The organism is Algoriphagus aurantiacus (assembly GCF_035156405.1).
Classification (GTDB): Bacteria; Bacteroidota; Bacteroidia; order Cytophagales; family Cyclobacteriaceae; genus Algoriphagus; species Algoriphagus aurantiacus.
Genome location: NZ_JAXRUT010000010.1, coordinates 1 through 115,343 on the forward strand (window position 1 = coordinate 1; position 115,343 = coordinate 115,343).

Annotated in this window: 91 protein-coding genes (1 of these 91 running past the window's edge); 48 read left to right on the forward strand and 43 right to left on the reverse strand. The window is 40.6% G+C overall.

The genetic code is table 11. From position 1 onward, the window contains the following. Positions 1 to 740 precede the first annotated feature (740 nt). The 7 genes from SYJ56_RS11515 to SYJ56_RS11545 form a co-directional block, all read right to left on the reverse strand. On the reverse strand, positions 741 to 2,723 hold the full coding sequence (locus SYJ56_RS11515; RefSeq protein WP_323834246.1) for a monovalent cation:proton antiporter family protein: 1,983 nt from the start codon (positions 2,721 to 2,723) through the stop codon (positions 741 to 743). A gap of 424 nt (positions 2,724 to 3,147) precedes the next feature. After that, positions 3,148 to 4,680: a SulP family inorganic anion transporter gene (locus tag SYJ56_RS11520; protein WP_323834247.1), complete on the reverse strand. Its 1,533-nt coding sequence runs from the start codon at positions 4,678 to 4,680 to the stop codon at positions 3,148 to 3,150. A gap of 344 nt (positions 4,681 to 5,024) precedes the next feature. After that, positions 5,025 to 5,975 (reverse strand): NAD(P)-dependent alcohol dehydrogenase, encoded by a 951-nt coding sequence (locus SYJ56_RS11525; RefSeq protein WP_323834248.1) that lies wholly within the window; start codon positions 5,973 to 5,975, stop codon positions 5,025 to 5,027. Positions 5,976 to 6,051: 76 nt separating this feature from the next. Beyond that, positions 6,052 to 6,351: a Dabb family protein gene (locus SYJ56_RS11530; RefSeq protein ID WP_323834249.1), complete on the reverse strand. Its 300-nt coding sequence runs from the start codon at positions 6,349 to 6,351 to the stop codon at positions 6,052 to 6,054. Positions 6,352 to 6,367: 16 nt separating this feature from the next. Continuing rightward, on the reverse strand, positions 6,368 to 7,231 hold the full coding sequence (locus SYJ56_RS11535) for a sugar phosphate isomerase/epimerase family protein (protein WP_323834250.1): 864 nt from the start codon (positions 7,229 to 7,231) through the stop codon (positions 6,368 to 6,370). Between the two features lie 911 nt (positions 7,232 to 8,142). Beyond that, complete coding sequence (locus SYJ56_RS11540; protein WP_323834251.1) at positions 8,143 to 9,837, reverse strand: GMC family oxidoreductase; 1,695 nt, start codon at positions 9,835 to 9,837, stop codon at positions 8,143 to 8,145. Positions 9,838 to 9,843: 6 nt separating this feature from the next. After that, positions 9,844 to 10,380, reverse strand: coding sequence for a gluconate 2-dehydrogenase subunit 3 family protein (locus SYJ56_RS11545; protein WP_323834252.1), 537 nt, complete (start codon positions 10,378 to 10,380; stop codon positions 9,844 to 9,846). Between the two features lie 202 nt (positions 10,381 to 10,582). Between SYJ56_RS11545 and SYJ56_RS11550 the strand changes: the two genes are divergently transcribed. The 6 genes from SYJ56_RS11550 to SYJ56_RS11575 all read left to right on the forward strand — a co-directional run bounded on the left by SYJ56_RS11550 (position 10,583) and on the right by SYJ56_RS11575 (position 19,242). After that, entirely contained in the window at positions 10,583 to 11,680 is a 1,098-nt protein-coding gene (locus SYJ56_RS11550) for a glycoside hydrolase family 43 protein (protein WP_323834253.1), read from the forward strand. A 112-nt stretch (positions 11,681 to 11,792) separates the two neighbouring features. After that, on the forward strand, positions 11,793 to 14,237 hold the full coding sequence (locus tag SYJ56_RS11555; protein ID WP_323834254.1) for a zinc-dependent metalloprotease: 2,445 nt from the start codon (positions 11,793 to 11,795) through the stop codon (positions 14,235 to 14,237). A gap of 550 nt (positions 14,238 to 14,787) precedes the next feature. Beyond that, on the forward strand, positions 14,788 to 15,705 hold the full coding sequence (locus SYJ56_RS11560) for a c-type cytochrome (protein ID WP_323834255.1): 918 nt from the start codon (positions 14,788 to 14,790) through the stop codon (positions 15,703 to 15,705). Positions 15,706 to 15,934: 229 nt separating this feature from the next. Beyond that, entirely contained in the window at positions 15,935 to 16,318 is a 384-nt protein-coding gene (locus tag SYJ56_RS11565) for an HYC_CC_PP family protein (protein ID WP_323834256.1), read from the forward strand. A gap of 63 nt (positions 16,319 to 16,381) precedes the next feature. Next, on the forward strand, positions 16,382 to 18,595 hold the full coding sequence (locus SYJ56_RS11570; RefSeq protein ID WP_323834257.1) for a TonB-dependent receptor plug domain-containing protein: 2,214 nt from the start codon (positions 16,382 to 16,384) through the stop codon (positions 18,593 to 18,595). A gap of 290 nt (positions 18,596 to 18,885) precedes the next feature. Then, positions 18,886 to 19,242 carry a heavy-metal-associated domain-containing protein gene (locus SYJ56_RS11575; RefSeq protein ID WP_323834258.1) on the forward strand — a complete coding sequence of 119 codons (357 nt, stop codon included), beginning with the start codon at positions 18,886 to 18,888 and terminating at the stop codon, positions 19,240 to 19,242. A gap of 173 nt (positions 19,243 to 19,415) precedes the next feature. Here SYJ56_RS11575 and SYJ56_RS11580 read toward each other — a convergent pair whose 3' ends face one another. Beyond that, positions 19,416 to 20,165, reverse strand: a complete 750-nt coding sequence (locus SYJ56_RS11580; protein WP_323834259.1) for a DeoR/GlpR family DNA-binding transcription regulator — start codon at positions 20,163 to 20,165, stop codon at positions 19,416 to 19,418. 187 nt (positions 20,166 to 20,352) lie between these two features. Here SYJ56_RS11580 and SYJ56_RS11585 point away from each other — a divergent pair, with 187 nt between their 5' ends. The 5 genes from SYJ56_RS11585 to SYJ56_RS11605 all read left to right on the forward strand — a co-directional run bounded on the left by SYJ56_RS11585 (position 20,353) and on the right by SYJ56_RS11605 (position 26,073). Continuing rightward, the gene (locus SYJ56_RS11585) at positions 20,353 to 21,036 is read left to right on the forward strand and encodes a peptidoglycan recognition protein family protein (RefSeq protein WP_323834260.1); all 684 of its coding nucleotides are present in this window, start codon (positions 20,353 to 20,355) and stop codon (positions 21,034 to 21,036) included. A gap of 10 nt (positions 21,037 to 21,046) precedes the next feature. Then, on the forward strand, positions 21,047 to 22,678 hold the full coding sequence (locus SYJ56_RS11590; protein ID WP_323834261.1) for a glycoside hydrolase family 10-like protein: 1,632 nt from the start codon (positions 21,047 to 21,049) through the stop codon (positions 22,676 to 22,678). Positions 22,679 to 22,688: 10 nt separating this feature from the next. Then, complete coding sequence (locus SYJ56_RS11595; protein ID WP_323834262.1) at positions 22,689 to 23,168, forward strand: GNAT family N-acetyltransferase; 480 nt, start codon at positions 22,689 to 22,691, stop codon at positions 23,166 to 23,168. After that, positions 23,165 to 24,430, forward strand: coding sequence for an MFS transporter (locus tag SYJ56_RS11600; RefSeq protein WP_323834263.1), 1,266 nt, complete (start codon positions 23,165 to 23,167; stop codon positions 24,428 to 24,430). The genes SYJ56_RS11595 and SYJ56_RS11600 overlap by 4 nt, the downstream gene beginning before the upstream one ends. A 131-nt stretch (positions 24,431 to 24,561) precedes the next feature. Next, entirely contained in the window at positions 24,562 to 26,073 is a 1,512-nt protein-coding gene (locus SYJ56_RS11605) for a glycoside hydrolase family 3 protein (protein ID WP_323834264.1), read from the forward strand. A 143-nt stretch (positions 26,074 to 26,216) separates the two neighbouring features. On the opposite strand, the gene SYJ56_RS11610 is transcribed toward SYJ56_RS11605, so the two are convergent. The 6 genes from SYJ56_RS11610 to SYJ56_RS11635 all read right to left on the reverse strand — a co-directional run bounded on the left by SYJ56_RS11610 (position 26,217) and on the right by SYJ56_RS11635 (position 32,596). After that, on the reverse strand, positions 26,217 to 26,807 hold the full coding sequence (locus SYJ56_RS11610) for a DUF4142 domain-containing protein (RefSeq protein WP_323834265.1): 591 nt from the start codon (positions 26,805 to 26,807) through the stop codon (positions 26,217 to 26,219). Between the two features lie 150 nt (positions 26,808 to 26,957). Next, positions 26,958 to 28,088 (reverse strand): hypothetical protein, encoded by a 1,131-nt coding sequence (locus SYJ56_RS11615; protein WP_323834266.1) that lies wholly within the window; start codon positions 28,086 to 28,088, stop codon positions 26,958 to 26,960. 41 nt (positions 28,089 to 28,129) lie between these two features. Then, positions 28,130 to 29,269 carry a hypothetical protein gene (locus tag SYJ56_RS11620; RefSeq protein ID WP_323834267.1) on the reverse strand — a complete coding sequence of 380 codons (1,140 nt, stop codon included), beginning with the start codon at positions 29,267 to 29,269 and terminating at the stop codon, positions 28,130 to 28,132. A gap of 62 nt (positions 29,270 to 29,331) precedes the next feature. Beyond that, positions 29,332 to 30,465, reverse strand: coding sequence for an aldose epimerase family protein (locus SYJ56_RS11625; protein ID WP_323834268.1), 1,134 nt, complete (start codon positions 30,463 to 30,465; stop codon positions 29,332 to 29,334). Positions 30,466 to 30,600: 135 nt separating this feature from the next. Beyond that, the gene (locus SYJ56_RS11630) at positions 30,601 to 31,971 is read right to left on the reverse strand and encodes an amidohydrolase family protein (protein WP_323834269.1); all 1,371 of its coding nucleotides are present in this window, start codon (positions 31,969 to 31,971) and stop codon (positions 30,601 to 30,603) included. Positions 31,972 to 32,098: 127 nt separating this feature from the next. Next, positions 32,099 to 32,596 (reverse strand): gluconokinase, encoded by a 498-nt coding sequence (locus SYJ56_RS11635; protein ID WP_323834270.1) that lies wholly within the window; start codon positions 32,594 to 32,596, stop codon positions 32,099 to 32,101. 408 nt (positions 32,597 to 33,004) lie between these two features. On the opposite strand from SYJ56_RS11635, the gene SYJ56_RS11640 reads away from it, so the two are divergent. Then, complete coding sequence (locus SYJ56_RS11640; RefSeq protein WP_323834271.1) at positions 33,005 to 35,332, forward strand: glucosamine-6-phosphate isomerase; 2,328 nt, start codon at positions 33,005 to 33,007, stop codon at positions 35,330 to 35,332. Positions 35,333 to 35,415: 83 nt separating this feature from the next. Continuing rightward, on the forward strand, positions 35,416 to 36,276 hold the full coding sequence (locus tag SYJ56_RS11645; RefSeq protein WP_323834272.1) for an ROK family protein: 861 nt from the start codon (positions 35,416 to 35,418) through the stop codon (positions 36,274 to 36,276). Positions 36,277 to 36,417: 141 nt separating this feature from the next. Here the strand turns inward: SYJ56_RS11645 and SYJ56_RS11650 are convergent, their stop codons facing one another. Next, on the reverse strand, positions 36,418 to 37,062 hold the full coding sequence (locus SYJ56_RS11650; protein WP_323834273.1) for a bifunctional 4-hydroxy-2-oxoglutarate aldolase/2-dehydro-3-deoxy-phosphogluconate aldolase: 645 nt from the start codon (positions 37,060 to 37,062) through the stop codon (positions 36,418 to 36,420). A 295-nt stretch (positions 37,063 to 37,357) separates the two neighbouring features. Here SYJ56_RS11650 and SYJ56_RS11655 point away from each other — a divergent pair, with 295 nt between their 5' ends. Both SYJ56_RS11655 and SYJ56_RS11660 read left to right on the forward strand, forming a co-directional pair. Beyond that, entirely contained in the window at positions 37,358 to 38,233 is an 876-nt protein-coding gene (locus tag SYJ56_RS11655; RefSeq protein WP_323834274.1) for a UDP-2,3-diacylglucosamine diphosphatase, read from the forward strand. Then, entirely contained in the window at positions 38,230 to 39,345 is a 1,116-nt protein-coding gene (locus SYJ56_RS11660) for a glycosyltransferase family protein (protein WP_323834275.1), read from the forward strand. The genes SYJ56_RS11655 and SYJ56_RS11660 overlap by 4 nt, the downstream gene beginning before the upstream one ends. A 14-nt stretch (positions 39,346 to 39,359) precedes the next feature. On the opposite strand, the gene SYJ56_RS11665 is transcribed toward SYJ56_RS11660, so the two are convergent. Together SYJ56_RS11665 and SYJ56_RS11670 are read right to left on the reverse strand one after the other, a co-directional pair. Then, positions 39,360 to 41,945 carry a M56 family metallopeptidase gene (locus tag SYJ56_RS11665; protein WP_323834276.1) on the reverse strand — a complete coding sequence of 862 codons (2,586 nt, stop codon included), beginning with the start codon at positions 41,943 to 41,945 and terminating at the stop codon, positions 39,360 to 39,362. Further along, positions 41,942 to 42,310: a BlaI/MecI/CopY family transcriptional regulator gene (locus SYJ56_RS11670; RefSeq protein WP_323834277.1), complete on the reverse strand. Its 369-nt coding sequence runs from the start codon at positions 42,308 to 42,310 to the stop codon at positions 41,942 to 41,944. Before SYJ56_RS11670 ends, SYJ56_RS11665 begins: the two co-directional genes overlap by 4 nt. Positions 42,311 to 42,621: 311 nt before the next feature. Here SYJ56_RS11670 and SYJ56_RS11675 point away from each other — a divergent pair, with 311 nt between their 5' ends. The 3 genes from SYJ56_RS11675 (at position 42,622) to SYJ56_RS11685 (ending at position 46,373) form a co-directional block, all read left to right on the forward strand. Beyond that, on the forward strand, positions 42,622 to 45,297 hold the full coding sequence (locus tag SYJ56_RS11675; protein ID WP_323834278.1) for an MGH1-like glycoside hydrolase domain-containing protein: 2,676 nt from the start codon (positions 42,622 to 42,624) through the stop codon (positions 45,295 to 45,297). Continuing rightward, positions 45,269 to 45,871, forward strand: a complete 603-nt coding sequence (locus SYJ56_RS11680) for a ribonuclease HII (protein WP_323834279.1) — start codon at positions 45,269 to 45,271, stop codon at positions 45,869 to 45,871. The genes SYJ56_RS11675 and SYJ56_RS11680 overlap by 29 nt, the downstream gene beginning before the upstream one ends. 172 nt (positions 45,872 to 46,043) lie before the next feature. Then, positions 46,044 to 46,373: a DMT family transporter gene (locus tag SYJ56_RS11685; RefSeq protein ID WP_323834280.1), complete on the forward strand. Its 330-nt coding sequence runs from the start codon at positions 46,044 to 46,046 to the stop codon at positions 46,371 to 46,373. Here the strand turns inward: SYJ56_RS11685 and SYJ56_RS11690 are convergent, their stop codons facing one another. The 7 genes from SYJ56_RS11690 to tsaD all read right to left on the reverse strand — a co-directional run bounded on the left by SYJ56_RS11690 (position 46,374) and on the right by tsaD (position 50,896). After that, positions 46,374 to 47,090 carry a DUF502 domain-containing protein gene (locus SYJ56_RS11690; protein ID WP_323834281.1) on the reverse strand — a complete coding sequence of 239 codons (717 nt, stop codon included), beginning with the start codon at positions 47,088 to 47,090 and terminating at the stop codon, positions 46,374 to 46,376. 92 nt (positions 47,091 to 47,182) lie between these two features. Beyond that, positions 47,183 to 47,347, reverse strand: coding sequence for a DUF1328 domain-containing protein (locus SYJ56_RS11695; RefSeq protein ID WP_323834282.1), 165 nt, complete (start codon positions 47,345 to 47,347; stop codon positions 47,183 to 47,185). Between the two features lie 281 nt (positions 47,348 to 47,628). Continuing rightward, positions 47,629 to 48,063 carry a hypothetical protein gene (locus tag SYJ56_RS11700; RefSeq protein WP_323834283.1) on the reverse strand — a complete coding sequence of 145 codons (435 nt, stop codon included), beginning with the start codon at positions 48,061 to 48,063 and terminating at the stop codon, positions 47,629 to 47,631. 76 nt (positions 48,064 to 48,139) lie between these two features. Beyond that, positions 48,140 to 48,649: an HNH endonuclease gene (locus SYJ56_RS11705; RefSeq protein WP_323834284.1), complete on the reverse strand. Its 510-nt coding sequence runs from the start codon at positions 48,647 to 48,649 to the stop codon at positions 48,140 to 48,142. A gap of 3 nt (positions 48,650 to 48,652) precedes the next feature. Then, complete coding sequence (locus SYJ56_RS11710) at positions 48,653 to 49,450, reverse strand: hypothetical protein (protein ID WP_323834285.1); 798 nt, start codon at positions 49,448 to 49,450, stop codon at positions 48,653 to 48,655. Beyond that, the gene (smpB, locus tag SYJ56_RS11715; RefSeq protein ID WP_323834286.1) at positions 49,413 to 49,880 is read right to left on the reverse strand and encodes an SsrA-binding protein SmpB; all 468 of its coding nucleotides are present in this window, start codon (positions 49,878 to 49,880) and stop codon (positions 49,413 to 49,415) included. The genes SYJ56_RS11710 and smpB overlap by 38 nt, the downstream gene beginning before the upstream one ends. A gap of 2 nt (positions 49,881 to 49,882) precedes the next feature. Continuing rightward, positions 49,883 to 50,896 (reverse strand): tRNA (adenosine(37)-N6)-threonylcarbamoyltransferase complex transferase subunit TsaD, encoded by a 1,014-nt coding sequence (gene tsaD, locus SYJ56_RS11720; protein WP_323834287.1) that lies wholly within the window; start codon positions 50,894 to 50,896, stop codon positions 49,883 to 49,885. A gap of 29 nt (positions 50,897 to 50,925) precedes the next feature. Here tsaD and SYJ56_RS11725 point away from each other — a divergent pair, with 29 nt between their 5' ends. The 7 genes from SYJ56_RS11725 (at position 50,926) to SYJ56_RS11755 (ending at position 60,810) form a co-directional block, all read left to right on the forward strand. Then, positions 50,926 to 55,503 carry a translocation/assembly module TamB domain-containing protein gene (locus SYJ56_RS11725; RefSeq protein ID WP_323834288.1) on the forward strand — a complete coding sequence of 1,526 codons (4,578 nt, stop codon included), beginning with the start codon at positions 50,926 to 50,928 and terminating at the stop codon, positions 55,501 to 55,503. A gap of 40 nt (positions 55,504 to 55,543) precedes the next feature. Continuing rightward, positions 55,544 to 56,842 carry a cryptochrome/photolyase family protein gene (locus SYJ56_RS11730; RefSeq protein WP_323834289.1) on the forward strand — a complete coding sequence of 433 codons (1,299 nt, stop codon included), beginning with the start codon at positions 55,544 to 55,546 and terminating at the stop codon, positions 56,840 to 56,842. Beyond that, complete coding sequence (locus SYJ56_RS11735; RefSeq protein WP_323834290.1) at positions 56,839 to 57,789, forward strand: Smr/MutS family protein; 951 nt, start codon at positions 56,839 to 56,841, stop codon at positions 57,787 to 57,789. Before SYJ56_RS11730 ends, SYJ56_RS11735 begins: the two co-directional genes overlap by 4 nt. Before the next feature lie 3 nt (positions 57,790 to 57,792). Beyond that, on the forward strand, positions 57,793 to 58,626 hold the full coding sequence (locus SYJ56_RS11740) for a hypothetical protein (RefSeq protein ID WP_323834291.1): 834 nt from the start codon (positions 57,793 to 57,795) through the stop codon (positions 58,624 to 58,626). Between the two features lie 173 nt (positions 58,627 to 58,799). Then, positions 58,800 to 59,666: an SDR family NAD(P)-dependent oxidoreductase gene (locus tag SYJ56_RS11745; protein WP_323834292.1), complete on the forward strand. Its 867-nt coding sequence runs from the start codon at positions 58,800 to 58,802 to the stop codon at positions 59,664 to 59,666. A gap of 159 nt (positions 59,667 to 59,825) precedes the next feature. Beyond that, a complete protein-coding gene (locus SYJ56_RS11750) occupies positions 59,826 to 60,077 on the forward strand; it encodes a DUF6364 family protein (protein ID WP_323834293.1) in 252 nt (83 codons plus the stop codon). A 256-nt stretch (positions 60,078 to 60,333) separates the two neighbouring features. Further along, the gene (locus SYJ56_RS11755) at positions 60,334 to 60,810 is read left to right on the forward strand and encodes an acyl-CoA thioesterase (protein WP_323834294.1); all 477 of its coding nucleotides are present in this window, start codon (positions 60,334 to 60,336) and stop codon (positions 60,808 to 60,810) included. A 244-nt stretch (positions 60,811 to 61,054) separates the two neighbouring features. Here SYJ56_RS11755 and SYJ56_RS11760 read toward each other — a convergent pair whose 3' ends face one another. Continuing rightward, positions 61,055 to 63,133 carry a family 20 glycosylhydrolase gene (locus SYJ56_RS11760; protein WP_323834295.1) on the reverse strand — a complete coding sequence of 693 codons (2,079 nt, stop codon included), beginning with the start codon at positions 63,131 to 63,133 and terminating at the stop codon, positions 61,055 to 61,057. Positions 63,134 to 63,329: 196 nt separating this feature from the next. Here SYJ56_RS11760 and SYJ56_RS11765 point away from each other — a divergent pair, with 196 nt between their 5' ends. Together SYJ56_RS11765 and SYJ56_RS11770 are read left to right on the forward strand one after the other, a co-directional pair. Continuing rightward, positions 63,330 to 64,661 (forward strand): GntP family permease, encoded by a 1,332-nt coding sequence (locus SYJ56_RS11765; protein WP_323834296.1) that lies wholly within the window; start codon positions 63,330 to 63,332, stop codon positions 64,659 to 64,661. Between the two features lie 45 nt (positions 64,662 to 64,706). Next, positions 64,707 to 65,495 carry a polysaccharide deacetylase family protein gene (locus SYJ56_RS11770; protein WP_323834297.1) on the forward strand — a complete coding sequence of 263 codons (789 nt, stop codon included), beginning with the start codon at positions 64,707 to 64,709 and terminating at the stop codon, positions 65,493 to 65,495. A 53-nt stretch (positions 65,496 to 65,548) separates the two neighbouring features. On the opposite strand, the gene katG is transcribed toward SYJ56_RS11770, so the two are convergent. Then, complete coding sequence (gene katG / locus SYJ56_RS11775; protein ID WP_323834298.1) at positions 65,549 to 67,807, reverse strand: catalase/peroxidase HPI; 2,259 nt, start codon at positions 67,805 to 67,807, stop codon at positions 65,549 to 65,551. A 337-nt stretch (positions 67,808 to 68,144) separates the two neighbouring features. On the opposite strand from katG, the gene SYJ56_RS11780 reads away from it, so the two are divergent. The 4 genes from SYJ56_RS11780 to SYJ56_RS11795 all read left to right on the forward strand — a co-directional run bounded on the left by SYJ56_RS11780 (position 68,145) and on the right by SYJ56_RS11795 (position 71,867). Continuing rightward, positions 68,145 to 68,705, forward strand: a complete 561-nt coding sequence (locus tag SYJ56_RS11780; protein WP_323834299.1) for a LemA family protein — start codon at positions 68,145 to 68,147, stop codon at positions 68,703 to 68,705. Positions 68,706 to 68,760: 55 nt separating this feature from the next. Further along, positions 68,761 to 70,443 carry a DUF2207 domain-containing protein gene (locus SYJ56_RS11785; RefSeq protein ID WP_323834300.1) on the forward strand — a complete coding sequence of 561 codons (1,683 nt, stop codon included), beginning with the start codon at positions 68,761 to 68,763 and terminating at the stop codon, positions 70,441 to 70,443. A gap of 120 nt (positions 70,444 to 70,563) precedes the next feature. Further along, the gene (locus tag SYJ56_RS11790) at positions 70,564 to 71,298 is read left to right on the forward strand and encodes a tetratricopeptide repeat protein (RefSeq protein WP_323834301.1); all 735 of its coding nucleotides are present in this window, start codon (positions 70,564 to 70,566) and stop codon (positions 71,296 to 71,298) included. Positions 71,299 to 71,333: 35 nt separating this feature from the next. Next, positions 71,334 to 71,867 (forward strand): dihydrofolate reductase family protein, encoded by a 534-nt coding sequence (locus SYJ56_RS11795; protein WP_323834302.1) that lies wholly within the window; start codon positions 71,334 to 71,336, stop codon positions 71,865 to 71,867. A gap of 3 nt (positions 71,868 to 71,870) precedes the next feature. Here SYJ56_RS11795 and SYJ56_RS11800 read toward each other — a convergent pair whose 3' ends face one another. From SYJ56_RS11800 to SYJ56_RS11810, 3 genes are read right to left on the reverse strand one after another with little or no spacing between them, the layout of a single operon-like run. Next, positions 71,871 to 72,653: an SDR family NAD(P)-dependent oxidoreductase gene (locus SYJ56_RS11800; RefSeq protein ID WP_323834303.1), complete on the reverse strand. Its 783-nt coding sequence runs from the start codon at positions 72,651 to 72,653 to the stop codon at positions 71,871 to 71,873. Between the two features lie 42 nt (positions 72,654 to 72,695). After that, positions 72,696 to 73,793, reverse strand: a complete 1,098-nt coding sequence (locus tag SYJ56_RS11805) for a sugar phosphate isomerase/epimerase family protein (RefSeq protein WP_323834304.1) — start codon at positions 73,791 to 73,793, stop codon at positions 72,696 to 72,698. Positions 73,794 to 73,796: 3 nt separating this feature from the next. Beyond that, complete coding sequence (locus SYJ56_RS11810; protein ID WP_323834305.1) at positions 73,797 to 76,241, reverse strand: DUF7133 domain-containing protein; 2,445 nt, start codon at positions 76,239 to 76,241, stop codon at positions 73,797 to 73,799. Between the two features lie 321 nt (positions 76,242 to 76,562). On the opposite strand from SYJ56_RS11810, the gene SYJ56_RS11815 reads away from it, so the two are divergent. The 3 genes from SYJ56_RS11815 to SYJ56_RS11825 all read left to right on the forward strand — a co-directional run bounded on the left by SYJ56_RS11815 (position 76,563) and on the right by SYJ56_RS11825 (position 79,649). Then, positions 76,563 to 76,991, forward strand: coding sequence for a cupin domain-containing protein (locus SYJ56_RS11815; protein WP_323834306.1), 429 nt, complete (start codon positions 76,563 to 76,565; stop codon positions 76,989 to 76,991). Positions 76,992 to 77,029: 38 nt separating this feature from the next. After that, complete coding sequence (locus SYJ56_RS11820) at positions 77,030 to 78,163, forward strand: DEAD/DEAH box helicase (RefSeq protein WP_323834307.1); 1,134 nt, start codon at positions 77,030 to 77,032, stop codon at positions 78,161 to 78,163. 250 nt (positions 78,164 to 78,413) lie between these two features. Continuing rightward, positions 78,414 to 79,649: a multidrug effflux MFS transporter gene (locus tag SYJ56_RS11825; RefSeq protein ID WP_323834308.1), complete on the forward strand. Its 1,236-nt coding sequence runs from the start codon at positions 78,414 to 78,416 to the stop codon at positions 79,647 to 79,649. Positions 79,650 to 79,703: 54 nt separating this feature from the next. Here the strand turns inward: SYJ56_RS11825 and SYJ56_RS11830 are convergent, their stop codons facing one another. Next, positions 79,704 to 81,113 carry a cellulase family glycosylhydrolase gene (locus SYJ56_RS11830; protein WP_323834309.1) on the reverse strand — a complete coding sequence of 470 codons (1,410 nt, stop codon included), beginning with the start codon at positions 81,111 to 81,113 and terminating at the stop codon, positions 79,704 to 79,706. Between the two features lie 181 nt (positions 81,114 to 81,294). On the opposite strand from SYJ56_RS11830, the gene SYJ56_RS11835 reads away from it, so the two are divergent. The 3 genes from SYJ56_RS11835 (at position 81,295) to SYJ56_RS11845 (ending at position 83,453) form a co-directional block, all read left to right on the forward strand. Continuing rightward, a complete protein-coding gene (locus tag SYJ56_RS11835) occupies positions 81,295 to 82,161 on the forward strand; it encodes a cation diffusion facilitator family transporter (protein WP_323834310.1) in 867 nt (288 codons plus the stop codon). Between the two features lie 201 nt (positions 82,162 to 82,362). Then, on the forward strand, positions 82,363 to 82,659 hold the full coding sequence (locus SYJ56_RS11840) for a cupin domain-containing protein (RefSeq protein ID WP_323834311.1): 297 nt from the start codon (positions 82,363 to 82,365) through the stop codon (positions 82,657 to 82,659). Positions 82,660 to 83,033: 374 nt separating this feature from the next. After that, positions 83,034 to 83,453: a nuclear transport factor 2 family protein gene (locus SYJ56_RS11845; protein ID WP_323834312.1), complete on the forward strand. Its 420-nt coding sequence runs from the start codon at positions 83,034 to 83,036 to the stop codon at positions 83,451 to 83,453. A 1-nt stretch (position 83,454) separates the two neighbouring features. On the opposite strand, the gene SYJ56_RS11850 is transcribed toward SYJ56_RS11845, so the two are convergent. From SYJ56_RS11850 to SYJ56_RS11910, 13 genes are all read right to left on the reverse strand, one after another. Then, positions 83,455 to 84,549, reverse strand: coding sequence for a bile acid:sodium symporter family protein (locus SYJ56_RS11850; protein ID WP_416377798.1), 1,095 nt, complete (start codon positions 84,547 to 84,549; stop codon positions 83,455 to 83,457). A 94-nt stretch (positions 84,550 to 84,643) separates the two neighbouring features. After that, positions 84,644 to 86,128 (reverse strand): mandelate racemase/muconate lactonizing enzyme family protein, encoded by a 1,485-nt coding sequence (locus SYJ56_RS11855; protein ID WP_323834313.1) that lies wholly within the window; start codon positions 86,126 to 86,128, stop codon positions 84,644 to 84,646. 95 nt (positions 86,129 to 86,223) lie between these two features. Beyond that, positions 86,224 to 87,132, reverse strand: coding sequence for an RraA family protein (locus SYJ56_RS11860; protein WP_323834427.1), 909 nt, complete (start codon positions 87,130 to 87,132; stop codon positions 86,224 to 86,226). A gap of 217 nt (positions 87,133 to 87,349) precedes the next feature. Next, the gene (locus tag SYJ56_RS11865; protein ID WP_323834314.1) at positions 87,350 to 88,624 is read right to left on the reverse strand and encodes a mandelate racemase/muconate lactonizing enzyme family protein; all 1,275 of its coding nucleotides are present in this window, start codon (positions 88,622 to 88,624) and stop codon (positions 87,350 to 87,352) included. A 23-nt stretch (positions 88,625 to 88,647) separates the two neighbouring features. Further along, positions 88,648 to 89,586, reverse strand: coding sequence for an RraA family protein (locus SYJ56_RS11870; protein WP_323834315.1), 939 nt, complete (start codon positions 89,584 to 89,586; stop codon positions 88,648 to 88,650). A gap of 56 nt (positions 89,587 to 89,642) precedes the next feature. Continuing rightward, a complete protein-coding gene (locus SYJ56_RS11875) occupies positions 89,643 to 91,160 on the reverse strand; it encodes a SusD/RagB family nutrient-binding outer membrane lipoprotein (protein ID WP_323834317.1) in 1,518 nt (505 codons plus the stop codon). An 11-nt stretch (positions 91,161 to 91,171) separates the two neighbouring features. Further along, a complete protein-coding gene (locus tag SYJ56_RS11880; protein WP_323834319.1) occupies positions 91,172 to 94,714 on the reverse strand; it encodes a SusC/RagA family TonB-linked outer membrane protein in 3,543 nt (1,180 codons plus the stop codon). 33 nt (positions 94,715 to 94,747) lie between these two features. Continuing rightward, the gene (locus SYJ56_RS11885) at positions 94,748 to 95,767 is read right to left on the reverse strand and encodes a FecR family protein (RefSeq protein ID WP_323834321.1); all 1,020 of its coding nucleotides are present in this window, start codon (positions 95,765 to 95,767) and stop codon (positions 94,748 to 94,750) included. 135 nt (positions 95,768 to 95,902) lie between these two features. After that, a complete protein-coding gene (locus tag SYJ56_RS11890; RefSeq protein ID WP_323834323.1) occupies positions 95,903 to 96,535 on the reverse strand; it encodes an RNA polymerase sigma factor in 633 nt (210 codons plus the stop codon). A gap of 117 nt (positions 96,536 to 96,652) precedes the next feature. Then, complete coding sequence (locus SYJ56_RS11895; protein ID WP_323834325.1) at positions 96,653 to 97,792, reverse strand: DUF819 family protein; 1,140 nt, start codon at positions 97,790 to 97,792, stop codon at positions 96,653 to 96,655. A gap of 8 nt (positions 97,793 to 97,800) precedes the next feature. After that, positions 97,801 to 98,886, reverse strand: a complete 1,086-nt coding sequence (locus SYJ56_RS11900; protein ID WP_323834326.1) for a DegT/DnrJ/EryC1/StrS family aminotransferase — start codon at positions 98,884 to 98,886, stop codon at positions 97,801 to 97,803. Then, positions 98,867 to 100,156, reverse strand: a complete 1,290-nt coding sequence (locus tag SYJ56_RS11905; protein ID WP_323834327.1) for a glycosyltransferase family 4 protein — start codon at positions 100,154 to 100,156, stop codon at positions 98,867 to 98,869. Before SYJ56_RS11905 ends, SYJ56_RS11900 begins: the two co-directional genes overlap by 20 nt. A 135-nt stretch (positions 100,157 to 100,291) precedes the next feature. After that, the gene (locus tag SYJ56_RS11910) at positions 100,292 to 101,743 is read right to left on the reverse strand and encodes an NADP-dependent isocitrate dehydrogenase (RefSeq protein ID WP_323834328.1); all 1,452 of its coding nucleotides are present in this window, start codon (positions 101,741 to 101,743) and stop codon (positions 100,292 to 100,294) included. A 212-nt stretch (positions 101,744 to 101,955) separates the two neighbouring features. Here SYJ56_RS11910 and SYJ56_RS11915 point away from each other — a divergent pair, with 212 nt between their 5' ends. The 11 genes from SYJ56_RS11915 to ruvA form a co-directional block, all read left to right on the forward strand. Then, a complete protein-coding gene (locus SYJ56_RS11915) occupies positions 101,956 to 102,741 on the forward strand; it encodes an enoyl-CoA hydratase/isomerase family protein (protein ID WP_323834329.1) in 786 nt (261 codons plus the stop codon). A gap of 15 nt (positions 102,742 to 102,756) precedes the next feature. Further along, the gene (locus SYJ56_RS11920; RefSeq protein ID WP_323834330.1) at positions 102,757 to 104,262 is read left to right on the forward strand and encodes a lipopolysaccharide biosynthesis protein; all 1,506 of its coding nucleotides are present in this window, start codon (positions 102,757 to 102,759) and stop codon (positions 104,260 to 104,262) included. 159 nt (positions 104,263 to 104,421) lie between these two features. Then, the gene (locus SYJ56_RS11925; RefSeq protein WP_323834332.1) at positions 104,422 to 106,149 is read left to right on the forward strand and encodes a tetratricopeptide repeat protein; all 1,728 of its coding nucleotides are present in this window, start codon (positions 104,422 to 104,424) and stop codon (positions 106,147 to 106,149) included. After that, the gene (gene lolB1 / locus SYJ56_RS11930; RefSeq protein WP_323834334.1) at positions 106,142 to 106,882 is read left to right on the forward strand and encodes a lipoprotein insertase outer membrane protein LolB1; all 741 of its coding nucleotides are present in this window, start codon (positions 106,142 to 106,144) and stop codon (positions 106,880 to 106,882) included. Before SYJ56_RS11925 ends, lolB1 begins: the two co-directional genes overlap by 8 nt. 5 nt (positions 106,883 to 106,887) lie before the next feature. Further along, on the forward strand, positions 106,888 to 108,135 hold the full coding sequence (locus SYJ56_RS11935) for a murein hydrolase activator EnvC family protein (protein WP_323834336.1): 1,248 nt from the start codon (positions 106,888 to 106,890) through the stop codon (positions 108,133 to 108,135). Between the two features lie 113 nt (positions 108,136 to 108,248). Beyond that, positions 108,249 to 108,449: a twin-arginine translocase TatA/TatE family subunit gene (gene tatA / locus SYJ56_RS11940; RefSeq protein ID WP_323834338.1), complete on the forward strand. Its 201-nt coding sequence runs from the start codon at positions 108,249 to 108,251 to the stop codon at positions 108,447 to 108,449. An 18-nt stretch (positions 108,450 to 108,467) separates the two neighbouring features. Beyond that, positions 108,468 to 109,895 (forward strand): Asp-tRNA(Asn)/Glu-tRNA(Gln) amidotransferase subunit GatA, encoded by a 1,428-nt coding sequence (gatA, locus tag SYJ56_RS11945; RefSeq protein WP_323834340.1) that lies wholly within the window; start codon positions 108,468 to 108,470, stop codon positions 109,893 to 109,895. Positions 109,896 to 109,909: 14 nt separating this feature from the next. Next, complete coding sequence (locus tag SYJ56_RS11950) at positions 109,910 to 111,298, forward strand: LysM peptidoglycan-binding domain-containing protein (protein ID WP_323834342.1); 1,389 nt, start codon at positions 109,910 to 109,912, stop codon at positions 111,296 to 111,298. Positions 111,299 to 111,421: 123 nt separating this feature from the next. Further along, complete coding sequence (locus SYJ56_RS11955; RefSeq protein ID WP_323834344.1) at positions 111,422 to 112,519, forward strand: DUF4837 family protein; 1,098 nt, start codon at positions 111,422 to 111,424, stop codon at positions 112,517 to 112,519. A 22-nt stretch (positions 112,520 to 112,541) separates the two neighbouring features. After that, positions 112,542 to 114,812, forward strand: coding sequence for an NADP-dependent malic enzyme (locus SYJ56_RS11960; RefSeq protein ID WP_323834345.1), 2,271 nt, complete (start codon positions 112,542 to 112,544; stop codon positions 114,810 to 114,812). After that, positions 114,809 to 115,343 carry the 5' portion of a Holliday junction branch migration protein RuvA gene (ruvA, locus tag SYJ56_RS11965; protein ID WP_323834346.1) on the forward strand. Its footprint extends 62 nt past the window's final position, so only the first 535 of its 597 coding nucleotides appear in the window; the start codon lies at positions 114,809 to 114,811; the stop codon falls past the right edge of the window. Before SYJ56_RS11960 ends, ruvA begins: the two co-directional genes overlap by 4 nt.

Here is a 115,343-nt window from a genome sequence, read left to right on the forward strand (position 1 = left end):
CTTCTGTTGACTTGGATTCCTTCAGCACTCGCACGTACCACCGGCAATTGCCCCAGCCACAGACCTCCCGGGGTAAGACACTCTACTTTCATCCGATGCGGCTGAATTTACCCATAGATCCTCTGTCTGACTATTGGGATTAGACGCTTCCAAGTGCGCTTCCCCGAATCTATAAGCCTACTATTCAGTTTCTGTTCGTCCACATCTGGACTTTGCCACTGCCTTCCTTCAGATTTCCGGTCGCCCGGAACACCCTTGGCTTTGGCTATGGGGTTCCCGTCAGCGGGCCCCCTCGGGACTTGCTCTCTCCGTTGAGATCGCTCACCCTATAGTACAGTGCCATGCCCGGCACACTTGAGAGGTTTGACCACTTCGTGGTCATTTGTATTATTACATTCTCTTGGCAATTGATCCTAAAAGGATCGAACCTTTCAATAACCCTAGTTGAAACCTAGGGAAAAATGTAAACGAGAAAGGGACGACAACCCCGAATGGGGTTGAACTTTTTGGAAATGAAATTACAAATTCCAAAAAATAGAAAAGCGTAGATGCAATCCACGCTTAGGCCAACATTCAATTCCTAGTGAGGGTCAATAAAACCATCATGATTGGCTCTTTCGTTATTCAATGGTACTAAATGGATGTTTTTCTGAAGGAGAAGGGATTAGTCGACATTCCCTTGTGGTCTTTCTGTTCATGATTCACATGCAACGGAAACTTAGATATTAGCCTTTAGTGCTTTATTTTATCAGTTTATGGAACTGCTCTATTTTACTTTGATTTCCTTGTATGTAAATAATGTCTCCTTGTTTTAATTTATCATCTGGATGTATGCTTTCCATCATTTCATTTTTCCTCTTGATGCCCAGAATATTTATTCCATAGTCGGCCCTTAGGTTCAATTCTCTTAATGGTTTTCCTAAAAATGTATTGCTATCTGCGTTCATTCGCAGGCAAGTAATGTTGAAGTCTGCCAATTCATTTGGCCGATAGGTTTTCGGGCGTTTCAATTCGCCTTTAAATAATTGGTAATTGTCGGCTCTGACTTTCTCGATAAACTGATCAATATCGTCTTCGGGAACAAGAAAATTCTGAAGTACATAAGTGAATATTTGCACCGAAGTTTCAAACTCTTCAGGGATCACTTCATCAGCACCTAAAGCAAGTAATTCAGAGGTTTCCTTAATATATCTTGTTCGCACTACCAAATAGATCGAATCAGAGTGAGAACGAATATTCTTTATGACACTCCGGGTGGCAAAGTTGTCTGAAATAGCTATTACAGCCGCCCTGGCTTTTGAAAGATGTACCGTTTCGAGCATATGGTCTTGAGTAGCATCACCAAAAACAATGGGAACACCCTTTGCTTTTTCGCGTTTGACCGTTTCAGCATTCATTTCGATAACGGCATACTGAATGTTACTTGCCGCCGCTGCCTTAGCCAAATTACTTCCATTTACACCATATCCTATAATGACTAAATGATTGTCCAAGTCGTGATTGACAATTTCTGCTTTATCTTTTGCTGAAACTAATGTACTATCAAGTCCCAACTTTTTTGAAACACCAATAAATCTGTCAACAATATTCTCTGAAAAAATGATTACAAACGGAGTCAATATCATTGACACGATAGAAACAGATAAAAAATATTGGTTGGTTTCGGCAGTTAATAGATTGTATTCTATGCCCACTTTTGAGAGAATAAAGGCAAATTCCCCGACTTGAAAAAGCGCCAATCCTGTTAATAGTACAGTCCGAGGGGGGTATTTGAGTACTGCTACTGCTACTGATGCCACTGCTGATTTGACTATGAATACGACAAATACCAAAAGCAAGATGACTGGAATGTTGTTTAGAAAGAAATTCAAATCAAGCAACATGCCTACAGATACGAAAAAGAAGCTTGTAAAAAGCTCTCGGAAAGGCAGAATGATACTTGTTGCCTGATAGCTGTATTCCGATTCAGAAACAATTAAACCTGCAATAAAAGCTCCCAATGCTAAAGAAAGTCCTGCTTCTGATGTAAAAAACGCTACAGCAAAACAAAGGGTGATAGTAACCAACAAGAATAGCTCTTTGCTATTGGTTTTCGCAACTGCATGCATCAATCGTGGCACAACATACCGTGCACTGACAAAAGTGATTACAATAAGAATTACAGACTTTACAACCAGTGTCAGAATGCTTAAGCCCAGATTTGTTGATTCTCCGGCTATCATAGGGGTAACAAGCATCATTGGCACCACAATAATATCCTGAAAGATCAAGATTGCCAGTGCATTCCTTGCATGCGGAGCACTGATCTGCTGTCTATCCTGTAGCGTTTTTAAGACTATTGCTGTACTTGAAAGAGAAAAAAGAAAACCCACAAACACCGATTCATTCCAAGAATTACCTAAAAAGTAATAAACAAGTCCAGCTATTAGTACCGTGACGCCCACCTGTAAAAACCCACCAATAAAAACGGTCTTTTTGATAGAGATTAATTGCTTTATCGACAATTCCATACCAATCACGAAGAGCAAGAGAATTACTCCAATTTCAGACAGAATTTCAACTTGCTCTACTTCATGGATAAGGCTAAAACCATAAGGCCCGATTATTACCCCTGTTAGCAAAAAGCCGATTATAGAAGGCAGTTTGAGCTTTTGCAGCGCAAAAACAATAACGATTGAAAAACCTAAAAGGATAAGTATATCTTGTAATAAAGGTAGATGCATTCGTTTTCTTGTCTATTAGATTTTTTATTCTTTTGTCATTATAGTCACTTTTGCCCACAAATTGAAACTACTATGGTCTAGCCTATGACAATTAAGTAGTGAATCAAGATAATTCGCTTAATAACACTTTCCACTAAGAACTTTTTTTAAAACTCAAAGAAGGTATAAATAGCACTGAAGATTTTGACAACATGAGCCATGAAATCTTAATTCTAATAAAAAATTTCTTAGACTCGATGACTAAGTGTCCAATCAAGTATTCCGGGCTTTGGAAGTAAAAACTTGGGTTGACAAACTCTCTTACTCCAACCGAAACATATAAAGGTCAGGTTCCACTCCCCTTCCCTGATAAAAAAAATGCGTCCGGTCTGTTAGGATAATCAGAGTCGGACGCATACAACGGATATAAGTTATATTTTTAATATTAGGTCACTTTATCAGTCATCACTTTGTAAGTGGGATCTTCTAAGATGTTGATTTCAAGGATTTCATCTGCCTTTTCGAGCAATCTCCTGCAATCAGGACTTAGATGCCTTAGGTGGACTTTTTTACCCACCTTATGATAGCGTTCGGTGATTTTGTTGAGCGCCTCGATTGCTGACATATCTACTACCCTGCTTTCCTCAAAATCAATTATTACTTCATCTGGATCATTTAATACATCAAACTTTTCATTAAACGCTGATATAGATCCAAAAAACAGAGGACCAAAAATCTCATAATGCTTGACTCCATTTTCATCTATTCGTTTGCGGGCACGGATGCGTTTTGCATTGTCCCAGGCAAAGAAGAGTGCAGCCAGAATAACTCCTATTAATACTGCAAGTGCAAGATTGTGGAGAATAGCCGTTATCAGTGTAACTAAGAACATCAGAAAAACATCCTTCTTGGGCATTTTGGTAATAGTCTTGATACTTGCCCATTCGAACGTCCCAATAGCAACCATGATCATCAATCCGGTCAAGGCAGCCATAGGAACCTGCTCTATTAGCCCAGAACCAAAAACAATAAATATCAGAAGCATCACTGCAGCCACTATCCCTGAAAGTCTGGCACGCGCTCCATTCGATATATTGATCAAACTCTGGCCTATCATCGCACAACCACCCATTCCCGAAAAGAAGCCTGAAGTAACATTTGCAATTCCCTGTGCTACTGCTTCCTTATTACTTCTTCCCCGTGTTTCGGTGATTTCATCGACAATATTCAGTGTAAGTAAACTTTCAATTAACCCGACTCCAGCCATGATGACTGCATAAGGTAGGATAAGCTGTAGTGTTTCAAAATTCAATGGAACACTTGGAATATGAAAGGGAGGAAAGCCTCCTTTGATACTTGCAATATCACCAACGGTCTTGGTATCAATGTTTAGAATGGATACTAATCCGAACACCACTAAGATCGCAACAAGGGATGAAGGTACTGCTTTGGTAAGCTTTGGAAGCCCCCAGATAATAAGCATTGTGAGTAGCACTAGTCCTAAAAGAATATATAGTGGTGTGCCGTCAAGCCAGTTTCCATCAGCTCCTTTAAATTGATTCAACTGTGACATAAAAATGATAATGGCCAGTCCATTGACAAATCCAAATATCACGGGATGGGGGACCAAACGCATGAGTTTGCCCAATCTCAAGGAGCCAGCCAGAATCTGAATCAAACCAGACAGAATCACTGCAGCAAACACATATTCTACTCCGTGTGAGACAGCCAAGGCTACAATAACTACAGCAATAGCTCCAGTAGCTCCCGATATCATTCCCGGTCTGCCTCCTAAAATGGAGGTAACTAATCCCATAACAAAGGCAGCATAAAGTCCTGTCAATGGAGAAAGTCCTGCAATCATAGCAAATGCTACCGCTTCAGGAATCAAAGCCATTGCTACAGTAAGTCCCGAAAGGACCTCAGTTTTATAGTCAACACGTTGACTGAAATCAAATAAGTTGAAGTATTTCTTCATACAAAGAATATTGATTGATGATAAATTAGAATAGGACTGGGAGGAAATAGAAACGATAGCTAGGCCTGATGCCAAAAGCTCAGGGATTCCGGAAGACCGGGAAAAAATTTTAATCTGGAGTAACTGCTGTTGTTCCTATATTCATTGCGTTGCAAAGATAGCTAAAAAAGAATAACCAAATTAAATTCTGAAAAAAGGCTACTTAAGAAATATGCTCCTATAAGGACAAAACCGATGAAATAATGAAATTCAATCGATAACGTAGAGATAAAATAAATACAAAAAACTTCAAATAGGCTTAAACGAAACATAAAAAACTCTAAGATAAAGTTCGAATTGTACTTTTAACTTTCCCAAGACATTGCAACTTTTCCTTTAGTATGCATGGCTTCGATGTATCTTATGGCTTCCGGTATTTCATTATAAGAATAGATATTTTCAATGTGAACTTTAATTTTCCTGTCATGAATTAAAGTTGCTAGAGTATCCAAATCTTTTGTGTTGGCTTCTGCTGTAAATATGACCAAAGGAAATTTGCTTAAAGTTTTCTTCATAAGTACTGAAATCATAAGTCCCATTGATGTGAAGCCCACCATCACACCTCGCTCTCCCATACGCTTATAGTCTTTATGAGTAAGATTGCCGTGCGTATCAACAATTAGGTTGTAATTCCCATCATGTAGATGAATGCTTTCTTTGTCATAGGCTATAACCCGATCCGCACCTAACGTCTTAACGAAATCAACATTTTTACTTGAACAGACAGCGGTAACTTTAGCACCATAGGCCTTTGCAATTTGCACTGTAAAATGACCTACTCCTCCAGAAGAACCATTGATCAAAACCGATTCTCCTTTTTTGAGTTTTCCATGAGTGCTAAGTGCTTGTAAGGCCGTCAGTCCGGCTATGGGTACACTAGCCATTTCTGGAAAACCACTTCCTCCCGGCATGATGGCACAAACATTTGCCGGTGCACAAGTGTATTCAGCAAATGCACCTCCATTAAGATTCTCCCCAAACACCCTGTCTCCAACCTTAAATTCTTTTACAGTATTTCCTACTGCTTCTACAATGCCTGCAAAATCAGCTCCCAGGATTTTGTCTTTGGGTTTGAACAATCCAAAAGAGAATCGTGCAAAAAAAGGTTTTCCCCGAAGAATATGCCAGTCAGCGGGATTGGCCGAATTTGCCATAACTTTAATTAAAATGTGATTCTCTTTCAAAACAGGCATATCTACCTCTTCCAATTGAAGCACCTCTGGTCCCCCATATTCTGATTTCGTAAATGCTTTCATTTTAATTTATTTCGTTTTTTATTAAAAAGGTTTGCATAATCGCTAAGCGGAGAGACAGTCCAACAAAGAAAACAAACTATCCCTCCATAAACTCTTCAAAATCAATCTCCATAAAATCGTCTACATTTTGCGCCCAGTAGGTTTCGACAAAAATGACATGCTCTGGATGCTGATTGTAGTTATTGTACTGATCTTGATTTTCAAACTCCATAGACAAGCCATAATCAAACTTATTTTTAGCACTTAGCTGACGCAAGACACGAAAATTCTTGACATCAGGAATGGATGCCAATTTCGCTGCACCTTGTAGGAATTCACCTTCCTCAGCCGACCCTTTTGGGAATTTCAATTTGAAGAACACAGAATGAGTAAGCATAGGCAAGTTCTAATTCTTAATAAGTTAAGCTTTTCAGGTAAGCAATACTTTTGGGCAAATTCTCCAGCTCTTCATCGCTTTCATCTTCTATAAACATATGTTTGATTCCAAGCTTGTTAGATTCGCGAAGAATACCTGGAATATCCAATTCACCTGTTCCCAGTACCACATCATTTTCAGGTCCCGTCAAACCAGTCATGTCTTTTGGAGCTCCCTTTCGGAAATCTTTCAGGTGTAGTGAAACCCATCTTTTACCGTATTTTTTGAGCAAAGCTACTGGATCTCCTCCTCCAAAGTGTGTCCACATGACATCCATTTGAAAGGATACATATTTTGGATCAGTATTCTTGACGATATAGTCGAACAATGTGCCTTTGCCGTACGGCTGGAATTCATAGCCATGGACATGGTACATAAATGTGATCCCATTTTCCGCAAGTACTTTCCCTCCCTTATTAAAGGCCTTGATGGCGCGATCTGCATTCTCCTTGGTGAAGTCACCATCATGAGGCAGCCAAGCCACCATCACATAGTTAGCACCCAACTCTTTTACCCGATCAGCGACCGCCTGAGGATCGGATTCTAATTGTTCAAAACCTGTACCCGTTGACGGGATACTTATTCCTCTGGCTTCGCAAAGCTTAAGAAACTCCTCTGTGGTTGTTCCTTTTGGTGCACCACCTTCCAACTCGGTAAAACCCATTTCCTGAATAATATCCAGAGTAGATTCTACGCCATTAGCCCAGTGATTCCGGAAAGAATAGGCTTGTACTCCTAGTGGAGCCTGCATTAGTGGATCCCCTTTTTTCTGGGCAAAAGTTGAAGATGGAAACAAGCCGATCATTAAGATGGCAAGGATTAGTATGTTTATTTTTTTCATGTGTTTATAATTGTTTTTCAATGGTCATTACCTGTCCCGAAAATCGGGATGGAATCTAGCCTAGGAAATAATCATCCCTCTGTGTGTCGCCTTCGACATGCTCGATTTCATCTGTTTAAAAGTTAAATTTTTTAGTTCTTTTAGAGAAATAGTCGATTGACTTACAGGGGTTATTAAATATCCTCCTGTGTGACACTTGAGTCAAGCTCGATTCTTTGTTCTTTTGGCTTGGCCCAAAAGAACCAAAAGGCCAAGACGCCAGCAATCTTCCGCCCTCAGACCAGCCGCACCCTCGTGCTGCGTCACCCCTGCGCGCCCTAGCAACAAGCAAATCTGCTGATGCGGTGTATGCCTGTATATAATCATCCCCCTGTGTGTCGTCCGCCCCTCATGGGTATTTCATCTGTTTATAAGTTAAATTTTTTAGTTCTTTTAGAGAAATAGTCAGATAAGTTTACTGGGGCTATTAAGTATCCTCTTTTGTAACACTTAAGTCATTCTAAATTCTTTGTTCTTTTGCCTTGACGCAAAAGAACCAAAACGTCAAGACGCCAGCAAAGCTTCACCCCGCATGCCAGCCGTCTGGCTCGCTTCCTCCTAAGGCGGACGGGTCTGCATCACCCTAGCGCGCCTTACCACAAACAAATCTGCTGATACGGTGTTTGCTGTGATATAATCATACCCCTGTGTGTTCCCGTAGGTACGGGATCATGGGTATTTCATCTGGTTATAATTGTTTTTCAATGGTCATTACCTGTCCCGAAAATCGGGATGGAATCTCGCCTAGGAAATAATCATCCCTCTGTGTGTCGTTATTCATTATGCTTGATTTCATTTCGAAAGGATAAGAAATTTTAAGATTGGAAAATCACTACTTCACTATGGACTGTCAACTGTCGAAAGTGGACTACTTACAGGTTCTGCCGGTTCAATTCCTCCACCGCATAATTTGCTGCCCGTGCTGTCAAAGCCATAAAGGTAAGGGTTGGGTTTTGAGTACTTGTACTGGTCATGCATGCGCCATCTGTGACGAATACATTCTTACAGTGATGAAGTTGGTTCCATTCATTTAGAAGCGAAGTCTTTGGGTCTCGTCCCATTCGCACCCCTCCCATTTCGTGTATGTCCGAACCTGGATCAGAATGAGAATCCTCTACTTTGATGTTGGTAAATCCGGCTTTCTCGTACATCAGCGTCTGTTGCTCTACGAAATCAGCCACCATCTTATCATCATTTTCTTTCCACTCCACAGAAAGAATGATTTGCGGAATACCGTATTTATCCACTTGGTCGGTGCTTAGTCGAATATGATTATCTTCAACAGGAATAGTTTCTCCTTGCATCCAGGCAGCCATATGCCAAATTCCATACTTTTGATTGAGTAGATTATCACGAAGCTGATCACCAATCATGCTCGTATCAGAACCCAACCCTCTTCCACCGGACATTCCAATGGAATATCCCCTGAGAAAATCTGTGTCTTGCTTAAATACATTTCTGAATCGCGGTACATAGGCATGGCCGGGATTTCTACCATCATTGAATTTGTCCACAAAGCCTTCGAAACTTGCATTTCCTTTTCCCCTGTAATTATGGCAAGCCAGAAATTTCCCCATCAATCCATTTTCATTTCCAATTCCTCCGGAAAAAGTAGAAGATTTTGAATTAAGCAAAATGGCATTTGAGGCAATGGTAGACGCATTGACAAAGATTATTTTTGCATAAAACTCTATTGCTTCTTTTGTATTTCTATCGATGATTCTAACCCCAGTAGCTTTGCCTTTCGCATCATCATAAATAATCGACTCCACCACGGCATCTGGTCGGACGGTCAGATTTCCTGTCTTCTCTGCCCATGGCAAAGTGGAAGCATTTGCAGAGAAATAACCTCCATACATGCAGCCACGATTACACATCCCTTGATGCTGACATTTATTTCTTCCTTGTTGTTTATGGATTTCCTGTGGATCAGTCAAATGTGCACAGCGCCCCTGGATCAAGTAGCGATTTTCAAAATTCGAAGCCAGCTGATCTTTGTAATAGTTCTCAATGCAACTCAATTCGAATCCCGGCATCACATCCGAGTCAGGTAACTCGGCGAGTCCATCCTTATTCCCTGCAATCCCGGCAAATTTTTCCACATGCGCATACCAAGGCTCTATGTCCTTGTAGCGAATCGGCCAATCCACCGCAAATCCATCACGCTCCGGCCCCTCGTAATCGAAATCACTCCAACGTTGTGTAGCTCTTGCCCACAGCAGCGACTTCCCTCCAACATGATATCCGCGAAACCAGCGAAATGGCTTCTCCTGAATAATAGGTTGCTCATCATCAGCCAAAGCCCAGTGCGCAGTCTCCTCTCTAAGCCAACGTCCTCCACCCACTCCTGATCGTTTATCCAAAGGCACTGCTCCCCGAAACTCAAATTCCCAAGGGGCTTTCGATGCGGTGGGGTAATCGTCAATATGTTTAACCATTCTACCCCGCTCAAGCACGAGAGTTTTTAGGCCTTTTTCTGTTAGTTCTTTGGCAGCCCAGCCTCCACTAGCTCCTGAGCCTATCACGATTGCGTCGTAGGTCCTTTTCTCTTTTGAATCTTGTAACATAGTAGATTAGGTTTGGGCAGGTAAATCGGCACATCCGTGGTAATAGCCAGGTGCTACTTTATAATTTCTATAGTCTACCATGACTTCTTTGACAGTAGTAAATCCAGTGATAGTTTGCGATTTCATAAGGTCAAAGAACTCACGCTCATCTTCTTTTTCTGAAGAATTCAGCGCTAAGAGCATAGCTTCACGCTCTTCCTTGGAAGCTTTTACAAAACCTCTATCATTCAAGGCAGCGAGTTGCAGTTTGATTTTCTCCTGATCTTCCTTTTCATAACAATGTTCAAAAAGCTTCATTAAGTAAACATCCGTCCCTGTACTAAGTGCACCAATAGGCTTGGAATCAGGAGTTCGGGTTTTGGCTGGAATACCTGCTGGGATGATTATATCTGCAATGCTGGAGATGAGCTTTTCTTCTTTTACCGTGAAAAAGCCTTCGTGGTTAAAACCATCGAGTAGCTGCCACTTCCAGTCTGCCAGCGCGAGTCCGGCAATCCCCACGGCAGTACCGCCAAGGATTTTTATGGAATTTCTTCGATTCATAGGTTTGATTGGGTTATTATTATAGTGCTAAATATAAGGTTTTACATTACATCCAATCAGGTAAATCCACCAAAGGTAAATCACTAGCACTAATGGAGTTCTTCCAATTAATTCATAGTAATTCCCAATTCATAAGTACATTATTACTAAAAATCACTTTTTAAAATTATATTCAGAAACAGTTAACTAATCAAACCTATTTATGAAAAACCTAAAGTATTTTCCGGCGTATTGCGCCATTTTTGCATTGGCATCGTGCAGCAAACCTAGTCAAACCGAAGAGACCAGTACCGAAGTCGAAATAACCGACACTACCTCAGCCTATCTTTCTCAACCTCTTATCACAGATCATTACACAGCTGATCCATCTGCCCATGTTTTTGATGGCAAAATCTACATCTACCCATCCCATGATGTGGAATCTGACGTTGCTGAAGATGATTTAGGAGCTCATTTTAATATGATGGATTACCATGTTTATTCTATGGATACCCCTAGTGGTGCAATAACAGATCATGGAAAAGTACTGGGTGCGGAAGATATTCCTTGGGCAAAAAGACAGCTGTGGGCGCCAGATGCGGCAGAGAAAGACGGTAAATACTACCTCTATTTTCCCGCAAAGGATGAAAATGACATCTTCAAAATTGGTGTGGCAATGGGCGATTCACCTATCGGCCCCTTCACTGCTCAGCCTGAACCTATCAAAGGAAGCTACAGCATAGACCCTGCAGTTTTCGAAGATTCAGACGGATCTTACTACATGTATTTTGGTGGCATTTGGGGTGGACAATTACAGAAGTATAGAAACAATCAATTTGATGATAAAGGAAGTGCACCCACGGATGGTCTTCCAACGGATGATGAACCAGCTTTAGGACCTATCATTGCCAAAATGAGTGATGATATGCTACAGTTCGCTGAGATTCCTCAAGAAATTAAGATTTTGGACGAAAACGGCGATGGGATTCTAAACGGGGAAAATGATAGAAGATTCTTTGAAGCTGCATGGATTCACAAGTACATGGACACTTACTACCTATCATATTCCACAGGTGACACGCACTTCATCGCGTATGCCACAGCTGACAATCCCTATGGACCATTTACTTACCAAGGCGTCGTTCTCAATCCTGTAGAAGGATGGACCAATCATCATTCAATCGTAGAAGTGGGAGGAAACTGGTTTATCTATTATCATGACACACAACTTTCTGGGAAAACACATTTGAGAAATATCAAAGTAGCCCCATTGAGACATTTGGAAGATGGCAGTATCCAGACTATAGAGCCTATCAGGTAAGGAAGGTAAAACTAAGAACAAACCCTTTATCTATAAAAAAGGAGTCACCAAAAATGACTCCTTTTTTATTATTGCCTCTACAGCTATTTTGTAATCATAAACCAATGAATGAATGAAAAAAACCACTACACTCTTAACTGCCTTTCTATTGTCGCTTAGTGTGGCAAGCTTTGCGCAGAAAAAGAACAAGAAAAATGCGCAAGCAGAACCTGCTCCGCAAAGCCAGACAGTAAAACCTGGCATTAAGAGTCCTTTTAAAAAGTACAGTGAAATTGTCACAGATGAAGCAGTTTCAGACGAAGGATTATTTACAATTCATAAAGTAGATGACAAAAGCTACTACGAGGTTCCCTTCGACCTATTGGGCATTGATATGCTTTTGGTAAGTCGTATTTCTAAAATAGGTGATGGTCTAGGCGGTGGCTACACCACTGCTGGTTCTAAGTCGAATGAACAAGTGATTCATTGGTCTAGAATGCAGAACAGCATCATCCTTCGCTCTATTTCATTTGATAATGTAGCTGCAGATTCTCTTCCTATCTTTTTGTCTGTTGAAGCCAATAACTACAATCCTATCTTGGCTACTTTCAAAATTGAAGCCTTCAATTCTGACTCTACAGCAGCATTGATCGAAGTGAATGATTTATTTCTTTCGGATATACCGGCACTTAGTGGTCTGTCTTCATCTATGAGAAAACAGTATCAGGTGAGAAATCTGGATAGAGAAAGAAGTTTTATTACTCGAATGGCCAGTTATCCAGAAAATATCGAGGTGAGACATGACATGACCTACAATGCTTCTGAACCTCCTTCTAATTCACGAACAGGCACAATTTCCATGGAAATGAGTCAGTCCATGTATCTGCTTCCCAAGCAGCCTATGCAGCCAAGATTGCATGATCAACGGGTGGGATGGTTTACTGTAAGACAAATTGATTATGGATCCGAAGCGCTGAAATCTGACGAAAAGACCTACATCAGAAGATGGAGATTAGAACCTAAAGACAAAGAAGCCTACGCCAGAGGTGAGTTGGTAGAGCCAGTGAAACCTATTGTGTATTACCTTGATCCGGCGACTCCGCAAAAATGGAGAAAGTATTTCCGTGAAGGAATTGAAGATTGGCAAGTTGCTTTTGAAGCTGCAGGTTACAAAAATGCGATCATTGCCAAGGATGCTCCCACCAAGGAAGAAGATCCCGATTGGAGTGCAGAAGATGCTCGATATTCCACCGTCCGCTACGTTGCTACTACTACCCGAAATGCGATGGGTCCAAGTGTATCCGATCCCCGATCAGGTGAAATAATAGAAAGTGATATCGTATGGTTCCATAATCATTTACGGTCCTATAGAAACCGCTACATGCTAGAAACGGGGGCGGCAAATCCTTCAGCTAGAACTTTAAATACGCCAGACGAAGAAATCGGTGAGATGATGAGAAGAGTAATCTCCCATGAGATCGGTCATGCACTGGGTTTGCCTCATAATATGAAAGCGAGCTATGCCTACCCTACTGATTCTTTGCGTTCGGCTACCTTCACCCAAAAATGGGGACTTGCAGCGACTATTATGGATTATACGCGGTATAACTATGTAGCACAACCAGGCGATGAAGGTGTGCGCTGGGTGAGAATGCTGGGCCCATACGATAACTATGCGATCAACTGGGGATATCGCTATATCCCAAATGCTAATTCTCCAGAAGCTGAAAAACCTACATTGAATAGCTGGATCAGAGAAAAGGCTGGTGATCCAATGTACCTATTCGGAGGTGGCAATTCTTTTGACCCAAGCTCTCAAACAGAATCAGTGGGAGATGATGCTGTGAAAGCAAGTACGTATGGCCTTGCAAATCTAAAAATCGTAGCTCCTAATCTTGCTGAATGGACTGCCACAGCTGGTGAAGGCTATGGTGATCTGGAGGAATTATATGGAGAACTGATAGGAGTTTGGAGTCGCTTTGCAAATCATGTGGTCACCAATATCGGTGGTGTTTACGAGGAGTACAAAACAACAGACCAAGAAGGCGTCACTTATACTCCCACCTCCAAAGCAGAGCAGGTAAATTCTATGAAGTTTTTGAATGAAAACGTGTTTACCACACCTGAATGGTTATTACAAAAAGAAATACTTAATAACATTCAGCAAAGCGGTGCAATATCTTCTATTGGAAACCTTCAATCAAGATTGCTGAGCAGTGTACTTAGAATGGACAGATTAGAGCGCATGATTGAAAATCAAGCACTGAATGGTTCAGAAGCCTACTCTATGACTCAGATGTTGTCTGACTTGAGAAAAGGGATTTGGTCTGAGCTCTCGGGCTCAAAAGAAATTGACGCATTCCGCAGAAATCTTCAGCGTGCACATGTGGAGCGTCTTGCTTCTCTAATGACCCAAGATGAAAAAAGCAGATCTGACGTGAGTGCTGCTGTTCGTGCTGAATTGAAAGCTATTCAAAGTTCTGCGCGCAGTGCAAGTTCTAGGTACAGTGCTGGAATTGTCCAAAATCACCTTCGTGATATAGATGCCCTTGTAGACACTTTGCTTGACTCAGAATAGATTTAATTGTCATTGCCTTTCTCAGGAGGGGCAATGACTTTTTTTCAACTTCTTGAAATCAGCATCTCCAATTTTATTCAGAAAAATCCCTTAGGACAGTTCTTGATAGAGAAAGACTGAAATGAAGAAAATTAGAAAGCTAAAGTTTGAATTCCTATGCCTTACGATGAAAAAATAGATGCTTCAATCTTGTCCAATTTTCTTCAAATGAACCCCCTTATTTCATAAATAGAATTATCCTATTCCTAAATTACCTTATTATTTTAATAGTGTACCTATTAGGTTAAGATCAGAATTACATATATAACAATCAGTGCATTATAAACATGAATTAATTCTACTCTTAAGGAATAATTTTAAAAGAATCTCAAGATTTTATTGAATGTTTCCTTTGTTAGGAAAATATTTTTAACTCCTTTATAATCAAGTCATTGGTATAATATGTAAATTTTCATATACCAAATACATTTTTAAATGAAAAAGATCTTTAAAATCGTAGCATACGCGATTGGAATTTTCGTTGTGCTTAATTATTAGTGGGATTGCATTTGTGAATTTTACTTTTCCAAAAGTCAGCCCAGCGCCAACCCTAACAATCGATCCGAGTCCTGATCGTGTAGCCAGAGGTGCATACCTTGCGAATCATGTCACGGTATGCGTGGACTGTCATTCTGAACGTGATTTCTCCGTGTTTTCTGGACCTATTAAGTCAGGAACAATCGGATCAGGTGGAGACAGATTTGATCAAAGCATGGGATTCCCGGGCGTGTTTTTCGCCAGAAACATCACTCCTACCGGTATTTCTGATTACACAGATGGAGAATTGTATCGTCTAATTACAACTGGGGTAACCAATGATGGTAGAGCGATGTTTCCCTTGATGCCATATCCATATTATGGCAAAATGGATCCTCAAGACATTTATGACATCATTGCTTATGTCAGAACTTTAGACCCTATCGAAAAAGAAATCCCAGATTCAAAAGCTGATTTCCCTGTAAGTCTAATTTTAAAAACAATCCCAAAAGATGCTACCCCTCAACCAAAGCCTGCGAAAACTGACCAAGTTGCATATGGAGGATATCTAATAAACGCTGCTGCCTGCATGGAATGTCACAGTCCTGTGGATGCTCAAGGCACAATTTTGGCTGGAAAAGAGTACTCAGGAGGTAGAGAGTTTGCATTTCCAGACGGTTCGGTTGTCAGGTCTGCCAATCTTACTCAGGATGAGAAAACTGGTATAGGAAGCTGGTCAGAGGATATGTTTCTTGGCAGATTTAAGCAGTATCTTGATTCGGGATATCATTTACCTAAAGTCCAAAGTGGAGAATTCAATACCATAATGCCTTGGGTGATGTATGCGGGAATGGAGGAAGGAGACCTTAAGGCTATCTACGCTTATCTCAAAACTGTTAAACCTATTCCTAACCAAGTAGAGAAGTTTTCGGGACCCAGCGCCTCTGAATAGTTTCAGATTAAAAAAAATTCTAAACCTACCTTCTCACTTACCGTTCAGAAGGTAGGTTTTTCTTATTCAAAAGGATTCCCGACCTTTGTTCACAGTATGAAATCGAGCCTGCCTACCGGACAGGCAGGCATGATGAAAGCGTCACACAGAGGGATGATTATAAAATCCTGCGAGATTCCATCCCGATTTTCGGGACAGGTAATGACCATTAAAAAACAATCATAAACAGATGAAATCAATCATCTCATCTTTAATGCTCTTATTTTTCCTGACAGGTCAGGTGAACTTGACCTTGGCGGCGCATTATTGTGGGGATGAATTAAAAAGCACCGAAGTCACTGTAGCTCCCGAGAAAACCGATTGTTGTGGAGTGGATTTAGAGAAAAATCCTGATTCGGATTGCTGTTCTGACGAATACACTTCATCTGATTCAGATGATTACTTTGGAAAAGCGAACTTCCAAGTTCAGCTTTCTCCAGAATTTATTTTGGCTTACGTACTGACAATTCCTGATATTTTACTCGAAGATATTGAAATTTCTAATCCAAAATACCTATTCCCAGATCGGCCAATACCTGATCTTAATGTACTTTATCAATCCTTCCTGATCTAATAACTGCTTGATTTTTATCCGCCTTAGGCGGGCTGTAATCTAGTTACATACAAGCAATTATTTATGAAATCAACAATTCTATTCATTGGATGCTTAGTTGCGCCAGTCCTGCTATTTGCTCAAAACAGTATAATGGGAAAGGTGCAATCTAGATCAAAAGAGCCCTTAATCGGGGCAAGTATCCAACTTCTTGGCAAAGATCAAGGTGCAATCACCAACCTAGATGGTCACTTCGAGCTAGAAAACATATTGGAATCGGACCGGTTACTCGTGTCCTATCTAGGTTATGAACCAGACACCTTAGCTCCGATTTTTGACCAACACATGCTTATCACGCTGCAAGAAAGCGGTGAGGACCTTGAAGAAGTTACAATTCAAGGAAGATCCGAATCAGTGGTGGATGAGGCACCTTTTCTCAATATTCTTATTACTGAAACCGAACTTCAAAAAGCCGCTTGCTGCAATCTTTCTGAGAGTTTTGAGACAAATGCCTCCGTGGATGTCTCCTATGCAGATGCGGTCACCGGCACCAAAATGATCCAAATGATGGGGTTGGACGGTCGATATTTATTGATCAGTAGAGAAGGAATTCCGAATATCCGTGGACTGAATTCCAGACTTGGTTTGACCTATGTACCCGGTACGTGGATCCAATCCATCGATGTGGGAAAAGGCGCCGGAACAGTAATCAATGGCTATGAGTCCATGACAGGACAGATCAATGTGGAGCTATTCAAGCCGGAAAGCATGGATATCTGGTACCTGAATGGCTACCTCAATTCCTTTGGAAGGATGGAATTAAATGCAAATCACCAGGTTCCAATTAGTGAAAAATGGAGCTCTGGTGTGCTGTTTCATGCCAGTCAATTGAACACAGAAATCGACGGAAATGAGGATGGCTTTATGGATTTGCCAAAAACAAGACAGCTGAATTTCCTAAATCGGTACAAGTATGAAGGAGATCAGCTGATGGCCCAGATAGGTATGAACCTATTTATATCTGACAATGCTGGCGGACAAAAGGGCTTTGGCTTCAATAGCGATCTATCCAGCAGTAATATGTATGGGTATGAAATGGACACCCGGAAAGCAGAAATATTTGGTAAACTTGGTATGATCTATCCTAATAAGCCAACTCAAAGCTGGGGATTTCAGTATTCACTGTCCTATCAGGACTTCAATGGAGGAGCTGGAAGAAGACTATATCAGGGAATAGAGAAGACTGCTTACGGAAATTTTATTTATCAGAATATCTTGGGCTCAAGCTTTCATCAGTATAAAACAGGTGCCAGTTTTCTCTATGATGATTTTGAAGAAATGTTTGATTCCAAAACCCTATCTGGGCTGGATACAGCAATGAATAGGACAGAAAAAGTGCCTGGACTTTTCTTCGAATACAACTTTATTCCAAATGAACGGATCACTGTAGTAGCCGGAGCCAGAACGGATTTCCACAATTTATTTGGTACTTATTTTACTCCTAGAGTCCATGCCAGATGGGAATTTATCCCTAACTGGACTCTGAGAGGATCTGTGGGAAGAGGGTATCGAACTCCCAATGCGTTGATGGAAAACAGCATGATCTGGGTTTCTTCTAGGGATATTGTTTTCAATGCTGTACTTCAACCGGAGGTGAGTTGGAACACGGGAATCAGTCTCGCTGCAAACCTGACGATTAAGGATAAGCCACTAAGCCTGGTCACAGATTATTTCTATACCACTTTCGAAAACCAGCTTGTTTACGATCAAGACGTGAGTTCTAGTTTACTTGTGATTAATAGCCTCCAAAATGGCTCATTTGCTCGCAGCTTTCAGGTAGAAGCCAGCTATCCACTCACTGAAAAACTGGACATCAAAGCTGCCTACAAGCATTATGAAAATCTCATGACCACCAATGGCATCCAACAGCAGGTTCCCTATCAAAGTCAAGATCGCTTCTTCATGAACTTGGCTTATGCGACTAATTACGACAAGTGGAAGGCAGACATGACTGTAAACTGGAATGGCGCTATGCGTCTACCGGACACCAGCGATAAGCCCATGGAATATCAAATGGCAGAAAAGTCTCCGGATTTCTACATGGTAAACGCCCAGGTGAGCCGTGGATTTCGCTGGGGAAGCATTTATGTGGGTGGAGAAAACATTTTGAATTTCAAACAATCAAACCCTATCGTAGATCCAGAGAATCCTTTCGGGCAAAATTTCGATGCTTCCATGACTTGGGGACCAATAGCAGGAAGGGTAATCTATACAGGAATCAGATATAAAATAAACTAATATGATTATCCGCAATGATGCCAGTAGCCATGTCTACTTTGTTTTACTGGCTAGGAGACCGATGACGGATGACCGAAGTGGCCTCTACGCTAGTGTTTTCCGAATCCTATGAGGCTTTTATTGCTTTAATCGCAGAAAAACAGATATATATAAAATTAACTAACAAACAGATGAAATCGAGCATGACTCTGGTGTCATATAGTGACATGATTATTTACAATGCGAGATTCCATCCCGTTTCCCTTCGTCACGGGAAAGATTATGACCTATAAAAAACAAACTATTAACACATGAAAAAGCTAATCTTAACCCTATTTATTGCGGCTTCTGCATTTGCAGCACAAGCCCAGATTAAAACAATTGGTATCAAAACATCTGCAATCTGCGAGATGTGTAAAGCTACTTTGGAAAAGGATCTCACCTTCGAAAAAGGGGTAAAATCAGTCAATTTAGATTTGGAAACCAAGGTATTGAATATCGCTTATTTGGATTCTAAAACCGACCCGGACAAACTCAGAAAACGAATAACGATGGTTGGCTACCATGCAGATTCACTGAAGCGTGACCCTGAAGCCTATGCAAAACTAGATGAATGCTGTAAAGACGGTGCGCACGATGATGACACGCATAAGAAAAAGGATAATTAACTATTCAAAGCTTCTCAGAAATGGGAAGCTTTTTTTTGCAATTTATTTAACCGTTGGGGACACGGAGGTTTTCGCAGAGGTAACAATTCAAAGTTGAGAAGACCGATCTATTCCCTTAGTAAGACAGCAATCCCATTAGTCTCAATGGGACGAACTATGGGTAAAAAAATCCTCTAGACCAGCACCAATTCAAACGGACGAAAAGAATCCAACAGCGGATCGGAAGGGTCCAGCTCTGTGACTAGCGTATGAACAGCTGTCATATCACAGGTCTTGTATTTTTGGACTGAATGAAGTTTATCCGAAACTGTCAAAATTATCGTCTTTTTAGCAGCTCTGATCATCGCCTGCTTTACCTGAATTACTTCCCAATCAAACTCTGTCAACCCAAATTGCGCGTCCAAATAACCTGTTCCCAGTATGCACAAATCCACCCGAAGTTGTGAAAGTGCATTGACCACTGTCCCACCCACTGCGAACTTAGCGTCATGCAAAAGTTTTCCTCCAAGAAAAATAACCTCCACATTCTCATGATCAAGCAAGGCCATCGCCACATGAAGACTAGGTGTAAACACCGTCAGCACCAATTTTTTCGGAATAAGCTTAGCCACTTCCATATTGGTTGTACCACCACTCATTAAGATCACCTGACCATCAGAAAGTAGCGAAATGGTCTTCTCAGCAATGGATATTTTCTTTGACTTCAGGTAGATATTCCCATCATCCTTGGTGAAAGTCATAAAGCCAAAAGAAGTAGCGCCACCATGGACTTTCTTGAGCTTTTTTTCCTTATCCAATTCCTTCACATCCCGTCTGACAGTATCTATGGATACATTCAAAGAATCGGATAAATCATTGAGCAAAACCCGATGATGTAAGTGTACCTGATCTAAAATATACTTATGTCTTTCTTCTTTCAGCATGGAATAAAAATCTTTGAGTTTGGGAAACTAACAAAAACAGCAAAAACTTGCAAAAATTTTACGAATTTGAAATTGCTGGCAAAAAATAGCGAGAAAGCCTTCCTTATCCTGAGATATTCTGGGTAGTTTAGCTGTGAAAAGCAATTTTCCTCTTGTTGAATTTGAAGTTATAATTCGCCCTAAAGCCATGGAATTCAAATCCTTAAATACTATTCTCCTGCTAACAGGAATTGCAATTGTTTCAGTTTTTCAAATCTCCTGCAGCCCTAAATCTACTTTTAGAATAATCGATAAACCGATTACCTGGAACCAAGAGCGTGAAGAACTTTCCTTGAGATACTTAAAAGACCGTCATGGTTTGGAGCAGTCCACTGCATCTATTGACCCCAAAATGGTGGTCGTTCACTGGACTGCAATCGACAACATAGAAGTGACTTTCGATGTTTTTGACCCTGCTACTTTGGCAGGAAGAGCTGATTTGACGGGAGCAAGTAATTTAAATGTTTCCAGCCAATTTTTGATCGACAGGGACGGCACGATTTTTAGACTATTGCCGGACACTACGTTTGCCAGGCACACGATTGGATTAAATTATCTTGCCATTGGTATAGAAAATATCGGCGGTGATGACATGCCTTTGACTAAAGAACAATTGAAAGCAAACGAGGAATTGATCAGATATCTGGAAATAAAATATGCAATTGACTATGTAATCGGTCATCATGAATATCAAAACTTCCAAACAACTGACCTTTGGAAAGAAGCTGATCCAGACTATCGCACCGTAAAAACCGACCCAGGAGATGACTTTATGAAAAAACTTCGAAAAAATCTGGAAGACTTAAATTTGAAACCTGTACCAACGCTCTGATTACCCATTTATGAAATTCCTTTCAAGGTATCTATTTTTAGCACTGGCCGTTGGCCTGCTTCTCTCTGCCTGTAAATCTCAAAAAAACACTTCACCAGGAAGCAGACCTTCTGGTACGATTACCACTCCTTCGACCCAAAATCCAGGTGCCAATCTACCTGTGAAAAAGCTACCAATGACTCCAGTTGCCTTGCAGCCACTATCCTTCCAAATGCCAGAAATGCCAAGAGAATTCCGTGGGGTCTGGATAGCTACAGTGGCTAATATCGATTGGCCTATTTCTCCGGATGATACCTACGAAAAGCAAAAGCGTGACTTTCTTAATCTTTTGGATTACTACAAGAACCTGAATTTCAATGCGGTAATTGTTCAGGTTAGAACTGCTGGAGATGCATTTTATCCAAGCAACCTCGCTCCATGGTCTAAGTATCTGACTGGTAAACAAGGAAAAGCTCCAAATACAATGGAGAACCCCCTCACCTGGATGATCAATGAATCCCATGCCCGCGGACTGGAGTTTCATGCTTGGCTAAATCCGTATCGGGCTACCATGAATCTAAACACTTCCGATCTCAGCCCAGATCACGATTATAATCTGCATCGAGACTGGATGTTGAAATACGACACCAAGTATTATTACAACCCAGGTTTGCCGGAAGTAAAGGCTCATTTGCTGGCGGTGATCAAAGAGATCGTTGAAAACTACGACATTGATGCTATTCACTTTGATGATTACTTCTATCCTTATAAAGTCGCGAAATTAGCTTTCCCTGATAAATCTACTTACGACAAGTATAAGAAACCAGGGCAGTCTCAGGATGATTGGAGGAGAGAAAATGTGAATCAATTAATCCTTGCACTCAATCAGACAATCAAACAAAGTAAGCCTTGGGTACAGTTTGGGATTTCCCCATTTGGTGTCTGGAGAAATCAGGACAAAGATCCCAGAGGATCTCCTACCCGGGCAGGACAGACGAATTACGACGACCTATATGCCGATGTGTTGCTTTGGATGAAAAATGGCTGGGTGGACTATATGATCCCGCAACTCTATTGGAGCATGGATCATAAGTTGGCTTCACATAGAACACTCAATGACTGGTGGGCAAAAAATCACTATAATACGAACATTTACATTGGAAATGGTCCGTATAAAATCCGTGATGATTCGGACGCTGCATGGGAAAATCCCCGCGAAATAAACACGCAGATTTCTTACACGCGGACGCTGCCTACAATTCAGGGAAATGCTTTTTTCTCAGCAAAATCCATGAAAATCAAAAATCAGGATGTTGCTCAGTTGCTCAAAAGTGAATTGTATAATGAGCCCACATTACCACCGTCATTTCAGCCCAAAAGCGCATCGATTATTGATACACCAGTAGTTTTCAGTGTGGAAGCCAACTCTGAACTGACTTCAATCCGAATGGCAAACCCGCTTGATCCAGCTATTCGCTATGCTTTGATCCAAGGAGCAAATGAGCTAAACGAACTGGCTGATTCAGAAATTCATCCCGTATGGGTTGGCGGCTTACGAGCCAGAACTTTAGAAGTAAAAAGCCTGAATACTGCATATCTTGCCATACGCTGGATAGATCATTACGGAAGAATCGTGCAAACCCAAGTTTACCAAATCCCTTAAATCTCTTTTTATGAAAGACATGCTTGTCCGACTGATCGGTTTGCCGGATGTTTCTCTCGATGAAGCACGACTATTTAAAAAGGAGAAAATTGTCTTTCGAAGAGCTATTGCACCTGAAAAGCACTTGATAAGTACTTGGGTTTTGGAAAATTTTGGGGAGTATTGGCAATCAGAAGTGGAAGTAGCTTTCAACAGACAACCTGTAGCTTGCTGGCTAGCACAAAGAGGTAACGAAATTCTTGGCTTTGCATGCTACGAGAGTACCGCTCGAAATTTCTTTGGCCCGACAGGCACAAAAGAATCTGAAAGGGGAAAAGGAATCGGTAAAATACTTCTAATCAAATCTCTGGAATCCATGCGGGAAATGGGCTATGTCTACGCCATTATCGGCGGAGTTGGCCCAGCTGAATTCTACGAAAAAGCGGTAAACGCAAAAACCATTGATGGGTCAGAGAGGAGTATCTACGAAAACCTGATCCGAAAGTCATGAGCAAATCAACCCAAAAAAATCCCTGGATTTGGATTCCTTCGCTATATATGACTGAAGGAATTCCTTACATCGTCATCATAGTCGTATCGGTGATCATGTACAAAAAGCTCGGTATATCTAATTCTGACATAGGATTATACACGAGCTTACTATACCTGCCTTGGGTGATCAAACCTATATGGAGCCCAATTGTAGACCTATTCGGTACCAAGAGAAAATGGTTTTTAAGTATGCAGTTGCTTCTATCTCTTGTCTTTCTGGGAGTTGGATTGACTACTTCTGGCAACAGCTTTTTCTTTATGACTCTTGCCTTTTTCTGGATGGGCGCATTTGCCTCTGCTACCAATGATATCGCTTCGGATGGTATGTATCTGATCGCTTTGAAGCCCGAGCAACAATCTTTTTTTGTGGGATTGCGGGGAACCTTCTATCGGATCGGAATGATCACAGGACAAGGCTTAATCGTTATGGTGGCGGGTTATTTGGAAACGAGTCTGGGTGATAATAACAAAGCTTGGTCATGGACTATGATTATTGTAGGAGCGCTGATGCTTTTACTCACTGCTATTAATTATTTGGCGACACCAAAAGTAGAGGAAGAATCAACCGAAAATATTACTCGCCAAGCTAGTTTTGGGAAAGTCTTCAGCACCTTCTTCACCAAGAAAAATATTGGGATATCACTTGCTTTTGTATTGCTCTACCGATTAGGAGAATCTCAGTTGGTAAAGATGGCCTCCCCTTTTTTACTGGAAGAAAGACAAACTGGGGGACTAGGATTAAGTACTTCTGAAGTTGGTTTTATGTACGGGACCATCGGAGTTATTGCGTTGCTATTGGGTGGGATTTTAGGAGGAATCGCCATCTCCCGTCATGGACTTGGCAAATGGATGATACCAATGGCACTTTCCCTTAACCTTCCGAATTTGCTTTACATAGGTCTGGCGCACTTCCAGCCAGAGAATATCTTTTTCGCCGGTTCGGTCGTAATCATCGAGCAATTCGGGTATGGGTTCGGTTTCGCCGCGTACATGATCTTTCTTATTTATTTGGCAGAAGGTCTTTTCAAAACCTCACATTACGCCTTGGCAACTGGCTTTATGGCAATGGGCATGATGCTTCCAGGAATGCTTTCTGGCTATATCCAAGAATGGCTTGGCTATACCGGATTTTTTATCTGGGTAGGATTAGCGATGATTCCTGCACTGGCAATTGCGGCAAGTGTAAAGTATCCTAGGGAATTTGGTAAGAAAATGGATTGAATTATAGACCTCACACTGACTAAAGTTCACTATTCGAAATTCATCATTCGTTATTCGAGATTTAATTATGAATGATGAACATCGAATGTTGAATAATGAAGTTTAATCAACACTAAACTAATTGAAAGCGCATGAACTCCATCCAGAAAATAGCCCAATGCTTCTCACCCGCAGCATTTATACATGATTCAGAGGAAAATTACCAATCTATTGAAAAACTGATTTGTGAGCAGGAAATCGGTGGATTGACATTTTTTCATAGCCGACATTCTGCTGCTGCCAATTTCGAAAAGCGGGCTGAAGTCTTGGATGTAAGTGGGACATTGGAGAAAATGATTACACTGATCAATCGCTATCAGGCTATTTCAAAAATCCCTTTATTGATCAGCATAGATGGAGAATATGGCTTGGCAATGCGGATCGAAAAAACTCCTCAATATCCTTTTGCCATAACACTTGGAGCGATCAAGAAAAACGCAGCAGAATTGATCGAAGAGGTAGGTTACAGCATGGGGTTGGATATGAAACAGGCAGGAATTCACCTGAACCTTGCCCCATGCTCAGATGTGAATACTAATCCAAACAATCCAGTGATTGGCTACAGATCTTTTGGAACAGACCCACAAAAAATAGCCGAGCTTTCACTAGCTATGTATCGAGGGATGAAAAAAGCAGGAATCGGAGCATGTTTTAAGCATTTTCCTGGTCATGGTGACACGCAAACTGATTCGCATTTGGGACTCCCAGTCATTCAAAAAACTAAGGAAGAACTAAAAAAAGAAGAGCTTTTACCATTTCAGTATGGAATAGCTAATGGAGTAGAAATGATTATGGTAGGCCACTTAGCGGCGCCGGCATTGTCTAGAGGAAAGGAAATCGCTGCCAGTATCTCTCGGGAGATTATTACGGATTTGCTGAAAACTGAAATGGGATTTAAAGGTCTGGTCATTTCTGATGCGTTAAATATGAAAGCTGTTGCAGACTTATTTTCTGAACCCGGCGAGCTAGAGTGGGAAGCTTTTCATGCCGGGAATGATATTCTTTGCTTTTCGGATCATGTCAAAGAAGGAATTGAAGCTATCAATGAGCATGCATCTGAAGAAGAAATTGAAGCAGTTTTCGAAAAAGTTTGGGCATTGAAAGAAAAGCTGGGTGTATTTGATTTTAAGCAATTGGTTGTTCCTGAATTCAATTGGGAAAGTCATGCTAAATTTCAATCTCAACTTGCGAAGGAATATGTCTCCATTGTTTCCGGTAAGATAAATTCTGCTGAATTACAGAAGTTGGCAGGTGAAGGAAAGCTGGCTTATCGAACTTTTTTCCACAGTGAGACAAAGACATTTACTCATAAATTGGAAGCAATTTTCTCCCAAAACCTGGAAGAGGTAGAAATCAATCAGGCCGAAAAAGTAATTATTTCAGTTTTTGTACCATCTCATAAACCGCTGAATCAGTTTGGAATGGATGAGACAACATTGGCTGAAATCAAAAAATTAAAACTAGCTAAATCTTGTATTCTATTCCATTTCGGAAATCCCCTAGCGATAAAATATCTGGGAAATTTGGATGAATTTGAAGCAGTGATTTGTGAGTATCAAGGGTTTGAAGAAAGTCAAGAAGCTGCTGTAAAGTTCTTTAAATAAAAAAATGCTGCTTCTGAAGAAGTAGCATAACAAATAGCAGGGAAAAACGAAAAAACCGGCCTCCTCGAAAGGAAAACCGGTCCTAAAAGAAATCATCACATATTTGCTACTGGGTTAATCAGCTACAATTACATTCTGACTTCTTATATGTTTTCAAGTTCTAGTTCAGCTTTCACAAGTCTAGCATCTTCTCTGTGATCTTTTACTTTACCTAGCGTCTTGTCAGAAAAAGCTTTCATGGTATTATTCTCTCCATTGTCAATCTGGTTTTCATAGACTGGCATCGAATTATCCAGCGATTCTAGTTGAAAATCGATAAAAGCCATATCGAATTCCTCTCCGCTCAAAGCTGCCAATTCATCATACTTGGTTTGCATCGCATCTGATATTTCGCCAGATATCTCCACGTCTGTTCCATTTACAATTCCCTCTAGTTCCGTCTTACTTTCTGTATTTTCAGATAGGAGCATAGTGCCATATTCTAAAACAGAATCATCTTCACCGTTGTCTAGTGCCAGTTGCCCAAAATTAATTTGTGCATTCAAATTTTCAGAGGAAGAAATTGCAAAATTTCTGTCTTGCTGATTATAAGTAGTCAGAATCGGATCATCATCATCATCTTCGCAGGAAGTCATTCCTACTAGGAGAAATGATGAAAGCAAAATAGCTCCAGTATTTCTTGCTCTTCTACTGAAGGTTTTTGCCGTTGTTTGGTTTACATTACTTGTTCTCATAATAATTAGTTGGTTTAGTGTCCTTCTCTATTCTTACAAGTACCATTCCCATGGCGTTTCCAGCCATTCAAGACCATTTCCGGGATTTCCCCATGAGTAATGCCTACTCAGTCTGTTGAAAATTTTGCTCTTATAGCAAATAAAAAGTTCTCACTTTTCTACGATCTCCCAGATCTCAAAGGGATAATAGTCCAGTTCTTCTTCTTGATTCACCACTTTCACAAGCACCCTATTGTTTGGAAGAGACATTTGAATCAAACCTGAAGGAATCGTCAACTCTCCCGGTATCTGAACTCCATTCTTAAAAAGTATTATTCTATGAAAATCAGGATCTATAAATCTGTATGGTTTTTCCTCACTTTTCTTTAACTCATTCGCAGCCTCTGAAATCTCCTTGACATAAATAAGTGCCCCCAGATCCGAGTTAAATTTTAAGATCATATAGTTCATCGAATAAAGAGGGGTTCTATTTGAAAAAGCCAAATTTGACTCCCTAAGAGGAATATCATCCAAGGCTCTAAAAAATTCATGTTTGACCGGGATTCTTTGAATTACATTCCAGTTGATAGGATTGTAAACAGTGATTTCATTATCAATAGAGGTAGTAAAATAAAAATCTCCATTCCTATCATCAAGAGTAAAAATAGGAATAGCAACTGCTGGAAACTCTTCATTTTCAATTCCTTGATAAACTTTTCTACTAGACAACAATACTTCCGACTGGATAGATTTACTAGCAGCATCATAATATTCCACCAAATTGATTTTTGAGGGAACCCAGTGACGCCCCGTATTAATACCCATATTGGAAGCAGTCGTAATAAATGATACTTGCGAACCCTTAGTTAACGGAACAAACTTGGACCATGGCCCAGTATACACGACAGTAGTATTCTTCGGCTCAAACTTAACTCTATTAATCAAATTGAAATCTAAGTCATATTTCAAAAGCTCTATTGAAGTTTGTACCCAAATATTCCCATCAGGAGAAAAACCCATAGTCAATGCCGATGACCTGTAATCTTTAGGCCCCTCTCCCTCACGTTTTTGACTGGCTAGTATCTTCCCATTTGCATCAAAAATAGCCAGCTCGATGCCCTCGGATCTTTTGTCAATAAAACCGACAAAAATATCTCTCTTGGGATCATAATCCCGAATGCCAACAGGTGCTAGACTCTCTACACGGATTTCTTTTACTTTTTTGAACGTATAATGCTGGGCTACTAACGGACTGCCTATCAAAATAAGTATTGCTACTAAAAATGGATTTCTGATTTTCATTATTGTGTTATTGTGGTAAGTATTCACCCTAGGTTATCGTATTAATTTTCAACCAGTTCCCAAATCTCAAATGCATAATAATCCAATTCCTCTTCCTCATTAACCACTTTCACAAGAACTCTATTATTTGGCAAAGTCATTTGAATCGGCCCAGAAGGTATAGTCAACTCACCTGGTAACTGAACTCCGTTCTTAAAAAGTATAATTCGTTGAAATTCGGGATTATTCATGCGGTAGGGCATAACCTGACTTTTCATCAGTTCCAATGTGGCCTCCGAAATCTCTTTTAAATAAACAAGCCCTAATAAATCCAAGTCAAATTTTAAGATCTTTTCATTCGTTGAATAACGGGGCATTCCACCAGAAAAAGCCAGATTCGACTCTCTCAGTGGTATATCATTCAAAGCTTTAAAAAATTCATGTTTTACTGGTATTCTTTGAATCACGTTCCAATTAATGGGATTGTACACTGTAATTTCATTATCAACAGAAGTAGTGAAATACAAATTACTATTCTGAGAATCAATGGTAAATATTGGATTAATTCTCACAGGAAATACCTTATCTTCTATTCCTTCAAAAACTTTTCTGCTAGATAATGCGATCTCTGATTTAATTGTTCTACTAGCTGCATCATAGTAATCAATCATTTCTATTTTGCGTGGAGGAACATCATTAAACACAATATTATTAATGTTGGATCCGTTTACTATAAATGAAACTTCCGTCCCCCTATTTAATGGAACAAACTTAGATCGTGGTCCAGAATTTAAAACAAACGTGGTTACCTTCGGTTCATATTTCACCTTACTAATCCGATTGAATTCAAGGTCGTATTTCACAAGCTCTAGTGAAGTCTGAACAAACACTTCACCCTCTGGAGAAAATCCCATGGACAATGCGGGTGACTGGTAATCTTCCGGTTCTTCACCCTGTCTTTTTTGACTAGTAACTATTTTGCCATTTGCATCGAACACTGCTAGCTCTATGCCCTCAGATCGTTTATCGATAAAGCCCACAAAAACATTTCTCTTTGGGTCATAATCCCTAATCCCTACTTCTGCAAGGCTCTCAACTCGGAATTCTCTCACTTTTTTAAAAGTATATTCCTGAGCAGAGAGAGTGAGAGATAAAAAAGTGGTGCTTAACGCTAGTACAGTTTTGGCTAGTTTGTTTCTCATGGGTTTAGTCGATTGACAATCAATCTAACTAAAAAGACTCTAAATGAAAACTTAAACCTACGTTAATCTACACCAAACACATATACAATCTCATGCACGTACGTTTCTCCTGGAGCAAGACTTGACGAGGGAAAATCAGGCTTGTTTGGGCTGTCTGGCCAAGCCTCTGGCTCCAAGCAAAGTGCCCAATGCGGCTGGTAAGTCTTGCCATCAGCTCCGGCAAAATCACTTATATGGTTGGCTGTATAAAGCTGCACACCAGGTGCAGTAGAAAAGACCTCCATAGTACGTCCACTGGCTGGATGCTTGACGATTGCGATTTTCTTGAGCTCTGAGGAATTTGTTCTCTTGGTGACATAATTATGGTCAAAGCCTTCTCCCAATGCTTCCAATTGTGCTCCTAGGTTTTTTGGTGTTTGAAAATCAAAAGCTGTCCCATCTACACTCTTCACTTCTCCGGTAGGAATCTGGCCAGGACCCGTTGGTGTAATCGCGTCTGCAAAAATCTGTAACTCGTGATCCCGCACATCTCCTGAGATTCCACTCAGGTTGAAATAGGAATGATTCGTCAGATTGATGACAGTTTTCTTGTCGGTGGTAGATTCAAAACGAAGCTTAAGTTCATTAGCGCTGGTCAACTCCATCCAAAGTGTAGTCATTAGATTACCAGGAAAACCTTCTTCCCCATCCACGCTTAAGTAAGTCATTTTCACGCCTACGGCACTTTCATTCTTATAGACTTCAGGCGTCCAAACTTTCACGCCGAAACCCTTCGCTCCGCCATGCAAGGTATTCTCTCCATTGTTTTTTGTCACGAGAAAAGTCTTCTCATCCAAAGTAAACGAAGCCTGCCCTATTCTATTAGCATATCGACCCACTGCAGCTCCTAGATAAGGACCATTCTTAGTAAAGTAATCCTCTACATTTTCTAGAGCCAACACGATATTCTCAAGCTTCCCATCTTTGTCAGGAGTTATTATTCTAGAAACTATACCTCCAAAATTGGTCAACTCAACCTGCATCTTCCCATTCTCAAGGGTATATTTAAAAACATCTTTGCCATCCCAAGTGGCAACTTTTTCCTCTTTGATTGATAGGCTAAGTTCTTCTTGAATCACTGTCGATTTGGATTGAGCTATACAGGCAGAGCCTGAAATAAGTATAGCTAATATTACGATTTTCGTTTTTAGGTTCATTATTGGGTAGTTGATAATTATAAAATTTTAAGATTTGGAAATTACGCGGGGAGTTAAACTTAGCTTAAATGTCTGAATCTCTTGAATATCGGTCCCTCTGTATTCCAAATCTCCAACACTTTAATCGTCTGAAAACTACTCCCTTTTATAATTTACAGCAATCTTTTCCAGTTGTTTTTTAAGCTCATTTCTATCATATATCTTTCCTTTCATTACCACCATAAATGGCTCTTTCAAAGTGGCTAAATCTTCCAAAGGATTATTTCTCACCAATACGAAATCTGCAGAAGCTCCCTTTTTGATCACTCCCCATTCTCCCTCCTGATCAAAATATCTCGCCGGGTTGACAGATCCAGATTTTAAAATCTCATAGTTTGACATTCCAGCCTTAGACATCAACTCTATCTCATGATGGATGGAAAATCCAGGAACATTAAAAACCTGAGGTGAATCAGAAGACATCAGCATGGGAACTCCGGCTTCATGGAGTGTCATAAATAGCTTGTTCCTAAATTCGAGATAAGGTTGCACATGCTCCTTTGTCAAAACTCCTGATTGCTCATAAGGAGTCTTTGCATTGATCCAACGCTGAACTTGCTCAGCGGACATATACTTCATTTCGGGAATGTTACGATATTCCTCAGCGGGCTTTGACCCAAAATACCGATCAAAAAGTGTCAAAGTAGGAGCCATCCAAGCGCCCGTCTCAAGCGTCAAATCCACTAATTCCGGCAACTTACTTAGATCAACTTCATCGACCAAAAGCATAGTGAACGGTCCGGCTATCTTTGAATCCAAAACACGTGAATAATCAGGAATCATCGCTTCTATGTAACCATCCATGTGCTCGATTGATTTGTAGCCACCTTTTAGACTGGCTTCCAATCCCACATTTAGGGAAACGTGTCCTCCGAATGGAATCTTCAACTCTTTGGCAGTTTTGGAAATCGCCATAAACTCATCCATCTCCAATCCCGGATGCAACTTAAGATGTTCATAACCGGCGGCTTTTTCGTCTCTTACCATTTGCTCAGCCTGCTCAGGAGAAGAAACGGAAGATCCACTAAAAGACGGTCCAGAAAGATACAATCTCGGCCCATCCAATTCACCGGCATCTATCCTAGCTTTCAATGGTAAATGCGATGCATGTCCAATCATTCCCCTCACCCGCAAAACACCATTTGCCAGATAAAGCCACATGGCTTCTTCCTGAAGTCCTGTATTCCCATTTTGAGCTACTGGAATATGGGAATGAAACTCCGCTAAACCTGGATAGACGTAATATCCATTTCCATCAATAACCTGATCACCATTGAAATCAAATGGCTCTGACATAGGTGCTATTTTGATGATTTTACCATCGCCCACCAGAATAGACTGGTCATTTAGCACCATGTCATTTTCCATGGCTACAATATTCACATTTGAAATAAGATAAGTCTGCGAAAATCCAGTTAAAACTGATATATGAATCAGCAGAATCAAGGGGAAAAGTATCTTTTTCATAACATAGCGAATGAGATGGAAGCTTTAATTTCGTCTATAAAGCGACCTAAAACAATCCTTTACGGAAAAAAGTACCCTCTGAGACGATGTAATCTCTCAGTTATCCCTCCTAATGACTTCTTGTTTTTTAGTTGCCGCTGTTGACAGGAACACCCAAATATCTCATTGCTTCTGCATGCATTTCCTCTGGAGTTTGCAAAATATTCAGCTTCAACCCATATCGAGGTTCCTCCCATGTCGCAAATTGCGAATCCAACATAGTCGCTTTCATGTAGTGGTTTTTGCGTGCAAGCATGCGTCTCCAAATTAAATCACGATCTCCTTTGAGATGAATCCAATGCACATTTTCCTTCCCCTTTAGAATTTCGCGATAGCTTTCTTTTAGGGCTGAACAAGCCAACACAGCTCCTCCAGTTTTCTCATGTTTGACCAATAGATCTGCTAAGGATTGAAGCCAAGGCATCCTATCCTCATCATTCAGCGGAAACCCTTGGCTCATTTTTTCAATATTCTTTATAGGATGAAAATTATCTGCATCAAAAAAAGGTAAGTCCAAGGCATCGGCCAAACCCAATCCAATAGTTGTTTTTCCGGTTCCTGAGACTCCTGTGACGATAATTAGCATGTGTGAAAGTTAAGAAAAATATTTTCCAGACCTCAAGAATCTCTAAAAGTTGAATTTTGGTAAACAAATTCAGTTGCCCTCTCCTAAACTAGGAGTTAATATAAATGAAGCCAAAGAAACTTCCCTATCCATCATCTCATGACACTTTTTGTAAAAACTAATAAAACTCAATGCTTAGGTGCTAAAAAATAAAACTTTTATAAAATTTTTGTAAAAGATCGATTTATTAAAAAACATTTTTTAGATTTGTTTAAGTAAGTTACCAGAGGAAAAAATATTCAGACTGTAAGTATTATCCAGAGATTCCTTTATAATTTACTTTCTATCGAAATAGTAACGCATTGATTACACAGCATTTAAAAAAAGCTTATCTAAAATAGTCCTAATAATCAAACCTGTCCAAACAGTATGCTAAGTAAGTATCCACTTTCAGAAGTTGAAAAAAGTTTTCTTCAGGAATCTGGTGTAGAGAAAATCACCACCCTCATTCCTTACCTTCAAGTTGACAATTTTCCTAAACTTGGCTTGTTGACCGCGTGCCGGTTTTTGGAATGGGCTGCAGCAAACCCAGAGGGTGTCATTAGTTTGCCAACAGGCAAAACACCTGAATTTTTCATCAAATGGACTCAGTTCCTACTTGAAAACTGGGATAATAAAAAAGGCAAAGATGTAAGAGAAAAATACGGGTTAGGCAATACTAAAAAGCCGATTTTGAAAGATCTGACATTTGTGCAGATTGATGAATTCTACCCGATTTCTTCCAAGCAGAATAATAGCTTTTACGACTACGTTAATAAATTCTATATCCAGGGATTTGGCCTTTCGAAAGAAAAAGCCATTCTGATTAATTCAGATGAGATCCCTTTGGCAGGTGGACTACATTTCAAAGAAGTTTTTCCTGACCTGAAAGTTGATCTTTCATTAAGATTTCGTGACCCTAAAAATGATCATGAAAAACTACAGCAGCAATCCATCTACATGATCGATCAATGGTGTGGTGAATACGAGCAAAAAATCAGAGATGCTGGCGGAATTGGTTTCTTCTTAGGTGGAATAGGCCCAGATGGACATATCGCATTTAATACCAGAGGCTCGCATTTATTCTCTGTGACTCGATTGACAGAAACTAATTTTGAAACGCAAGCGGTAGCTGCAGGAGATCTAGGAGGTATTGAAGTTTCATCAAATCGACTAGTAATTACTATTGGATTAGATACAATTGTATACAATCCAGAAGCTGTTGCAATTATCATTGCGGCAGGTGAAGCAAAAGCTGGGATCGTAAAAGATTCTCTTGAAACTCCGCTGAATAACGTCTTCCCGGGTACAGTTCTTCAGAAGCTTAAAAACGGCAGATTCTATGTCACAAAAGGCGCTGGTGTGAAGCTCACAGATTCTGTGGATGCCTATTATGAAAAAGGAGAATGGACTTGGGAAAAAACTGAGCGATCTGTAATCGATCTTTGTAAAAAACTAGGCAAATACGGACACAGAATCAAACTTTCTGATTTAAAGGCAGATAAATATACTAGGCTAATCCCTGATTTGTCTGAGGAGACTGTAAATCAAGTAATGGCAAGTATTGAGAAGAAGCTATCTAAAGGGTTAGAACAAGAAAGAAATGAGGTGCTTCTTCATACTGGTCCGCACCACGATGATATCTCACTAGGCATTTTACCACATATCACCAATCAGCTTCATGAGCCCAGTAACGAGGCTCACTTCTCTGTCCTGACTTCTGGCTTTACGGCTGTGACGAATACTTTTGTAATCGACACGCTCCAGCATACCAAGAAGCTTCTGGATAACGGCCAGATCCAAATGGTTCATTTTGAAGATTTCTTTGAGGTAGGCTATAGTCTTAAAACCGACAAAGACGTCTATCACTACCTCACCAATGTAGCTTCTGAGGATGCTGATCAGCGATTGAGAGGACTTTGCCATCGAGTAGTGAGAGCTTTGGTAATCGTCTATGATATCAAGAATAAAACGCAACTTAGAGAAACAATTAATGATGTAATTAGTATTCTTAAGAATAGCTATGATGGCGAGAAGAATTCTTCGAAAGTCCAGAAACTAAAAGGGATGATTCGTGAGTTTGAAGAAGAACTAGTTTGGGCACATTTTGGAGTACAGGTAAAAAATGTCCATCATCTAAGACTTGGCTTCTATACTGGAGATATTTTCACTGAGCAACCAGACAAAGATCGCGATGTAGAACCGATCGTGGAAATGTTTAGAAAAGTAAACCCTACAAAGATTAGTTTAACGCTTGATCCAGAAGGATCTGGTCCAGATACTCACTACAAAGTGCTTCAAGCTACTGCGGCCGCTGTGAAAAAGTGGGGAGAAGAGAAAGACATCAGCAAATTGAGAATCATTGGTTACAGAAATGTATGGTTCAAATTCGAACCACATGAGGCTAACGTGATAGTCCCAGTTTCTCTAGGTGATATGTCAGTAATGGAAGATTCCTTTGCCAATTGCTACATGAGTCAGGTGAATGCATCCTTCCCGAGCTATTCGCACAATGGTAAATTCAGTACTGTCGCAAAAAGAATCTGGGTGGATCAGCTAGATGCAATTCAGCTTTTGCTGGGTAAGAATTACTTCTACCAGCATGATCGTGCTAAAGTAAGATCTAGTCATGGACTGATTTTCTTCCGGGATATGAATGTGGAAGAATTCCTAGCCACCGCAAGAGAGCTGGAGAAGTCAATAGAAGGAATGCTATAAGAGAAAGATTAACCTAAGCTGTGACTAAATCCTGTCAGTCGCAGCTTTTGTAATAAACCTATCAACCATATTATTTGTAGCGAATGGAAAAAGCCATTTTGGGATTAGACATCGGAGGCACCGGAATCAAAGGTGGCGTGCTAATTAATGGACATTTGGAAGATATCCGATCCATTGTTACGCCCGCTAAAGAAAGTAAAGAGTTTATTCTAGAGACCATTGCGGAATTTATTGAAACCTATCTCTCATACGACTTAGTTGGAATTGGTGTCGGCATACCTGGTCTGGTAGATGTACGTGAAGGCATAGTTTTGGGTCTTTCGAACATCCCCGCATTTCAGCACGTGGAGTTGAAGAAATTTTTAACCGAACGGTTTTTAAAGCCGGTTTTCATTAATAATGATGCAAACTGCTTTGCATCCGGTGTACATAAATTCGGTGTAGGCAAGAAATTTAATCATCTGGTAGGACTTACGTTGGGCACTGGTATTGGTGGGGGAATTGTAATCAATGGACACCTTTACAGCGGCGTAAATTCCGCTGCTGGAGAATGGTGCAGTGCCGCCTATTTGGATCATGATTTTGAGCATTATTGCAGTGGTAAGTTTTTTGAAAGATACTATCACAGTAAACCAAAGGCTCTAGCCAAGCAGGCACTCGCTGGAGATCCCACAGCCATAAAAGCATTTGATGAATATGGTCATCATTTAGGAGAACTCATTAAACATATACTGTACGCTCTGGCTCCTGAGGCAGTCATATTAGGTGGATCTATCAGAAAAACATACCCTCTTTTCAAAAAGTCACTTTTCAATTCAATTTCTTCATTCAATTACCCAACTGTCATTGAGCGATTTGAGATTTTACTTTCAGAAATGGATGAAACCGCTATTCACGGGGCTGTAGCTTTAGTAGAATTGGAAAATGAGGTAGTAAATAATTAGGTATAAATTGGTTTGTAGTTTAATTAAGGTGGCTTTTTTAAAAGGCCACTTTTTTTGATCAAAACCAACTATAACATACTATTAAGTCCTCGCAGATATCCCGCTTTCTCTTTAAACGAATTTTGATCTACACATGACTTACTATATAAAATCTGAAACCTCAGCTTTGATACTGGCGAAGTGCTTTTTCAAGCCATCAAAATCTCCTTCATTCACCAATTTTTTATCAATCAGAGAACTTCCCATTCCTACACCGCAGGCTCCCGCTTCAAAAAACGATTTGATATTTGTCTTAGAAACTCCCCCGGTGGGAAGTAGTTTAATTTTATCCAGCGGCCCCAGTACGTCTTTGATAAATTGAACACCTAATTGAGTTGCTGGAAATAGCTTGACCGCTGAAGCCCCCAAAGACCAAGCTTTATATATCTCAGTTGGTGAAAAGGCTCCGGGGAAAATCGGGATATGCTCATTCACAGCATGCTCAATGACTGTCTCATCTATAATGGGCGTCACAATAAACTGCGCTCCAGCATCAAGTGCTTCCCGAAGTTCAGTCAAATTACACACCGTTCCTGCACCTACATTTAGTGATGGAAATTTACTGCGCAAAGTAGAAATTGTCTTGGCTGCACCTAAGGTGTTCATCGTGATTTCAAGCGTAGTAAGTCCTGCATCTTCATAGGCTTGCGCTATTTTCAAAACTGTTTCAAGCGATTGTCCTCGAATTATTCCGACAATTGGTGCTTTTTGATAACGCTCCCAAAAAAGTGAATTTGAAATTTTCATGTGATTTTGATTTCCTTTTTCAAACAGATACGTGCTTGATTCTACAAGATAAAAACTGCGGGCTGAACTTCAAGAAATATATTCAGAGCTGCTACTTGATCTAAATCTTTCTGCTCTCAGCTATTCCAAATTCAAAGATACATTATGGTTTTGCAGCTTAGAACGGTCTTTTTCACATCTTTTTAACACTAAGATTACATTAGAACCCCAAACCTAAGTAATCTTACTATTTTTTTAATAATGCCCTGACACTGAGTTCAATTGGAGGTTATACCTTTCAACCAAAACCAGAATAGTGAAGACCCAATTCAAAACGATAGTAGTATCCGATGTACATTTGGGTACAAAAGGCTCAAAAGCCAAAGAGATCGCACGGTTTCTCAAGCAGTACAACTGTGAGAATCTCATTCTGAACGGCGACATCATCGACGGATGGCAACTGAAGAAATCGGGATCCTGGAAAAGGAAACACACCCGTTTTTTCAACCGAATCCTGAAAATGATTGAGAATCATAGTACCAAGGTGTACTATCTGCGCGGAAATCATGATGACTTTCTGGATCAGATCCTTCCATTTCAGATGGGAAATCTATCCATCCAAAAAGACATGATCTACGAAAGTCATGGCAAAAAGTACTTCATCACGCATGGTGACGTATTTGACAGTATCACCACCAATCTTCGCTGGATCGCCTATTTGGGGGATATTGGCTATACTTTTTTGCTTTGGCTGAATAGCGTAGTCAATCATTACCGGATAAAGCGAGGCCTCCCCTATTTTTCTCTCTCTCAGTATGTAAAAGGTAAGGTGAAATCAGCTGTTTCCTACATTGATCAATACGAGGAAGAACTTGCGAAAATGGCTAAGGCAAAAGGATGTGATGGTATCATTTGTGGCCATATCCACAAACCTGAAAACAGAATTATCGACGGAATAGAATACATGAATTCTGGTGACTGGGTAGAGACGATGAGCGCTTTGGCAGAAGATCATGATGGAAATTGGCAGTTGATCTATTACAATGAAATCAACTTCAAAGAAGCTCATGATGACAGCCTGCAGCAATTCTTCATCGGCAAGCCAGAAACTACTATAATCCCAATGAGAGAGGTTTCCTTTGAAGCACCAAAGGATGATTTGGAACCACCAGCATTTACTTCCATCCAATGACGTTTCTATTTATTGTCCAAGCTGAAGGTCGTGGACATATGACTCAAGCCATTGCTTTTTCCAACATGCTCAGAAAGCAAGGCCATGAATTAGCAGGAGTTATTTTAGGTAAAAGTAAGCGCAGGACAATTCCTGAGTTTTTCTCCAGAGAAATATCAGCTCCCATCCATCTGGTAGATAGTCCGAATTTTGCTTGTGACAAAGAGGAAAAGAAGATTTTAATAGGGAAAACGATCCGTCAAAATCTCGCTAAAGCATCTATTTTTTGGCAAAGTCTGAGAGAGATTCATGAGGTAGTTAAAGCTGAACAGCCTGACATTATCCTGAATTTTTACGATTTACTGGGTGGCATTTACAATGGGATTTTCAAACCAAAAGCTCAGTATTGGGTGATTGGACATCAGTATTTGATTTATCATCCCAACTTCAAATTTGCTCCTGCGAAAGGATTTAACAAGTTTTTTTTCAAGTTCAACACCCGACTGACAGCCTTAGGAGCCTCGGAAAAGCTCGCGCTTTCATTTTACCAATTAGAATCCACGGATAAAATCACTGTAGTACCTCCATTGCTCAGAGAGGATGTGAAAAAACTCACCCCGACTTCAGGAGACTTTTTCCTTACCTACATAGTCAATAGCGGCTATAGTGCGGAAGTTCTTTCTTTTGCGAAAGCAAATCCTCACCTGCACATGCGGGTCTACTGGGATAAAAAAGATGCTGCCGAGAATGAGTATCCATTGCCAAACTTGAGTTTTCATAGAGTTCATGACAAGAACTTCCTTCGAGACATGGCAGCTTGTAAAGGATTAGTCAGCACAGCAGGATTTGAATCAATTTGTGAAGCAATGTATCTAGGCAAGCCCGTGATGGTGATTCCAGTAGCTGGTCAATATGAACAAGCTTGTAATGCCTTGGACACTGCATATTCTGGAGCTGGTATTGCCTCGGAAAACTTTGACTTCGCAAAGCTAGATAAGGTAATACAGGCAAATTTTATAACAGATAATTCTTTCCAGGATTGGGTAAGCACCTGGCCCCAGACATTCGAGCTAATCCTGCCCGAAACAAAAATGACTGAACCAGACTTTATTCTGACTCAGTCATTTTCATGATCTAATTAGTATCACTAGCAGTTGTTCAATGCTCTTTGCTCTGGAGTGAGCTCAGATATAGCTTTGAAAACCACCTTACCATTTTCTTCTACTCGATAATAAGGAAAATTGACCATTTTGACTTGTCTCCGCGCAGGAGCACCCAATCTCAGGAATTTAAGTTGAAGCTCATTGTACATTAGAAACAAATTATTTCGCTCCTCCATGGATAAGGAAGCATCATTTCGCCCTTTGTTGCGCATCAACTCATACTGGTAAAAGACTTTTTTGTAATCCTCTACTTGTTCTTCATGAGTAGCTGGCGGAGGAGGAAGAGGAGGATATTTTTTATGCTCTTCAGCAGTTAGATCCCTTCCAAATTTGTAATAAACTTCACCATCCGATTCCAATTTCATGTATGGTGCAAAAGGACGAACAGGATACTTTACTTTCGGTTTATCATGAAATGGGACATGTAGATAGATAGTCCATAACTCTGAAAACATTTCTGTTAACTTGTCCTGTTCTGCTTTACTTCTCTTGACGAAATGTGGGGATTGGTTTCGAAGCTTTTCGTAAGCTGAATTAGCATCTTTGTATGATTGAAGATCATTTTTTATCTGAGCTGCTTTTACTCCCGGAGGCCATTTGTCTTGAGTTTCTACTTTCTGTTCGGCGACAGGATCCTTACTTTGTTGGTCAGGAGCAGAATTTTTAGGTGGATATTTAGTTTTCCAATCTAGTGGTGGTGGTGGTAGTAGAGGTGGTATTAACTCTGGGTCAACGTCCTTCAGTTCACTTCTATCTATATAATAATGTATTTCTCCATCCTTAACTAGCTTTGTATAAGGATAAATGGGTATATACAGAGGATTAGCTCGATAACTCAGAAGTGATTGTACTTGTGACCTCATTTTATCGCTAAACTGATAATACATCGCATCTAATTCAAAATACAACGCTTCCAATATTGCCTGATCTTTTCGGGATCTGTTGAGGTAATGAGGTTCGCCGCTTCTCAGACTTTCATATTCCGCAAACTTTTGAGAAAAGTACTCCACTGGATTAGCATAATTAGAAATATCCACTAAATAAATTGCGGTAGGAGTAATAGTAATAAATCCTTTTCCATTTTTCAGTCTTGTCACTTCTTCTACATATGACTCAGTGAATGAATTGTAGGATAAAGAAGGATCGCCATCAGGAGTAAAAAAGATGTGCGGAATTTTAGAAGCTTTATTTCCCCTATCATCCTCACTAGAAGGTGATAATAACATAGACCGCTCTTTATCTGTGAGCTCCGAGTAATTTTTAGATATATAATACATTTGAACTTTTTCTACTCGAAATCTAACATCGCTGTAAAATTTAGCTTTCTCCTCTTCCTGAGCCTCATTTGTTTTCCTCCCAGAATCAACATAATAAATCCTTCTAATATCCAGCTCTCTAAGCATCCCCTGGAAATCGCTCAATTCTCCCATTGAAACTTCAGGCTGGGTAATTAAATTAATGGTAAGGTGCTTTTCTACTGGTTCAGTTTTTCCTATTAGGACTTTTATCTCCTCAATACTATATTCTTTATCATTTGACCTATAAACACCATTGGGTTTCAGTTCAAGTGTAAGGTCAAAATCAACTTCACCTGCATCTGAAGCATTTACATATACCTCACCTATCCTATCACTATCATCCACTTTTGCAGCAACTTTATCACTGAAAAAATAGACTAATAGGCCTAGCACGGGTACCAAGACCAAAATCTTGATCCAGCTTTTTCCGCTTACTGTTTTTCTCTTCATCATTTCAAATCGTTTTTTGGTTAATGAAAAATTTAGACTGCTTGCCAAGCCATATTTCTGCTCCGCTAGCATCATAGCTATTAGTTGACTTTCGTATTTCTCTAAGGGAGTGCTTTGCAAAGCTATTTGGTCCGCGATAAATTCATGATTCAGCTTGATGCTAGCTTTAGCCCAGTGCAAGCCGGGATGAAACCAAAGCGGTATGAGCAAAGCTTCAATAAAAAGGTTATCCCAACTGTGTTTTTCCTGAATATGCGTACACTCATGGGCGAAAACGGCATCAGTGAATTTCCCACTGTCCAGATCAGATTCTGCTACAAAAATGTATTCAAGAAAAGAGAAAGGAAGGGTGTCTTCCTTAAGCAAAACAAGCGTCTGTCCACGGTAATTAATTTTAATGTTTCGCTGGATCTTATTGACTAGAACCTTAATGTTTCGCCCAAATCTGTATAAGAAAACAAGGGAAATCAGCCCATAAAACCCAAATAAAAGGTATTCCCAATTAAATTGAGATTCTGGAACTGCAGCAAACACCTGCTCCCGATTAAGATCCTGACTTGTTGCTTCAAAGTTAGTAGGCTCAGTAATCATGTCAGATGGATCAGCTTCAAAGGCACCTAGCTCAGAAATCACTTCGGTTGGATCAGTAACTATTTCCTGAGGAACTTCAATCGTATAAAGTGGAATAAGAAAAGATGCAACTACCGAGAACAGCAGAAAGAATCGGTTGAATCTATGTAATACTTCACGCTGCAAAAGCACCCTGTGAACCAGAAGCAACAAAAGTAGGCAGGCTATGGATTTGATTAGGTAAAGGGTCATTTTTTCTGATTTAGCTGGTCTTCGATTATACTTTTGAGTGCTATCAACTCCTCTTCGGAGAGCTCGGTCTTTTTAGTAAAAAAAGACGCAAACTGTGCTGGCGAATCGTTAAAAAAGTTCTTGATCAAACCTTTTAGGTGCTTTGAAAAATAATTTTCTTTTGTAACCATTGGATAGTATTCGCGCAACTTCCCATTGGCTTCATATCCCACAAATTCCTTGTCCTGCATACGCTTCAATAGTGTAGAGATGGTGGTAGAGGCAGGTTTTGGATTAGGATAAGCATCCATTAGATCTTTCATAAAAGCTCGCTTAAGCCTCCACAAATGGTTCATCAATTCTTCTTCAGCTCTTGATAGTTTCATTACCTTTGGATTAAATTACATCTACAAATGTAGATTAATATTTCATATCTACAAGTGTAGACGTGAAATCATGAGTTAATTTCTGTGAAAGAATCTTTTCCATAAATATTACTTAAGAAATAATAACTCCTGAAAAAATGATGAAATATAGCAAATCATCTGACTTTCAGAATATCCAACAATTGAACGGGATGTATTTTTAATTACCAATTCAAAAAAAAATCCGCAGTATTTCTAAATGGAACTCGGTTTTTCAAGCAATAATTAATAGAAATTAATAATTTCGAAGATTGCCCTAGAGAGAGAATTACATGTCAGCTGAAAATATAAGATTACAAGAAGATAGGAACCACACTAAACATTGGAAAAAATGGGGGCCTTACCTCACAGAAAGGCAATGGGGAACAGTTCGGGAGGATTATAGTCCCGACGGTTCAGCATGGGAAAATGTCACTCATGATGATGCCAGAAGTAAAGCATATCGTTGGGGAGAGGAAGGTATTGGTGGTATTTCTGATAACAAGCAGAAGTTTTGCCTAGCTTGGGCATTTTGGAATGGTAAAGATCCTTACCTGAAGGAACGTCTGTTTGGGTTGACCGGAAATCAAGGTAACCACGGAGAGGATGTAAAGGAGATTTATTACTACTTGGACTCAACTCCTACACACAGCTATATGAAGATGCTATATAAGTATCCTCAAGCCGAATATCCTTATCAACACCTCTTAGAAGAAAATATCAAGCGAAGTAAATTAGATCCTGAATATGAGCTGATAGATACAGGGATTTTTGACGAGGACAAATACTTTGACATCTTTATTGAGTATGCAAAGCAAGATATAGAAGACATCGTTGCGGTAGCTACTATTCATAATCGAGGTCCAGAAGAAGCCAAAATATGGGTGATGCCTACTTTTTGGTTTCGTAAGACTTGGTTTACCGGGCACGAACCATTTATGCCTAAGCTTACCAAAACTGGAGACACTACCATCAAAGCATACAATCCCAAATCAGGCAATTATTCTATCACATTTGATGGAGAGCCTGACTTGAAATTTTGTGATAACGAAACCAATCGTGAACGGATTTATAACATCGGAAATGAGAAAAAATTTCTCAAAGATGCGATTAACGACTTTGTTGTTCAAGGTGATGCCAGCCACATCAATCCCGAAAATAAAGGAACAAAGGCGGCGGCAATCTATGAAATCACTATTCCCGCCGGTGAAAGCAGGCAGGTAAAACTTAGGCTTCAACATCAAATAGAAGATAACCCTCTTGAAATCTGTGACAAATGCCTAGAGAAGCGTAAAAAAGAAGCAGACGAATTCTATGCACCACTCCAAAAACGTGTTACTGACGATGATTTAGTAAATATCCAACGTCAGGCTTATGCAGGGATGATGTGGTCAAAACAATTCTATTATTATGATGTAGAGCGATGGCTGGAAGGAGATCCTGGTAGATATGTGCCACCTTTAGTGCGCAAGAAAGGCAGAAATAGCGACTGGAGACACTTGCAAAACTATGATATCATATCCATGCCAGATAAGTGGGAATACCCGTGGTATGCTGCTTGGGATCTGGCATTTCACTGCATCCCTCTGGCGAGGATAGATCCAGAATTTGCGAAGGGTCAGCTTCTGCTCCTTCTAAATGAATGGTATATGCACCCTAATGGGCAAATACCGGCCTATGAGTGGAATTTCTCAGATGTGAATCCACCTGTGCATGCTTATGCCGTCCAGCGGGTTTATCAGATTGATAAAAAAGCAAATAATGGTGTTGGCGATCATGAGTTCCTAGAAAGAGCACTGCACAAATTGATGCTCAATTTCACCTGGTGGGTCAATCAGAAAGATAGTGATGGCAAAAACATCTTTGAAGGTGGATTTCTTGGTTTGGATAATATTTCTGTATTCGATAGAAGCCACGCACAGAAATATCATGGCAAACTAGAACAAGCGGATGCTACCTCTTGGATGGCTATGTTCTCTTTGAATTTACTACGTATTTCACTTGATCTGTGTGAGTTCAATACAGTCTATCAGTTCACGGCAACCAAGTTTCTTGAGCACTTTCTTTACATCGCGGGAGCCATGAGCAATATCTCTGAAGAGCATATTTCTCTTTGGGATGATGAGGACAATTTCTTCTACGACGTATTTCACATTCCTGGAAAAGATCCCCGTAAAATGAAGGTGCGCTCTATTGTAGGTTTAATTCCGCTATTCGCAGTGGAACCGATACGTGAAGATCTTTTCGCCAAACTTCCTGAGTTTAAAAAACGATTGGATTTTTTCCTTCGGGAAAAGCCAAAATTGGCAGCCCTTGTATCTAGCTGGATACAGCCAGGCTATGACAAGCGTAGGTTATTTTCTCTTTTGAGAGGGCATAGAATGAAAAGTGTTTTGCAAAAAATGTTGGATTCCAACGAATTTCTAAGTGATTACGGCATAAGATCACTCTCCAAATACCATGAGAAAAATCCATACTCTATGAAAATAGGAGGAGAAACGCTATCTGTTAAATATACTCCTGGAGAATCTGACACCGTGATGTTTGGTGGTAATTCCAACTGGCGAGGACCTATTTGGTTTCCTATCAACTTCCTTCTCATCGAATCCCTAAAGAAGTTTGACTTCTACTATGGAGGAGATTTCTCTATAGAATACCCTACCGGTTCAGGCAAATATATGACTATGGACATTGTTGCGAAGGAGCTTTCATTCCGCTGCATGAAGATCTTCATGAAAGACGAAAATGGAAATAGGCCAGTATATGGAGCCACCCACAAAAAATATCAGGAAGACCCACATTTCAAGGATTATATCCTCTTCTATGAGTATTTCCATGGAGACAGTGGTGCAGGCTTAGGTGCATCTCATCAGACAGGTTGGACAGGTTTGGTAGCAGAGATGATTCATAAATACTACAAAATCAGAGAAGATCAGCACCATGATTCTAAAACCCTTTTTAGGAGCTAATAGAATAGAGGCAGGATGTGATGAAGTCGGGCGGGGATGTCTAGCAGGACCAGTGGTAGCTGCAGCGGTGATACTGCCGGCAGACTATTCCAATCCATGGATCAATGACTCCAAGAAGCTCGGTAAAAAGCAGCGGGAAGATTTGATTGAGGAGATCAAAGACAAGGCATTGGCTTGGCAGATAGCTGAGGCCAGTGTGGCTGAAATCGACAAAATAAATATTCTGAATGCTTCCTTTCTTGCAATGACCCGCGCAGTGCAAGGCTTGAAAGTCCTTCCAGAGCATCTACTGATCGATGGTAACCGATGGAAATCCCAATTAAGCATCCCGTATACCTGCGTGATCAAAGGCGACGGTAAATATGCCAGCATAGCAGCTGCTTCCATACTAGCCAAAGTACATCGAGATCAGTTTATGGAAAGACTGGCAAAAGAGTTTCCACATTACGCTTGGGAGCGAAATGTCGGCTACCCCACCAAAGCACATAGGACAGGGATCGAAGATCATGGAGACTGCATCTGGCATAGAAAGAGTTTTCGATTGTTGAAGGAGCAAATATTGTTAGACTTCTAATTCAGTATCTTCACCCTAATCCATCTCAGTTTTCAATTACCAAGAACATGTGGTATGGGGACTGTGAGAGAATCAATAACGAAACTGGGCTGTAGGCGGGTGGAAGTTTCATCTTGCGCTTTTGTCTTTCCGGTAGGCATAATTTGTAATCTTTGCAGCTAAAAAATACCCTATGAATTGGATATTATTGATCATCGGCGGATTATTTGAAGTGGGTTTTGCCTCCTGTCTCGGCAAAGCAAAGTACGCTACTGGAATAGCTGTTTATGGTTGGTATGCAGGCTTTATAGCCTGCCTAACTATCAGCATGCTTCTTTTGATTAAAGCAACCCAAACCCTTCCTATAGGAACTGCTTATGCTGTATGGACAGGGATTGGTGCAGCAGGAACTGTGCTGGTGGGAATTTTTGTATTCAAGGAATCAGCTGAATTTTGGAGAATTTTTTTCCTAGTTACGCTAATTGGCTCTATTATAGGATTGAAATTCGTGTCTTCAAACTGATTAAACAGGCTTATTCATAGTATCCAAGGCGTCGTCTAGCTCACTCTTTTTGATTTCCTGCTCGCTACCCTTCGTTAGTATATCAGTTAGCTCCATTCCTGCCAGCATGCTGGCAGTACCGGTCCCCATTCCCATGACCGTCCGCATGGCATCTTGGGTACTAACACTCAAAAAGGTAATAAGCTCTTTTGGCACATGATAAATATTACCATTAGTGGGGTTTGGCGCGGTAGGAACAAATACCGTATAAAGCGTATCGTTAATTTGATCCGTGATAAAACCAGTCATCATGGTACCTGATCTAAAAGGATCTAAAAGCACTACCTCCGAGAAAGGAAGCTTTTTCAAACCTATAAATTGATAAACAGTCTGATGAATTAAATTATAAAGTGGAAGTTTGGTGAGGTATTTCTTTTCAAAGCTTTTAAAATAAACCTTACCAATTTTATTACGGACAAGGAGCCCTATTAAAAATACAAATAAACAAAATATGGCCAGTGAAAGCACATTAATCAGCCAATGTGGATCTTCGGAACTTGGTTCCAAAGCGGAACTAAGTGGAGCTACAATCCCAAAAATAAAATTGAATACAATCGAAATAAGTATTAAAATAATGGTGAGCGGAAGTAGGATCAAAAAACCCTGAATCAAGCTATCAAGAATTATCCCTCTTTCAGTTTTCTCTTCTACTACCGGGGATTTGGGTTCAGTTTTCATTGGGAAAAGGGGAGTCTAAAGTAGCACGAAACCTATTAGCTAGGAATCGTGCAACTGTTATTTGATTGTTGTTTTTTTCTATCCTGAACTAATCAGGTTTTTCTTACTAAATGCATGATCAACGAAATGACAAGCAAAACTAAGAAGATGTAGAAAATGATTTTAGCGATAGAAGCTGCACCAGCTGCTATTCCTCCAAATCCTAAAACGGCTGCAATCAAAGCGATTACTAAGAAAATTAAAATCCAGCGTAACATAGTTTTTATTGGTTGATGGTTCAACCAACTTAAATTCAAAACCATACCAACAGCCTGAACTGGCTTTAAATCCCATTTCAGGCCTATTTTTCACACTATCTAAGACTTATATTGGGGAATACAAACCCCAAAATCAGCAACTTATTTAAGAGTAATATCTTCAGAGAAAACAGAGGATAGTAAGCTTGTCGAACCACGGTTGTGTTAATTGATTTTCAAAAAAAATAAGCTATCAGAATATCTGACAGCCTATCTCATCGTGGTGATTGATTACTACTTTTCTATTTTATTTTTTCAAAAACCAGTTTGCCAGATCCGGGGTTGTTACTGATAGGTTCCAGCACCATCCTTTCGCTGTTAAACTCCACAATTTTGGCTTGTCTGGTCTCTGCACCTGTATGAATAGTCAATACATTGTCACTATTGATTTCTATTTTAGCCTGCTTCTGTACTACTTCCTGCCGTACATAATCAGTGTATTTCAACGTATCGCCGGGCACGAATTTATAAACAGTATTTTCAAGTCGATTTTGGATTTTGTACTCTAACCCCTCACGCATAGTTACATCAGCGTTCTGATACTGAGGAGACTTTCTCAATTCATCCATGGCATCAAAATGTACCAATTGCCAAGTACCGATAAGTTGCTGAAAACTGATTTGGCTGGTTTGGAGAAAAAAAGCCAACAAAAGTGTAGGTATAATTGATAAGTGCATACCTGGTTTCTGGCAATTATGTTGCCAGAAATCAGGAGCAATTGGAAATTCCAAATCTCAAACTTACTATCCTTTACTACTGTACTAGTCTACTATTCAAAAAAGGAAGCCATTCTTCAGCTTGCCTTTCGGCATACTCTGACAAGAAATAGGCTAAAGAAGGTTTAAATGGCATCTTTTGCATCCTAAGACCAGCTTCTTCAGGACTTTTATTTCCTTTCAAGACATTGCATCTATGACAGGCTGTGGTCAAATTGGTCCAGTTGGTTTTCCCTCCTTTGGATCGAGGCACTACGTGATCAATAGTCAGTTGCCTCTTACTTCCGCAATACTGACACTCTCCTCGATCTCTTCTAAAAAGATTTACACGATTGAGCAACACGCCACGATAAGGGATGCTCTTGTAGTGATTCAAGCAAATCACAGCGGGATATTCAAAACTGCGGCTGACAGTACGGATGTGAAGTAAATCATATACAGAAAGGCAATTTGCTTTCTCAAGTAGAAGCAGGACTATGGCTTTTTGTGGCGAAACTACCGCCACGGGAGAATGATCTAAATTCAATACCAATACCCGCTTTTCCATAATTTAACCTAAAATTGAGCGAGTTTCTAACTCCACCTGTTTATCCTTACTGCTCCGTAAGAACGCTTCCCATTCACTCAAGTCAGAAACTTTTATTCTATTGTCCATCCAAAATACTTCTTCAGCTCCAAGATACAAGGCATATTTGACTTGCTTCTTTTCTAATTCGTTGAAAATAAATAAATCACCTGGCAATATGAGCTCGGGGTCAATTTTTCTACCTGGAATTTTTCCGGACTTCCAAGCATAACCGGCAATACTAAAAATCAATTCAAATCCCTGACGCTCGTCCAATCCGAAAATGCTCCTCCCTCCTGCCTGATACGGAGCATTCACATATTTGATCGCAATATCAATCAATTGGGACCTGTCGGCTTTTATCGCATGACTTCGCACCGATCCAGTAAATCCTATGTGATCTTGCCAATTAAAAAGCTCCAAGTCTGAGAAGTGGAGCCTGCTGCCTGGGAGCAAATAAAGATTGGTGCCAAGATATTCTATAGCTGCGATAGGACTGGTGACTACCTGAAAGTCTGTATTGAGGAACTTATAATAATCCGCTCCTGGAATTTCTTTGAGTGCCTGAGTGGTAATCCAACCTTGCAACCCAGTGTCTTCGTGCAATATTTTGAACCATTGCTGATCCGGGGTCATGGCTATTGTCTGATAACATTCCCCAAAAAGTAACTGTGTGACCAGTGCGGAATCGAAAGTGGGTCTGCGGTAAAGAGGAAGGATAGTTTGCCTACAGATTCCAAAAGCATCAATCAAAGGCCATTCGCTGGATTTCTCTTTTTGCATCTTTTTCTTTCAGATCCTGTCGTTTGTCGTGTGTTTTCTTACCTCGGCCAAGCGCTATTTCCATTTTTGCCATCCCTCGGTCGTTGATAAATATACGAACAGGAATGATAGTCAGCCCTTTTTCCTGTGACTTAGTTTCCAATTTTTCGAGTTCTTTTTTACTCATCAACAACTTTCTATCTCGAATCGCCACATGATTATAACTTGCTGCCATCGAATAAGGCGCGATGTGCATCTGTCTTACATATAGCTCCCCATCCAGAAAAATACAAAACGCTTCAGTCAGTGATACTTTTGCTTCACGTATAGACTTAATCTCAGTGCCTTTTAGCACCATTCCAGCCACATAGGTATCTACAAATTCAAACTGAAAACTTGCCTTTCTGTTTTTTATATTGATGACTTTGTCAAACTTATTATCCTTAGCCATGCTTAGATTTTCATTTTTGCGAGAGGAGTAACATCCATGGATGAAAACTCTCCTTTCAGGTATTTGTAATGTGCTGCCATGGCAATCATGGCTGCATTATCTGTACAGTATTCGAATTTTGGAATGTATAGGTTCCATCCTTTTTGCCCTGCCAGTTTAGTCAAGGTATCTCTTAATCCTGAATTGGCTGATACACCTCCTGCTATTGCGACTTCCTTCACACTATATTGCTTCACGGCTGCTTTCAATTTGATCAAAAGCATTTCTACAAGTGAGTATTGTATGCTTGCGCAAAGATCAGCTAAATTATCTTCGATAAATTTTGGATTTTCCTTTAATTGATCTCGAAGAAAATACAATACAGCCGTCTTGATTCCGCTAAAGGAATAATTCAATTCAGGCATCCTAGTAATCGGAAATTGAAATGCTTTCGGATTTCCCAGCTTAGCATACTTGTCAATAAGTGGGCCACCCGGATAAGGTAAACCCAACAACTTTGCCGTCTTATCAAAGGCCTCACCTACCGCATCGTCTTGTGTCTCTCCTATCACTTCCATGTCCAGATGATCTTTCACCAAAACCAACTGAGTATGACCACCACTCACTGTCAAACAGATAAATGGAAAGTTAGGTTTAGGATCTTCAATGAAGTGTGCCAAAATATGTGCATTCATGTGATTCACTTCAATCAGAGGAATATTCTTAGCAAAGGCAAATGCCTTGGCAAAGCTTACACCAACCAGAAGTGATCCCATCAAACCCGGCCCTCTGGTAAATGCAACAGCGGAAAGTTGATCTTTTGAAACCCCGGAAGACAAAATGGCCTCCTGAACCACTGGGATAAGATTTTCCTGATGCGCACGCGAAGCAAGCTCGGGAACAACACCCCCATATTTTTCGTGAACAGATTGTGTGGCGACAATATTATTAAGTACTTTGCCGTCCGCTATAACAGCCGCAGAGGTTTCGTCACACGAGGATTCAATTGCTAGAATAAAGATATCGTTGGTACCCATTGGAAAAGAACGCGAAAGTTAAGGATTTTTTGCACAAAGCGTTTCGGGTGACACTATGGATTGTCTTTTCATTGGTCATGTTGTTTATTGTGGTGGCTCTGAGTCTTCAGATCACTTGGGTTCAAAATCAGGTAGTCAACAAAGTTACAGGCATTCTCAACAGTAATTCAGCTTTTCATACTGAAATAGGAAAGATCAAACTTACGTGGTGGGATGCGCTTGAATTAGAGAATGTTATCATCAGGGACCATCGGGATAGCCTGATGATAGGTGCCAAAAAGATCAATGCCGACTTCGAATTGCTCTCCCTAATCCCTCCGGGAATCACCACGATCAATGCGGTGCGAATGGAGGACGCTAAACTGCACATGCTCACTCATGAAGGTGATTCTGCCATGAATATCAATATTTGGGTAGAGGAACTGGCGAACATGTTCAGTTCTAGCAATAAAAGCACCAGCCCAACTCAATTTAAGATCAATACCGTAGAGCTTCGAAACTCAGAAATCTTTATGGTCAATGAAATAACAAATGCCATTACCCAAGGTCTTAATTACAATAAACTCCGCTTTTCTGACATTACTCTGAACGCCTCTGACTTTTACCTAAAAGGGCCTGAGATTGGAGCTAATATAAAAATGCTGACAGGGACCGAACTCACTTCGGGTTTTGAGATCATGGAGCTAAAAACTACTATGATCTATGCGCCGGAATTCATGGAGTTTGACAAACTAAGCCTGAAATCTACCAATAGCCATATCAAAAACTTTCTTCGGTTTGAGTATGCTACACCTGCAGCATTTTCCAATTTCGTGGAAGAAGTAGTAATCATTACTAATTTGGAAGAGACCAAGCTTGATCTGGGAGATCTAAAACTATTTGCCCCATCTCTTCCAGATATCGACGATGAAATCTATCTATCTGGAACTGTAGCAGGACCTGTGTCCGATATACGTTCAGAAGAGCTACTGATCAGACTTGGGGAAAAGACAGCGATCTTCGGAGCTTTTAGATTGGATGGGTTGCCGGAGATCGATGATACCTACATCAATCTTTCGCTTAAGAACTCAACCATTTTAGCAAAAGATCTTGCCCCTTATCTACCGGATAATATTTCCAAGCAAATCAACAAATTCAACACTGTACGTCTTACAGCGGATTTTGCAGGCTATCTGCATCGTTTCGATACCAATGGCGAGTTCAAAACGTCCATTGGAGACATTACTGGTAGAGTAAGTTTTGATATGGTAGATGGACTGCCAACTACCGTTTCCAACATCAGCACTCAGAATCTTGACTTGGGAATAATCGCAGAAGACAGGGAATTATTGCAAAAAGTAAGTCTGAAGGGGCGTGTAAATACTACGGGGAATTCTGCCGAAAACTTACTGGTGGATGTAAATGCAGATGTCTCCAGATTTGGCTTTAAGAACTACGTGTACACCAACATCAAAACTGATGCAACTTACGGGAGGGATCTGTTCAAAGGAAATCTTGCTGTAAATGATCCAAACTTAAAAATCAATGCAAACGGAGAACTGAACCTCCGCGAGTCCACAGATTCTGTCCGTATGAGTTTGCAAATTGATACGGCATTTCTCGACCGATTAAATCTCACAGAGAAAGCCACTTTCATCAGCGGGAATCTGGACATTGATGTTAAAGGCATAGAGCTAGACGATATTCAGGGGATTGCACGGTTCAGAAACATTTCAATTGGTTACGAAGATAGATTTTTGGATTTGGGTAATTTCAATTTCCAGTCTCTTTTTGCAGGTGGCACTCGGACTATGTCAATTAATTCTGACTACTTGGTGGCAGCGGCTTCAGGGCAATTTAATCTAGAGCAAATGGGAAGAGATTTGGATATTCTCCTCCAGCAGTACATCGCCATTATCCTTAATGAGGAACAACCCATAGCAGATCTGGAGCGGAATTTCTCAGAGATATACAGTCTTGATCTCAACCTTCGGCTGATCAATATTAATCCTATTGTTCAACTTATTGAGCCTGATCTCAGTCTTTCCAAAAACATGGTTCTGGAAGGTGCTTTCTATCAAACACAGGAAAATACCGTCTTTAACTTTTTCACCAGCATTGACACACTCAAATTCAAAAACAACTCAGCCCAAAATGTCAATATTGATTTCAATACTTCAAAATTCATCAATAGCCCGGATATTCTAGCCTCGTTCTACGTTTATTCTAAAACCCAGGAAATGGGTAAATCGATTCAGTTTACAAATTTTGGGTTTGAGGCGATTTGGGATAAAGACGAGATGGATATTGACTTCACGCTAGATCAAGACTCAACTCAGAGTGCAGCCAGAGTGAATGCTACTGCTCGTTTCGCATCTCAAAATACTCAACTCGCTTTTGAGCCATCTTCTCTTAAAGTTCTTGACCGTGAATGGAAATTTGACTCTCTCAACCTGATAACAATTACGCCGGGAGAAATTAAAGTGGACAGCCTGAAGCTTTTCAATGAAAATCAATCCATTTCTCTACAAGGAAAAGCCAGCAGCCAGCCTGGTGATCTATTAAATCTAATAGTAAACAATGTAAACATTGATCTGCTCAATACGCTTTCCCCCCAAGACTTTGACGGCACTGCCAATGGTTTGATTTCATTTGAGCAACTGCTGGATAGTGCAATGATGCAAGGGGAATTCACCTTAAATGATTTCGCTATCAATCAGTTTCCAATAGGTGACATGTCAGCAAAAGCCAATCTGGACATGGAGCAATTGCAAGTTTCTTTGACCAACGTCAGTGAAGGCAAAGAGACAATTAATCTTGGTGGATACATGCTGGTAGATAATCAAGAATTGAATATGCAAGCCTCGCTAAATGAAGCGAGTCTGGTAATATTGGAGCCATTTTTATCCAATTACTTGTCAGATATGGGAGGTACAATTTCTGGCAATATGGATTTGGGAGGCACAATGGCGAATCCTCAAATCGACGGAACTGGGAGATTGAATGATGGGAAATTGACTGTAAACTACCTTAAAACGACCTATCTACTCAATGGAAATATTCTGTTCAAACCTAGTCAAATCAGCCTTCAACAGGTGTCACTCAAGGATCCCTTTGGGAATCAGGCAACACTTACTGGCGGTATCACTCACCAGGGTTTTGAAAATATCCGATTAAATATCAAAGCCAATCTCAATAACCTACAAGTAATGAATACCACGGATGTGGACAATGAGACCTTTTACGGTACTGCCTTCGTCACAGGAACCGCTGAAGTAGTGGGAACGACCACAAACATGGACATAAATGCCCGAGCTACCAGCCAACCCAATACCAGAATCTATATCCCTCTAAGAAGTAATAACACCCAAGCTCAGGAGGATTTCATTCATATGATCAACATTCAGGACACTGTAAGGATCAAACAAATTGCTGAGGAGATAAATAGATTGGAAATAGAGAATGTGAGAATGAATTTCATATTGGATATCACGCCAGATGCTTACGCAGAAATCATTATAGACCCCAGAACCGAAGAAGGAATATCCGGGCGAGGTCGTGGCATATTGACAATGAATGTGGACACACAGGGGAATTTCACCCTAAATGGCACCTACGAAATAACTGAAGGAATGTATAATTTCTCCCTTTACAACGTGGTGAAAAAGCAGTTCAGCATCAAACCTGGCGGTAGAATCACCTGGTATGGTGACCCCTACTCAGGGATAATGGACATTTCGGCAGAATACACAGAAAGTGTATCCTTGCAGCCTTTGTTGTTAAGCACTGTATCCACAGAAAATCAAAATTCTACTTCGAGCCGCAGATACCCTGTTAAAGTGTTATTGAATCTTGATGGTGAATTGCTCTCCCCTGATATTAGTTTTGGTTTTGACTTTTCAGCATTTCCATCAAGCGGAGAAACTCAGACTACCATTTCTTCTTTTCAAAATAAAATCGCAAATGATGAACAGGAGATGAATCGACAGGTTTTCTCTGTGATTATGACTCGATCATTTTCTCCAGAAGGTCAATTCTCAGGAGTCTCCAATATCTCATCCAGTTTGGGTCAGCTCCTTTCATCTCAGTTGAATAGCTTCCTTGGTCAGGTCGATAAAAACCTGGAGGTAGATCTCGATGTCGCCAGTTTGGATCAAAATGCACTAGAAACTTTCCAGCTCAGCGTAGCATACACGTTCCTTGATGGACGCCTTCGTGTCTCTAGAGATGGTGGATTTACGAATGAACAGGGTAACACCAGCGCATCTTCCATCATCGGTGATTGGCAGGCAGAATACATGCTTACTGAAGATGGAGTTTATAGAATTCGGATTTTCAATCGAAATAATTTCAACACGTTCACCTCACTTTCTCTTTCCAAAAATGTAGCGACCTACGGCGTAGCAGTATCCCAAAGCGTCTCTTTCAACTCATTCTCGGAGCTTTTCAAGAAAATAACCAGAAAGAAAAAAGAGAAAATGATAATTAATGACCAGGATGATTTCTTGCGCTATCAGTTTGAAATTAAAGAGGATTGGAAACCAATCCCATTGGATAATATTGAAGAAAGGCTAGACTCTTTGGATAGGGAGAGAAAAATTAGAATGCTTGAACAAGGGAGTTTTTAAACAAATGCATCGTTTTGCTGATTAGTTGAATAAAAGATATATGAAGAACGTAAGCATTTTTTGGTTTCGAAGAGATCTAAGATTAGAAGACAATCACGGCTTATACCAGGCGCTTAGCGAACATGAAAACGTCCTTCCTCTATTCATTTTTGACAAAAATATACTCGATAAGCTAGCTAATAAGGCCGATGCCAGAGTGGAGTTTATCCACAACCAAATTAGCCAAATTCATCGGGAATTAGGAGAAAAAGGCTCTTCAATTTTAGTCAGATACGGTGACCCTGAAGCCATTTACAAGGAGCTTTTGGATGAATATTCTATCCAAGCAGTATATACTAATCGTGACTATGAGCCTTATGCCAAAAGCCGTGATGAAAAAGTGGAGAGATTACTAAATCAGCAAGATATTCCGCTCTGTTTATTCAAAGACCAATTGATCTTCGAGCCAGGCGAAATTCTAAATGGCTCGAGGGAATTCTATAAGGTCTTCACTCCTTTCAGCAAAGCTTGGTTAAGCAAATTTGACCCGTCAACAATTGAAGCATTCAAACCCATGCATTGGAAAAATCTGCTTCAGATAGCTGCTCTAAAACTTCCCACTTTGGAAGAAATAGGCTTTTCAAAAAGTGATATTTCAATTCCTTCCAAAACGGCTGATGAGGGACTTATCTCAGATTACAATCAAACCCGTGATTTCCCTGCTAAAAATGGTACTTCCAGATTAGGAATTCACTTACGTTTCGGGACTATTTCCATCCGAAAACTTGTTTTAAAAGCTAACGAACTCAATACAACTTTCCTGAATGAATTGATCTGGAGGGAGTTCTACATGATGATTTTGGCATTCAATCCCGAAGTGGTAGATCAGGCGTTCAAGCCAGCTTATGATAGAATTCCCTGGAGAAATAACGAAGAAGAATTTGCTGCGTGGTGTGAGGGCAAAACGGGCTATCCTATCGTAGATGCCGGTATGAGAGAACTGAATACTACAGGCTACATGCACAACCGTGTACGGATGATAGTAGCCTCATTTCTCACCAAGCATCTACTGATCGACTGGCGCTGGGGCGAAGCTTATTTTGCAGAGAAACTATTGGACTATGAATTGGCTTCAAATAGTGGAGGATGGCAATGGGCTGCTGGCACAGGAACAGATGCCCAGCCTTACTTTCGGGTATTCAATCCCGCTTCCCAGCAGAAGAAGTTTGACAAGAACTGGATGTACATTAAAAAATGGATTCCTGAAATAAACTCAGATAAGTACCCAAAACCGATAGTAGATCATAAATTTGCAAGGCAACGTGCAATCGACACCTACAAATCAGCCCTGAATCAATGAATATCGGAGACCGAGTAAGACTACTTCACGGAAAGGAAGAAGGAATCATCCGCAAAATTTCCTCAAGTGGTAGAATGCAGATAGAAATCGAGGACGGGTTTATCATCCCAGCTTTGAAATCAGAATTGGTGCTAATTCACGAATCAGAAAAGAAGCACTTTGGCGAAAAGCCAGTGGAAGAGAAGGAAAGCTATACCCCGATTCCTATTTCTGGCCCTAAAGATCAAGGCCTTTACCTCGCTTTTGTTCCTATTAATGATCAAAGCCTCAGTCTTTACTTGATCAACGACAGTAGGCAAGCATATTTGGCGCATGCTTCAGAAGTGTTTGGTGAAAATCAACGCACCTTACTTGCCGCTACGCTCAATTCTGGAGAGGCAAAGAAATTCGATGATCGACTACTGAAGGAAATGGATGAATGGCCAGCATTTCTGCTCCGGTTTATCCCAATTCACAATCAATTGGAGAAGGCAATTCCAGCTTTTGAGCGTCAGCTTAAGATGAAGCCTACCCAGTTTTTCAAGCATCTGAGCAAAGCTCCACGATTGGATAAAACGGCTTATATTTTTGCGCTAGAGCAAACTACCAAAGAACTGGATATACGGGCGCTCAATCAGGAACTGGAACAAATCAATCCCAAATCAGAAGTTCCCAAAACGGTAAAACCAGCAAGATCAATCGATCTACATATAGAAAAGCTAGCCACTGACCCTAAGGGAATGAGCAATTCGGAGATACTTCGTGTGCAAGTGGATACTTTTGACAGAAATCTGGATCAGGCTATCGCTTCGGGAATGGATGAGATTACCTTTATCCATGGCATTGGAAATGGCGTACTACGCAAAGAAATTCACAAGCGCCTGAGTCAACTCCAAAATATTAAGTACTTTCAGGACACTCAAAAAGATCAGTGGGGCTACGGTGCTACCTTGGTCAGAATCTCCTAATCTATGCAGGCAAAAGTATCCCCTGTCTTTCAGCTTTTTGAATCACAGCACCAAGAAGCTAAGGCGCTTTTCTTGGTTTTGGGAAAGCAGATCAAGTCAAAGAAAGCAATAGAACTTCTTGGCAAAATGGAGTTTCTGGAACTCTATGCCGACTTGATGGCAAAGGTTCACTTTGATATCGAAGGTTTGAATTTCAACATTTTCTCGGATTTCAAACTGATGAAGAGAAGTCTGCGCAAAATCCATCACTTCAAACTGGCGGAAAAAAGCTTGAATCATCGCGAACAGGAATTGGGCATCAAATTCAATAGCTATAGAATTCATCTGGATAAATACAAAAAGAAAATTTACACCGAGGCCTTTGACCTCATGGTGGGAAGTACCTTGAAAAGTTGGGATGATTTTCACAACAAAGCCCTGAAAGCCAGTAGAGGTATCAAGCCTCTGACGATAAATACAGCAGTAAACCAAATCATTCAGGAAGAGCTTGAGTTTTTCGCTCTTGATCACAAAGGTGCTATGGACAGCAAAGCCTTGAAGGATACTTTTGAAGGTTTACGAACAATTATCATGTTGGAAAACACCCTTATCCATCTGGGTTTCAACTCTATATTCGTAACTGGAATACATGGAGAAATTGAGGCTTTGAAAAACAATCTGAAACCTTGGTATTCCAATCACTTGTCGTTGCAGTCATTGACACATTTCCTCGGTACCAAACAGGAAGTTTCCAAAAAGTATCTGGACTGGGCCAAAGAGCTGAAAACGGAAAAGAAAATCCTCTCAGCCCAAGCAGAGAAACAAGCACATCAGTTATTTGATAAGATTTTGGGTTAAGTTTCTGACCCTAAGAATTAATCTAATCACCACTAGACAAGAAGCTTGAAATTCAACATATTTTAACCTTGATTTTTTTCCAACTTTATTAGTAAGACGAAAATTTTTTCAACCCATTAAGCAGGTCTGAATTCTAGCAAATAGTCAATTGAAAATTCTGCCTAAATTACAGAATGGATAGTAAAATAATCTTGATTACAGGTAGTACTGGTGGGATAGGAAAAATAACTGCAAAAGCTTTAGCTAAGCAGGGACATACCGTAGTCATCCATGGTCGGCACAAAGAGAAAACAATATCCGTATGTGAAGAAATAAAGTCCGAAACAGGCAACGAGAAGATAGATTTTGTAATCGCTGATTTGTTTTTATTATCTGAAGTCAAACAACTGGCAGAATTATTCAAAAAAAAATATGAACGATTAGATGTATTGATCAACAATGCAGGGGCAATTTTTGGCAAAGAAAGAGAAACGACTCAGGAAGGCCTTGAAAAAACAATGGCGCTCAATCTTTTTTCCCCATTTCTTTTGACTCAATTGATGCTTAAGGTATTAGTCAAAAGTCCAGCAGCAAGGATTATAAACGTTTCTTCAGCAGCACACAACATGAGCGGTAAGCCCGACTTGCATGATATCCAATCCACCAAAAACTACTCATTTGGCAATGCTTACGGGCTGTCTAAGTTATACCTGATCTGGGTTACCCAACATTTGGCAACAGAACTTAAAACTACTGGAATGGCTACTGTTACAGCAAATTCATTACATCCGGGCACGATCAAAACAGAGTTTGGACAGAGAGCTAAGAAAGGTTTTGTGGTGGATCTGCTATTTAATTTATCCATGTTATTTGCCGTTTCGCCTGAGAAAGGAGCAGAAAACACAATTTATTTAGCTACTGCAAAAGAGGTCGAACAAATTTCGGGGAAATACTTTGCCAACAAGAAGATAGCAAAACCGAGTATGAAATATTATTCACCGGAAAATGAAAAAGCAGTGTGGGAGTACTGTAAACTAATAACTCAACCCTATTTGGGCTAAAAGTGAGGAAAGGACATTCCTGTCTGCCCGAGTCGAGAAGCAAGCACATCAGTCGTTTGATAAAATAAACTTAAAAATCAGTTCTAATATTTTAAGAACACGTATAAGAAACCTATATTATACACGTGTGATGTTTTTCTTAAATTGAAAAAAAGGCTTATGAATACCAAACTCACATTAACCATTGAACAAGATGTAATTCAAAAAGCTAAGGAATACGCAAAAGAAAAAAAACGTAGTCTTTCTGATATCATTGAAAATTACCTGAAAAGCCTTACCCAAGAAAACAGGGAAGAGAACAAATCTAAACTTACACCTATTGTCAAATCTCTGAAGGGCTCTTTTAAAATGCCCGAAGACTTTGATTACAAAGAAGAGTTGAAAAAAATCCTTCAAGAAGAACATCTCTGAATAGTAGAGAAGCAAATAATCATAAATTCTTATCAGTCAACTAAGGATTAATTACTTATTTAGAATTCCAGAAATTGCGCACAGGTTTTCTTGATTCCTATTTTAACACAAAAAGATGTAGACTGTTTTTTTTAGAAAAAAACTTATTAATAGCTGTTCTTTTCTACTCAAATCGACTTAGGACAACCTTCCCAAAATTCTTAAAAACCATAAAATATCTCTTAGCTTAGCAGACCTATTAAAATCGGCCAAACCCATGGAAACTACACATAAGACCTCATTTCAGTTTATCAGTGAACCATCCGACATCAATTTCGGTGGAAAAGTACACGGAGGTGTGGTGATGAAGTGGATTGATCAAGCGGCTTACACCTGTGCGCGTACATGGTCTGAAACATATTGCGTGACCGTCTATGTGGGGGGTATCCGTTTCTATAAGCCAATCAATATCGGCGAAGTGATCAAAGTTGATTCCACGGTGATCTACACAGGAAGCTCCAGCATCCACATTATGGTGGAAGTTTACTCCCGTGATTTTTCCCAAAGAGAATTTGAAAAAAAGACACACTGCATCATCATTTTTGTATCAGTCGACGAAAACGGTTCTCCCAAAAAAGTGAAGCCTTGGATCCCCCAAACTGATCAAGAGAAAAAATTGGAGGAATACGCTACCAAGCTAAAAGCCCTACGAGAAAATATCCATAACGAGATGAAGCCTTTCTTTAATGAGTAATCTTGGAGTTAAAAGTGCGAATTAAAATGTGGTAAGTGGTGATGATTGTGAGCGATAAGTAGAAAGTTCTTTTGTTGGTGTGACTTTCCCAAAGTTCGGAACTTTGGGAAAGTTTTATCAATAGAGAACCATTAATTCCAGCTTCTGAAGAAGCAGGATAAGTTATAAGCTTTGCGAATCATTTCTCTAAATCACAATTGCGGTCTTTGCGTAAAACTCCGCGAACTCTGCGGTTGAAAATAACTCAATTATTCTGAATATCACCTTTCATCTCTAAGCTATTTCCCTCTTTGATTTTCTGAATAAATAGATCCTCCACATAGAATTGCCAATCTGAAAACTTGATAGCCTGATTAGCTAAATGCACATGATAATCCTGGTCTAAAATGTAATCATCTGGCTTATCGAGGACTCTGGTTTTGCCGTATACTTTTTCCAATTCTGTCAATTGAGCCTTCCACTCATCCTCCAAGTTCAGTAACTTTCCTTTTATCTCGTCCCGCTCTTCAGCCGTTTTTGCCAGATCCCAGTCTTCCAAAAGAAGCAGGGATTTATTGGTGAATTGAGTGATTTTTGCTACTTGCTCATAGACTTCCAGCGTGTAGGCATTTCTACGCGCTGATTTTTTGGATTCAGAGATTTTGTACAAAACCGAATCTACTGCCAACTGACTTTCCTTGGCTTTGGTCAGTTTCGACTTATTTCTTTCCGTCCATTCTCCCGGAGCACTTGCCTCCGGCAAAGTCAACACAGCATCCTGCATAGGATTATCCATTCTTCGCAGTTGGTTACGGTCTTTATCATCCTGTAAGGCATTTTTCCAAAAAGCTACAGGAGCTTCCAAGTCATTGATAAACGCCAACTTCTCAGAAGCCAATTCCAGGCCGAACGTGCGGTGTCTGTAAGCGGCATGAAGTTCTTCTGTACTCCTCTTCTGTCCTGCCCAAGTGTATTCCGCAAAAATCGCAATCCCTCTGCCATACAATTCAAAATGGGGAGAATCATCATCCCAAAGCGTCAACAGTAATCCATCTGCCTTATTGTCAATAGAGATCAATGCAAAATCCCGAATATTTGCTGTATTACTCTCTTCAAGTGGCATCAGGTTCCAGCGCGTCTGACCTGCAGTAGCTCCCATCACTTTGAACCCATGATCGGTAAACCACTGCATCGCACGATTATTCCCTTTAGTCTCAGGCATGTCGTAATTCCAGCGCATATAGACACAATTCTTTGGAAACATGTCCACATACTTGTTCAGATTTGGTTCATTCACTGTCCATATACTATCCACCTGGGCTTCCGATAGATTTCTATTATAAATAGACGCATAAACGCCTGCATTTTTCAACGGCATATCATCCCAAAAAATCGGCGTTAAGCCTTTTTGGTCTGCATACTCGCTTACTCTATTCAACCAGATCAACTGCAACTCTAAGGCTGACTTACCACTTCCTCTTCCTGTAGTATGAACTTCGTCTCCACCCACATGCAGGTACTGGGCATAGGGAAAAGCCGCAAGTGCATCAGAGTACAAATCAAATTGAACCTCATAGGTTCGCTCATCAAGAGGATTGAATGCCCAATCGCTTTCTGGATCATCACGTAAATCCTTGTATTCTTCATGCTTCAGAATAAAGGAAGCATGACCTAAACCTTGCACCAAGGGTGAAATCCTAATATTCCTCGCCATGGCATACTCACTAAGCTTTTTCCATTCTTCAATAGTCCAAGCATCTGAAGAACCAACTTTGGGTTGCTTTTCGAAAGCAAGTTTATCTTCTATTTCCAGGATAATTCCATTGATTTTAATCTCTGCTAAGCGATCCATCAGCTGATAATAATATTCCTTTTTTTCAAGGTGATGCTTGACATCGAGCTGCAACGCGCGATACTTTAGTGCTGGCTCATCCTTTATAGAAATCAGTGGCAAGGCTGCATCCTGATCCAGAGCGTCTTGTACGAGCTGACCAAGTGTAATCACACCATACCAAAGTCCCTCCTTGGAGGCAGCTTTGATAGTGATTTGATCGTTGGCAATATCAAGCGTGTATGCTTCAGGCTTCAAATCAGAATCAGATTCCAGGACACAGGTAACTGACTCATTTCCTGTTTCCTCAATTGATTTCCCATCTATAAAATCGGATTTTGCTTGTTTAACAAAATCCTCAATTTCTAAAGCAGAAAGATCAGACATGCCAGAAATCTCAACCATAGAAGGACTGGGCAAAATCCTGAAGTCGCCTTCTTTCATGGGTGCGGACTTGCATGAAGCCAGAATCAATAAGATTAGCAGCAGATTGAACGTTGAGAATAAGCGCATGTCGAGGGGTTTATTTGGGTTACATAATGATGAATTGGCTAAAATACCAAATATTCAAAGCTAGTAGAACCACTTAACAAACAATTATAAAGCTATTATAGCTTCACGCTTTAATATTCCTTTTTTTTCCCTAATTTTTAGGTTGAAGGCTCGAAACACTGTTTCATGCTCTTTTTTAAACCCAACCTAACCCAAAATGCTCACATTATTGATCATCCTTTTTGCCTTGGCCTTGATTCTTGTGGCCATCGTCAAATTCGACATCCATCCTTTTCTCGCTCTCTTCTGCGGTGCAATTCTATACGGTCTTTTATCCGGAATGCCTGGAGAATTGATTTTACAATCCATTTCCGAAGGCTTTGGAGGAGTGCTGGGAAGTATAGGTCTATTGATATTACTCGGGGTGATGATGGGTACTTTTTTGGAGAAAACAGGCGGAGCCATCGTGATTGCAGAGAAAATCCTGTCTTGGATCGGAGAAAAATCAGTTACACTCGCTATGATGATTTCGGGGTATATACTCTCTATTCCAGTTTTCGGAGACAGTACCTTTATTATGATGAATCCGATCAGTAAATCGCTTTCACTGAAAAGTAAAGTTCCCTATGCCGCCACCACTATAGCTTTGGCTTTGGGAGCTACCGCTTCGCACTCACTTGTACCTCCAACTCCAGGACCAATTGCTACAGCGGGAATCTATGAAGCTGATCTTGGGATGATCATATTCTATGGACTAATCGTGAGTTTGATAGCCTTGATCCCCAGCTATATTTTTGTCAAAAAGGTAGCCTATAAAATCCCACTTCAGCCAACGTTCGCTGTTGAAAATGTAGAAATCGAAAAGAAACAAAGACCATCTGCCTTCGCTTCGTTTTTACCGATTATTGTTCCCCTGATTTTGATCATTATTGCATCTATCGCAAAATATCCCACCAAACCTTTTGGAGAAGGTACTTTTTACACCTTTATCCAATTTGTGGGAAGCCCTGTAATCGCCTTACTTTTAGGCTCATTCCTAGCTTTTAGTTTACCAAAGAAATTCGATGCCAAATTACTTTCTTCTTCTGGATGGATCGGTGAAGCGATTTTGATTGCAGCTCCTGTGATATTGATTACCGGTGCTGGAGGAGTGTTTGGGAAAATGCTGCAAAACTCTGGAATTGGTGATCTGGTAAGCAGCAGCATGAGTGGCGCAAGCTGGGGGATTTTTCTTCCTTTTCTGATTGCTTTTGCATTGAAAACTGCACAAGGTTCATCAACGGTAGCAATGATTACTACCGCATCCATTATTGCTCCTTTACTGGGCAGTCTTGGCTTGGATTCTGAAACCATGCGCGTATTCGCTGTCTTGGCTACAGGCGCTGGAGCCATGGCAATCTCACACGCCAACGACAGCTTCTTCTGGGCGGTAACTCAACTCTCTGGCTTATCCATCAAACAAGGCAATCAAACACACAGTCTAGGCACACTGATTATGTCGGTGACGGCTATAAGTGTGATTTATTTGATCACCTTAATAGTCGCATAATGGCTTGCTGATAAGAAAAATAAGTTGTCAGAATTACTAATCTTTATGAAAACTCTTATTCTTCTCATTTGCTCAGTATTACTTGCGATCAGCCTTCAGGCCCAAATCCTTAAAAAACCAATCCCAGATAAACTGGTCGTTCTGACTTTTGATGATGCGCCGGCAAGTCAGTATTCAGTAATAGCTCCATTGCTCCAAGAATTCGGGTTTGGAGGGACTTTCTTTGTATGCGAGTTTCAGCCCAACTATGCTGACAGCAGCTTATATATGAACTGGCGACAAATACAAGCCTTGGACGTAATGGGCTTTGAAATCGCAAACCATACACATACCCATGCCAATGTCAGCAAATTAACCCAAGAACAGTTTAACGAACAGCTATCCTATATAGAGGGGAAATGCGATTCCTTCGGAATTGAAAAACCCACTAATTTTGCCTATCCAGGTTATGGATTGAATGCTCAGGCTTTAAAATTTTTACAGGAAAAAGAATATGTCTTTGCACGTGCAGGGGGGAGTAGAGCTTATGATCCTTTAAAAGATCATCCCTATTTGATCCCAAGTTGGGCGACGGATGCCGAGAATAAAGCTGAAATCATGAAAGCCTTTGATCAGGCTAAAGAAGGGAAAATTGTAGTTTTGACTATCCATGGTGTGCCGGATATAGAACATCCTTGGGTAAGCACCCCTCCAGAACTTTTCAGGGAATACTTAGAATACCTTGATGAAAATGATTTCACTGTCATTTCTATGAAAGATTTGGAAAATTATATTGATGTAGAATCCGCGAAAAAATCTATAATTCCGGATTTTTCTAGAAAGCTCAGCAATTAAAAAAGGTGATCCGTTTCCAGATCACCTCTCCTCTTTATTCCTAGAAATTATAATCAAGCAAGATCGTAGCGATCAAGCATCATTACTTTATTCCAAGCTGCGACAAAGTCTTTCAGGAATTTCTCCTTAGAGTCAGCACAAGCATAAACTTCTGACAAAGCACGAAGTTCTGAGTTAGATCCGAAGATCAAATCAGCACGGGTTCCAGTCCATTTCACTGCACCAGTCTTGCGATCGGAACCAATAAATGCATGCTGTCCACTATCTGCAGCCTTCCAAGTAGTCCCCATATCCAAGACATTTACAAAGAAATCATTGGTTAAAGCTCCTGGAGTTGCTGTGAATACACCATGCTTAGAATTATCATAATTCGTATCCAAAACTCTCATACCTCCCACAAGTACAGTCATTTCAGGTGGAGTGAGCTTAAGAAGTTGAGCCCGATCTACAAGCATTTCCTCTGCTGAAGCTTTGTGCTTAGGTCGGTAGAAATTACGGAAACCATCAGCTGCTGGCTCCATAGCAGCAAAAGACGCCACATCAGTTTGTGCCTGGGAAGCATCAGCCCGGCCAGGGGTAAAAGGAACAATTATCTCATGACCGGCATTTCTTGCTGCCTGCTCTACTCCTGCACATCCAGCAAGCACAATCACATCAGCAAGAGAAATTTGTTTCCCACCAAGTTGAGCAGCATTGAATTCCTGTTTAATATTTTCTAGTTTATCAATCACACTTCCGAGCTGAGAAGGATTATTTACTTCCCAATATTTCTGCGGAGAAAGTTTGATTCTTGCTCCATTGGCACCGCCTCGCATATCTGATCCACGAAAAGTGGAAGCTGAAGCCCAAGCAGTAGAAACCAATTCAGAAACTGAAAGGCCTGATGCCAACACAGTTGACTTCAAGGAAGCTACATCTAAATCGTTTACTAATTCATGATTGACTGCAGGAATAGGATCTTGCCAGATCAGCTCCTCGGTAGGAACTTCTGGACCCAAGTATCGATCAACTGGACCCATATCTCTATGAGTCAATTTGTACCATGCTCTTGAGAAGGCATCTGCAAACTCTTCCGGATTCTCGAAGAATCGTCTGGAAATCTTCGCATATGCTGGATCTTCTTTCAAAGCCAAATCAGTCGTCAACATGGACGGGGCATGCCGCTTAGACGGATCATGTGCATCGGGTACGGTACCTGCACCGGCACCACCTTTTGGTGTCCACTGATGCGCTCCGCCTGGGCTTTTGGTGAGCTCCCATTCAAATCCAAATAGATTCTCAAAAAAACCATTACTCCATTTAGTAGGTGTAGAAGTCCATGTAACCTCCAGACCTGAAGTAATTGTATCTCCAGCATTTCCTCTACCATAAGTATTTTTCCAACCCAGACTCATTTCTTCTATGGGTGAACCTGCAGGTTCATGACTTACGTACTCACCCGGATCTGCTGCTCCGTGAGTTTTGCCAAAGGTGTGACCTCCCGCAATTAATGCGACAGTCTCCTCGTCATTCATTGCCATTCGGCCAAACGTCTCACGAATATCATGTGCTGCCCCAATCGGGTCAGGCTGTCCTTTAGGACCTTCAGGGTTCACATAGATCAGACCCATATGGGATGCTCCCAATGGATTCTCCAATTCGCGATCTCCGCTATATCTTTCCTCATCTCCTAGCCATTCCCCTTCAGAACCCCAGTAAATATCCTCTTCTGGTTCCCAGATATCTTCACGTCCGCCACCGAACCCAAAAGTTTCCAATCCCATAGTTTCCAGAGAAACATTACCTGCAAGAATCAATAAATCAGCCCAAGAAAGCTTTCTTCCGTACTTCTGTTTAATTGGCCAAAGCAGCAAGCGAGCTTTGTCAAGGTTTGCGTTATCAGGCCAGCTGTTTAATGGAGCAAATCGCTGTGATCCTGATCCTCCACCGCCACGACCATCGGCAATTCTATAGGTCCCGGCACTGTGCCAAGCCATTCTGATAAAAAATGGGCCGTAATGCCCAAAATCTGCAGGCCACCAGTCTTGGGAATCTGTCATCAGATCAGCTAGATCCTTCTTCACAGCCGCTAAATCCAAAGACTTGAATTCTTCGGCATAGTTGAAATCCTTATCCATTGGATCAGACTTCGAAGAATGCTGACGAAGTATATTCAAATTCAATTGGTTTGGCCACCAATCGCGATTTCTGGTTCCTCCACCTGCAGTCTTTTGAACGGATCCGCTGGTGAAAGGGCATTTTGCTTCACTGTCATTCACATCCCATACTGTGTCTTCTGATGATGAATGATGTGGGTTATTGTGTTTATCCATAATTAAAGAGTGTTTTACTTTTTGTACTTCTAATAGCTAATGTATGAAAATATATTTCTATGTAATTATTACTCCGATTGATAAAAACTATGACTGTTTTACTCATGCGATTGAGCTTGTCAGTTAATTTGAATCGGATCTGCTTTAAATTATCAAATAAAACCGAAATATTCCAGTATGAAATTCCCTCGTGTAGTAACCCTAGCTACAATTTGCTCATTTCCTTGAGTTTTGAAGAAAAGGTGGTATTTTGAATTTGTTAAATCATTGATAACCGGCATATCCAATAGTAAAACTCTTTTTCTATTCTCATCACACTTATCAAAATAATCCTTCCATGGTCACACTTCTCATTATTCTTGGTATAGCACTTTTAATCGGCTTTATTCTCGTAAGTATTTTCAACCGATTTGTAAAAAACAAAAACACTGTCAAGGACGGTTGGAGCAATATAGATGTAGCCCTTAAAAGACGGTACGATCTCATTCCCAATTTGGTAGAAACTGTAAAAGGCTATGCAAGCCATGAAAAAGAAACTTTGGAAGCCGTGATCCAAGCTAGAAACGCAGCGATGGCTGTACCTTCTGGTGATATCAATAAGCAAATCCAGGCAGAAAATCAGCTTCAAAAAACACTTCGAAGCATTTTCGCACTAAGTGAGGCTTATCCTGATCTAAAGGCAAACACCAATTTCTTACAACTTCAGGACAAACTAAATGAAATTGAAGAAAACCTAGAGCGGGCTAGACGCTATTACAATGGCACTGTCAGAGAAAATAACACCTATGGTGAGAGTTTCCCAGGAGTATTATTTGCAGGAATGTTCAATTACCAGCATTTTGACTATTTCGAAGCAGAGCCAGAAAGCCGGGAAAATGTAAAAGTGAGTTTTTCCTGATTGTAGACCAATAGCCTCAAAACATTAACAGTGTTTTGCAGTGATCAGCCTTATTATGAAAAAATTCTTATTTTTTATCTACTTAGTTTTTGCGCAAAATCAAATCTTTGCCCAAGATTTCAGCGTCACTTCCTATTCAGTGGATATTACAATTCACCAAGCCGGTTATTTTGATGTTGTTGAGAAATACGATCTCAATTTTGAAGTTCCGAAACATGGGATTTTTCGGAATATTCAGACTTCCTATGATTTGTTGACCGAAAATGGTGAAGAAGAAACAATTAAAATCAAACTAAGCGACATTGAAGTTCCCGGCTACAAGTTTGATGCTCCATCAGCTTTGGGACAAAAAATGTCCGATAATCTACAAATCAAAATCGGTGATGCAGATGTGACCCTTGAAGGCCCTCAACACTATGAAATCCGATATAGAGTAGAGAATGCATTCCTGCATGAGAAGGAAGCAATACAATTCTATTGGAACATCAAACCGAGCGATTGGATTGCGCCATTTTATAAGATTGAGTTTAGTATTCATTTACCTGATGGAATAACCCTAGATGAGGGAAATTATTTTCTCTATTCAGGTAGTATAGGCTCTAACGTCCCCACTTCAGATTTTCAAACTACTTATTCTGAGGGAATCTATTCAGGGAAAAGCAACCATGATTTGATTTCATCTGGTGGGGAAGCGGTTACAGTTCTATTGAAATTACCTTTGGGAAGTATCAAAGAAATCAAACCGTTTTGGCCCTTTTGGACTGATTACGGTTGGATAATCATCCTGTCGTTGGTATTCATTGGATTTTATGCTATCTGGAAAAAGCACGGCAAAGATGATCATGCAACCACCACAACCAGTTATTACCCACCCAAAGGAATGGATCCTGCGATGGTGGGCTACCTGATTGATGATTCCGGTGATACGGCAGATTTGATCTCACTCATTCCATTTTGGGCTTCACAAGGTCATTTGACAATAGAGGAAATCGACAAAAAAGGTTGGTTTGCTAAGGATGATACTAAACTTCACAAACTGAAAGAGCTTGATTCAAATATTCCTTTATATCAGCATCAACTTTTCAATGGGTTATTTGGCCGTGGATCAGAAGTTATGGTGAGCAGTCTAAAAGACAAGTTTTACACTACGATGATTAAAGCAAAAGGGACGCTCAAAGATTCATCACAAATTTATTATGTGAACAAATCTCGAAGGATTAAGAATTTCACAATTGCTGGGCTAGTAATTCTGTTTCTTATTCTCGCTCCATCATTTCTGTTTTTTTGGGGAATCTTTGCTGCTCTCATTGCGATTTTCTCTTGCATATTCTTGGTTATCATGAGTCAATTTCTGATCAAAAAAAACAAAGAGGGAACTGCGATTTTATCCGAGTTGAAAGGCTTCAAACAATTCATCAAAGTAGCTGAGGAAAACAAGCTGAAAATGCTTCTGAAAGAAGATCCTACCTACTTCGAATCGACAATGAGCTATGCCTTGGCATTTGGAATGTTTGACAAATGGGCGAAAAAATTCGATGCGCTGAATATAGAGCCACCCACTTGGTATTATTCTTCTACAGGCAGAATGATGTCCATGAATCATTTCTCCAAATCCTTCAATAACTCCATCAAGTCAACCCAATCAACCATGGTTAGTTCTCCATCAAGCTCTGGAAGCTCAGGTGGTGGAGGGTCATCAGGAGGCGGATTTGGTGGCGGAGGAGGAGGAAGCTGGTAGTTAAAGTTTAAAAGCGGGATGGGTCGTTGGTTTTTACCGGCAACTCTGGTTTTGCAAGTTCTACCCCTCGATCTATTTTATCGCAAATTCATTTAGAATCAATAAGAAATTTCAGTCATAATGAACCGAGAACTACTCAACAGTAATTTTTTCCCTAAAGATCTTATGCTTAAACTCTTCAGTGATATATCTGACTCAGATGTGGAAACGAAGATCAGTCTGATTAATGATCACATAGATGAAGTTGGGGATTCATACGATGAAGACGTTCTTAAGATTCAACAGCACAACCTAATCGCTTTTTGCTACTGGATGGCAGAACAATATCCTCAAGCAATTAAGCATTACGAAAAAGTAATGGAAATTTTGAAGCCAGAAGATTCTCCTCAAATATATTTTCTTGCACTTAATTTATTGATCAGAGGCAACAGACTTCTTTCACACTATGAAGAAGCTGAAAAATGGATTACTCTTGCATTTGATGATACAGATATATTAAATGCTTTTGAAAACTTAATCAACCTAAATGATTATGCTGATTTAATCAGTGAAACCGGACAAGGTTTTAAGAAGAATTATATTCCCCTAATCCAATCAATTATTAATGAACTTGGATTTCCTGAGAAATTGGAAGATCCTGTAACAACCATTCGGTCTATGAATAAAACTCAAAAATTCTGGGCAAGAAAACTTGGCGAAATAGAAATAGGATCAGTAAGACCTGATTTGAGTGTTACTATAAAAGGATATGAGAACTACATTGAATCATGTGAAATTGATTGGTATAGAAATTATGCGAAGAATGCTGTGGAGCGGATAAAACAAAAACAAAATGATTCTCTCGGATTGAGCTAGATTTCCATGTTCACCTGACCTTAGAAAATACTTTCATGAAAAACAGTGTATTTATAGCCACCAGTCTGGATGGTTTCATAGCCGGAAAAAACGATGAACTAGACTGGCTATCGACCTTTCCGGAAATTGATCATATCGTTACAGGATTTAATGAGTTCACCTCCCGCATCGATGCTTTGCTGATGGGAAGAAATACCTTTGAGGTGGTAGAGGGTTTTGAAGGAGAGTGGTTTTACAAGAAGCCGGTTTTTGTCTGGAGCAATACCCTGACAGAGATTCCGGAGAAACTACAGGAAAAGGCATTTATAGTCAAAGGAAGCATCCCTGAAGTACTTTCCGAAATTCATGGGAAAGGTTTTCATAACCTTTACATCGATGGAGGCAAAACTATTCAGAGCTTTCTAAAAGAAGACCTAATTGACGAAATGATCATTACTACAATCCCCGTGTTATTGGGATCAGGCATTCCAATGTTTGGTGAGTTGCCAAAGCAACTGGTATTTGAATGCATCAAATCAACCCGGTTTTTAGACAAAGTCGTCCAAAATCATTTCGTCAGAGTTAGATAATTATTACCTCGCCGTCCAGCCTCCATCTACTGTTAGCATGGAGCCTACCATATACGTGCCTGCATCCGAAGCCAGGTAAATCGCTGCTCCTTGGATTTCTTCCAACCTACCCCATCTTCCAAGAGCTGTAGCACCTACCACAAACTTCTTCCCTTCCTCAGTATCTGCAATCGGCAAGTTCATTTCCGTCAGAAATGGTCCAGGACATATAGCATTGACAGTAATATTGAATGGTGCAAACTCCAACCCCAGTGCCCGGGTCATCTGCACAACGGCACCCTTGCTGGATGCGTAAGGTGTTCTATTCGATAGCCCTACCAAACCCAAGGTGCTCGCTAGATTGATAATGCTCCCTTTACCTACTTCCTTCATGTAAGGAGTCACAGCTTTACAACATAGCCAAGTTCCAGTCACATTGATATCCATCACTTTGCTAAATTCCTCCAGCTGCAATTCATCGATTGCCCCTCGAATATTAATCCCTGCGCTGTTGATCAGCACATCTATTTTTCCGAAAGCATCAAAAGCTGCTTTTGCCATGGCTTCTGTCTGCTCTCTATTCACTACATCTGCTTCGAAAGCAATTGCTTTAACTCCATAGAGCTCAGTGATTCTGTTGGCTGATTCTTCACATTCATTCAGATTTCTGCTGACCAGCATCACATTCGCACCCGCTGAGGCAAGTCCTTCTGCCATCGCTAAGCCAAGTCCTTTGGATCCTCCTGTGATGATTGCTGCTTTTCCACTTAAGTCAAAAAGTTTGATTCCTGGTAATTTTTCAGACATGATTAATCATGGGTTAAAGGTCAATAAATAAAATTTCAATCATTATAATCCAAGAGTGCTTTGACTGTATTTCAGGCAGTCTAGAACATTCTGTTCTTCAAAGGCAAGTTGTTGTTCAGCAGATAGTCCTTTGACTGTAGGTAGGTTTCCTTTAAATATATTTTCTGCAATAAAGCGCTCCATTCTATAAACATCCAAGCCTGATAAGTGCTCAAAAGTCTCCCAATAACTCTCCTTCATACAAGGAATTTGGAGTGGGTCCCTTGTGATCATTTCAAGACTGAAATTGATCTCAGGGTTGGATTTCTTACACATTTCAATCCCAGCTTTCAAGTCTACAATTCCTTCTCCTAATGGTACTTCGGAGAGCAAAAAGCCATCTTCATAATAGCTCACCCCCATATCCTTGACATGGGTAGAAAAAGCATAAGGAGCCAATGTCTCGATGACTTCCATTGGATTTTCCAGAAAGGAGATGTTATTCCCAAAATCAAGCGTAACTCCCACCCATTCGCTGCCTAATTGTCTAATTATATACTCAAGTTCCTTGGCACTCCAATCTTTATGGTTTTCAACTGCCAGCTTCATTTTATGCTTTCGCACGATGGGTTCAGCCAATTCTATGGACTTTAGGGCATTTTGCTTGAAAGTCTTAAACTCCTCAAGAGTTTGGAAATTCACATATCTCCTACCGCTCAAGCAGGCCGTCCTCAAGACAGAAGCTCCTGCTTCTTTTGCAGCCAGGACCTCCGTTTCAAATCTCGCAACATCATCCTCAGTCTTTGGTAGCCCAATACTTCCTTCTAAGTATAAGTCCAGCTTTTCTCTCTGGTCACGTACTTTCTTTGCAAAATCCGTAGCCCAACCATTCACGACTGTCTGTACACCTCCCGCACCTATTTCTTTACAATGCTCCATCAGATCAATCGCATCGGCAAATCCAGGATACTTTTGACTGCCTTCTTTGGAATGCCACCTAGCTCCATAAGAATGGATAACAATTCCCATTGGGATCCCTAACAAGTTTTTGGGGAAAGTGGGGAGCGGAAAGCTCATAGCCATTGCTCCCAGACTTGCAGTTTTCAAGAAACTCCTTCTGTCAGCATTGGAACCGGTAAGATTAGATTTGAGGTTCTTCATAAGTTAGGGATTTACCGTTTCCTCGGGAGGCAAAGATTCTATATACTCATTAAGCTCAGCCGCTTTCCATGGATACACTCTTCCCTGAGTTGTTAGGCGAGTTTTGCTGACTGCTCTGCCTGAAATTATCGGAGCTTGATTACCCCATTCATTTCTAATGTAAGTCAAAATTGCTGCAATACTTCCATCATCCATAGTAGAATGGGCAGGCATCACAGGAAGAATATCAGGCGCATCATAAGTCTTTCCTGCTACATCAATTGGTCCTTCCAAACCATGCAATAAAATCATCGTCAATCGTTGCTCATCACCCAACACCCACTCAGAACCAGCCAAAGGCGGTCCCATTCTGGTAGCTCCTGCTCCATCTGAACCATGACATCCTGCACAAGTAACGAGGAATTTCTGTCTGCCTTGGGCAAATTGCTTCATTCCGCTCTCATCCAGCTGACTTTCTGAAACCGCAACTTCAAGTGGTACAAACCCTGGCCAGGTGAAAATTCCTTTCAGCATAGCTAAGCGACTTTCATCAATTGGTAAATCTGTTCGCATGAAAAGTGAAGGTTCAGATTTCAACGCTATTAGCTCCTTTTCCTTTAAGTTTGCAGCCTGAATGGACATGCCCGAGATCAGAATATTTTCCTTCCACCCAAGCTCTTTAGCGTCCGCCATCGTCAAAAGCCCCATAACTTCATAAGGCTTCCCATTTTTCAGCACAGCTGAAGCCAGCGTTTCAAGAAATATTTCTTTAGACTGATCCTGAATTTCCCAATCTGAAGAAGCCCATAGTTTTTGCAAGAAGTCATATTCTCTCCCACCCAAACTACTCATCATCGCGTCCCGCATCAAAGGATCATCTCCATACTTTTTGAAAATAACAGAAAGCACATTTTCATCCCCATCCGCAGAAAGTACATAGCTACTCAAGGCCAATTGAAGTGCTTCTGTCTGTGTGGCAGAAAGTGCAGCATCATCCATAGCTTGAGAAAGCTTGGCTTGAGTAGCTGACGATGCAAGTGCAAAAGGCTCTAACACCCTAAGTGCTGTATTTTGAATCAAACCAGAAGATGTTTGGAAGGTCGATAAAAGAAAATCCTCTGAAAGCAATCCCAAACCTTCCAAAGTCCAAAGTGCATGGTATCGCCCCATTTCAGTAGAATTTGAATTAGAAACTAGGTCCATCAAACCATCTTTCACTCCTTTATCATTTCGCTCTACCAATAGTCGCTGCGCCATATCCCGGTACCAGCCATCTTTATCGGAAAGAAATCCGATCAACTCTTCATTACTGGCTTGCGAAAGTTTCGGCATTGCTCTGGTATTCTTTCCCTCAGGAACAATCCTCCAAATTCTCCCTAAATGCACCGGGGCCAATAACCCTCGTCCCACAGTTTGCTCGGTCAAATAGGGAGTCAAATACTCTCCATGCTGGATTAATCCCCTATACATATCAGCGATATATAATGCCCCATCTGGTCCGGCTGCAAAAGCCGATGGTCTGAAACGCTCATCTGTGGACGCTAAAAATTCCTGACCTGGATGAGGATCTTTCCCCACTATGATATTCCCCTGCTGAGATATCACATTCCGCTTCACGAGGTTTCCTGCAGGTTCGGCCACAAAAGCGTTTCCATGATATTCCTCTGGGAAAAGTGTACTTCTATAAATAAAAGGAGAACAAGCGGCCGTGAATTCCATCAATCTCTGATCTTTATTTAGCACTCCAGGAATGTATCCCCGATTTACGGCTGGTGTTGAGCGAATCGGAAAAACACTTCGCTCTAATGTCACTCCATGATCTATACCAGTGGAGTAGCTATGGTTTGGATTTCTGGAAAGATAGTTTGGCGGAACCAAATCGGCATGTAGCTGCGACCAGTTATAGTTGTAAAACAAACGCCCTTGATCATCTTGACTAATTCCCCACTGACCACGGAATTCTGTGATATCTCTTATCCAATTACCATCTTGATATTTATACCTAAGTCTGGATTTTGCATTATAATACCAATTGTCAACATTCCTCAACAGTCCATTATCTGAATGCTCGGGATTTCTTGAATAAGCATAAGTAGAATCCAACAATTCTTTAGTGTCAGCTTTTAGATCGCCATCTAAATCTTGGGTAATCCACAGTGAGCTGTTTTCTGCTACAAGGACTCCATCGGCAAAGAAACCAATCGCTCTGGGCATTATCAAGCTATCTAGGTAAATGGTGCTTTTATCCATTTCACCATCACCATCCAAGTCTTCCAAAACTGATATCCTCCCAATGGGTTTATCTTCTTCAGATCCTGTGGAATCTGTCATAAATCCCCGCATCTCTATCACCCAAAGTCTGGCATCTTCATCAAAGGTGATAAAGACAGGGTCCTGAACCATGGGTTCTGAGGCTACCAACTGAATTTTGAATCCAGCTTCTAACTGGAAAGTTTCTATCTCTTCCATAGCCGTTCTAGCCGGTGAGGGATTCGATGAATTTTCACCAATCGAATTAGAACAAGAAGAAATTACAATTACTACTAAAAAATAAAGGACTATACGGGTAATCGACATACTACAATCAGGTATTTTGGGTATTGGTAGGTTGAAAGCATTGAGGAAAGTCAATAATTCCAGACTATCCCTAAAGGTGCCCCACAATTTGATACATATTCGGCTGATACACAAGCCAGATTTCAACAAAATGAGGAATTCACCTCCTTTCAAATCCACTGCATAATCTCCTATTATCGCTATCTTTTGCTAATTCTGCAAAAACCGTCAATTATGTTTAAAAATGCTTTATTTCTTGCTTTACTGATTCTTTTCTCCTTTTACGTAATCAAAAAAGAGGTACTGGAAGTTGCTGAACCCAGCTCTATCACACTTATCAAATCCGGACTTTCTTGGAATGGTGACTCCTTACCGCATTACCCCACATCCAAACCGGAGATTTCCATTCTCAAAATCATAATTCCAGCACATTCTGAGCTTCCATTGCATTTTCATCCTGTGATTAATGCAGGAGTGCTTACCAAAGGCGAACTTTTTGTGATCGACGAGGATGGAAATGAGCTCACACTAAGAGCCGGAGATCCTATCATAGAAGTAGTGAATAAAAAGCATTTGGGTAGAAATATGGGTAATGAGGATGCCGAGATTATTGTATTCTACGCCGGAACACACGGTATGAAGATTACCGAAAAAGTACAATAGTAATTCCCAAACCTTAACTTTGCCGAAAATACCCGCACATGAACTTTTCTGAATTAGGACTATCTAAGCAAATACTTGATGCTATCGCAAAGGCAAACTATGATAGCCCATACCCAATCCAAATAGAGGCCATCCCAGCAATTCTCCAAAAGAAAGATGTGCTCGGTATTGCTCCCACCGGCTCAGGAAAGACTGCTTCATATATCTTACCTATTCTTCAGAGGCTACAGGAAAAAGACCTGAATAAAGGACGCATGATTCCAGTTTTGGTACTTGTCCCCACTCGGGAATTAGCCAGCCAAGTCGCTGAGGTGACAGAGAATTTTGCCCGGTTTCTGAATAGGCCTGTAAAAGCCTTGGCTGTTTTTGGAGGGGTTTCTATCAATCCGCAGATGATGAAAATCTACGGAACAGATATATTGGTTGCGACACCTGGAAGATTATTGGATTTGCTATCCAAGAACTCCCTTAACTTAAATCAAGTGGAAGTTCTGGTGCTAGATGAAGCAGACAAAGTTCTGAATATGGGTTTCAAGGAGGAAGTGGATCGAATTCTGGAAAAACTTCCTAAGAATCGTCAAAACATTTTGTTCTCTGCTACTAGCGAAGAGTCTGTAGAAGGCTTGATTGATGAAATGCTTCATGAGCCAGTTAGGATCTCAGCCGAACCGGATACTATTTCTCCTGATCTTATTGAGCAATATGCTTATCGTGTACCCATGGAGCAGAAGGGACCTTTCCTTCGATATTTAATTAATTCAGGTGATTGGTCACAGATTCTGGTTTTTGCTTCATCGATCAGAGCAGCAAATAATATCGTCACAAAGCTCAACAAAAACGGAATTGATGCATTGGCATTTCATGGAGACAAAAGTCAAGGTGCCCGTACAGAGGCGTTACATAGATTCAAATCCGGTAAAACTAGAATTCTTGTTGCCACCGATTTGGCGGCCAGAGGGATTGATATCAAATTCTTGCCATTGGTCATTAATTATGAATTGCCTCGCTCACCAAAAGATTATGTACATAGAATAGGCCGGACTGGACGTGCAGGAGCTACTGGGGAAGCAATTTCTTTAGTCGCTGAAGAAGAACTGCACCACTTCAAAATCATCCAAAAGAAGATGAAAAAACATGTGCAGCTGAGAAGTATAGATGAGATTGAGTTTTAAATCATTTGGATAAAATCCTGGTAACTTTCAAAATCCATTCTTTGGTAATTATGCAATGATTCAAAAGCTTAGGATTATAAAATTACTTTTTTAAATAAATAATTAGGCTATTAATGATTCTTCAACCTATTGGAATTACACCGAAGTAATTCACAAAAAAATAACCCGATATTTACGAACTCATTAACATTTCAGCCTGTTTAACCGAGATAGCTGATGGCTAAAATTTTGAGATTAAATAGTTTTTAGGGTGGAGAAGAAATACAGCAAAAAGGAATACTTTAAGATTGTTTTAGTACTGGGTGCCTTGTGTACAATCAGTCCTTTTTCTATTGATATGTACCTTCCAGGTTTTCCAGAGATGGCAAGAGATCTGAACACCCCTATTTCCAACATTCAGCTATCGCTTACTGCCTATCTAGTCGGAATCGCCATTGGTCAGTTATTTTATGGACCACTGCTGGATAAGTATGGTAGGAAGAAACCGCTGTATGCAGGTTTAGCCATTTATATCTTGGCATCAATAGGCTGTGCTATGTCGCAGTCTGTCGAAAACCTGATTTTCATGCGTTTTCTTCAGGCAGTTGGTGGATGTGCTGGAATGGTATCAGCTCAAGCTATTGTTCGTGATATTTTCCCTGTGAAAAAAATTGCCCAAGCTATGTCTTTGCTTGTATTGGTGATCGCGGTTTCCCCGATGATCGCACCAACCTTGGGCGGCTTTGTGACAGCTGCATATGATTGGCATTGGGTTTTTATCATATTGGCTGCTCTGACAGCCATTATTTGGATTGCAACAGTTGTAGTTCTTCCAGCTGGAGCACTTCCTGATAGGGAGGTTTCGCTGAAACCCAAGCAAGTATGGAAAAACTACCTCAAAGTACTTGAGAATCGCCAGTTTTTGGTTTACATGCTCGCAGGAGGAATTGCCGGGGCAGCGCCTTTTGCCTACATCGCTAGCTCGGCAGATGTATTCATGAATTTGTATGGTCTGAGTGAGCATCAGTTTGGTTGGATTTTCGCCATCCTGGCATTTGCAATGATAGGTTCTACTCAACTAAATCATCTTTTGCTCCGCAAATACACAAGCCAGCAGATCATTAATTTCTCTCTCCACTACCAAGTTACCGTCGGTTTGATATTGGTGACAGGAGTCTATTTCGGTTGGTTCAATGTGTACATGCTGATTGGGCTGATGTTTATATTTCTTACAGCCCACGGTCTCAACGGGCCAAATACCACGGCGCTTTCCATGGCTCCATTTTCTAAAAATGCGGGCTCCGCTTCAGCTATGCTAGGCAGCATGAGGATGGCAATCGGAGGTCTCGTAACAGCTATTGTTAGTTTGTTTCATGCCAGCTCAGCATTCCCAATGGTACTCGGAATGGCAATCTGCGCATTTGGAGGATTCGTTGTTCTAAAAACGGATCAGTCTATGCCAGGAACGATCAGCCGGCAACGGAACAAAGAAGTATTTGCTTCTTAAAACCTATAAAATATAAAGCTGGGATTCCTTAAGAATTCCGGCTTTATATTTATGCTAATCAGTTATTGCCTTAATCAAATCAGGATACAATTGACTTCCGGAGTTTCGGTCAACTAGTGCAAAACCATAATCTCCACCATATCCATTATCCCAATAAAACGGTACTAGTCCATGCTCTTTGGCACTAGTGGTGATGTATCTTAAGTAGTCTTCGCGGTAGCTATCATTGCCCTCAGCCTTTTTGTCGACTGCTCCATATTCGCCTAATATGACTGCAACTCCATGGTCTTTGAATTTGGTTTTCATCTTTTGAAACTGCCCATCTGCATGGGATTCGCCTCCCCATGAAGCTGTCTTTGAAGGATCAGTAGCGTCCTTTCCCCACTGCGTAATGACTTCATCCTCTCGTAGAGCAAATTCATAAGGATCATAATAATGAACCTCCACCATCAATCTATCCTCAATGCTATCATCAGGCATTTCAAAAAAGTTAACTCCATGATCTATATTGGTATTAAATGATTGCACCACTAAATTTCTATAGGTATTTCTTCCCCCTGTTGATCGAACCGCATCTACAAAAGTCTGATTGAATGAATTTTGGACCTGATAATATTCCGGCTTCGGAGTACCGTAATCACCGTCTACCATCACTTCATTTGTTCCCGCAAATAATAAGTGATCATCGTAATCCCGAAAATTTAAGGCAATCTGTATCCACATTTTCTCCAGTCTATCATTTACATAATCTTGCTGCGAAAAAGTTGGCTGCATCCATCCTTCATCCCAGTGAATATTCATCACTGCATACATGTCATTGTCTATGACATAATCCACCACTTCATTGACTCTTGCCATCCAGGCAGCATCGATTTCGTAAGTGGTTTCATCAGAAAACTTACTCCATGCCACCGGAATTCGTATGGCATTGAAGCCAGCAGCTTTTACCGCATCGATCAATTCCTTCGTCACCAGAGGATTTCCCCATGCAGTTTCACTACCGATTGCCTCAAGAGAATTACCGAGGTTCCATCCTATCCCCATTTCACTGGCCAAATCCAAACTGGGAATATCGCGCATTCCGGTGTTATCAGCAGGAATAAAATAGTCAGGAAATATGGGGACTTTAGCTTCCTGTTTAAGTGTAACTGGCTGAACGATTGTCCCAGCCCTGATATTTAATTTTGTGGTGCGAACCTCCTCCGCGTCATTTGAATCTAGAGTGATGGAAATTTGAGCATTTCCTGAACCTGCCTTGGGAGTAGCCCTTCCCCAAGCAGAATCTATATCAATTGTCCAGCTTTGGTTGCTGGTGATAGTCAAAATTTGTGTCTCCTCATTTGCCCCGAACTCAAGTGAATTGGACGAAACAACTAATTGAAATGGATCTTCATCTTCTCCACAGGAGAAAAAAACCATTGAAACAAAAAACAATAGAACAAGAAATCTAAAAGGGTTATTCATAGGGTTTGTTTTTACAATCCTAAAAGTATCTGATCCGCTCTTCCCAATAGGGGTGTAAATGTTAGAAATAAGGGATTCATTTGTTACATCACCCAAAAAATAACTAAGAATAGGTAGTTTTCAACGTCACCGGACTAAAAAATAATAATCCCTACTTTTGGCTTTCTTCCCAAGTCTATCCATGAGCAACTCAAATCTTGCGGTACGAACAGTCATTTTCAGTATGCTTGGAAATGTAGCTTTGGCTGCAATCAAATTTCTGGCAGGTATCTTTGGCAATTCCTATGCGTTGATCGCTGATGGCATCGAATCGGTAGTTGATGTGTTTGCTTCAGTGCTGGTTCTTTTTGGATTAAAGTATTCCTCCAGACCGGCAGATGAAAACCATCCATATGGACATGGCAAAGCCGAGCCTCTGATAACTTTTTTGGTGGTGGTATTCCTCGTGATTTCTGCAGGCACCATTGCTTGGCAATCCTATCAGCACATCATTACACCACATGGTGCGCCTGAGCCTTTTACATTAATTGTCCTAGCGGGAATTATCCTATGGAAGGAAATCTCTTTTCAGGTCGTCATGAAGCGAAGTGAAAAACTAAAGAGTAGCTCCCTCAAAGCGGAAGCCTGGCATCACCGAAGCGACGCGATCACTTCCATAGCAGCTTTTATAGGAATTGGCATTGCGCTTTTTGGAGGAGAAGGGTTTGAAGTTGCGGATGATTATGCGGCGCTTTTTGCTGTAGTTTTTATCCTTTACAACTGCTACAGAATCTTTCGTCCAGCTTTAGGAGAGGTAATGGATGAGAATAATTACGAGGAATTGACCGCTCAAATCCGCGAGATTTCCTTGACTGTCCCAGGTGTAAAAGGCACCGAAAAGTGCTATATCCGAAAAGCCGGAATGGAATATCATGTGGATCTCCACGCGCTGGTGAATGGGGATTTATCGGTAACTGAGGGGCACAAAATCTCCCATCTACTGAAGGATAAACTCTGCAAAGTAATTCCAGAACTAGGAAATGTACTGATTCATATAGAACCTTGCTAATCCAAACTCAACCCTTTAGATACCAGTGTACATTTGAAAATTTGAGATGGAAATCCTAAAAATTGTAGATACAGAATTGGTTGCTAGTAATAAATTTATCTGATCCTCTTTATGGACTTTGTTTCCATCATTGGCTCAATTCTTTCAAACTTTAGCTAACTTAAAGATGAATCACCTACAAGACTATAAACCCACGCTAGCATGAATATTCTTGAAAACTTGACCTTCCATAATGATCGCCCATCCGTTTGCCCGATCCAGCGGACGGACAAAACGAACTATTTTGCTATTGGGCTGATCCAAAATCAACTCCTAAAAAAGCACACTGCAAATAACCCCTCCTTTCTAACAGTTCTTCAAGGTGAAATAGAATTTTACATTAATGGAGAAATTATACACCTCAAAGAATATGACACATATGATATCCCTGTGATGATAGAGCATGAGGTGAAAGGCTTGAAAGAAAAGAATATTTTCACGATTGTTCAGGAAAAGTAAGACTTAAGGATTTAGCCCATATCAGGTGCTTTCTAAAGGTTGGCAGAAGCTCTTCTGTCTACTCACACGATGGTATATACCAAAAAAATATACCTGCAAGCTGTACCAAAGATGCTTTCCCAAAGATAATTTTTATTGAAAAATACGTTCAAAGCACATCTATTCATCATTTTTAGTATCTTAAACAATCACATTAGTTAGGTATTAGGTTGTTGATGTGAGTGATTTCTTCTAGCCTTAAGCAAAACAAACCCATGAAATCGAGCATGACTCAAAAGTCACACACTGGGATGATTAGAATGTATGTGAGATTCTCCCGTCCGCCGCGGCGGACGGGACAGGCTATATGACCATTGAAAAACAATTATAAACATATGAAAACTATTTTAACCTTAGCCCTTTTTCTTAGTTCGACCTTTGCCTTTGCCCAAGCTGACAAAGAAGTCGCTTCACAAGTCGAAAAACTCCGTCTAGCATTGATCGACCCTACAGAAGCAAATCTGAAAGAGCTAAGTTCATCAGAACTTAGCTATGGACATTCAAATGGGAAGCTGGAAAATCAAACTCAATTTATCGAAGCGTTGGTCAGCGGAACCTCTGACTTTGCCACAGTGGATTTTCAAGATCAAACGATCCAAATATCGAGAGATCTTGCAATAGTGCGCCATAATTTAGCAGCAGATGTGCTCGATGGTGGCACCTCAAATTCCATAAAAATCGGTGTGATGCTAGTATGGCAAAAAGAAAAGGGCCAGTGGAAATTACTGGCCCGTCAGGCATATAAGCTGCCTTAGATCATTGAGAAACTTCCTCCGGTTCTGTCGGTTTTTTATGCCAATAAGAAGCGAGTATAGAACCGGTTACATTCATCAAGGGTCCAAAAACAGCCGGAGCCAATCCCACTGTAGCTATTTTTCCCATTTCCTTCGCAATACCAGATGCGAGTCCACCATTCTGCATACCTACTTCTATAGCGATAGTTCTGCAGTCTTTTTCATTCAGTCTTAGCAATCTACTCACCCAATACCCCAATGTGTATCCGGCAAGATTATGAAATAGTACCAACACGATTAGAAGAGGCCCAATATCCAGTAAACTATCCCTACCCGCCGCTACTATGATTACCAAGATCAGTGCTATCGCAGCCATAGAAATAATTGGCATCAGATCATCCAGCCATTTGGCTTTGCCTTGCAGGAAATAATTAAAGATCAGACCCGCTCCAATCGGAATGATGACCATTTTCACAATGCTAAACATCATTTCCATTACATCAATTGCCACAAATTCTCCAGCAAGCCATCCCATCAAAAACGGGGTAACAAAGGGAGCTAATAAGGTCGTAACTGAAGTTACAGTAATGGAAAGTGCGAGATTTGCTCTGGCAAGAAACGCCATCACATTCGATGCCATCCCACTCGGAGAGCAACCGATCAAAATCATCCCAGCTGCAATTTCCGGCGGAAAACCGCTCATCTTGGCAAGCGCAAAACCTATAAACGGCATAATGGAAAATTGGCAAAGCACACCAATCAAAACTCCTTTGGGCATTTTGATCACTCCGAGGAAATCCTTAAGGCTCATAGAAGTTCCCATCCCAAACATGATCACCTGAATCAAAGGGACGATCAACGCACTAAACTTAAAGCCTTTGTATTCTATAAAATACTGAGGAAAATATAACGCAAGTGCTACTGATCCAAAGATCATCATAGAGTAAGCGTATCCTTTTAATTTGGTCGTTCCTAAGAATGCTATGGCACAAATGAAGAAGAAACCAATCCATAGCATGCCGGCATTGGCAATGCCAAAAAAGAGAGTGGTGGCAAGTGCGCCCAGGAAAAATACACCAGTGATGATTGAAAGTACTTTTGAAATTTTTGGATTCAAAATGACGGAATTTTGGATGAATGTATTTTAAAATAACCCGAAAACCAGTTCAAAAACTAGCTCTCGGGTCTATCAATAGGTAAAACAAGTATTCTTAACTGTAAGTACGGTCGTGGGAACGCTTTTCATTCCACATGTCTGTAGGCGCGAAATACGAACTATCAGACTTATGTAAATGTGCCTTCACAACTTCCTCATTTAGCTCTATCCCTAATCCCGGTGCATCCAAAGGAACAGGAGCATATCCCTTGTCAATCATCTTGCCTCCACCAGTCATCGTCACCATATCTTCCCACCAGGGAATATCTACTGAGTGATGTTCAAGGGCAAGGAAGTTTTGCGTAGCTGCTGCGCAATGTACGTTTGCCATAAAGGAAACCGGTGTCCCAGCCTGGTGCATGGCCATAGAAATCCCCTTTTCTTCAGCGTAATCAGCAATTCTCTTAGTTTCCAAAAGCCCTCCTGAAGAAGCTAAATCCGGATGGACAATATCAACGGCATGATTATCAATGAGGTCTTTGAAATATTCAAGTAAGTAAATATCCTCCCCCGTGGTAGTAGGAGTATTCAGCGCATCAGTGATCGTTTTGTGCTGTTGCCACATCTGCCAAGGAACCATATCTTCCAGCCAAGCTAGGCGATATTTATCCAATGCTTGTCCTAGGCGGATGCAATTATTCAAGTCAAAGTGACCATAGTGATCTGTGGATATCGGAATATCATACCCCACCATACCACGTACATGATCCACGATTTTGGCAAGCTCGTCAAGTCCTTTTTCTGTGATCTGTACACCTGTGAATGGATGCGCCGTATTTGCATAAGACATATAGCCACCCTGCCACTGACTTTTGCCTGATTTAAAAATTTCCTGATTTACCAGACATCCTGGAATATCCATGATTTCACCAATAGAAACGTCCATTTTCAACCAAGTATAGCCTTGCTCCTCGGTTCTGAATTTGATAAGTTTCAATTGCTCTTCCGGGGAATTTGCCTCCGGGGTATCGGCATAGAGCCTCACAGAGTCCCGATATCTTCCGCCCAGTAGTTGCCAGGCAGGCACATTATAGGCTTTTCCGCAAAGATCCCAAAGAGCCATCTCTACTCCACATACACCGCCAGCTTGGCGAGATTGCCCTCCAAATTGCTTAATGATTTTGAAGATCTTCTCTACGTTACAAGGATTTTCACCTAGAATTCGGCTTTTTAGCATCAAGGCATATCTTGGATCTGCCCCATCCCGCACTTCACCAAGGCCATAAATACCTTGATTGGTATCGATTCGAAGGATGGCAGTCCCTCCCATGACAGCAGTATGTGCATAGCGCAAATCCGTAATTTTCAAATCAGAAGGTGCAGATGCCCGACGCACATTTTTGGTGGTTTCTGCCATGGTATCTTCAACTCCTAGGCCCATCAGTGCTGTCAAACTCAAGCCTCCTAATGCTGTTTTCTTTAAAAAATCTCGCCTATTATCTTTGGTCAGAGGACTGTCGATTTCTGCTTGTCGCTGAGCGGTATAATGTTGCTCCCGGAGTTTGTTTTTTTGAATAAGGTCTTGTAGGGTACTTTTCATAGTTATTGGGTTAATTGTAAAAGATTGCACTTTTTAGTTTACAGCGCATAATGTTCTATATCCCTATTCGATGGAAACAGTACACTAGGTCACACTCAATAATTTCGCTCTTTAAGATAATTATCTAGTTCTTCTTTACTCATGGGAAGTTTTCCTGGATAATTATTCAACCAGTCCAAAAAGTCCTTTTTGATATCTTCTGACCATTCGCTGTCAATCTGGCCTGCTAAATACTTCCCTTCCCGAAGGCGCTGATGTCCAAATTCATCTCTCAAACCCGTGACTTCAGAAGTCAAAACAAGATCTTCCACCAAGTAGGCGGGAATGAAAATCACTCCATACTTCTTTGCCAAAACCACATCGCCGGGAAGGACAGTTGCTCTCCCTATCCGAATCGGAGAATTGATGGAGGTAAGCATCATCTGCTGAATATAAGATGGATCTTGTCCTTTCATCCAGGCATTGAAGCCGTCGATTTCGGAAAGTCCTTCCTGATCTCGAACGGAACCGTTAAAAATCACGCCTCGCTGAGATTTGGCATAAATAGCATTACCCAGATTATCGCCTATTAGTGTTCCGTCAACTATTTTCCCATAGCCATCTGCTACATACACATCACCACTGGTAAGAATATCGATAGGCCAGGAATTCGTCCCTCCCTTAGGAGATCTTCCTTCATTTTCCACGCCCTGATCTTTCACTTGCTTCTCTAAATCCGGTCTTAGTGGCATGTATTGGGCAGTAACCACACGACCTGTCATCGCTTCATCTGGTAGCATGATTTGCCAATCTCCTTCGTATTGATTTTGATAGCCTTTATTTCGCAATACGCCCCATGCCTCCTCGATGGAGATATTTTTCAGACGCTCAAGTATGGAGTCTGAAACTTTGGGTCTACCATCTGGAAATCGCTCACCTGTCCACTCAGCAGTAAGCGCTTTGATGTATTCAGGCGAGGCTCCCACCTGCTGCGCAGTAACTTCTGAAGTGCCTGGGCATAGCATTACCACCGACAAGACAGCTGAGGCAAAAGTCACACGTAAGGTTTTGGGAATAAGATATAATTTATTCATAGTTATTTTAGTAGGGTTTATTATTCATTTAAAGAGCTGTTTTCAAAGCTTTTATAAGAATGAAAATCTATCATGATCAAAACTCTTTTATTTATTTGCTCATTCTAATTGTCAAGACAAGGCTCTGCACTGGTGAATCCATTCCAGATTATTCAAAGAAAGGGATGCCAGGAACTGCATGCTTTTTCATACCTTCCTCGTTGATTTCCACACCGATACCTGGTTTTTCTGAAAGCGTGATAAAACTATTTTCAGTTCTTGGACCATCATATGTCACGATATCTTTCCAGAGATCATCTTTGTCCATATAGATTTGCCACTCCATGATCTGGAAATTTGGGACAGAGGCACACACATGACAACTAGCCATCGCGCCCAGAAAAGAAGCAACCATGTGCGGTGAGAACGGAACGTAATAGAGATTGGCCAGATTAGCGATGCGCTGGCCTTCACCTAGTCCACCTGCTTTCTGCAGGTCTGGCATAATAATATTCACCGCGCCGTCAGATAACAACTTGGCAAAACCATAGGCTAGGTAAATGTTTTCTCCAGTACAGATAGGTGTACTTGTTTCTTGCGTGATATGCTTATATACTTCAGGATTATCCGCTGGTATTGGTTCTTCGAGAAACATTAAGTTCAAAGGCTCATACATTTTAGCCATTTTCATCCCGGTTACCGCATCATATCGTCCATGCATATCTACACAGATATCTATATTGGGGCCCACCCCTTCTCGTACCGCAGCGATAGCATTGTACATTCTTTCAATTTCGGCAGGACTTGCCGTCCAATTGAAGCGGTCATATTTATTTGGATCTCTACCGTCATCTACATCGAATTTCACTGCGTTGTATCCTCTGGAGACAGCATCTTTTGCAGCTGCGGCATAATGATCCGGAGTAGGATTGGTAGATGTATAAAGTGCTGTATCGCAATACACGCGGATTTTATCCCGATATTTTCCTCCTAAAAGCTGATAGACCGGAACACCAAACACCTTGCCTGTGATATCCCAAAGTGCTGTCTCAAGCGCTGTCAAAACAGCTACAAAAACGCCAGACTGGGCACCACCAAAAAAGGCTCCTTTACGGATTTGCTCCGCCAATCGATTTGGGTTAAGCGGATTCTGTCCCCTGATCTGTTCTCCCAATCTTTTGACTAAATAGTAAGAACCATGAATGGCATCCACAGCTTCACCACAACCCCAGACATCTTGATTAGTATAAATTTTTACATATACTGCTCCTCTTACAAAACCGCATTTCACATCGGTTATTTTAAGATCGGCAGGATTCGAGTAGGGATTTTGTCGGGCCACTGCTTCATTTAAACCTCCAAAAGTTCCCAATAAGCCAGCGCCAGTCAAGCCAGCAACAGCACTTTTTTGGAGAAATGATCTTCTTGTATTGTTAGGTTTCATAGGTTTATCAGGTTATAAATTAGTTACCAAGTTCTGTTTTTCAGGATTTCCTGAATCTGTTCTCTTGCTATCGGAAGTTCATCTATATGAGCTGTGAGCCATTGGGAAAAATCCTTTTCAATCTCTTCAGACCATCGTGTATCAATCTGTCCAGCAGTATACGTTCCTTCTCTTAATCGCTCATGACCAAACATATCCCTAAGGCGGACTACCTCAGAAGTAACGACCACTTTTTCCGCCAAATGCGCTGGAATAAAAGATACCGCTCCATCTCTGCCAAGCACCACATCTCCTGCCATAACAGTTACCTGATGAATCCTGGTAGGTTTATTGATTCCGATCAGCATGGTATTCAAGTCACCCGGTTGATTGTGATGTGAAGGATGATAACTGGAAACAAATGAAGTGAATGAGCCTAATTCCTTCAGCCCAACAATGTCTCTCACTGCTCCATCATACACGATACCATTTCCAGATTTGGCATAAATAGCATTTCCTACATTGTCACCGATTGTGGGCCCACCATTATGAATTCCGAACTGATCAACCACATAAACATCTCCTTTTTGCAGTATATCAACCGGCCAAGAGTTTTGCCCTCTTTTCCCCTCTTTTTTTCCTCGCTCGTCAATCGCATCGTGGATATCAGGTCTTCCAGGCATAAAAGTCGCTGTCACGGCTCTGCCAATTAAGACACTATCCGGATTGATCAATATTCCCCAGCCATCTGCATACTGATATTTATAGCCCTCATTTTTCATGACTGCCCAGGCTTCATCATGAGTTACTTCTCTCATTCTTCGAAGAATATCATCCGATACTTTCGGCCTTCCATCTTCAAATCGCTCTCCCTCCCACTGCTGGGTGAGAAAAAGCATCTCTTCTTTTGAAATTTGCTGAGCAAATACACCTGAAATAATAACTAGGGTCAGCGAAAGGGTGATTGTAATTTTCTTTATCATAAGCTTATTAGTAGTTAAAAAAACTAGGCCCCGCTAACGCGGAGCCTAGTTTTAATTTATTTGTCCCACCAAACTTTGGTCTCCAGATTATCAGCTCCCTGAGCAGAAATGGCTGCTCCAACATTTTCTGAATTCACAGAAATTTCAGAATTAGGATAAGTTAACCGATTGATAAATACAACTTCCCTTCCCTGAAATGGATTTGGATCCAACATCGGATAGCCAGATCTGCGGAAATTCGCAAAAGCCTCCGGTCCATTCAGGAATGAGGAAACCCAATATTGTGTATTGATTTGTTCTAAAGCTTTTGATGCATCAAATGGATTAGCAGTTAGATATGCCTCTACTGCTGAAGGGGCAATTGAAGATGCTTCATCTACCGTACCCAACTGATCCATGTGTGCTCGCACTCCGGCATTATAGTAGGTTTCAACATCTCCTACATTGATCCAACCTCTATTTCTCGCTTCAGCCAATAGAAGGAAGTTCTGAGAGGCCGTCACCAGAAAATTAGGAGCAGTGTTTTTCGCAAGTCTTCTTCTGTCTGCTTGGGCAAATTCATAGAAACTATTCAACCCTAAGTCTGAAGCTGCTTTCACCGCCCCAGCGTTATCATTGCCCATAGGCATTCCTACATGGACACTAGCCTCATAAGTCTCATTGGCGGGAGTTTGCTCAGGACCAGATAGGGCACCTACATAGGTTACTGCTATTGCAGATAATCTAGGATCATTTTTACTTCTCAAATACTCTACAAATGGCTCTGTTAAATAGAAATTCGAAGCTTCTGTAGAATTCAATAAGTTCCCGATCGTGTTGGTATAGTTAGGATCATGGGCAATTTTGGCATTATCCGAATTCGTCAAAATCACACCTCCCTGAAATGCTGTCTGGACTACTTGCTGAGCTTTTGCAGCATCTACCTCACTCAATCTCATCCCTGCTCTGAGCAATAAGGAGTACCCAAAGCTCTTCCACTTATTCAAATCCCCGCCGTATAAAATATCTGCAGTTTCCATCTTACCTGAGAGGTTAAGCGCAGCTGTAGCTTCAGTCAGTTCCTTAATGATATCTTCATAAATGACTTCTTGAGAATCATAAACGGGGAAATATACCTGCTGAGAATAACCTTCTCCTCCTTCAAAATAAGGAATGCTTCCGTAGTCATCAGTCAAAACCATAAATGCAAATGCCTGAATAATTCTTGTCATATGAAACAGATTAGCTCTGCTCGGATCATCTTGAACTTGGCTGATTACATCTTTGGTATTCTTGATCACATTTCGATAGTAACCTTGCCAAAGTTCTTGTGTGGAAGCTCTATTATCTTGATTGTAATTGGCTCCAGTAAGCACACCTGAGTTTGGTGAAATAATCTGTTGGACGACTCCAATATCATAAACTAAAGTACCGTTTGGATAAGCGCAGCCAACTATCGCTGCATTCAACTGAAATCCTGGATCGATCGCAGTAGCACTAACTTTATTAGTATTCAGCTCGTCGAAATTGTTATCACATGCTGATGAGTACATCAAAATGGACACTGCGAATATATAATTAATGATCTTTTTCATGTCTGTATAGCTTAGAATTTGACATTAAGATTGAAACCTAAACCTCTGGTAGATGGAAGACCAGTGGACTCCATACCGACTAAATTATCGGATGAATACCCGAATGATTCTGGATCGATATTATCAACCCATTTCTTTATCATGAATACATTGTTTGCTACGAAATTCAGTTTAACTGATTTGAATGGCTGATTATCTGGCAAATGCTTGGTAAAATCATAGCCTAACGTAATTTGCCGTAGCTTCCAATATCCTCCATCATAGATCACCGGCTCTATTAAAGCCTGTGACCTCACTACTTCCCAGTAGGATTGTACAGGTGCGACTACTGTGTTGATCTCACCAGCTTCGTTCACCCCTTCACCTACAACTCCACCTTCTCTTCCTTCCAAAGTCATCTTATGAAGGCCGTGTCTTGTTGCGTTGAAATTGGTACCAGAAAGCATGATATTTCCTAGTTTGAAATCAATCAGGAAAGAAAGCATGACACCTTTGTAATTGAATGAGTTATTAAAACCTCCTACCCAATTTGGTAGTGCACTACCAAAATTCACCAAATCCGAAGTACGAAGCGGTATTCCGTTAGCACCGAAAATCTTTCTTCCTTGCTCATCTCTTCTGTAGCCAAATCCAGCGACTTGCCCCATTTCCATTCCCACGATTTGTCGCAATTCTCCATTAAACACATGGGTTCCTACTGTGATTCGCTCTCCAGGTGTATCTGTTAGAAGACTAAGCACTTCCGTTTTATTATAAGCTGCATTTATGGTCGACTCCCAAGTAAACTTATCGTTTTCAACTGGGACTAAAGTCAAAAGCATTTCCACACCTTTGTTTTCACTTTGACCACTATTAATAGAAGTATTGACAAATCCAGAAGCATCTGAAATCTGGGCACTTACGATCTGATCTGTAGTGAGTTTTCTATACGCTGCCATATCAAGACTTACTCTGCCCTGGAACATCCGTAGCTCAAATCCAACTTCAGCTTCTCCAATTCTCATTGGGCGTAAATTCGGATTTGGAAGATTGTTACCGTTAGGTCCTCCGACAGGCTGACCTCCAAAAAGATTATTGTTGATGCCGTAAAAAAGTACATTGGAATAAGCTCCCACATCAGCATCACTACCCACTTCTGCATAAGCAACTCTCAGTTTACCAAAATTCAACCACCCTCCTTTATCAAAATTCTCAGTAAATACCCAACTGGCAGAAACGGAAGGGTATAGGATACTTCTGTTTTCTTCGGACAGCGTAGAGAACCAATCATTCCGTACTGTACCTGTCAGAAATAGCATATCATTATATGACACTTCAGCAGATCCATACAGTGAATTAACAGCACGTTCATTGAGATCATAAATAGGGTCTTTCGCCCTACCATTTTGTACAGTATAAAGATCTCGCACCACAAAGTCTGTGACCTGTACACTATTCAAATCAGATCTTCGCTGCATGTGATTACCGCCAAGATTCACATTCACTCCAAAATCACCGAAATCCTTATTGGCATTAATCAAAAAGTCTGTGTTCAATTCACGAAATCTGCGTTGATCCTGCGTGTAGACACCATTTACGAAACCGGCTGGTGCTGGAGCCCGCGAAGCCTGTCCTGTAGGGAAGTTATTATAATCCTGATCTCTAGTCCAGAAATCCTGACCTACTCTCCCTTGGACAAACAACCAGTCTGTCAGGTTGTATTTAACTGCGATATTCCCAAAAATTCTATCTCTACGGATATTTTGGAATTGATCAGAAAGTGTGAAATAGGGATTGGTACGATTCCTGAATCTCGAATAAACAGCCTCGTTACCATCCGCATCGTATCTATTGTCGCGAAGTACATCCAAAGGCATGGAATTCGCCATAGTGTACAGTGCCACTGGAATGGTGTTATCTTGCTGACCTATGTTAGGCGGATTTTCATTGTCTTCGTGGGAGTAATTAAAGTTTCCACGGAAACTCAGTTTCGAATTCAGATCATACGCAAAACCTAAATTAATGGTCTTCCTGTTATAGGTGTTGTTTGGAACAATTCCCTTACTATTTAGATCCGAAAACGATAAACTCATTCCGCCTTTTTCACCTGAAGTTGCCAGGGTGATCGAATTGGTCATATTTTGTCCGTTGCGAAAAAAATCATTAACAATTCCCCTTACAGGTTCATAAGGCACAGTCACTCCATCAAAGAGCATCTGAGTCATTCCAGGCTGAAATTTCTCGCCAAAAGACCATTGTCCAGAAGTAGGGTTAGGAGTAGTAGGCCTTACACCTTGCTCTCCTTGACCGTACTCATATTGATAATCCGTAAAATCTAGCGGAGCCTCATTTGTATAGTTCAGGTTATAAGTCACTCCTAATCCCCGACTATCATTTTTGCTTTTAGTAGTGATCATCACTACCCCATCCTTGGCACGAGAACCATATAATGCCGCTGCTGCAGCCCCCTTTAAGATCGTCATAGATTGCACATCATCAGGATTGATACTGGATAGTCCGTCACCTCCATCGGAAGTATTTCCTCCTCCACGTACACCAATACTGCTATCTGATGCATTATTCCCTGGGTTGGAACCAAAGTTAGTATTGTCAATAGGCACACCGTTTACAACGATCAGGGGATTATTTTGACCTGAGATTGAAGACTGGCCACGAATACGGATCTTCGATGTACCGCCAGGTCCTGACCCTAAAGCTGAGATGCTTACTCCGGCAACCTTTCCTTGGAGCGCGTTCATGACATTAGGCGTTCTGTTGATCGTCAGCTCATCTGATTTGACTGTTGATGTGGCATAACCGAGACTTTTAGCAGATTTCTCAATTCCCAAGGCGGTTACCACTACTTCTTCGAGGTTACTTTCATCAACTTGCATGTTAAGGTTAATTACTGACCTATTACCCACCACAATTTCTTGATTGAGATATCCTACAAATGAAAAAACTAACACAGATGTCTCACTTTCTGCATTAATAGAATAGTTACCGTTACTGTCGGAGACCGTACCTACAGATGTTCCCTTTAGAAGAATGTTAACTCCTGGGAAACCCATTCCATTTTCATCAGTAACCTTACCGGTAATTTCAACTCTTCGGCGATCGATTTGGGGTTTGACATTTCTTACAATACTCGAATTTGTAATAGAATTACCCCCATCCGTAGATGTTGCTAAAGACGCGGTTTGAACGTTTTTCAAATCAGAGTCTCTTGTAGATCGACTAGGCCTGTTTTGAAATATTACATAAAAATTTTCACCGGCCTTTTGGTAGCTGAGTCCCGTTTCTTTCAGGACTAACTTCAATCCTTCTTCCACAGTGCTAAAGGAAGAGCTAGATGTCTTGATTCTTTTCGACTGAACCAATTCATCTTTGTAAGCTATCGAGACATTAAATTTATTCTCGAATTGACTTAGAACTTCCTTCAGTTCTTTGCTTTCACTTCGGGATGACCCGGAGGTATCCAGTTTTCGTTCTGAAGCTATCAAACCCTCGACTTGCGCTGATGCAAACCAAGAAATCGAATAGCTTATACATAATAATAGTACAAACTTTCTCATTGTAAACAGGGTTCAGGTTATTTGGGGAACACTTCATTTTGGTTTTTTAATCAGGTACTTATTTTGTTCGTTCACTATTTCAATATTGAAGATTTTGGAAATCTGATCCATAAAATTAGCCGCATCGTCGAGTGGCATGGAGCCAGATGCTGTTTGTACTAAAATTTCATCATCCTCGACATCAATCTCAATTCCGTAGTTATTTTTGGCCATTTTAATGATATCACCTAGACTCGTTTCGTCCAAATAGAGTACTTTATCTTTCCAAGAAGTGTAGTGAACAGGATTTACTTTCTTACGCTGATACTTACTCTCTTTGAACTCTACTAGATCTCCGGGATTCATGACTATCTTACCTTGTTTTTCTTTCACCGGAAAACTCAAGGTTACCATTCCAGAAGTAAGCACCACTTCGGTCTCCTGGTATCGGTTATACACATTAAATTCTGTTCCTAATACTTCTATAGCCACATTTTGAGAGCTTAGTACTTTAAAAGGCTGATGATCTACTTTGTGAACCACATTAAAAAATGCCTCTCCTTCAATCCAAATTTCCCTAGCCATTTGGCCTTCCCAATTATCAACAAATACCAATTTGGAATTGGAATTCAGAATCACAGTGGAGCTATCCGGCAATATTATCTCTTTGGTTTCTCCAAAAGCAGTTTGGAATTCGACCTCCTTCGGTAAATCAAACCAATACCAGGCAAGTAATCCTAAAGCAATGGACGCGACTGCAGAAGCAAAAGGCAAGGATTTCCTTTTGCGAGAAGATGATTCAAATGACTTTGGGGGCAGTTTGATATCGGATTGGATTGCATCCCAAACTGAGCGCAATTCTGCTGGCTTCATTTCGAGCTTTAACTTTTCAAGACTCAAAATCATTGTTTTCGCTTCCTCTACCAGTTTAACTTTGGATGGGTGCGCATCTTTCCAGTCCATCCAAAATTCATTATGAACAGGATCAGAATACAAGACCCATTCCCTGAAAAATGGATCCGTCACAAAGTCATCCAATGAAAAATTATCGTAATCGGTAGGTTGATACTTCACAGCAGCTCTTTTGATTTATACCTATAAGAGTATCAGCACATCAAAACCTCATCATTTTTTTAATGTTTTTTTTGGGAAAAATAAGATTAAGCTATGATTGACAGGAATACGCACTGAATAACAGCTATTTATTTTTCAAAACAAGTAGATTAAAAAGGAGGTAAACAAGGAAGCTTTCATTACAACTCTCAAGCATTGTAAAGCTTTTGAAAGAAGATTGTGTGCTGAAGCAGGTGTAATGGACATTAAGCTTGCAATCTCAGAGTAGCTCAGGTCATTGAAATACTTAAGCACCAAAATTTCGCGCTGTCTTTTTGAAAGCTTAGTTAGTGCAGAGGCTATTTTCCCATTATTTTCCTTAGCGCAATCTTGGGAAACCAGGTGATCTTCAATTGAAGATTCATAATCAAAAGATTCCTGACCCTCATGCATATCAACATACAGCTTACGCTCTCTGTTGATATGCTGAATAAGTAGATTCCGAAATGATTTAAAAAGGTAATACTTGACAGAATCTATGTCAGAAAGCGTTTCTCTTCTATTCCATATACTGGTAAACAATTCCTGTATGCAATCTTTGACCAGTTCGCGGTTTTGGCAAAAATGCATTCCATAATTAAAAAGCAAATTTGAAAAGCGCTGATAAAGATTCGAAAAAGCAAGATCATTGCCCTTTCTGACACTTTGCCATAAGGCTTTGTCGTCAGATCTCGAGCTGGAGCTGGTTATCGGGCTTCTTGAAATAATTAGATCAACTTTACTACCCATTATCAAAATTTTATTACATAAAAATTCGATTTTAAGGTAGTAAATTTTTTAATCTTTATCAAACACTTACTTTCACTGACTAATAAAGATAAATCACCAATTATTGTACAAATAGAATCACCCCAACATCCCTGCAATAAAAAATCCTGCGTAAGTCCCCAACCCATTCCCTAGACTTCCCACCAACACACCCGGTATCAGCAAATCAGGTCGATTCAAACTCTCAGCTGAAGCAAGTGCTGTAGTATTCCCTCCCACGTTTGCCTGAGAAGCCACAGCAATGACATCCCAATCGATTTTGAAAAGTGCCCCAACTCCAAAAATCACTAGACCATGAATCAACACGAGTATGGAGACAAAGAGAATCAGTGTTCCTGCCAGATCGCCCAGACCCGCAAGTGTGCTCAAATCGCAAAGTGTGCCGATAGTTGCAAGAAAAAGCAAGATTAGAAAAAACCCTATTGTATGTGTTCCTGATAATTTCTTAACAAAAGACAATTGAGCCAAAATTAAAGCTATGGTCGTGAGGGTAAGGATCTCGGGTATTTGCGGAAAAAACTGAAAGACTAACTTTGAAACTGCCATAGCTAGGAAGGCCAGGCCTAGAATACTTGCCAGACCAGCAATACTAATAGATTCTTCCGTCTTTAATTTTTGTACTTCGCCTGGTTCAGGAAGCAGCTTTTTCCTGGGAAAAAATATCTGCAAATACTTGGGCAAAATCAACGTTGCAATAATCCATGGCGTCCCAATCAAATTATCTACCACAGTGGTGGCTGCAAATAAATCAGCATTCTCATTCACCTGGTAACTCAAAGCAATGGCATTGAAATTAATGCTGCCACCTATATAGGTTCCCGTGTACATCCCCGCGACAGCATTTGCCATGGTCCCAATTTCAGCAGCTGGCCGAACTAAAAACCAAGCAACCAGCACACCAATGATTGTCCCCAATGCACCAATACCAAACATAAGAAGTATAGGTCCTCCTGCTTTTTTAAGACTTTTGAGATCAACCTCTAACAAGGCTATAAAAATCCCCATCGGAGCTAAATACATAAAGACCCCCGTATAAACCGCGTTTCCGGTTGTCGCTGTTGGAATAATTCCAACATTGGATGCTATCGCTGTGGTGAGTATTACCAAAATCGGAGTACCGATTGTCTTCCATCCTCGGAATTTTGCAAGCCAAACTGAAAGCAATACAAATAAGCAAAGCATTCCACTGACGTAAATCGGGTCTTGAGTCCAGGTCATCAGGGAAATTAAGCGAAAAAGTCCTGAATAGCTTTAACTATATATGCTATTTCCTTTTCATTCATCCAAGAATTTAGTGGTAAGGAAAGTCCTTTCTCACTTAATTTTGTGGCATTTAAAAAATTTCCTTCACAATGGTAGGCATTCATATCTGGCAAAATATGTGGATAATGAATAGCTGTGCCAATTCCTTTGTCCATAAGAAAACTTTTCAATTCCTTTCTTCGGGCAGTTTGGATCACGAATAGGTGTGCATTATGATTTTCTTCTAAAAGACCGGGTGGAAGTTGTAACTCTTCAATTCCCGCCAGACCATCAATGTATAGTTGAGCATACTTTTTTCTCAGGTCCTGATATGAACCAAAACGCTTTATAAAAACATTTAAAAAACCCGCTTGAATGGAATCTATTCGACTATTTCTCCCTACCAATACATGTTCGTCACGAACTTTCTGACCATGATTGAGTAACAATCTTATTCTACCATTGAGCTCAGAAGAGTTTGTTAGACACATTCCTGCTTCTCCAAGAGCACCGAAATTTTTTGTCGGATAAAAACTCAGACATCCTATATCTCCAAAAGTACCAGCTGCCTTTCCATTTTGAAACGAGCCAAAGGATTGGGCTCCATCTTCAATTATAAACAGATTATACTTTTTAGCCTGGGATACCAAGCCTTCCATATCCACCATCTTCCCGTAGAGATGTACAGGTATAACAGCTTTGGTTTTTTCAGTAATAGCCTTATCCCAATCGGAAGCTAAAAGCCCATCTGTATCCGTATCGCAGAAAACTGGTTTTGCACCTACTATTATTACAGCTTCCGCAGTTGATACCCATGTAATAGCAGGAACAATTACTTCATCTCCTGTACCAATCCCAAGAGCTCGCAAGGCAAGTTCAAGAGCGTCTGTTCCATTGGCACAAGCAATAGTAAAAGGTGTATTGAGGTATACAGAGAGTTTGGATTCAAGTTTCTTTACCTCATCCCCGCCTGAAAAAATCCCTTCTTCGAGCATTTCAGCAAACTTGGATTTCAAAGCATCTTTCAGCTCCTCATCCATTCTCTTCAAATCAAGAAAGGGAATGTTCATCCAAAAAACTGGCTAATTGAAAACTTAAATTTCTTCGGGAATATTGTTCGATCCCTGATGCCGATTCCGCTTTTCCACTTCGCTCAAACAACTTCCTTAAGCTAACCTGAATGGCTACATGATCTGAATGAGCCAAAACTTCTCCAGCTCCGGATTCTTCCAATATCTTTGCGGAATCCCCTTTAGAATCTCCCAAAGCCAGGATTGGTAAGGTGGTTGCCATATATTCAAAAAGTTTTCCGGGGATATTTCCCTTTGCATTTTTAGTATTTGTGAGGATCAAAGCCAAAGCATCGGCCTTCGCATAAAACCCAAATACTTCCTGATGTGATACATACCCAGCAAAATTTACGTGAACAGAAAGCCAGGAATCAGCTTGGATCTCTTCGCGTACTTGCTCGCTCACTCGTCCTACAAAAGTGAATTGCACTTCTCCCTTTTCTTTTGAAAACTCCTCTTTCATCGCCTTAAGCAAAGGCATGGGATTTCTGATCGAATCAATGATCCCGGTATACACAAGATGCAGACTGCCCGCTTTTTTTTCTCCAACAGAAAAATTCTGAGGAATATCTGAGGAATCATAACCATTGGTAAGCAGGTTGATTTTCCGATCTGACAACTGATTCAAGTCTTGCTGAAATGTAGGAGAAATGGTGGTAACAACATCCGCCTCGCTAAGTATCTCTTGCTCCAATTTCTTATGCTTCTCCCGTACGCTGTTTTGCATGGGAAGTTTGTCAAGAAACTCCCACTGTGACCAAGGATCACGAAAATCTGCAAGCCAAAAAATATTCGTTTTTCGTTTTAGGTCTCTTCCTATCAAATGCATTGAATGTGGTGGCCCTGTCGTAATTATGGCCTGAAATTGTCCCTTCTCAACTAACTCCGTCAAAAATTTAACCGATGGCTTTACCCAAAAAATCCTAGGATCAGGAATCATCAAATTTGCCCGTAGCCAGATCGCTGCTTTTTCTATAAAACTTTGCTCTGTTTGCTCCATCACTCTTCCTGGATGCGATTCTTTTTTCCCACGAATCTTATCCAATAGTTGATAAGGCTCCCAAATCGGGAATTTCATTACCTCAAGATCGTTCGAGATTTCCTTTTCCAGACTCTCGTCTTTCAGATCAAAATCAGGATTCTCTGGGGTAAAAATCACTGGCTCCCAACCAGCCTCTGGCAAGTATTTGGCAAATTTCAGCCAGCGCTGTACTCCAGAACCTCCGCTCGGAGGCCAATAATAGGTAATGATTAGAACTCGCTTGGTCATAAATTGGGTACAATGTACTAAGTACAAAGTACCAAGTAGCAGGCCATAAAATCAACTATTTTAAAAAAAAGAGGGATTTGGTTTCCCATATCCCTCTGATTCATTTTATATCAAATTTGAATTATCAATATCAACTTACTCTCCCTGTGCAAGAGAATAACCCCTTACTCCGTCAAATGAGTATAAATTTTCAGTTTTGATGAAATCAAATCCCAATTCTTCTATTTGCTTCAGAAGCTCACGAATCTGAGCATGAGAGATATCAGATTGCTCAGCATTCTGAAATCTACATCTCCAATGATCTGTACAGAAGGACTCACGCATGCCATCAGGGAATACTTTGATGCCTCTATTGGTGATCAGGGTCAATTGCAACCCGTCAGCATTTGCCTGACGAAGCTTCTCGCCCAATACCTGAGGGTCTCTTCCCGGCTCATCCCAATCCACAAATACATCTACACCGATCAATTCTTTTTTGGCTTTGGTAACCGGAGAAACGAATACATTCATTGGGGTAGTATCCTTGTCAAATGACGCCGGGACCATCGAAGATGGAACTTGACCTAATCGTTCGATTACAGCATTGGCAAATTCTTCGGTACCAACTTTCTTCGCTGAAAGTCCTTCCTGATATATATCTCCAGTATGGATTCCATCTTCTAGCGTCTTCATCCAGGCATTGGAGATTTTCTCTGCAATCTCAGGCTGACCTATATGAACTAGCATCATGATCGCACCATTCAGCAATCCTGAAGGATTAGCTATTCCCATTCCTGTGATATCTGGAGCTGAGCCGTGAATCGCTTCAAACATCGCTACTTCCTCACCCACATTGGCAGATCCACCAAGTCCGACAGAACCTGTAACTTGAGCAGCAACGTCAGAAATAATATCCCCGTAAAGATTCAAGGTCACTATTACATCAAAGGTCTCCGGTCTATCAGCGATCAAGGCCGTTCCGATATCGATGATCTTGTGATCATTTTCAATTTCAGGATATTCCTTAGCTATTTCGTCGAAAGTCTTGTGGAATAGACCATCAGCCAACTTCATGATATTATCCTTAGTCATACACGTCACTTTCTTACGACCGTATTTTTTGGCATACTCAAATGCATATCGGATAATTTTCTCAGAACCTGGCTTAGAGATCAATTTCAAAGATTGAAAAACTTCCTGAGTCTGTCTATGTTCGATTCCTGCATACAAATCTTCTTCATTCTCTCGAATGATTACTAAATCTGTCTTGGGGAAATGAGTCTGAATAAATGGTGAAAAGGCCTTACAAGGTCTCACGTTTGCATACAAACCAAAAGAAGTTCTGGTTGTAACGTTTAGCGATTTAAAACCACCACCCTGAGGCGTAGTAATAGGCGACTTCAAGAAAATTTTAGTTTCTCTTAGCGATTCAAATGCATTTGGTTCCATACCAGAACTGATACCTTTGAGATAAACTTGCTCTCCGATTTCGATTACATCGTATTCCAGCTGAGCACCAGCTGCTTCGAGGATCGCCAAAGTTGCCTTCATGATTTCGGGACCGATCCCGTCACCATAGGCAACCGTAATTTTTCTTTTAGAAGACATATTAATATAGCGGATTTAGTTAAAATTCGATTTAGAACAAAAGTAAATAAAAATGTGGAAGCAGTTTTTTGACCTGAGACAAAATCAACATTATCCATACTTAAATTACAAAAGGGGTAATAATCCCTTACCTTAGGTTTAGCATTTTCTAAGTACGCGGTTTGGGATTGAATACCCTGCTTGTATATTTGTTTCCTACTCATCAATAAACTATGGCTGATATCAAAAATATCCTAACTGATGTGAAAAGTGGAGTGCTCCATCTCACCATCAATCGTGAAGACAAAATGAACGCGCTGAATTTTGAGACTTTGGAGGAATTGAGGGCGATTTTTGAAGAGGTATCTGACAAAAAAGAAATCAAAGCTGTGATCATTACAGGGTCAGGCGAAAAGGCCTTTGTGGCCGGTGCTGACATTAGTGAAATAGCTTCGCTAAATGAAGTAAATGCACGAAAATTTGCTGAAAACGGGCAAGAAATTTTTAGTATAATAGAAAACTGCCACAAGCCTGTAATCGCCGTTAACAATGGTTACACTCTTGGTGGAGGCTGCGAATTAGCCATGGCATGTCACATGAGAATTGCAACTGCCAACGCAAAATTTGGACAGCCTGAAGTCAATCTAGGAATCATTCCAGGCTATGGCGGTACTCAGCGATTGACTATCCTGATCGGTAGAGGAAAAGCCAACGAACTAATGATGACTGGCGACATGATAGGTGCTGAAGAAGCCAAAACCTTAGGACTTGTTAATTATGTACTTCCTACCAAAGAGGAAGCTTTATATAAAGCTGAGGAAATCATAGCCAAAATTCTAAGCAAGGCTCCCCTCGCCATAGGCATGATTATCGACTGTGTCAATTCGGCTTATGTACCTGATGAAAATGGCTTTCAAACTGAGGCAAATAGCTTTGCCAGATGTGTTAAATCAGGTGACTATAAAGAAGGAACTTCTGCTTTTCTAGAAAAAAGAAAGCCGCATTTCAAAGGAGAATAGGCTCCTTTTCACTGAATGAGTAATTTTAAAAAACTAGCCGGACAAACCGCCGTTTATGGACTGAGTAGTATCCTCGGTCGATCGATTAACTTTTTAATGATCATCGTGTATACCGAATACCTCAGCAAAGAGGCTTTTGGTTCGTTTACGAGCATTTATGCACTGATCGGGTTTATGAATATCGTCTTCACTTATGGGATGGAGACAACTTTTTTCAGATACTGCACTGGCAAAAACCTTGATCCAAACAAAGTTTATAATTCCACCCAATCCTTGCTCATCACAAGCACGCTAGTGCTAGGGTCAGGGCTTTTTTTACTAGCACCTTGGCTTGCAGAATGGCTGGATTACCCTGGACAGGCTTATTTATTTAGATGGACTGCCTTAATACTATCTTTTGATGCGATTCTGGCTATCCCTTTTGCCAAACTCCGGCTGGAAAACAAAGCACTGATTTTCGCCGGAACTAAAATCATTAACATTCTCCTTAATATATTTTTCAACCTACTGCTGATCATAGGGTTTCCTTACATGATCTCATCTGGAATTATTCCAGAGGGTTTTCTAGGTTATAGATCAGATTGGGGAATAGAATATATTCTTCTTTCCAACCTATTCGCCAACGGCTTGATCATTCCATTCGTCTGGTGGAAAGCCGGTTTTTTCCAGTTCAAACTGGAAGGCGCTATCATCAAACCCATGTGGATCTATTCCATTCCACTGCTATTTATGGGATTAGCGGGAGTCACAAACGAACTGTTTTCACGGTTCCTGTTTGAATACGTGCTCCCTCCAAATTTCTACGCTGGACTTAGTGCTAGGGAAGCAGGAGGGGTATTTGGAGCAAATTTCAAGCTTGCTATTTTGATGAATCTGGTTATTCAAGCATTCAAGTATGCCGCAGAACCCTTTTTTTTCAAGCAAGCATCAGACAAGAACTCACCCCTATTGTATGCCAAGGTCATGCATGTCTTTATTATTTTTTGCACGGTATTGATGATTTCTATCTCCGTAAACTTGGATTGGATTGGCCCTTTGTTTTTGAGAAAACCTGACTATGAGGAAGGCCTATTTATCGTCCCTACACTTCTAATGGGCTATTTACTTCTTGGGGTATATTTTAATCTTTCAATTTGGTTTAAGATAACCGATCAAACAAAATACAGTTTCTGGATTACTCTTGTAGGAGCGATCATCACCATAGCCATTATTTTCATATTTGTTCCTATTTGGGGATATATGGGTGGTGCGCTAAGTACGATTACCTGCTATTTTGTGATGTGCCTGCTTTGTTACTTTTATGGTCAAAAACATTATCCCATTCCTTATCAAACAGCAAAAGGCCTCTTTTACCTTTTGCTTTCATTTGTAGTGAGTTACCTGGGATTTTACTTGAACCTGGGGGTTCCCGCACTAAATTTCTTTGTTAAAAACGGTATGATTCTACTTTACCTGGGACTTATCTTCTTTCTGGAAAAAGAACAGATCATGTCCTATTTGCCTCGCAGTAAAAATCTATAATATTTATTTTCACAAACCTAGGATCATTTTTGAGTCAACTAGCGTTAACAAGACGAAAAGCCCTAAAAGCTATTTAGTAGTTCATTCCTAGTAACAAACAAAGTCTAATTGCATAAAAGGCATTATGTTTGTGAATCATTGCCGCAGTCCCTATTTCCCGTGAATTTAAAAAGAACACTTCTCATATTTCTCTTAGTCGCTACTAGCTCGACTGCAAGTTTTGCCCAAGACAGACTTTCTAAGAAAGAGCGTAAGGCCCAGCTAAATGAATCTCAAGGCACTCGATATTTCATTGAAGGCGAAAAAAACCTTGTGCTTGATGATTTGGAAAAAGCCTTTTTCTATTTCCAAAAAGCGCTGGAGTTCTCACCTGAAGAGCCAGCCATTCATTATAAGATCGCAGAGATTTTAGTGAAGGCAAATCAAGCTGAAAAGGCAATGCCCTATGCTGTAAAAGCAGCTGAGCTTGATAATGAAAATAAGTACTATTCACTGATGCTGGCAGAAATTTATACGAATCTAAAACAACCACTCAAGGCAGCGGATATTCTAGAAAAATTGACCGCAGGTGGAGAAAACAACCAACAATACAACCTAGACCTAGCTTCTATTTATCTGAACGCAGGAGAGCTAGACAAAGCCCTCATAGTACTAGATCGCGCAGAGGAATTTTTTGGAGTGATGGAGCCTATCACGATTCAGAAACAGCGGATTTATTTAAATAATAACAACCTCAGCAAAGCCATAGCAGAAGGTCAAAAACTGGTAGAAGCACGTCCTGGTAACCCCGCTTATGTGATGAATCTTGTTGAGATTTTATATAACAATAACCGGGTAGATCAGGCATTAGAGCTAGTAAATGGAGAAATCAATAAATATCCGAACCAGCCAGAATTGCAAATGGCAGCACACACCCTGCTGAAAGACAAGGGGAAAATAGAAGAATCAAAAAATCATCTTTATTCGGCCTTTGCTAGCCCTGATCTGGACCCTGAAGTCAAATCAAAGGCTTTCCTCAGTATATTAAATGAGATAAAAACCCAAGAACGAGATGCGCTTTTAGATAGCTTGGAGAGCTTGATGACAACCTCAAGTCCAGAAAATGCAGAAATCTATGCCGTCCTTGGTGAGCGTAGAATCCAAGAAAATAAACCGGAAGAAGGCATAAATTACTTCAAAAATTCACTTTTGATTAATCCTAAGAATGCCAAATTGCTTGAGCAAGTGATTTTGGGATCTTTTGGGGAAAATGCAGATTTCAAAGAATTGGAACAATTCACCATTCTTGGAGTGGACGAATTTCCACAAAATCCGGAATTCTGGTTTTACGATGGGGTAGTAAAGTCTGCTCAAAAGAAAGATGATGAAGCCGTTAAATCTCTAAATAAAGCAATCGAATTAAATGCCAATAAAAATCCTCAATTAGATCAGGTCGCTTTCGGATCACTCGGAAGTTCTCTCTATAATTTGGGAGAAAAGGAAGAAGCTTTTCGGAATTTCGATAAAGCACTGGAGCTCAACCCAAATGACGAGCAAGTCTTGAATAATTATTCTTATTTCCTTTCCCTAGAAAAGAAGGATTTGGATAAGGCAAAGACAATGTCTTATAAAGTTGTTACGCGCTTTCCAGACAATGGCACTTTCCTTGATACACATGCTTGGGTCCTTTTTCAGTTGGAAGATTACGAGGGTGCAAAGAAATTCATGGACTTAGCCATGAAGCATGAAACTAAACCGAGTGCCGTGATGCTTGAGCATTATGGCGATATTTTATTCCATCTTGGCAAGAAGAACGAAGCACTGAGTTATTGGAAAAAAGCTGAAGGAAGCCCTGAAGCGTCAGATAAACTTTCACAGAAAATAAAAGAAGGAAAATACCATGAATAAACTTTTTGCAGGAATCGTGCTCGTCATAGGCTTAGGCTTACTTTTCTCCTGCTCCAAAAAGACGATTGTCTATCAGGCAGATGGAAAAATGGAAGATTTTTCTCCCGTTTATACCGACTATGAATTCATGAACGCAAAAGCGAAAGTGGTAATAGAGGAAGAATCAGGTAAAATCACCCGCGGAAGCTTGAATCTACGCGCCAAGAAAGATTCAGTGCTTTGGTTTATTATTTCTCCCGGAATGGGAATGGAAGCTGTAAGAGGCTTGATCACACAGGATAAAATCCAAATCAAAGACAGAATTGGTAAAGAAGATATTAACCTGACCTTCAAAGAATTTGAATCTATTTATGGTCTGAAATTATCTCTGGATGTATTCCAAAACGTACTCTTTGCCAACCCTCCACATGAGGTTGATTACAAAGACAGATTGGTTCGTGTAGGTAAATCATTTGAACTGACTCAGGTACGGGATAAAGTTCGATACTTCTCCAAAGTTGATGTCAATTACAGAAAGGTCTCTGAGTTAGTGAGCAATTCTCTAGATGATCGTGGTTCTTTGCTTGCCAGCTATGCTACGTTTCAGGAAGTAGATTCCAATCCTTTCCCTCTTGAAGTTCTCTACAAGTTAGCCTATCAACTCCCAGAAGGCGGACAGAACACCATTATTCACGTGGAATGGACTTCCGTTGATCCTTACTCCGAACCACTTAGCTTTCCCTTCAAATTTTGATTTGCATGTTCCGCAACTACCTTATTCCATTTAGTCTTCTGATTGGATTGATGTTTTTTTCGGCTGTTGATCTTGCCGCGCAAACAAAAAACACGCGTGAGGAACTTGAGAAGCAGAAAGCCGAAGTACAGGCAAGATTGCTGGAGTTTGACAAAATCCTTAAGCAAACCACAGCTACAAAGAAAAATACCATTGGTGAATTAAATGCTGTCACCAGACAATTTCAAACTCAAAACAGGCTAGTTAATACACTAGACCGGGAAGTAAAGCTGATCAATCAAGAGATCAAAGATACAGAGACCAAAATTGCAAGTTTGGAGAGTCAGCTTAAGGAATTGAAAGCCGAATACGGGCGAATGATTTATAATGCCTCTAAACTGAATCGCGGACTTTCCATCGTCTCCTTTGTCTTTAGCTCAGCAAATTTCAATCAGCTTTATTCCAGATTGATGTATTTAAAGCAATACACCGACAGCAGAAAACAACAAGCAGCCCAAATCGAAAAATTAAGTCTTGAGCTTACAGATCAGCGCGCTTTGCTGGATGATAGAAAAGCTGAAAAAGAAAAAATACTCATTGAGGAGCAAAAAGAACGGGCCCAGCTAGACAAGATGAAGCGTGAGCAGCAAGGTCTTGTAAACACGCTTACCAGCAAGGAAAAAGAAATCAAAAAACAGATTACTGCAACTAAAAAGCAACAGGACCAGCTGAATAAGATGATCAAGCAGGTGATCGAAGATGAGATTCGCCGGGCGGAAGCTGCTGCAAAAAAAGAGAATAGCACTGCCACCAAATCATCAGGTAGTAGCATGCCAATGACTCCAGAAGTGGCAGCCTTATCTAACTCATTCGCTGGAAATAAAGGCAGATTACCTTGGCCTGTGGAAACTGGCTTTGTCTCTCAGGGATATGGTACTTATCCCCACCCTACGCTCAAAGGCATTACTATGGAAAGTGATGGGTTGGATATCCGTACTCAGCCAAACTCTTCTGTAAGGGCAGTGTTCGATGGCACTGTTACCAAAATCACCACAATGCCTGGTTTTGGCGGTACCGTAATTATAAAACATGGAGAGTATTATACCATGTATAGTAAGTTGAAAACCATTACTGTAAAATCGGGCCAGACTATAAGTGCAAAAGACGTTATTGGTCAGGTTGCTACAGGAGCAGATGGCGAAGCAGAAGTGCATTTTCAGACGTGGAAAGGCCTAACAGTAATGAATCCTTCGGTATGGCTTACATCCAAGTAGTATATAATTGCGTATATTCATAAAAAAAGTTGTGCTGCTTTTCCGTTGAACTTTGTGTAAGCGGATCACAGTTATATCTTTGTAATCACATTTACCCTTAAACACACACCATCATGACTACATTAGGTTTCATTCAAAACATGGGCGGTGGCTCGATCGTATTGATCGTATTGGTCATCCTTCTATTGTTTGGTGCTAAAAGAATACCTGAATTGGCTCGTGGCCTTGGACGTGGCATCAGAGAATTTAAAGATGCTACAAAGGACATTCAGAACGACCTTGAAGAGGGTCTGAAAGACGGCAAGAAAAAGTAATCTCTTAAGCCAATAAAATTGGAAAAATTCATTTCATTCGACGAAATCAAAAAATCGCTCGAAAAGAAGGAAACAGACTGTCTTACGATAGTCCAATATTATCTTAAAAACATTCAGACGAAGGCGCATCTCAACGCCTTCGTCGAAGTTTATGAGCATTCCGCTTTAATGCAAGCTGGTCTTATTGATCAGAGATTAGCAAATGGGAATGCTGGTAAACTTGCAGGGATGGTCATAGGTATCAAAGACGTGCTTTGCTACGCAGGTCATGAAGCTAACGCCTCTTCTAAAATCCTCAAAGGATTTGAATCTCAATTCACTACAACTGCTATTCAGCGATTAGTTGACGAGGATGCTATAATCATCGGCAGACTCAATTGTGATGAATTCGGTATGGGTAGCTCTAATGAGAATTCTGCACATGGTAATGTATTGAATGCCGCAGATGAATCACGCGTTCCGGGTGGATCTTCTGGAGGGTCGGCAGTTGCAGTTCAAGCAAATCTCTGTACAATTTCTTTGGGAACTGACACAGGAGGATCTGTAAGACAGCCTGCCGCATTCACCGGAGTAATTGGTATGAAGCCAACTTATTCACGTGTTTCTCGCTGGGGTTTGATCGCTTATGCATCTTCTTTTGACTGTATTGGAGTATTTTCCCGCACCGTAAAGGACAATGCCCTAGTGTTGGAAATCATGGCAGGTCACGATGAATACGATAGTACATCTTCAAGGAAATCAGTACTCCCATACAGTCAACTCTTGCATTTTGACAAAAAAGCAAAAGTTGCTTACCTCAAAGAAACAATAGAATCACCTGCACTTCAGTCCGAGATCAAAGTCAATACACTGGCAGTCTTAGAAAAACTGAAGTCTGAAGGCCATATTGTAGAAGAAGTAAACTTTCCATTACTTGACTTTATTCTTCCTACTTATTATATTCTTACTACCGCAGAGGCAAGTTCTAACTTGTCACGATTTGACGGAGTAAAGTATGGGTACAGAAGTCCAAATGCGCACAACCTAGAAAGCATGTATAAGCTTACTAGAAGCGAAGGCTTCGGAGAAGAAGTAAAACGAAGAATTATGCTTGGCACATTTGTGCTTAGTGCTAGTTATTACGATGCATATTTTACCAAAGCACAGAAGGTCAGAAGATTAATAAAAGATTTCACTGAGAATCTTTTGAATGATTTTGACTATATTATTATGCCGACTACGCCATCTACAGCGTTTAAGTTTGGCGAGCATAATGGTGATCCGGTAGCAATGTATCTGGAAGACCTATTTACAGTACAAGCATCGGTATCAGGAGTACCCTCTATTTCTCTTCCCAATGGGAAAGATGAGAAAGGAATGCCGATTGGATTGCAAGTGATTTGCAATTCTTTCAAAGAGGCTGAGCTCTATGCTTTTAGTAAATATTTAACAGAATTGACCTCATAAAACCCATTATCCCAATGAAAATAACTTTGTACAGAATATTCACACTTGCGCTTATTACATGTCTGATCCCGCTGTCCAAAGCTTTTTCACAGGATAATGAATTGGTAGCGGCAGCTTCATTATTAGACGAGGAAGTTCTACCTAATTATCATTACGAGTACATTCCGGATTTCACTTATGAAGAAATTGACCTTCGTGTAAAAGCGATGGATCATGAAATGTCTTTTGAGTTGAATGACCGAGTTTTTTCCTTTATACAGTACTTTACAGTAAGAAATCGAGATTATACAAAAATGGTCTTGGCTCGTAAAGAGATTTTTTTTCCAATGTTTGATGAGACGATGGCTAAGCATGAAATGCCATTAGAAATTAAATATCTATCAATCATAGAATCCGGACTTGATCCACAGATCCGTTCCCGGGTTGGTGCGATGGGACTTTGGCAGTTTATGCCAGCTACCGGAAGAATGTACGGCATGAATACAAATAGTGAGGTGGATGATCGAATGGATCCCGAGCTTTCTACAGAAGCGGCTGCGAAATATTTAAAATCTCTTCATCGTATGTTTGGGGATTGGGAAGTTGCTATGGCAGCGTACAATTGCGGTCCAGGAAACGTAAGAAAAGCGATTCGAAGATCCGGTGGAAAGAAAACCTTCTGGGGAATTTACAATTATTTACCACGAGAAACCCGTAGTTATGTGCCTCAGGTGCAAGCAATGCTTTATATTCTAAATCACCTAGAAGAGCATAATTTTCATCCGGAAGACCCAACTTATGTCATGGAATATGAGAAAATTCGTTTTGATAGAGCACTTAGCTTGGATAAGCTCGCTGAACTAACAAACCTCTGTGTAGCAGATTTGAAGACTTTAAATCCAGCCATCAAGAATAATAAATTACCTGAAAGCAATAGAACTATGGCTCTTCGAATTCCGAAATCGAAAGTCCCATACATCAAAGAAAATCTGGCATGGTTAAATGATTCTCTAAACAATGCTCCTACGGTATTGCTAGCATCCAATGTACAAGTACAATCTGTCGAAGCTCTGGCGCAAGAAATCAAACAAAACAGCACTATCTACAAAGTAAGATCAGGTGATGTATTGGGATCAATTGCCCAACGTCATGGAGTTACTGTCACTCAGATCAAATCCTGGAACAATCTATCTTCAAACCTGATTCGAGTCGGTCAGACGCTAAGGATTAATTCAGGAATGTCAGGAAATATTGCCTCCACTCAAACAAACTCCTCAGGACAAACCACTTACACTGTCCAGCCGGGAGATTCCTTGTGGATTATTTCCAGAAAGCATGAAGGCTTAACTGTGGAGCAAATCAAGCGATTGAACAACCTCAATTCGAACAACATTAAGCCTGGCCAAAAACTAATAATCGGCTAATTCAAGGAAGAATCCCTCTTAGTTTGTTAATTTTTTTTAAGTAATGGCAATATTCAATGCCAAATAAGGATATGTGTTCTTATGTCGTTAATTTGACCCTATCCAAGAACCAAACGACCAAAAATGAAAACCTTTTCATCCATTCTCATAGCCCTAGTTATGGGTTGTATCCTAGCTTCCTGTGATTCAGATGGAACTACTGCAGATAGCTCAAAACCAAAAGCAAGGGGATCAATTGGGGAAATCATATTAGTGATTGACTCTGTAAAGTGGGCAGGACCTGTTGGAGACCAATTAAAAGAGATTTTCGAATCCGACATCCCCGGAATGATTCGTTCTGAAGCAAAATTCAAAGTAAATACCGTGGATCCGAGAGCGATGACCCGCATACTTAAAATGTCCACAAATCTGATATATGTCACAACTTTTGATGACAAGGGCTCAGCAAGTCAAGCGATCAATGCACAGTTCTCCAAGGAATCAAAGGAAAAAGCGATGAATGATCCTAACATTTATTCCTTAAGAATGGAGGATGAATATGCGATAGGCCAAGAAGTATTATACCTATTTGGCAACACTGAAGATCAACTTGTTGAAAACCTTAAGAAAAACGGAAGCAGATTACAGAATCTATTCGAAGTAAGAGAAAGAGGTAGATTGGAAAAAATTATTCTTGCAAGAAAAAATTCAGCAGCAGCATTCGAAGCAGAAAAGAATCTTGGAATCGAAATCAATGTGCCTGCCTCCTATCAGGTAGCAAAGTCTGAAGATGACTTTCTTTGGGTTAGACAAATTACTCCAAGTGGCAACAGAGCTGACATCAGCTTATTTTTCTATGAGACAGATTACACATCTGAAGAACAAACATTCCCTGCAAACATCCTCACGCTCAGAGACTCTATTACAAAACAACATATTTTCGGTGATCCAGAAGATCCCAGTTCTTATGTAGTATCCGAAAAACAAATCCCTCCAGCATTCAGAAACATGGTGATTAATGATAATTTTACCACTGAAATCAGGGGTGCCTGGAAAACCAACAACATCAGCATGGGTGGATCTTATTTAGGTTACCTTATGGTTGATCAGAAAAAAGGAAAACTTTACTACATTGAAGGGTTCGTGTTTTATCCAAATGAAATACACAGAGATGCCCTCCGTGAAATAGAGACAATTCTTCTCAACACAAATGTGAGTTGGAAAGAAGACCAGGGGGCCTAAAACCCAAATTATACTAGCTTTTATGGCAATCAAAATCCGCAAGGAAGACGCACTTAATTATCATACCCAGGGTTCTCCTGGCAAAATTGAAGTAATCCCCACCAAGCCGCTTTCTAGCCAGATGGATCTTGCTCTGGCATACTCGCCAGGTGTAGCAGAACCATGCAAGGAAATCGCCGCAGAAGTAGAAAACATCTATAAATACACTGCCAAAGGCAATTTGGTAGGCGTGATTTCTAACGGAACTGCTGTGTTAGGTCTTGGAGATATAGGCCCTGAAGCGTCCAAACCTGTAATGGAGGGAAAAGGAGTTCTTTTCAAGAAGTTTGCTGGAATTGACGTATTCGATATTGAGATCAATGAAAAAGATCCCAAAAAGTTAATACAAATCATAAAGTCTCTAGAGCCTACTTTTGGCGGTATTAACCTTGAGGATATCAAAGCACCTGAATGCTTTGAAATAGAGACTGAGCTCAAGAAGGAAATGAAAATTCCAGTCATGCATGATGACCAGCATGGCACAGCTATCATTTCTGGGGCAGCATTATTGAATGCCTTGGAGATCGTACAAAAGGATATTTCCAAAATCAAGTTAGTAGTGAACGGTGCCGGAGCTGCAGCGATTTCATGTACTCGATTCTACATTTCCCTCGGGATTAAAAAGGAGAATATTGTCTTATGTGATATAGTTGGTATCCTGCGATCCGATAGAACTGATCTTGATGATATCAGAAGAGAATTCTGTACAGACAGAGATCTTTATACGCTTACAGATGCATTACAGGATGCAGATGTATTTCTTGGACTATCTGCAGGAAATATCGTAAATCAGGATCAATTGAGATTAATGGCACCAAATCCAATTGTTTTCGCCTTGGCGAACCCTGATCCTGAAATCTCTTATGACCTTGCAGTTGCCACTCGTGAGGATTTGATCATGGCTACTGGAAGATCTGATCATCCTAATCAAGTAAATAATGTGCTTGGTTTCCCATACATTTTTAGAGGAGCATTGGACGTGAGAGCTACTGCTATCAATGAAACCATGAAACTTGCAGCAGCTCATGCAATAGCCAAACTAGCGAAAGAACCAGTTCCAGATATTGTTAATAAAGCTTACGGCGAAGATAAACTCGGTTTTGGGCGATTGTATCTGATTCCTAAGCCGCTTGACCCTAGATTGATTACTACCATCGCTCCTGCGGTAGCTAAAGCTGCAATGGAAACTGGTGTTGCCAAATATCCGATACAAGACTGGGAAGCATACGAATTAGAGCTTCAGGAGAGAATTGGCATTGACCAGAGATTGATGTCTGTCGTAATAGCCCGAGCCAAAAAAGATCCGAAACGTGTTGTATTTGCAGAAGCAGATAATAGAAAAATTCTCAAGGCTGCGCAGATCATCCGAGATGAAAAAATCGGAGAGCCGATACTTCTCGGTAATAGGGAAAAGATCTTATCTCTCATAGAGGACAATTCTTTGGATTTGACTAATGTCACCATCATTGATCCTATGGAAGAAAAAGAGATGCTGAAGAAATTTGCAGATATGCTCTTCCAAAAGCGACAAAGAAAGGGAATGACTATAGGAGATGCTGCAAGATTGGTCACTCAGAGAAATTACTTTGGTGCATTAATGGTAGAATCAGGAGCCGCAGACGCATTTATCTCAGGTCTCACCCGAGATTATCCTAAAACTATCTTGCCATCACTTCAAACTATTGGTGTGAAACCTGGTGTGAATCGAGTGGCAGGTATGTATATCATGAACACTCCAAAAGGACCATATTTCTTTGCTGATGCCACAGTAAACCTGAATCCTACCGCTGAAGAATTGGTTGAGATTATTGGTTTAACTGCGGATGCGGTAAGATTCTTTAATATGGAACCTAGAATTGCTATTCTTTCTTATTCCAACTTTGGCTCCGCTAAGGGAGATATTTCTGACAAAATGGCCAAAGCAACAGCTATTGCGCAGAAAAAATATCCAGACTTGGTAATCGAAGGAGAAATGCAAGCAAACGTTGCGATCAATGAGGACATCCAGCGTGAAATGTATCCATTCTCCAAACTCATCAATAAGAGAGCCAACACCTTAATATTCCCTGATTTGAGTTCTGGCAACATTGCTTATAAGCTTCTTGCCGAACTTGGAAATTCAGAAGCAATCGGCCCGATTTTGCTTGGAATGAACAAACCAGTGCATATTCTTCAGCTTGGTAGTTCCATTCGAGAAATCGTAAACATGGTAGCTGTAGCCGTGGTAGATGCACAATCCTCAAGCAGCTTATGATCGATTATCTAAGGGGAAAACTGGTATTCAAAGATCCAACCTATGTCATCATAGATGTAAACGGAATAGGATATCATGTGAAAATTTCGCTTCAAACTTATACAGAAATAAAGGATGAGGAGCAGATAAAGCTCCTCACCTTTCTTCATATTAAAGAGGACGCACATACACTTTTTGGATTCAAACAAGAGCATGAAAAACGTCTATTTTTATTGTTGCTTTCTATCAATGGAGTAGGTCCGAGCACCAGCTTAATGATTCTTTCTTCACTAAGCTCAGAAGAAATAGAGCAGGCCATTCTGGCTGGCGATGTAGCTACCATACAACATGTCAAAGGGATAGGTACAAAAACTGCTCAACGAATAATTTTAGAGCTGAAAGATAAAGTTGGAAAAGGCACATCTGATGGTTTAGTAGCACCGGCAGGCTTTTTGAAATCAAGCAATAAAATCCGCGAGGAAGCGTTACAAGCACTTATTACACTTGGTTTTCCAAAAGCTGCGGCAGAAAAGAATATAGCTGCTGTCCTCA

What these genes read in the sequence shown, in the direction of transcription:
- SYJ56_RS11730 (WP_323834289.1), top strand. Translation starts at nt 55,544, where the DNA reads ATGAAGAACGTAAGCATTTTTTGGTTTCGAAGAGATCTAAGATTAGAA.
- SYJ56_RS11830 (WP_323834309.1), bottom strand. Translation starts at nt 81,113, where the DNA reads ATGAATAACCCTTTTAGATTTCTTGTTCTATTGTTTTTTGTTTCAATG.
- SYJ56_RS11870 (WP_323834315.1), bottom strand. Translation starts at nt 89,586, where the DNA reads ATGATAAAGAAAATTACAATCACCCTTTCGCTGACCCTAGTTATTATT.
- tsaD (WP_323834287.1), bottom strand. Translation starts at nt 50,896, where the DNA reads ATGGGTACCAACGATATCTTTATTCTAGCAATTGAATCCTCGTGTGAC.
- SYJ56_RS11540 (WP_323834251.1), bottom strand. Translation starts at nt 9,837, where the DNA reads ATGTTACAAGATTCAAAAGAGAAAAGGACCTACGACGCAATCGTGATA.
- SYJ56_RS11760 (WP_323834295.1), bottom strand. Translation starts at nt 63,133, where the DNA reads ATGCGCTTATTCTCAACGTTCAATCTGCTGCTAATCTTATTGATTCTG.
- SYJ56_RS11810 (WP_323834305.1), bottom strand. Translation starts at nt 76,241, where the DNA reads ATGGAAGAGATAGAAACTTTCCAGTTAGAAGCTGGATTCAAAATTCAG.
- SYJ56_RS11910 (WP_323834328.1), bottom strand. Translation starts at nt 101,743, where the DNA reads ATGTCTTCTAAAAGAAAAATTACGGTTGCCTATGGTGACGGGATCGGT.
- SYJ56_RS11665 (WP_323834276.1), bottom strand. Translation starts at nt 41,945, where the DNA reads ATGACCCTTTACCTAATCAAATCCATAGCCTGCCTACTTTTGTTGCTT.
- SYJ56_RS11650 (WP_323834273.1), bottom strand. Translation starts at nt 37,062, where the DNA reads ATGAAAATTTCAAATTCACTTTTTTGGGAGCGTTATCAAAAAGCACCA.
- SYJ56_RS11860 (WP_323834427.1), bottom strand. Translation starts at nt 87,132, where the DNA reads ATGCTATGCCCAGGCACTTCAGAAGTTACTGCGCAGCAGGTGGGAGCC.
- SYJ56_RS11935 (WP_323834336.1), top strand. Translation starts at nt 106,888, where the DNA reads ATGTTCCGCAACTACCTTATTCCATTTAGTCTTCTGATTGGATTGATG.
- SYJ56_RS11615 (WP_323834266.1), bottom strand. Translation starts at nt 28,088, where the DNA reads ATGAAAATCAGAAATCCATTTTTAGTAGCAATACTTATTTTGATAGGC.
- SYJ56_RS11710 (WP_323834285.1), bottom strand. Translation starts at nt 49,450, where the DNA reads ATGCAAAAAGAGAAATCCAGCGAATGGCCTTTGATTGATGCTTTTGGA.
- SYJ56_RS11900 (WP_323834326.1), bottom strand. Translation starts at nt 98,886, where the DNA reads ATGAACATTCCCTTTCTTGATTTGAAGAGAATGGATGAGGAGCTGAAA.
- SYJ56_RS11790 (WP_323834301.1), top strand. Translation starts at nt 70,564, where the DNA reads ATGAACCGAGAACTACTCAACAGTAATTTTTTCCCTAAAGATCTTATG.
- SYJ56_RS11845 (WP_323834312.1), top strand. Translation starts at nt 83,034, where the DNA reads ATGAAAACTATTTTAACCTTAGCCCTTTTTCTTAGTTCGACCTTTGCC.
- SYJ56_RS11745 (WP_323834292.1), top strand. Translation starts at nt 58,800, where the DNA reads ATGGATAGTAAAATAATCTTGATTACAGGTAGTACTGGTGGGATAGGA.
- SYJ56_RS11895 (WP_323834325.1), bottom strand. Translation starts at nt 97,792, where the DNA reads ATGACCTGGACTCAAGACCCGATTTACGTCAGTGGAATGCTTTGCTTA.
- SYJ56_RS11915 (WP_323834329.1), top strand. Translation starts at nt 101,956, where the DNA reads ATGGCTGATATCAAAAATATCCTAACTGATGTGAAAAGTGGAGTGCTC.
- SYJ56_RS11920 (WP_323834330.1), top strand. Translation starts at nt 102,757, where the DNA reads ATGAGTAATTTTAAAAAACTAGCCGGACAAACCGCCGTTTATGGACTG.
- SYJ56_RS11735 (WP_323834290.1), top strand. Translation starts at nt 56,839, where the DNA reads ATGAATATCGGAGACCGAGTAAGACTACTTCACGGAAAGGAAGAAGGA.
- SYJ56_RS11585 (WP_323834260.1), top strand. Translation starts at nt 20,353, where the DNA reads ATGGAATTCAAATCCTTAAATACTATTCTCCTGCTAACAGGAATTGCA.
- SYJ56_RS11840 (WP_323834311.1), top strand. Translation starts at nt 82,363, where the DNA reads ATGAATATTCTTGAAAACTTGACCTTCCATAATGATCGCCCATCCGTT.
- smpB (WP_323834286.1), bottom strand. Translation starts at nt 49,880, where the DNA reads ATGGCTAAGGATAATAAGTTTGACAAAGTCATCAATATAAAAAACAGA.
- SYJ56_RS11700 (WP_323834283.1), bottom strand. Translation starts at nt 48,063, where the DNA reads ATGCACTTATCAATTATACCTACACTTTTGTTGGCTTTTTTTCTCCAA.
- SYJ56_RS11625 (WP_323834268.1), bottom strand. Translation starts at nt 30,465, where the DNA reads ATGAACCTAAAAACGAAAATCGTAATATTAGCTATACTTATTTCAGGC.
- SYJ56_RS11580 (WP_323834259.1), bottom strand. Translation starts at nt 20,165, where the DNA reads ATGCTGAAAGAAGAAAGACATAAGTATATTTTAGATCAGGTACACTTA.
- SYJ56_RS11795 (WP_323834302.1), top strand. Translation starts at nt 71,334, where the DNA reads ATGAAAAACAGTGTATTTATAGCCACCAGTCTGGATGGTTTCATAGCC.
- SYJ56_RS11765 (WP_323834296.1), top strand. Translation starts at nt 63,330, where the DNA reads ATGCTCACATTATTGATCATCCTTTTTGCCTTGGCCTTGATTCTTGTG.
- SYJ56_RS11950 (WP_323834342.1), top strand. Translation starts at nt 109,910, where the DNA reads ATGAAAATAACTTTGTACAGAATATTCACACTTGCGCTTATTACATGT.
- SYJ56_RS11660 (WP_323834275.1), top strand. Translation starts at nt 38,230, where the DNA reads ATGACGTTTCTATTTATTGTCCAAGCTGAAGGTCGTGGACATATGACT.
- lolB1 (WP_323834334.1), top strand. Translation starts at nt 106,142, where the DNA reads ATGAATAAACTTTTTGCAGGAATCGTGCTCGTCATAGGCTTAGGCTTA.
- SYJ56_RS11780 (WP_323834299.1), top strand. Translation starts at nt 68,145, where the DNA reads ATGGTCACACTTCTCATTATTCTTGGTATAGCACTTTTAATCGGCTTT.
- SYJ56_RS11535 (WP_323834250.1), bottom strand. Translation starts at nt 7,231, where the DNA reads ATGAAAAAAATAAACATACTAATCCTTGCCATCTTAATGATCGGCTTG.
- SYJ56_RS11645 (WP_323834272.1), top strand. Translation starts at nt 35,416, where the DNA reads ATGGAAAAAGCCATTTTGGGATTAGACATCGGAGGCACCGGAATCAAA.
- SYJ56_RS11680 (WP_323834279.1), top strand. Translation starts at nt 45,269, where the DNA reads ATGATTCTAAAACCCTTTTTAGGAGCTAATAGAATAGAGGCAGGATGT.
- SYJ56_RS11675 (WP_323834278.1), top strand. Translation starts at nt 42,622, where the DNA reads ATGTCAGCTGAAAATATAAGATTACAAGAAGATAGGAACCACACTAAA.
- SYJ56_RS11875 (WP_323834317.1), bottom strand. Translation starts at nt 91,160, where the DNA reads ATGAAAAAGATCATTAATTATATATTCGCAGTGTCCATTTTGATGTAC.
- SYJ56_RS11685 (WP_323834280.1), top strand. Translation starts at nt 46,044, where the DNA reads ATGAATTGGATATTATTGATCATCGGCGGATTATTTGAAGTGGGTTTT.
- SYJ56_RS11905 (WP_323834327.1), bottom strand. Translation starts at nt 100,156, where the DNA reads ATGACCAAGCGAGTTCTAATCATTACCTATTATTGGCCTCCGAGCGGA.
- SYJ56_RS11695 (WP_323834282.1), bottom strand. Translation starts at nt 47,347, where the DNA reads ATGTTACGCTGGATTTTAATTTTCTTAGTAATCGCTTTGATTGCAGCC.
- SYJ56_RS11800 (WP_323834303.1), bottom strand. Translation starts at nt 72,653, where the DNA reads ATGTCTGAAAAATTACCAGGAATCAAACTTTTTGACTTAAGTGGAAAA.
- SYJ56_RS11770 (WP_323834297.1), top strand. Translation starts at nt 64,707, where the DNA reads ATGAAAACTCTTATTCTTCTCATTTGCTCAGTATTACTTGCGATCAGC.
- SYJ56_RS11690 (WP_323834281.1), bottom strand. Translation starts at nt 47,090, where the DNA reads ATGAAAACTGAACCCAAATCCCCGGTAGTAGAAGAGAAAACTGAAAGA.
- SYJ56_RS11610 (WP_323834265.1), bottom strand. Translation starts at nt 26,807, where the DNA reads ATGAGAACAAGTAATGTAAACCAAACAACGGCAAAAACCTTCAGTAGA.
- SYJ56_RS11960 (WP_323834345.1), top strand. Translation starts at nt 112,542, where the DNA reads ATGGCAATCAAAATCCGCAAGGAAGACGCACTTAATTATCATACCCAG.
- SYJ56_RS11595 (WP_323834262.1), top strand. Translation starts at nt 22,689, where the DNA reads ATGAAAGACATGCTTGTCCGACTGATCGGTTTGCCGGATGTTTCTCTC.
- SYJ56_RS11550 (WP_323834253.1), top strand. Translation starts at nt 10,583, where the DNA reads ATGAAAAACCTAAAGTATTTTCCGGCGTATTGCGCCATTTTTGCATTG.
- SYJ56_RS11530 (WP_323834249.1), bottom strand. Translation starts at nt 6,351, where the DNA reads ATGCTTACTCATTCTGTGTTCTTCAAATTGAAATTCCCAAAAGGGTCG.
- SYJ56_RS11815 (WP_323834306.1), top strand. Translation starts at nt 76,563, where the DNA reads ATGTTTAAAAATGCTTTATTTCTTGCTTTACTGATTCTTTTCTCCTTT.
- SYJ56_RS11590 (WP_323834261.1), top strand. Translation starts at nt 21,047, where the DNA reads ATGAAATTCCTTTCAAGGTATCTATTTTTAGCACTGGCCGTTGGCCTG.
- SYJ56_RS11880 (WP_323834319.1), bottom strand. Translation starts at nt 94,714, where the DNA reads ATGAGAAAGTTTGTACTATTATTATGTATAAGCTATTCGATTTCTTGG.
- SYJ56_RS11865 (WP_323834314.1), bottom strand. Translation starts at nt 88,624, where the DNA reads ATGAAACCTAACAATACAAGAAGATCATTTCTCCAAAAAAGTGCTGTT.
- SYJ56_RS11955 (WP_323834344.1), top strand. Translation starts at nt 111,422, where the DNA reads ATGAAAACCTTTTCATCCATTCTCATAGCCCTAGTTATGGGTTGTATC.
- SYJ56_RS11740 (WP_323834291.1), top strand. Translation starts at nt 57,793, where the DNA reads ATGCAGGCAAAAGTATCCCCTGTCTTTCAGCTTTTTGAATCACAGCAC.
- katG (WP_323834298.1), bottom strand. Translation starts at nt 67,807, where the DNA reads ATGGATAAACACAATAACCCACATCATTCATCATCAGAAGACACAGTA.
- SYJ56_RS11755 (WP_323834294.1), top strand. Translation starts at nt 60,334, where the DNA reads ATGGAAACTACACATAAGACCTCATTTCAGTTTATCAGTGAACCATCC.
- SYJ56_RS11620 (WP_323834267.1), bottom strand. Translation starts at nt 29,269, where the DNA reads ATGAGAAACAAACTAGCCAAAACTGTACTAGCGTTAAGCACCACTTTT.
- SYJ56_RS11705 (WP_323834284.1), bottom strand. Translation starts at nt 48,649, where the DNA reads ATGGAAAAGCGGGTATTGGTATTGAATTTAGATCATTCTCCCGTGGCG.
- SYJ56_RS11630 (WP_323834269.1), bottom strand. Translation starts at nt 31,971, where the DNA reads ATGAAAAAGATACTTTTCCCCTTGATTCTGCTGATTCATATATCAGTT.
- SYJ56_RS11820 (WP_323834307.1), top strand. Translation starts at nt 77,030, where the DNA reads ATGAACTTTTCTGAATTAGGACTATCTAAGCAAATACTTGATGCTATC.
- SYJ56_RS11635 (WP_323834270.1), bottom strand. Translation starts at nt 32,596, where the DNA reads ATGCTAATTATCGTCACAGGAGTCTCAGGAACCGGAAAAACAACTATT.
- SYJ56_RS11555 (WP_323834254.1), top strand. Translation starts at nt 11,793, where the DNA reads ATGAAAAAAACCACTACACTCTTAACTGCCTTTCTATTGTCGCTTAGT.
- SYJ56_RS11855 (WP_323834313.1), bottom strand. Translation starts at nt 86,128, where the DNA reads ATGAAAAGTACCCTACAAGACCTTATTCAAAAAAACAAACTCCGGGAG.
- SYJ56_RS11515 (WP_323834246.1), bottom strand. Translation starts at nt 2,723, where the DNA reads ATGCATCTACCTTTATTACAAGATATACTTATCCTTTTAGGTTTTTCA.
- SYJ56_RS11640 (WP_323834271.1), top strand. Translation starts at nt 33,005, where the DNA reads ATGCTAAGTAAGTATCCACTTTCAGAAGTTGAAAAAAGTTTTCTTCAG.
- SYJ56_RS11570 (WP_323834257.1), top strand. Translation starts at nt 16,382, where the DNA reads ATGAAATCAACAATTCTATTCATTGGATGCTTAGTTGCGCCAGTCCTG.
- SYJ56_RS11575 (WP_323834258.1), top strand. Translation starts at nt 18,886, where the DNA reads ATGAAAAAGCTAATCTTAACCCTATTTATTGCGGCTTCTGCATTTGCA.
- SYJ56_RS11520 (WP_323834247.1), bottom strand. Translation starts at nt 4,680, where the DNA reads ATGAAGAAATACTTCAACTTATTTGATTTCAGTCAACGTGTTGACTAT.
- SYJ56_RS11785 (WP_323834300.1), top strand. Translation starts at nt 68,761, where the DNA reads ATGAAAAAATTCTTATTTTTTATCTACTTAGTTTTTGCGCAAAATCAA.
- SYJ56_RS11600 (WP_323834263.1), top strand. Translation starts at nt 23,165, where the DNA reads ATGAGCAAATCAACCCAAAAAAATCCCTGGATTTGGATTCCTTCGCTA.
- SYJ56_RS11670 (WP_323834277.1), bottom strand. Translation starts at nt 42,310, where the DNA reads ATGAAACTATCAAGAGCTGAAGAAGAATTGATGAACCATTTGTGGAGG.
- SYJ56_RS11525 (WP_323834248.1), bottom strand. Translation starts at nt 5,975, where the DNA reads ATGAAAGCATTTACGAAATCAGAATATGGGGGACCAGAGGTGCTTCAA.
- SYJ56_RS11890 (WP_323834323.1), bottom strand. Translation starts at nt 96,535, where the DNA reads ATGGGTAGTAAAGTTGATCTAATTATTTCAAGAAGCCCGATAACCAGC.
- SYJ56_RS11805 (WP_323834304.1), bottom strand. Translation starts at nt 73,793, where the DNA reads ATGAAGAACCTCAAATCTAATCTTACCGGTTCCAATGCTGACAGAAGG.
- SYJ56_RS11835 (WP_323834310.1), top strand. Translation starts at nt 81,295, where the DNA reads ATGAGCAACTCAAATCTTGCGGTACGAACAGTCATTTTCAGTATGCTT.
- SYJ56_RS11605 (WP_323834264.1), top strand. Translation starts at nt 24,562, where the DNA reads ATGAACTCCATCCAGAAAATAGCCCAATGCTTCTCACCCGCAGCATTT.
- SYJ56_RS11750 (WP_323834293.1), top strand. Translation starts at nt 59,826, where the DNA reads ATGAATACCAAACTCACATTAACCATTGAACAAGATGTAATTCAAAAA.
- tatA (WP_323834338.1), top strand. Translation starts at nt 108,249, where the DNA reads ATGACTACATTAGGTTTCATTCAAAACATGGGCGGTGGCTCGATCGTA.
- SYJ56_RS11545 (WP_323834252.1), bottom strand. Translation starts at nt 10,380, where the DNA reads ATGAATCGAAGAAATTCCATAAAAATCCTTGGCGGTACTGCCGTGGGG.
- SYJ56_RS11565 (WP_323834256.1), top strand. Translation starts at nt 15,935, where the DNA reads ATGAAATCAATCATCTCATCTTTAATGCTCTTATTTTTCCTGACAGGT.